Raw genomic sequence first — 115,343 nt, 5'->3', positions numbered from 1 at the left:
TTTTCAAAGAATTTGGCAATTGGACCATTTAATCCATCCTCTACAACTTTAACCCACGCTAAACCTTTAGCACCATAAATATTAACAAATTCAGTTAAAGCATCAATGTCTTTTCTCGTATATTTGTCAGAAGCACCTTTCGCAACGATTGCTTTGACTTGTCCATTGTTATTAACTGCATCTTTAAATACTTTAAAATCCATAACTTCGCCTAATTCTGAAACATTAATAAGTTCCATTTCAAAACGCGTATCTGGTTTATCTGAACCGTAACGTTCCATTGCTTCACTATAAGTCATTCTTGGGAATGGACGCGGAATTTCAACATCTTTCACATCTTTAACAACATTTTGTAACATTTCTTCGCCCATATCCATAACGTCTTCTTGGTCAACGAAGCTCATTTCAATATCCACTTGCGTAAACTCTGGTTGACGATCCGCACGTAAGTCTTCATCACGGAAACATTTTATGATTTGATAATATTTATCAAATCCACTAATCATTAATAATTGTTTGAATATCTGTGGAGATTGTGGCAATGCATAGAATTGACCCTCATGTACACGAGAAGGTACAAGGTAATCACGCGCGCCTTCTGGTGTGGATTTCGTTAAAACTGGTGTTTCTATGTCATAAAAACCTTCTTGATCCAAATATTGTCTAATAGAACGTGTCGTTTGATGTCTCATTTTAAAGGTTTGTGCTAATTCTTGTCTTCTTAAATCAAGGTATCTATATTTCAATCTAATATTTTCGTCAACGTTTTGATTTTCTTCGTTTAGAGCGAATGGTGGTGTTTCAGATTTATTGATTATTTCTATATTTGAAACTTGTACTTCAATTTGTCCAGTTTCAATTTTAGGATTAACTGTTTCAGGGTCACGCTTCTTAACTATTCCTTTAACTTCAACAATGTATTCAGATCTCACTGTTTCTGCAACTTTTAAAGCCTCTTCTGAAAATGCTGGATTGAATACAATTTGCACATAACCTTCACGGTCACGTAAGTCAACGAAGATGAGTCCACCTAAATCTCTACGGTTATGCACCCAGCCTTTTAATGTAACTTCTTGCTCTAAAAGTGATTCAGTCACTAAACCACAATATGTTGTACGCTTACTCATGTTATCTACTCCTTATTTTTTAAATAATCGACAATGCCATCTAATTGAATCATTTCAGTTTCACCTGATTGCATGTTTTTAATATTAATGTTTTTATTTTCTAGCTCTTGATCACCGACGACGACCGTATAATTCGCATTTAATCGATCCGCTTGTTTCATTTGTCCTTTTACTTTACGAGACATATAATCTTTATCCGCTTTAATGCCATTTTTACGTAAATCGTTCAATAGCTTAATTGCATAACGATCTGCCGCATCGCCCATCGTTACTACAAATAAATCAAATTCATTATCAATATCAAGTTCAATTTCTTCTTCATTCAATGCAAGTAATAGTCTTTCAATACTTAGTGCAAAGCCAATACCAGTTTGGTTTGGGCCATCTAATAATTCTAATAATCCATTGTAACGACCACCGCCACATAAAGTTGTAATTGCACCATCATAATTTGGGTTATCCATCATAAGTTCAAATGCAGTATGTGTATAATAATCTAGACCTCTCACCAAATTAGGATCAACAACATATGGTATACCTAAATCATCTAAATGTTGTTTCACTTCATCAAAATATGCTTTAGAAGCTTCATTTAAATAATCGGTAATCTGAGGTGCAGTTTTAATAGCTTCTTTATCTTTATCTACTTTACAATCCAAAATACGCATTGGGTTTGAGTGAAGTCTATTTTGACAATCACTACAAAAATCACCAATAACAGGTTCGAAGTGCTTCACAAGTGCATCATTATATTCTTTACGAGAATTCATATCCCCAATGCTATTAATGACAAGTTTTAAATGCTTCAAACCAAATGACTGATAAATATGCATTGCCATTGCTAATACTTCAGCATCAATCCCTGGATTTTCCGCACCGATGGCTTCTACACCAAATTGTGTAAATTGACGATAACGCCCTTTTTGTTTACGTTCATAACGAAACATAGGACCCGTATAATATAATTTGATAGGTTGATTCGGAAGGCCTTGCATTTTATTTTCTATATAAGAACGTACTACTGCAGCTGTACCTTCAGGACGCAATGTTATACTGCGGTCTCCCTTATCTTTGAATGTATACATTTCTTTTTGCACAACATCAGTTGAACCTCCGACACCGCGTGCAAATAATTCAGTGCTTTCAAATATTGGCGTACGAATTTCTTGATAGTTATATAATTTCATCAATTCATTTAATTTTGATTCGATATAACGCCATTTTTTTGTTTCCTCTGGTAATATATCTTGAGTCCCTCTAGGTATATTTATCATAGAACCTCTCCTTTTAAGCAATAAAAAAACCCTTGCATGACTAATAAGTCATACAAGGGACGATTTTCCGTGTTGCCACCCTAATTGGTTACAAATATATTATTCATAACCCACTTCATACGAATAACGTTCGTTACACGGCTTTATATGATAAAGCACCTCTTCTTGTGTTATATTTCTAAATTACTCTGCATAATTTTTCAGCCTAGAATTATGTCTCTTCACATTTTGATAAATGTTACCTATTTCGTTTAGAAACTTCAAGAATACTAACGGTTTTAATATAGAATTCATATTTAATAATAACGACTTTACAAATATTATGCAACCTTTTTATTCAGAGAAATAAGAACGTAATCCATCAACAACTGCTTCTTCAAGTATGTGGCGATGTAATTTATCCGTAATCATATCTTCATCTGTAGGATTGCTAATATAGCCTAATTCTAATAATACTGCTGGAACGTCTGTTTGTCTCAATACTTGGTAGTTTTCTTGTCTAGCGCCTTTACTCGTCAACAACGCTTTCTTCTGAAGTGTAGCACTGATTGTTTCTGCTAAAGCTTCTTGGTTGTCTTTGTACCAATAAACTGTACTACCATTAGCTTTAGTGGATTTGAGAGAGTCATTATGTATGCTAATATATGCATCACCTTTAATATTACGTTGCTCGAGACTTACATATTCATCCGCTTCACGTGTCATATTAACAACTGCACCTTCTTTTTCTAGAAGTGATTTAAGTTCTTTCGCAGTTTTTAAAGTGTATACCTTTTCCCTACTATGCTTTTTTGTATTACTTGAAGCACCTTGATCACTTCCGCCGTGACCAGGGTCAAGTACAATTGTTTTATCCTTTAAAGGCTTAGCGTTGGGGTTAGCATCCGCCTCTATATTTAAATTCGTATGCCAACCTGCAACCCAACCTTTTTCTTTGCCATTACTAGATTCAACTTGAATCCATTTACCTGTTTTGCTTATTTTGTGGAAGTTTTGTCCTTTGTAGATTGAATTAACTTCTGGATAAATTGAACTCGGTCCAGTTCTTAATTCCGTATCTTCTGTAACATAAATTGTACTACTATCTTCATCATTATGATTTAAGAAAGAAATGATCATAAAAACGAAAATGACAAATGCTACAACGACAACGAGTGTGGGGAAATTCCTAAGATTGTGTTTTTCTAACCAAGTATTGATCCTATTCATACGATTTTGCCATCCTGACTTTCATAAATAATAGTTACAGGCCCATCATTAGCGATATTAACTAACATATCTGTACCAAATTGACCTGTTAACACATTTAATCCATAAGAACGCAGTGCGCTATTAAATTGTTCATAAAACGCATTCGCTTGCTCTGGAGGCATAGAACGGGTGAACCCCGGTCTATTCCCTTTTCTCACATCTGCATACAAAGTGAACTGTGAAATTGACAAAATCTCACCTTCAACTTGTTGAATATTAAGATTTAATTTACCATCTTCATCTTCAAACAATCTCGCATTCACTATTTTTTAGCTAATGTTTCAATATCAGCTTCCGTAGTCTCACGTCCTATACCAACGAATAGACAATAGCCTTTATTAATTTTATTTTCAATATTCTCATTAGAAACTGAAGCTTCTTTAACTTTTTGAACCACAATTTTCATCTATGCTGCACCTCTAATTCCATACTCTTGTAACAGTATAAACATCGCCGAGTTGTTTGATTTTTTCTACAACTTGGTAAACTTCATTTACATTTTTTACCATAACGCTAATATTTATCACCGCATTTTTATCAATATCTGATCGGCCAGACACTTTAACCAAGTTACTCTGCGTTGAATTGACTGCTTGTAAAACTTCGTTTAAAAGTCCATTTCTATCATAAGCAGAAACTTCCAAATCTACTTGATAACGTTGCGTAGAGTCTTTAGAACGCACCCACTCAACATGTATAAGTCGTTCTTTTTCATTTTGAATGTTAGGGCAATCCGTTCTATGTACTTTGATACCATGACCTTTGGTGATATAACCTACAATATCATCACCAGGGATTGGATTACAACATTTTGACAGTTTAATCAATACATTTTCTATACCTTCTACATAAACCCCGCTATCTGTTGTAATATCATCCTTAATCGGAACGGATTTGGTGATTTCTTGAGCTTCATTTAAAGCTTTTTGTTTATCTTGAATACGTTGCTTTTCTGTTAATTTATTTACAATTTGTAATGCAGTCACACCACCAAAACCTACTGCTGCAAATAAATCTTCTTCATTTGCAAAATTATATTTTTCATTAACAATTTCAATATTTTCATCTGTTAAAACATCGTCTACTCTGAAACCATGATCTTTAATTTCAGCTTCTACCATGAATTTACCTTTTTCAATATTAGACGAACGATCTTGCTTTTTAAAGAAACTTCTTATTTTACTTTTAGCGCTAGAAGATTTTACTATTTTCAGCCAATCTCGACTCGGCCCATAAGAATGTTTACTTGTTCTTATCTCTACAATATCTCCTGTTTGGAGTACATAATCTATTGGTTCAATCTTACCGTTCACTTTAGCACCAATCATTTTATTCCCGACTTCACTGTGAATAGCATAAGCGAAGTCAATAGGAACACCACCATATGGTAATTCAATCACATCACTTTCTGGAGTAAATGCATAAACTTTATCACTTTGTAAGTCGAATTTTAAAGTTTCCATAAATTCTTCAGCATCTGATGTAGTGTTATCTGTTTCTGCTAACTCTTTGAGCCAATTCAATTTATTATTGAAATTTTTATTTTTTTCAGTTACTTTTTTACCTTCTTTATATGCCCAATGCGCTGCCACACCATGTTCAGCTATTTCATGCATCTCAAATGTACGTATTTGAATTTCTAGTGGATCGCCATTTGGACCTACCACTGTTGTATGTAAAGATTGGTACATATTTTGTTTTGGCATTGCGATATAATCTTTAAATCTACCAGGCATTGGTTTCCAAAGTGTATGTACTAAGCCTAATACAGCGTAACAATCATTAATAGAATTAACTATAACTCTTATGGCTAATAAATCAAATATCTGATCGAATTGTTTCTTTTGTTTAACCATTTTTCTATAGATACTATATATATGCTTTGGTCTACCATTAATATCCCCTTGGATATTCATACTAGCCATGTCTTCATCGATGCGATTAATAGCGTTCTGAATGTACTCTTCTCGTTCGCTACGTTTCTTTTTCATCAGATTGACTATTCTAAAATACTGTACGCTATCAATATATCTTAAAGATGTATCTTCTAGTTCCCACTTTATTGTATTGATACCAAGTCTATGTGCTAATGGCGCGTAGATTTCTAAAGTTTCCTTAGAAATTCTAATTTGCTTTTCTCTAGCCATTGCTTTTAATGTTCTCATATTATGTAAACGGTCTGCTAATTTCACTAAAATAACACGTACGTCTTTAGCAATAGCAATAAATAATTTTCTATGATTTTCTGCCTGTTGCTCTTCTTTTGAACGATATTTTACTTTTTTTAATTTTGTAACACCTTCTACGATGACAGCAATTTCTTCGTTAAACATGCCCTTAACATCATCAAATGTATACGGTGTATCTTCAATTACATCATGTAAAAATCCTGCAACTATCGTTGGCCCGTCTAAATGCATTTCAGTTAGAATAGCCGCAACTTGTATTGGATGCATGATATAAGGCAAACCATTTTTGCGAAATTGACCTTCATGTGCCTCATAAGCAATATGGTAACTTTTTAAAACATATTCATAGTCTTCTTTTGATAAATATGATTTGGCTTTGGATAATACTTCATCAGCACTATACGGATATTCATTGTTCACTTAAGACACCCCCACACTAAATATTAATTGTTATTAAATCACCAATTTAATATTTTATTCGCTTAACCTAGTTATTTTTAATTCCGATTATAACGTACTTTCTTTATTTTAGGTCAAATTTTGTATAATAGTTATATAATACTACATGTCATTAAATAAATAAACGAGTTCATTGGACCTATTAGAAAATGTTGTTAAATTTTACCTTTTATTATCCTTTGTTTCATAGCGGTACACACAGTTTACACAACAAAGCAAAACACATTAACCTAAAAAAAGAAAAGCCAAATGAAAGCTCATTTTTAAATGGTTTCATCTGACTTTTTATTTTTAGACACTACTCATCATATGAAATTAAACGCATAACATCATAATCTTGAATTTTCTCAATACCATTCAAATACTTAAGTTCAATAATAAACGCAATACCTACAACGATACCACCCAATTCTTCTACAAGCTTAATAGCCGCTTCGATTGTTCCACCTGTAGCTAATAAGTCATCTGTGATAAGCACGCGTTGACCTGGTTGAATTGCATCTTTGTGCATTGTTAATACGTTTGTGCCATATTCTAAATCATATTCGTAGCGAATCACTTCACGTGGAAGCTTGCCCTCTTTTCTTACAGGTGCAAAACCGATACCCATTGAATAAGCAACCGGACACCCAATAATAAAGCCACGAGCTTCCGGTCCAACAATCACATCGACATCTCTTTGTTTCGCATATTTTACAATTTGATCTGTAGCATAACCATAAGCCTCACCATTATCCATTATTGTTGTTATATCTTTAAAGTTCACTCCTGGTTTTGGCCAATCCTGTACTTCAGACACATATTGTTTTAAATCCATACAAACTTCCTCCTATTTATCTATCAGTTCTGATTTAATCCACTGTTTTAAGTTATTAAAATCTTCATAAAGTAACATTTTTTCAACTTGTATTCTTTCGAGTCGTCCTTGGTAAAACTTGCTCGATTCGATATCTCTTTTGTCAGAAATGTTATTCATTTTGATTATACCATTTTCATCTTTTATAAAGCCTAAATCTAGAAAAACTTTTAGTATAAATTTAAGCATATTGGGTTGAATGTTTAAATATTGGCATAGTTGCATGCCATCTTGTGCTAAATTCGTTTCTTTTTTCGTTGCCAATGCTTTAAAACATTGCTTAAATGTTTCCATTTTAGGCATGCCTTCAAAATAAACAGAGTGTTCATGATTTAAAACAAGGTAAATCTGCGAGACATCTACCATTTTTAATGTTGTTTTAATTTCTTCTATGGAAGAAGGCAAATCACGAAATACGTATTTATTATAGTTTGATTGAATTTCATCACCATAATAATAGTAATTACCAGCTAATTTGTCACTCTTTTTATTGATTAAATAAGCAACGTCTGTCGCGTCTTGGGCAAATTCATTAACTTTACTTTTACTACGGTAATCTAAAATCTGTAAATTGTTACTCGCTAAGTCTTGAATCATAAATTGAGGTGACTGGAATCCATTCCATTCATTAATTTGTAATGTGCCTATAACATTGATTGGCTGTTCTACACCCAACTCTTTAACAAGGTGTCCATTTTGCCAAAATATCGCTTGTAATTGACTTTCACCCATAACGAGTTTAAGATGTTTCTGTTCTTGACCAATACCTTTAGCTTGATGCACTAATACGTCTTCTAGTTCAAAACATGGACTTGTAAAATCTGTACCGAATGGACGTAACCTTTGTATGTCTTGAATATTTTTAATAGTAATATCAGACTCAGAAATTTTCACATCCACTTTCTTTCGAGGTTCTAAAGATGTTGTTTCAGCAAGTTGATTCATCCATTGATTAAGTCCTTGTCTTAATGATTCAATATTTTCAATTGGCATCGTCACACCTGCTGCCATATGATGGCCACCAAATTTACTAATTAAGTCTGCGTGCGCGGTTAGAATATCAAACATGGATACCTGTTCTATACTACGCGCTGATCCTTTTGCGTGATTTTGTGCTTCATCAATATTTAAAATTAACGTAGGTAAGCCATAGGTTTCAACAACCTTTGAAGCTACAATTCCTAATACCCCTTCATGCCAGTCTTGTTGAGCTAAAAGTAAGAATTTAGATCCATCTTGAACTTGTGTTTCAGCAACCTGTAATGCTTCATCGGTAATTTGTGCAACGATATCTTTACGTTCTTGATTAAAGAATTCTACCTGCTCTGCTAAAAACTCTGCTTCTTCATCTGTTTCAGTCATTAACAGTTCTGCAGCTAAGGCAGCGTCTTCTAATCTTCCAACCGCATTGAGTCGAGGTCCAATGATAAAACCAATTGTTTCTTCAGTAATCTCATCATTATAACCTGCTTGTTTGAGTATTGCTTTAATTGAAACTGGGCAATGTTCGTTAAGTACTTCTAGACCTTTTTGTACTAACGAACGGTTTTCATCAGTTAAAGATACTAAGTCAGCAATCGTCCCAATAGCCACTAAACCAAGAAAATATGCGGGTGGTTGTGCTAATAATGTTTGTGATAATTTATATGCTACCCCTGCACCACATAAATATTGAAACGGATATTCATATTCTGGATGCATTGGATGTACAATGGCAAAGGCATTAGGCATTGTTTTACCGATTTCATGATGATCTGTCACGATAACATCTACACCTAAGTCTTGAACCATTTGAATTTCATCATGTCCTTGAATACCGTTATCTACAGTTATAATTAAGGAAATACCTTCATCATAAGCATTCTTAAACGCCATTTCATTTGGACCATAGCCTTCTGAAAAACGATTAGGTATATACCATCCAACATGTGCACCTAATTCTTTTAAAGTATCGACAAGAATTGTAGTCGATGTAACACCATCAGCATCGTAATCGCCATAAACTAAAATCTTTTGATTTTCATCTATTGCTAAATTAATACGTTCAACTGCTTTAGACATATCACTCATTAACCATGGGTCATGTGCAATTTGTTTACCATTAAGTAAATCAGCAATTGGTGATTTATCAGTTAATCCTTTACTTTCTAAGATTTTCTTTACAATAGGAGTTAGTTTTAAATCTGACGAAACATCCTCTGTAATCTCAGTTTCGGGTGAATTAACGTCCCAAGCATACTTTGATTTAATCATACTATTCTCCCTCATTTCCACAAGCAATTATACAAAAGATAATCCAAAATAAAAAGTACTTACATTTAAGTATGTATAAGAATTCATACAATACTCCAAATATGAGCTATGCTTGATTCGATTCATCTAAACAATTCTACTTTCTTGGCCACTCAATAACTAAATCAAAAAATAAAAGGCTATAATCCACGATTAACATGAATTATAACCTTTATACTTTCAAATAAATAAAATAATTAAACTACAATTTTTTCATCATTTGATTTTTTCTCTTTATATACTACTAATTTATTATCTTCTGATTTGTTAAGTTGACGTTTTTTCATAATTCCCCATAGTGGTACTGCGATAAATACAGATGAAAATACACCTGTGATTAATCCTATTAATAATGCTAATGAGAAATTAAAAATACTTGGTGCACCAAAAATCAATAACGAGATAACAACTATAACTACAGTGAGCACTGTATTAATGGAGCGTGTCATCGTTTGACGAATTGATCTGTTCACAATATCATCAATTTGTGCTTTGTCCGTAATCACTTTCACTTTGTGTAAGTTTTCCCGGACCCTATCAAAGGTTACTATCGTATCATTAATAGAGTAACCTATAATCGTTAATACCGCAGCAATAAATGTAATGTCAACTTCAAGTCTAAACAAACTGAAGACTGCCACAATCATAAATGCGTCATGCAGTAAAGCAAGAATAGAAGACAATCCCATACGCCATTCGAATCTAAATGTAATATAGATAATGATACCTATCGCTGCATATATTAAGGCGAGCATTGCATTTTTAGCCAATTCTTGGCCTATAACAGGTGAAACTGTATTAACCGTTGGATCATGTCCAAAGCTACTATCTACAGTATCCTTAATTTTAGACACTTCATCTTTAGATAAAGCATTTTTAAATTGTACCGAAACATTTTTACCTTTTTCACCGATTGACACTTGATCTGGTTCAAAATGCTTATCTTCCAACACTTGAGTCACTTTGTCATCAGAAACTTTTTGATTTGATTCGAAGTCAACACGTGTACCACTTGTAAAATCAATACCAAGATTTAATCTGAAGATAAAGAGTACGATTGCACCGAGTATTAAAATCACAACACTCAGTGATAACAATGGCTTCGCTAATTTCATAAAATCAATACGCTCATATGGCGTTTTCAAATCATGTATTTCTTTACCTTGATTAATATCAAAGGCATCCTTTTTATTTACACCAAATAGCCAATTTGATTTTTTAAAGAAGTTAGAATGAACAAGTAATGACAATAACCATCTAGATAAAAATACTGCCGTTACAAATATCATTAAAATACCTAAGAGTAACATTGTTGCGAAACCTTTAACTGAACTTTCACCGAAGAAGAACAGTACTGCCGCTGCAATTACAGTAGTTAACTGCGCATCGACAATCGTTAAGAAGGAACTCTTATTGGCTTTTTTGTACGCTTGTTTAAGCGTCCGTCCTATTTTCAGCTCATCTTTTATCCGCTCATACATAATGATGTTAGCATCGACCGCCATACCTACACCGAGTACTAAAGCCGCTAAACCAGGCAACGTTAAGACCCCAGATATAAAGTTAAATGCTAATAACGTTAAATAAATATAAGTAGTTAACGCGATGACTGCTACTAAACCAGGCAAACGATAAAAGCCTAGCATAAACAGATAAATAACTGCTATACCTATAACTGCCGCTAATACTGTTTTATCTAATGCATCTTGTCCAAATTGTGCACCTACTGAATTTGAATATATTTCATTCAAATCTACTGGTAATGAGCCAGAATTTAGTAAGTCAGCAATTTGTTTTGCTTTTTGAACGCCTTTTTCGCCGTTAAATCCACCAGATATTTCTACACTGTCGGAATTGATAGGTTTATCAACTGAGGCAGCCGAAACATATTTGGGATCTTTTTTATTTTTTTCTTTTTGGTAAGTATCACCTTTTTCATGATCTAACCAAACGACCATCACGTTTTCATCTTTTTTAGAAATTTCTTCTGTTACTTTTTTAAATTTATCACTATCTTTTAATTTAAAAGTAACTGCAGGTTGATTTGTGTTTTGCTTGAATTCTTGTTTTGCAGAACCTTGTTGAATGTCTTTACCAGTTAACTTAACTTTGTCATCCGCATCTCTAATGGTTAAATTAGCTTGAGAAGATAATATTTCACGTGCTTGGGATTGGTTTTTAACCCCTGCAAGTTGCACACGAATTCTATTTTTATCTTCGACCTGGATTTTGGGTTCTGAAACTCCTAGTACGTTCACACGATTTTCAAGCGTTTTAGCCGTAGCTTTCACCGCTTTTTCGTCTATTTTATCACCTTTTTGCAAAGGATCCACTTGATATAAGACTTCAAAACCACCTTGTAAATCCAAACCAAGGTTGACGTCTTTAATTACATTCTTATACGTAAGTCCCATGCCTGCAAACAAAAGAACTACAAGTAATATAAATGCAACTATTCTACTACTTTTCTTCACTTGAACACCTCATTGTAAGCTTATTTTATAAGAATACTTGATTGACTCAATATAATGCAAGCTTAATAAAATCATATTATTCTTCTAAACAACCTTATATATCTTAACATATTACATCGTAGGTAAAAACTAACTCAATGGTTTTGCATATAACTTTTTCGGTGTAAGCGGTTTATTTCAAGAAGATGTTTCGTAAACTTTAACTATATAATATAAACAATCTTGGTACGTTCACCAATACCCTCATTAAAGTATAACACTATATACCCTATTTACGATTAAAGTAAAAGTGTCAATATTATATGTTAATAACTACTTAAATTTCGGTACAAAAAAAGAACTAATGCTTAACATCAGTTCTTTACTTACTTATGATGGGTCTACTTGCTTAATAGCTGGTTTTTCTAAAGTGATTTCAGTACCATTGCTATTTAAAGTTAATACTACTGTAGTTTCATCTACACTACGAACAGTACCTTTAATACCACCAATTGTAGTTACATGTTGTCCTGAACTTACTTGACTAATCATTTCACGATGCTCTTTAGCCTTTTTCTGTTGTGGTCTAATTAAGAAGAACCACATTAATACTAATAATAAAATTGGTAATATCAATGAAGTAAATTGCATGATTTTATTTCTCCCTTTTAAAAGTTTTTGGGGTTCTCTACATTAAGTCCATACTGCTCAAAAAATTCTTCTTTAAAATCAAGAAGACGATCTTCACGAATAGCTTGACGGATATTTTCCATTAATTTAAGCAGAAAATGTAAATTATGATAAGTAGTAAGACGGATACCAAAAGTTTCTTCTGCTTTGATTAAATGTCTTATGTAAGCTCTACTATAATTTTTACAAGCATAGCAGTCACAATTATCATCAATCGGACGTAAATCATCCGCATATTTGGCATTTTTAACAGTTAACCGGCCATGTGATGTCATACATGTACCATTACGTGCAATACGTGTTGGTAATACACAATCAAACATGTCCATTCCACGGATACTACACTCGATTAAAGCATCAGGTGAGCCAACGCCCATTAAGTAACGTGGTTTATCCTTAGGCATAAATTGTTCAGTGTGTTGCACCATATCGTACATTACCGGTTTGGGTTCTCCAACAGATAAGCCACCAATTGCGTATCCTGGAAAATCTAAAGCTACTAAATCTTCAGCACTTTGCTGACGCAAGTCTTTATATTCTCCACCTTGGATAATGCCAAATAAAGCTTGATCCTCGGGTCTCTTATGTGCTTCAAGGCATCTTTCAGCCCATCTTGTAGTTCTCTCAATAGAATCTTTCACATATTTGTATTCAGCTGGCATTGGTGGACATTCGTCAAAAGCCATCATAATATCCGAACCTAAATCATTTTGAATTTGCATTGATTTCTCAGGACTCAAGAATAATTTAGATCCATTGGTATGATGACGAAACTCTACGCCTTTTTCAGTAATATTTCTCAGGTTACTTAAACTAAATACTTGGAAACCACCAGAGTCAGTCAGTATAGGACCATTCCAGTTCATAAACTGATGTAAGCCCCCACTCTTTTTGATAATATCATTTCCTGGTTGTAACCACAAATGATATGTGTTTCCTAAAATGATTTTAGACTCCATTTGATGTAATTCTTCAGGACTCATTGTTTTAACTGTTGCTTTGGTACCTACAGGCATAAACATTGGTGTTTCAAATGAACCATGTGGTGTATGCACGATTCCTAATCTAGCTCCAGATTGCTTACAGGTTTTTATATGCTCATATGTAACGGCTGGCATAAAAAATCTCCTTTCATTCCCTAAATAATTAACATTGCATCTCCAAAACTAAAGAATCTATATTCAGCCTCTACAGCTTGTTGATATGCATTGATTATAAAATCTCTTGTACTAAACGCTGAAACTAGCATAACTAATGTCGATTTGGGTAAATGGAAGTTAGTAATCAAACCATCTATTGCTTTATACTCAAATCCAGGGAAGATAAATATATCTGTCCATCCGCTTTTAGCCACAAATTGATCATTAGATTGCATAATGGTTTCTAATGTTCGAGTTGACGTCGTACCAACCGAGATGATTCTTTTCCCATTGGCTTTCGTTTCATTTAATAATTTCGCTGTATCTTCATCCATTTGATAGTATTCACTATGCATTTCATGGTCATCAATATTATCAACGCTTACAGGCCTAAAGGTACCTAAACCAACATGCAAGGTTATAAAAGCAATATGAACACCTTTAGCTTTAATTTGGTTTAACAAATCATCTGTAAAATGTAATCCTGCTGTTGGTGCAGCTGCAGATCCAGTTGCTTTAGCATATACTGTTTGATAACGATCAGGATCGTCTAAACGTTCTTTAATATATGGTGGTAAAGGCATTTCTCCAAGTTCATCTAAACGCTCTTGCAAGATACCTTCATAATGTAATCGCATAATACGACCACCTTGGTCTAACTCTTCAATACATTCAGCAACAATTTTGCCCTCTCCAAACGACAGCTTGTTACCGATTCTAATTCTCTTGGCTGGCTTTAATAATACTTCCCAGTCATTTCCCTCTATTTGAGTAAGCATAAGCATTTCCACTTTTGCACCTGTGTCTTCTTTTAAACCAAATAATCGGGCCGGCATAACTCTTGTATCATTTAGTACAAGAGTGTCACCACTTTCTAAGTGATCAATTACATTTTTAAATTGTTTATGTTCAATATTACCTGATTTTCTGCCTAGAACAAGCAATCTACTCTCATCTCTATTTTTTAGAGGTGTTTGCGCAATTAACCTTTCAGGCAAATGGTAATCAAATGCTTCAATATCCAACTTATTCCCTCTTTTCATTCTTGCTAAAATGTTCAAATGCATAAGCAGTCGCTTTACGTCCTCTTGGTGTACGTTCAATAAATCCTTTTTGAATTAAAAATGGTTCATATACATCTTCAATTGTCACACGTTCTTCACCAATAGATACTGCAATTGTATCTAAGCCAACTGGTCCACCTTTATATTGGTTAATTATGCAATTCATCATCTTATGATCGATATAGTCTAAGCCTTCATCATCTACTTGGAGTAACTGTAAAGACTGCTTTGTAGTATCAATATGGATTAAATCATCTTCTTTAACTTGTTGAAAATCTCTCACACGTTTTAGAAGACGGTTGGCAACTCTCGGAGTCCCTCGGCTACGTTTAGCTAATTCTATTGCACTATCATCATCTATAGATGTACCGAGCACTTCAGTTGTTCGTAAAATAATTTCTTTCAATTCATGTTCTTTATAGTATTCTAATCTGAGGTGAACACCAAATCTATCACGTAATGGTGCAGTTAAACTCCCAGCTCTTGTTGTTGCTCCAATTAATGTGAAAGGAGGCAAATCTATACGAATACTTCTCGCTTCTTCACCTTTACCAATCACAATATCTAAAAAGAAGTCTTCCATTGCCGAATATAATACTTCTTCAACAACACTACTTAGTCTATGAATTTCATCTATAAATAAAACGTCACCCGGCTGCAAACCAGAAAGTATGGCTGCCAAATCACCTGGGCGCTCTACAGATGGCCCTGAAATTGTTCTAATATTAACTTCCATCTCATTTGCAATAATATTTGATAACGTTGTCTTACCTAAGCCAGGGGGGCCGAATAACAAGACATGATCTAACGGTTCTTGTCGAATTTTAGCCGCTTTAATAAACACTTCTAAATTCGATTTAATCGTAGATTGTCCTATATACTGACGCAACTTTGTCGGTCTCAAAGATAATTCAAATGACGATTCATCCTCATGTACAGACTGGTCCACCATTCTATCATCCATTGCCTAACCCCCTTTTCAAAAATATGAATTTTAGTTTTATGATATAAGTAATTGCAAACCTCTTTTGACAGCATCATCCACGGAATCAAACGAATCTTTATTCAATGCCTTCTCAACTTTACTCAGTTCGCGTTTAGAGTATCCTAATGCTTCAAGCGCAAGTAACGCTTCGTTGATAATTGGCGCAGCACTCGTACTATCCAAACCTAACTCTAAAGCTTGTTTACTATCCATATCGTTAATTTGTACTTTTCCTTTAAGATCTAATACAATTTGACGCGCTGTCTTTTTACCGATACCTGGAAACTTAGTCAAGTAAGCATCATTTTCATTTTCGATGGCGATTTTAACGTCATTAGGTGAACTACTTGCTAATATTGCTAATGCAGATTTTGGACCAATCCCCGTCACTTTTATTAAACTATGGAACATATCTTTTTCTTCCTGGTTGATAAATCCATACAGTAATTGTGCGTCTTCTCTTACAATAAGAGAAGTGTGCACAATTACTTCTTTATCCATATACTTTTGAAAACGATATGAGTTTGGTGTTTGTATTTCAAAACCAACTCCTGATGCTTCAACAACGACGTGGGTTGGATTCAACTCTGTTAATGTGCCTTTGATATATGCGTACATGTCTACACTTCCTTATATAGTCATACTAATTAATTCAACTTTAGAAACATGCTCAACTTTTTTTAGTGCTTCCATTACATCATCAATTTCTAAATTTGTCCCTTTAGCATCTAATGAAAGTGTAATTGTTGCTCTACCTTCCATTGGAATGCTTTGATGAATCGTCAGTACAGATAAGTTCAAATTAGATAATGTATTTAAGACGCCAGCTAACATACCTACGATATCATTGACGTACAATATCAATGTAAACTCGCGCGTCTCTTCCATTTTCTCATCTATGGGAAATATAGTATCACGATATTTATAAAATGCACTTCTAGATAAATCGAATTGTTTAACTGCTTCAAATATGGACAAGGAAGGATCATTTTTTAACAGGTCTTTGATTTTTAGAGTCTTCACTACAGATTCAGGCAGTACATCTTCTCTAATTAAGTAAAACTTTTTATAATCTTTTTTGTCCATCTCCAGCACTCCTATTCTACAAATTCAAATTCTCCGCCAAGTATTCTTACGATATCGCCATTTTCACAACCACGCGCTCTTAACGCTTCATCAATGCCCATAGAACGCATTTGACGTGCAAATCGGCGTACTGCAGGATCGCTATTGAAGTCAGTCATTTTAAACATTCTTTCAATTGCTTTACCGCTAACAACATATGCTGCATCATCGTCTCTAGTAATAGTGAAGTTATCTTGACTTGGTGTATGTTTATACAACACTCTATTAATGCCTAAATCTTCCTCTTCATCTTTACTGAAATCAATATCTTTTACTTCTTCCAATTTGTCCGCAATCGCATATAAAAGTTCATCTACATGGTCATGCATAAATGTAGAAAGTGGAATGATTTTTATACTGTCATCATTCAATTCTTCCTTAAATAATTTCAAATTATCTTCTGAATTAGGCATGTCCATCTTATTTGCAACCACAATTTGTGGTCTGTCTTCTAAACGATGTTCATACGCTTTAAGTTCGTCATTGATGATCTTGTAGTCTTCATAAGGATCACGTCCTTCTGAACCACTCATATCTATCATATGAACAATGACTTTAGTACGCTCAACATGTTTTAAAAATTGATGGCCTAAGCCCACACCGTCAGACGCACCTTCGATAAGTCCAGGTAAGTCTGCCATTACAAAACTGCGTTGATCCTTAGTAGAAACAACACCTAAGTTTGGTTTAATAGTTGTAAAATGGTATGCACCGATTTTAGGTTTTGCTTTAGAAACGATAGAAAGTAATGTGGATTTTCCGACACTTGGGAAACCAACTAGTCCTACATCTGCTAATAATTTCAGCTCTAATGTAACATCTATTTCTTCACCTGGTTCACCATTCTCACTGAAGTCTGGTGCTGGGTTTCTTGGAGATGCAAAACGAGAGTTACCTCGACCACCTCGACCACCTTTAGCTACAACAGCACGTTGACCATCTTCAACTAAATCCGCTAAAACTTCTTCAGTTTCAACGCTCTTAATGATAGTGCCCGGGGGTACTTTTAAAATTAAATTTTCTGCATTTCTACCATGCATATTACTACTTTGACCAGTATCGCCTCTTTTGGCTTTGAAATGTGTTTGGTATCTAAAGTCTAATAAAGTTCTTAAACCTTCATCAACTTCAAATATAATTGATGCACCGTCACCGCCATCACCACCAGCTGGACCACCGAATGGGACATATTTTTCTCTGCGGTAGGCTGTGATACCATTACCGCCATCACCTGCTTTAAGTGATATTTTAACTTGATCGACAAACATGATTTCACCTCTTTTTCTAAAATTGTTCTTAACATATCTTTTATATTATAACATTATCTTTATAACTAGAAAATAAAGACAAAAAATAAACACCAGAAGTTATAACTTCTGGTGTTAACGTTGACAAAATTACTCAGCTGCTGCGTATACAGAAACTTGTTTTTTGTCGCGACCTTTGCGTTCGAATTTAACAACGCCGTCGATTTTAGCGAATAATGTATCGTCGCCACCACGACCTACATTTTCACCAGGATAGATTTTTGTACCACGTTGACGGTATAAAATAGAACCACCTGAAACGTATTGACCATCAGCACGTTTAGCTCCTAAACGTTTTGATTCTGAGTCACGTCCGTTTTTTGTAGAACTTATTCCCTTTTTAGATGAGAAGAATTGTAAGTTTAACTTTAACATTAGGTTGCACCTCACTTATAATTTAGTCTGATATTTTCTTTATATTCTTCTTCAATTGTTTGTAATGATACTAACATAGCTTGAAGAATTAATTGCGCTTTTTCATTGCTAGTGTCTACACTTCTGATATGAAAGTGACCACCGTCATCATTATAATCGATATCTGGCTTTTCACTTGTTAATCCCATTATAGCATTAACACTACCGAATAGAACTGCAGATGCACCAGCACAAACGATATCATGTCCGTAATCACCATGGTCAGCATGGCCATCCATAATAACGTCAGTGACTTGACCGGCATCGTTCAATGTAATATCAACAGTAATCATAATTATGCGTTGATTTTGTCGATAGTTAATTTAGTATAAGGTTGACGATGACCTTTTTTACGTTTTGAGTCTTTACGACGTTTATACGTGAATACAGTGATTTTTTTACCACGACCGTGTTTTTGAACGGTAGCAGAAACTGAAGCACCTTCAACTGTTGGCGCACCAACTTTAACTGCGTCTCCACCTACAAATAATACTTTATCAAAAGTGAATGAATCTCCTTCATTAACTTCTAATTTTTCTACGAAGATTTCTTGACCTTCTTCGACTTTAACTTGTTTTCCACCTGTTTCAATAATAGCAAACATACTTTGCACCTCCTATAATATAAGTCACGCCAAATACAGGTGACATAGATGTACTTGAACCTGAATCCGAGCGGTTGTATGTAGCTAGTAAACTACTCAACTACTGCATTTTAGCATTAGCCATTCTTACTGTCAATCTTCATTTGTACATTTTCCAAAAATTTCGTAATAACCGGAAACATAATAATAAGCAAAATAAAATTGAGTATCAATGTAGGAACTAATCTAAAAATAATAAAATTAAAGAATTCAAATTGTATTAGTCCTAAAATTGCATAGATCATTGCAACATAAATTTCCAAAACTACTGTACTAACTAAGATAATGATAAAAAGCATCGTCTTATCTCTATAAAACGTTTTAAAGAAGTAATCCATAATGACAACGAGTAAAATATAACCAAATAGGTACAATCCATAAAAGCTGCCAAAATAAAGATCTGTAATTAACCCCAACACTACTGATAAAACCATTGCGACACCAAAGTTTCTATATACACAGACAATTAAAATATACATAAACGTTAAGTGTGGCACAAAGATAATATCCTTATCTCCTATTTGCATTGGTATAACAAGTCCAATCACCGTATCAATATAAAACAATACAATACCAATAAGGAAGTAGTATAATGCGCGCATTAATTATCCCCGCTTTCGTTATTTGGTATTGTTTCAGGATTTCTTTTAGCGACATATACGTGATTTAAATCAGATAAGTTGGCTGCTGTTTTCACTCTTACTTCTTTAGATAAACCATACTGATCGTTCTCAACTTTAGATACTTCACCTATGTATATACTGCTAGGAAGTTGATCAGCCAATCCACTTGTAACAACTTTATCGCCCTTTTTAACACTATCTTTGTTGCTAATATCTGCAATCACCAATTCATCATTTTTAGTATCATAATGATCTATTAAACCAAAAATATTTTTACCTTTATGTTGGATATTGACAGACAAGCGATTTGAACGTGTGTTTGTGGAAATTAAATCCACTTGTGATGAGAACTGGTTCACTTTTGAAATACGGCCAACTAAGCCTTCAGATGTCAACACAGCCATGTTTTTTTGGATACCATCTTTAGATCCTTGGTTAATAACTAAAGTGTTCATCCATTGGTCTGGATTCCTTGATAAGACAGTGCTAGAGATAGGTTCGAATTTAGATATATCTTCAATATCCAACTCTTTTTTGTACTTCTTATTCTCTGCTTTGAGCCTTTCATTTTCCACTTCTAATTGTTTAACCTTACTAGATTGCTCTTTAGAACTTTCTTTTGAAAAGAGTGTGCCTATAGAACCTGATACAAATTGTACTGGATAACTAACCACTCTTTGTCCAAAAGCAACAGAATCTCCAACATATTGTTCCACCGGTGATTGTGTTTGCGAACGTAAAGACACGCCAATTAAGGCTATAAACACTATGATTGCACATAAAATAACAATCAATTTGTTGTTTTTAAAAAACTTTGACAACCTTAACACCTCTATTAACCAACTATTTTATGTTCTCTTATCATTTTATATTACTAATAGCCCGAAATAAAGCACGAACCCTAATAATACTCAATAAAAGATCATTTTTATTTTAAATGAACATTTTTAAAAGTAACTTCAAATTTCCAAAATGTATTTAAGGTGCAATTTGAGTTATCTGATAACTATTATAACAATATCTATAACGAATAGTGTATTAAAAAGTATTAGTTTAGCAAAACATTTATATACAATTGTTCAACTATAATTACTACTTTGCAAAGCTTCTCATTTTGCATTTTATTTTCCTATACATTCTCCATAATTTTTGATTATACTGAAAATCAATGCCTCGCATTATTTTTAATGAAATAAACAATTGAAATAACTAAAAAAACGCCCCTACTCAATAGTAGAGACGCGACCAAATTTATATTACTTTTCTTTTTCTTCAGACTTATCTGTGTCAGCTGAATCTTTAGATTCTTTTTCATCTTCTTTGTATAATTTTTCTTCTTTACGCCAACGTGCAAATAAATTTTGTGCTTTTGCTTGCTCATCCGCTTTTTTCTCGCTAGACTTTTCACTCATATTTATACACCAACCTTTAACTATTTTACTTCTCTAGGCTAACGTATTTTAATAAAGAATTCAAACGCATTACTCGTAACTTGAAGGCGGTTGTAATTCAATGTGCTGTCCTAATTGATTTAAATCTTGTTGCATCTCTATCTCAGTTTTATAAACTCTGATTGAATCTGATCCAAACTTATAAATGATAAATTCGTCGCCACGTTGCCCTGCTAAATACTGATCATTATAACCCATTCTTCCAATCCCAGAAACTGACATAAATTCTTTTTTGTTGATCCAATTAAAAACGTTCTTAGTTTGGCTAAGTGGTACATTATTTAAAATATCATTTTCTTCAACCGAATATCTCTGTCCCCCTGTTAATTGTTCCTTAGGTTCAGAATTATTCATAGATGGCTCATTGTTGTGTATCGGATTCCATTCTTGATCCTTTAAAAAAGGGGCATATTTAAATGCAAAAAATACAATCATTATAATTGCAATAACAGCTATAATGTTTTTAATAATTCCGAATATAAATCGCATGAACCACCCTCCTATTTCGTCATATTATATTATAAAGTGCACCACGCTAAATATCATCAGTCTCTAGGTGTATTTAAAACATTACTATAGGCTGATGCATCTGATATATATTCATAGTACAATATCATTAAAGGGAGTGAATACACTATGAGTATATTGTTTATAATCCTACTTGCACTCTTAGTTATTTTATTATTTAGAGTAGGTTTATCAATCTTAAGATTTTTAATATATGTTGGAATTATTGTTTTATGTATATATCTAGGATATCAAGGTATCCTTTGGTTAATAGAAAATTTCAATAGCTATTTCAATTTTATAAATTAAAATTTTAGCGCTTAATGACCAAGGAGTCAATTAAGCGCATTTTTGTTTTTATCCTTAAAAAGGAACAACACTAACCTATCTCATTCTCAAGACCTCAGTACACTTAAATACTTCTAGCTTGTCAAACATTACTTCTCTATATGATTTGTTAATAGTTGATAAATATAGTAACAACCGCTGAGTATCAACGCCCATACAACCCCAACAATAATCGCACTTAACATATATATCCAAAATGAAGTTTCAGTAGCAGTGCATATGCTAAATAATATCGCAGCAACGACCACGCCAACCACTGATATCAATGTTGTGAAACCTACACGCTTTATTGTAATTTGCTGTTGTTGCTTTGTAAGTTGCATTAAATATACGATTGGTATTAATAACCCTATCAATAATATACTTCCCAATTGATGTTCCTCCCTTAATTAACACTTTAATTATACATTATCTTTTATACTTCAGAAAACACTTTCAACAAAATCTTATACATAACATAATCGCAAGTGCTCCCTTAAATGCAACACATATTACACTTTGTTCAGTAACATATCGTTTCTTCGTATCGATCAACATCATTGTTACGATTGCAAAGATTTACCAAGTTTCTGAGCTGTTAGATAAATATGAAGACTTTGCTATGGATATTTTGCTTATCACATGATTCTAGGGTTACAAATACGTCTTTAATATTCGATGATATGCAAAAGGTCGAACATTAGTTTATTATAAGGTCCGATCTTTTTATAAATATTATTTAATTTTCCTGTCTATTGTAGTTATATACTAATGATGCAATGCCTAACCCGATTAACATCAGTGTTTGGAAATATATCGTAATCCCTTCAGGTTGTATATTTAAATAAAAGAAAAATGAAGCAATGCAGCAACAAAATAAATAGATATAAAACCTTTTGACCATAATATGGAGTTATGCATAATCAAATACGCTCCTAATCCATCATTTCTAATTCTTGTTTTGTAATCGTCCATGTAAACCAATAGGTACATAAGAAATATTGTTCGAAATCTAGTAACGTTAGCACCTATAAACGTAACAATTATCAAATCATCTTTTAACTATAATATATGGATAAAAATGTATAATGCTACACAATTAAATCCAAACCATTGATTATGCTCATACTAACAAAATCAATTATAAATAATATATCATAACGAAAAGTGTACCAACGATCAGCCCACCAATCAACGATATTAATAACCATCGCTTATCATCTCTCAACTCTTTTGTACTTTTACTATCTCTTTTCACAAAAAGTCTGTCATCCATCCATTTTACTAAAGTAAATAAGCTTGCTATGCAAATTACGATTAAAATTGCTATCAAGTACTTCATGACTTCATCACCCTTTTTATGTGAATAATAACTACTATAAACGATTTAGCCGCTACTTATAAATGCTATTTAGCACCTTTAACTTCATATTTTCAAATCATATTAATAGTTATCCAGAAATAAAAGTTGATATTTTACATACAATTTGAAATATTTATGAGAAACGCTGAGACTTCTTCTCAAGCCAATATTAACGCTTCAGTTATAACATATTATGTCCTTGTAACAACAGGTTAAGTAGCATATGTTGCTCTGGCACTGTATTACGAGAAACTTCAGGATGCGCTGTGATATGTTTATCTTTTTTATTAATCAGATCAATCTTATCTCCTATTATTTTGCTGGCCACAGAAAAGTTAAATGGTACATTTTCAGATACAATCATATATTTTTGTCTAGTACTACCCTGTTTCAAAAACATATTAATATCATTACTTAAATCTTCTTTTCTTAATGTCTTTAAAAAATGCGCATCATTCAAATTGTATTCTTTTAAACTTATAATTGGGTCAACTGCTAAGCATTTATAATCTAATTTCGAACTGTAATACAATGCACCTGTTCCACCCTTTGAAGCCCCATACAATACTACATTCTCACTTTCAACATTTAATTCCCGCCTTACATTCTCAATAGCTTTTGATATATCCGCTTCGAAAGATTGATAGTTAACTGTATTAATATAGTGAGAACCGTGTGAGGCATTTAAATCCATGATTCTCATGACATAAACATTCTTAACTAAATGCCTCTCAATACCATCAAAAAATTTAGGAAACATTCTTTTAGGAATTAATGCACTATCGTAATCATTTGCGTTAGGCATACATGTAAAAAGAACAAGTAGTTTAGGTGTATCTTGCTGGTTGATTTTCCTACCTTCTGGGTTATCTATGGTATAGAATACGCCTTCTGATTCAATTAAATCTTTTCTCTCAAACAAGTCACTGACATGTGTCCTTTTATAAAACTTGGAAATCGTTTTTTGGTGAAAAAATAATATATAGTCTTGTTTCAATAATTCTAGATATTTTTCATAGACTACTGAGCTTGTCCTTGCTTTTTGAATATAGTTTTCATTATCACCTGTATCAATCAAAATTCTTTTTTGGTTTTCGAAATCTAGATTTTCATCCAATTGATAAATTTTATTTGGCACCATAATTTTCCCCACTGTTCCCTAATTATTTAAAAGGCTTCATTGTTTATCTCTTCCAAGGGATAAATAGAAAGACTTTCACACATATTATTAAATCAATATAGCCAATGAATAAGTAATTAAAATAAGTATTTTTTCTTATTGTGTATATTATAACGCTTTTAACATCGTTACAACTTTCAATGGTTGACCATATTCCTTATATATCACTTGTTCCTCACACTGCTTATATCCCATTGATTGATAAATATTAATATTTCTTGGTACATTTGTGCGTACCTTACACACTATATTAGTCATTCCATATTTTTTTGCATGTAGTTCCAATGATACTAATAACATTTTACTAATCCCTTCACCTTGTCTGTGAGGAATGACAGATAAGCGTGAAAAATGTATATTATTATCTATTTGCTTAAAACGAACCATTGCTACAGGCTCTTGTTTATCGTAAACAATGTGTGCTTTTTCCCCTTGTTTAAAAGCATTTAAAATCATTTCTTCCGATTCTTGAAGTGCACTCGAAGGTAATTCACTTGTTTTATACTCTGCAAAAGCACTTTTCATAATATGATTAATCAATGTTACATCCATGCTTGTGGCTACTTTAATTTCCATTTAACCCCTTCTAACAAATATTTTTTCTCACACTAATAGTATTTTCTAATGTTGCGCTTTATTTAATATAAAATATATCCTCATAGTTTGAATGATTATCTCTTGTAGACCTGTATTGAAAGTTTAACTTTTTTGCTAATTTAATGGAAGCTACATTGTTTTTATCCGTTCTTATGATAAATTTTGACTTATCATTTATATTTGATTTTAACCAGTTAATTACTTTATTCATAGCTTCATAAGCTAAGCCTTTCCCTGTATAACTAGGACGTATACGATAATAAATATTTAAAAATGTATCGTCAAAATATGCTTTCTTCATAGCGCCTCCACTACCCAAGACCTTTCCATTACATCTATCTATAAAAATAAAATACCCATAATGATTTTCATCCCAATATCTCATCCAATTCCGTATCATTTGATTTGTATCTTCAATTGTTAGATGTCTAGTTAGCGGTGTGAATTGCGTAGCGATTAGATCTGAATGTATATCAAAAAGTTCATCAGCATATTTTAAATCAGGTTTTACCATTATAAGTCGCTTAGTCATTAGCATCCAATCACTCCCATATTGATATTCTATACAGTGTAACCAAAAATCCATGTACTTGATAAGCTATTAAATATTGACAAAATGCGCATATTATAATTAAATATAGTTAACCGGTTAACAAAAAAGGAGCGTAAATAAATGAACAAGAAACGTGAAGTGATTAAATCATTGGAAACATTTATCATCGAAAAGGAAAATAATAATAAAAAAAGAATCTATAAAAAAAAGGAAGATGATATCGATTTATCGTTAACACAATATCACATTATTGAAATTATAGATAAAAAAGCAAATGTTAATAATAAAACATTATCTCAATTATTAAATATTTCAGCTCCTGCTATCTCAAAATCAATGCGAAAGCTACTCAAACAAGCATTAGTATACGAAATGCATACTAAAGAGAATAAAAAAGAAAAATTTTATAGGCTTACTGAAGCAGGAAAATCATTCTCAAAAGTACATGATGAATTACATGAACGTGCAACCAATAAATATAATCAAATTTTAAGTGATTTTAATGAAGCAGAATTGGAAGCTATCATTAAGTTTTTAAATAAAGTAACTGAAAGTTTAAAAGAGGATTAAAAGGAGTGACGTTATGCTTGGAACTTCAATTAAAACACGTTATTTATTATCATACTTGGGTTGCTTAGCATTTTTCGCCTCACTTACTCAAAATATTTATACACCCATGATTCCCGAGATTCAAAATACATTCGACGTGCCTTTAATTTGGGTTAATACAACCGTTGGAGGATTTATATTCATAGTTGCAGTGATGCAAATCATACTGGGTAAATATGTTGACTTTCAAGACCCCAAGCGACTTTTGGTCATTGGTATAGGCATTACCTTACTTACAAGCTTGATGTGTAGCATTACTCATAATTTTATTGTATTTGCGGTATTTCGTCTTATACAAGCAATTGGTTGTGGCATAATCCCTTTAGTTGCCATAACTTTATTGGCAAACATTTCCAGTGAACATAATCGCCCATCTGTTATGGCAAATTACCAAATCATTTTATCGTGTGCACCTGCAATTTCCCCAATATTAGGAGGCCTAATAGGGGGTTATTATCAATATAAAGGGATATTTGTACTATTGACATTAATTTCTATAATTTCATTCATAAGTTTAATATTCAGCAAATTTCCAACACATAAAAATAAAACTCAAGTAATTTATAAAATTAATTATTCAACATTATTTTCGTCGTCAATTTTTAATATTATGATAATTTCTGGCTTCTTAGTATTTTTCACTTATTTTTCAATACTTGTTTATATGCCTATTTTATTTACTATCATTTATAATCTTTCTACGACAGTCACTGGATTTTTATTTTTGCCATTAACTATAAGTATCATATTAGGAAGTATATTATACAAAAAATTGTCATTTTATTTATCTAATAGATTGATACATATATATACTCATATAACTTTGGTAGTTTTACTGCTGCTATTTGCCCTATTAAACACATATAACATCTATCTTGTTGCTATAATTTTATTTATGATTGGAATAATGATTGGTATTGAACCAGCATTAGTTTCAACGACATTAACTCAAACATTCCCTAGTGCTAAGGGAGGCGCGTTAGGTATATTTAATTTCATTAGATATATCGGAATGACTTTAGGGTCAATAACAATTGGTTTATTTAACATTCATACGACCTACTATTTTTTCATCGGTATTGCCTTAGCGTTCATTTTCCTACTTTTTATAACTGTGATTTATAAAAGGCACACCTTTTAGTTTCATCTAAGTCATTAAGCTATAAAATTCTATTCAATCACTTGAACTTATTACTTATTTAACAATTATAAAATCAAAGAAATCAACTATATAAATGAGTATCTAAGTGATTAAAGCCGCATTTTTAATTAAAGCACTGTTGGAATTTTACGGCAAAACGTCAAATCCAACATTGTTCTAATACCACTGTTAAAATTTGTAAAGACCTTTGTACGCCCTTATATACACGCTAATTTCACACCAACAATATATGACTCATAATAAAAAAACACTCTTTACAGGTGATTTTTTTATTATAAGTCATATATCTATATTATTTTCAAAAATCACTATACTTATATTCCACAGATTAATGTGTCAGCGAATTAATCCCTGTTTATAGGAACAAATTTACAAGATCCATATTCATTCCTAATCGATTACTCGTTAATTTCATTTTTCTATACTACACATTTCATAATTGTCTCGTACACTTCTATTTCAACACAAAGTGAATCGTCTTTTTGAATATTTACTTTAAATTATTATTTAGAAAATAGAGTTCCTTTACTTTTACTAAATCAACGTCATATGTTAAATCAACAAAATATTTAGTTTGCCAACATTGTGTATGATAAGCTGTTTTATTTAAATCGGTTTCCCATGAAGGATAAAGACGCATCGCCATTTTACCTTTTTTATCTTGTGAACTTACAATGCCGCGCGCTCTTAACACACTTTTCGGAAAAACAAATTGCCCCTTGTAATGACCATCACTGACATTAACTACTAACCTATCCTGAAATGATTGATAAGTAAACGGTTCATTCATGTTCGCATTATTTTTTCTCCAAATAGCTATAAAATACCCCTTCTTTTTAGGTGTCTTTTTTGCCAATCTACTTTTTACATTTGTATTTCCGTAGCATAAATTAATTGCATCATAATCCTTATTCCATAATTCCGCTTCAACATTTGTAATTTTCATGTTCTCCATGGAATCTGAAATCATCTCAAACATTTTCATTGATTGATATCCTTCAAACGCTTTAATATTAAATCCCCCTATCATCATTCTCTTTTTAGTTCCTATCATTATAACGAAAAGTATATACTCATGCTTTCACTTATTATGAAAGATGCCATATTCCTTTCGCTATTGTTATTAATGTATAAAACCACAAAAAAGCTATAGGTATATATTACTTACAGCTTACCCAATTATTTTGAGCATTTCTATTATCTTCATTGTTAAAGATTTAAATACTTATTCAGCTTTCAACTATCAGTCTTTCTTAACTTCTTCTACTGTTTCTTCTACTTCTTTACGAGACATCTTTTCGCGCCCATCTCTCATAGCTTTTAAAGATTTATGTGCAAGCGCTAAAGGCAAACGACAGAAAAGTATAATACTTCTCTTATTAATCGCCTTCATATATTCATCAGCTTTTGCCAAGTTTTGATCGGCATAATCAAATAAATCTGCGCGTGTCCAACCATCTGGTACGAAATTCACACCACGTTCTTCTAAATCTTCTTTCTCATTTCTTAAAATATTCACGGCCTGAAGCCCACGCCCATAACCAATGGCTAAATCTCGGTCAGTCTTGATGCCAGCACAAAACTCCCATAATTCTGAAAGCATTACTCCAACAAGTCCTGCAACGTAATATGTATAATCATCTAAATCTTCTCGAGTATGGACCTCCCAGTTTGCTTTTGCCCATTTCGCCATCCCAAATGCCATTTCGCTAGAAGCATCCGTAACAATTGGTAATGTACTACTTGGACATGCATCTAACCAATCGCCTAAACGCACGGTAACTTCAGGCATCATTTCTTTTATTGGTCCAAGAATTCGGAAGTATTCTGTTTCATCGAAAGGTTTCTTTAATAGATCGCTCACTTGCATTAAGATCGTATATTTCACATCATTTTCAACTTCTTCGTGATCTTCAATTTCATCTATTGCTCTCATTACTAAGTAACCACATACCACCGTATGTTTTAATTCTTTTTCTAAAAAAGTAATTGGAATATAAAATGTACGGCTTGTTTCTTTTAACACGCGCATTGCATCCTTTGGGAATTTCTTATCTGTCATTTTAATCTTTCCCTCCCTTTCTTAAAATACTATCACATTATTTAAAAATAAAACATTATTCCAAAGTACAAACATCTATAGTAGACAGAAATAAGTCATAAATGGCTTTATAGATACAGAAAAAACCACATACATTGCGTTAAAATGGTTGTGGTTGCTTAGGTGATAAAAGGTTTTAACCTCTATATTGTTTAATATTTTCCAAATTCAAGTCCTAAAAGAACATTTAATGCTCAATATCCAATGAACTTATTAAAACAGTGTTTATGCCTTTAATTAAACATAGATTTGGTTGCCAGTATAACTACTATAGTAAATAATCCCCAACCAAACAAAGCTTCAATTTTTTCTTTCTTAGTTGTTTTTGTAATTTCTACGCCTATTTTCATAACTATATTAAAGATAAAAGCCAACAGAAAGGCTTTCTTCAACATTCACCTCCATGTATATTCATTTTACATTTTATTTATTCTTATTTCAATTGCTGATAGGTGCATTGCCAACGCATACTGAGTTACTAAAACTGAACGCGTAGCAAGTTCTACTTTCTGTTAAATTACACTACCAGTGATTATCGTGAAAAAAGCAGCATAAATATTTATCTGCTGCTTCAAGAAATCTAATATTTAAATTTTTTACTACGTTTACCATAAATGAAATAATATAAAACAAATGTAAATATCATCAAAATGGCTAACGATTTATACATACCAGCATAACCTAAAAAAGGCGTTATCAAACCTAGCGTATATGGTCCAATACCATTTCCTAAATCCATAAAGATCATAAAAGTAGAGGTTGCTAATCCAATATTATGTGGTTTGGCATGACTGACTGCTATGGTTTGAGTAATTGAAGAAATATTACCAAATCCTAATCCAATACATAGTCCCGACACAAGTAGTAGCCAAGCATTATGACTGATTCCTAATAAGCCTAATCCAATTACAAATAATATAATTGCTGGATAAATAATAATATTAGCTCCGTAAGCATCTACAATCTTGCCAGTAAAGGGTCGTGAAATTAACACTGCAACAGTATAGATAATAAAAAAGTAACTCGCTGCTTTTACTAAATCAATCTCTATCGCATATAAATTTATATACGATACTATACCAGAAAATGATAAAGCACTTAAGAATATAATGAATGCAATGGGTAAAGCTTGTTTATCAAATAAATTATTGAATGAAAATTTCTTTTTATTATTAATTTCTTGGTTTTTTAAAAGTAATGAAATAACAAAACTAATAATACCTAATAAAAAGCTAATATAAAATATATTCATGAAGTTATCATTTCTCGTTAAAGATATACCTATAAATGGTCCTAAACCAGTAGCTAAGGCTGTACTCACTGCAAAATAACTGATTCCCTCACCTTTTCTATGATTGGGTATTACTGAAGCAACAATTGTGCCCACAATGGTTGTCGTAATACCAATAAATACACCATTCAATAAACGAACTATCATCAAGAAATATTGATCTAATTTTATAAAATATAACATTATCGATAAAATCAATAGTAATGTATTAAAGATCAATAGTTTCTTTGTTATTTTTAAAAATCCTATTGTCACCCTACCTAAAAGTGCACCAACTATAAATATCCCTGCTAATACCCCCATCGTTTTGCTAGAAGCATTATATTCATTTTGGGCGTAAGTGGTTATAGTAGAATTTAATAGAAATATACTAATATTAGTAGGAAGTTTATAACTGAATAAATTATAAAATCCTTTGTCCATATTTTATTTGTCATGTTACCTCCTTTCTAAATAGACATAATATAAAACAAAGCTGTTGTGACTTGTCTTATATCGGACTTTTCATAAGTCAAGACTATATCAATATTATGATAAACTGTTAAAAGTATATTGATCTCCATCATTTGGTATTAAAACTTGTTTTTCGATACCCATCTCTATTGTAAGTTCTTTTAGACTACGACGAGATAAGTTCCAATGATTTACTGCTTCCATATGAACAACAATGACTTTTGAATTTGGCGCTGCTTTTGCTACTTGATAAACATCATAACCGTTCATAATGAGAGAACTACCATAATAAAATTGATTGTCTCCACCGTTAACGATGATAATTTCTGGTTCAAAACGATGTATAGTTTCTTTAACTTTACTATACATAACTGTATCTCCAGCGATATACAGTTTCTGTTCACTTTCATGTTCAAAAATGACCCCACATACAGGACCCATGTCTTCTACAATTTCACCTCTTCCATGTTCTCCAGGCGTTTTAATTAATTTAATACCATTAAACGTTGTATGCTCAGTTAAAACGGCTACATCTTTAAAACCTACATTACGAACTTGATTCGCTTCATTTTCATTTTGTGTGAAAACTTTAATGTTTTTATTCAATACCTTTTGTGCTACTTCATCAAAATGATCAAGATGTAAATGTGTTAAAATAATTGCATCAATGTTATTTATGATTTTATCTAACGACATCGGTAAATCAACGATTGGATTACCTTGATCTATCCTAGGTGCGTTTGGAAATGCCCCAAAAGAACCCTTTTCTCCTAACATAGGATCAATTAAAAATCTCGTATTTGCGTACTCTATTATACTTGTTGCATTTCTGATATGATTTATCTTCATAAACGTTACCTCCGATTAAATTTATATATTTATTCTACGTGGAGGCCACTGCTGTTTAAATATAAAATTGAAAAACATTTTGATTAATTACTTGGAATTTGAAAGCGAGGAAGAATATTTGGATGAATTAGATAAAGCAATCATAAGTGAATTAAAAGTAAATAGTAAGATATCAATGAATGACCTTGGTAAGAAGATAAACTTAACTGGTCAAGCTACCAATAATAGAGTGAAAAAATTAGAACATGCTGGAATCATTACTGGCTATACCATTGATTTAAATCAAGAGGCATTGAACTGCAAAGTACATGTCTTTATTAATATATATACGCATAAAATTTCTCACCGCTCATACCTTGAGTTTGTAAACAAAGAAACTATTTTTATTTTAAATAATTACAAAGTAATCGGTGATGCTTGTTATTTATTAGAATGCATATTTCCAGACAATAATAGTTTAAATAAGTTTTTGGAACGCTTAAATAACCATGCAAATTACAACGTTTCCATGGTTATTTCATAAATTGATGTAAATAAATGCCGTGTTAGCTAGTTGCTAATACGGCATTTATTTTTGTAAAACATTTGTTGATTCATTACTATTTAATTTTCTTTTTGAAACTACGTACTACCTATTTTATGCTTGGAATTTCAAAAATATTTAAAAAGCCACTTTCCATATTGCATTTAAATACATTAACAAGTATAATTATTTTATTTATAAAGAACATTTCACATGACATTAGGCATTATCGATCGTTTTAATTATCGGAATATTCTTTAAATTTGTTAATATTTAATGGAGGGAAATATATGTATTTAGTAAAATATAAAAAATGTTATGAAAAAAATATAAATGACTATCAATTACAAGAGGACCAGTTATACTTTCCAAAGACACCTTCATATCATATTAATCAATCTTGCCAAGATGAAAATTGTCACTGTATTTTAGGCTTTGATACGCATGAACAACTTGTAACATTTTTTGTTTTAGATAGAAATAGTGACTACTTAGAACATTTTGCTAGCAATCCTCAAAACACTGTTTTTTTTAGATCCTTTTCTACTGATATACGTTACCTTAGAAAGGGCTACGCAAAATCTTGTATAAAATCATTAAATGACTATATCAAAAATAATTTCTCAGATATACATTATATTGCTTTAGTAGTTAACGAAACAAACGAAGTTTCCTATAATATTTATAAATGCTTGGGCTTTCATAAGACTGGTCAAACGATTACAACTTATGGCGTAAAACAATATTTAATGCAAAAAGAAATTCACTAATTTTGAGTCGCAAGTTTATATTGAAAACAAATCAACTCTGCGCATCATTTGTATCGTAGCGTTTAATCCTTTGTACAATGACAAATACTACGTTAACCCGTCTGCCTATCAAGCTACCCTACCATCATTTATAAGCAAACAGAAAAATAAGCGCGCTTAAAATTATTAAATGAATGATATAACTTAATATCTTCTCTTTCAAAGATAATACAGAACAAATGTACATACTTTGTGTTACTTCTTAATCTTATCAGTATAATACTAGGACTTACTTTATTTAATCGAAGTATCCTGCTTCTACCATGCTTAAATAGTCATGATCACCTATAATAAGATGATCTAACACATCTATACCGAGCATTTCACCACATGCTCTCAACCTTTCAGTTGTCTTGATATCTTCGCCTGATGGTGTCACATCGCCCGAAGGATGGTTGTGCAATAAAATAATAGCATTACTTGCATGCTTTACAGCTTCACTAAAAATTTCACGTGGGTGGACAATTGAGCTATTTAACGTGCCTTTAAATATTTCCTTCTGCTTAATAACAACATTTTTAGAATTTAAAAAAAGTACGACAAACTTTTCCTGTGTAAGATGTTCCATTTTACCCATCATAAATTCTGCTACATCTTGCGGACGCGTGATTTGTATTTTATCTCCTACGCTCCTTGAATGCATACGTTCACCAAGTTCAAAAGCTGCTTTTAAAATGAGTGCCTTGTATAATCCAACACCCTTAATTTTATTCAAATCATTAATCGATAACGATTTTAACTCCTTTAAACTATCAACTGTCTTTAAAAGTTCATTCGCAATATCTATACTTGAGCTGCCTTTTCTACCAGTATTTATCAATATAGCCAATAATTCAGCATGCGATAGCTGTGATGCGCCATGATTAAGTAAACGTTCTCTTGGTTTCTGATAATCAGCAAGGTCTTTTATCATCAAAATAATTTCACTCCTATATTAAGGATTCACTGAAAATAATCAAAAAATTAAAAGCAATAAATATAAAAGGGACAAGCGGTATTTTACGGTTAGCTTGATGAAACACCATCATACAAACAAAAGCAAATAACCCCGCTATAAGAAAAGTCACCAGTATCGTTAATACAAACATAGTATAAGGCAATAGATACGATAATATTGAAAATAGTAATATATCTCCATATCCTATGGCTTGATAAAAAATAAAATAAAATATGTGGAGTAATGTAGCTATATAGAGGCATGTATACAGATTTCCATGTGTGATAAATATGCCACAAAAAATGAAAATCATAATAACATGTACCGGTAAAGTCAAAGTTTGAATATCATAAATAGAAAAAATCAGAAGGAATAAATATATAAGTAAAAACGTAGCATCATTTACATATAAGGTCATATATGTAGGTATAAATGCGGGGAAAAGTGCCAATAACTCTCCAATAATATAAAAACAACTTAATTTATGGTTACAACATCGCGTTTTTCCTCTTTGCATCATGTAGCTTAAGATAGGTATCATATTTATAAATTTGAGTTGCTGCTGACAATAATCACAACGAGACCTTAATAATAAATAAGCTAACTTAAGTGATTGCATGTGACATAATTGATAAAGGTAACTAAACAATATTGGACAAAATAATAGTTGTAATATCAATATAGCGCCTCCTAATCAAATTATATCATGATCAATTTAATTACTTAATAAAATTCTCACTTAGCTTAGTTTGTCACACAAGATCTTCTATAAATTGATATATTGTTATAATAAATTGAATAATTCTCAATTCTGCACATTAATAAAAAAAATAAGCAAGTTACTGAGTATAATCTTTACGATGTTAAATGCAACATCCTATTAATGACTATAAACAGTAACTTACTCATATTTAATACTTTTATTTATATTTAAAATTTTATCTTGGCTTTAACTTCACTTATAAAATAAAGGCTTCCAGTAATGATAAGTCCTTTGCCTTCATAATTCTCAATGAATTTAACATAATCATCAACCAATACTTTATGGTCAAAACGTACTTCATCCAATATTTCTTCTTTTGTTAAAGCTTTATGAAAATCAAAATCAGTTATATAAAACGTTGACGCGATTGTTTTTAGTTGATCTGCCATTGTACTGACTGGTTTACCTTTAGTAGCAGCAAACAAAATATCTAATTGTTCTACATGATAATAACCTTTTAAAGTACTGATTAACGCTTCAACACTTTCATTGTTATGCGCGCCATCCACAATCATTAATGGCTGTTCTTTGACACGTTCAATTCTGCCAGTCCAACTTACAGATTCAATACCATCTATCATTTTATTAAAATCTAAATCCACAATACCAGACTCATTTAATTCAATAAGCGCTGTTATTGCTAAGGCAGCATTTTCTTTTTGATGTTCACCTAACATATTGAGCAATAGCGTTTCTAATTCGTAATCTTTATAGCGGTACGTAAATTCTTCCCCTTCAGAAACAATACTAATGTCTCTTTCTAGTTCGATACCTTCTGCATTTTGTTGTTCAACAAAACCACGAATAATTTTAAGTGCTTCTTCGTTTTTCACTGCATAAATTACAGGCGTATCAGGTTTGACGATTGCACCTTTATCTTTAGCAATATCAACATAACTGTCACCTAAAATTTCAGTGTGGTCTAAACCGATGCTTGTTAAAATAGACAATATTGGTTTGAACACATTTGTTGAATCGTTTCTTATACCTAATCCCGCTTCAACAACTACGAAATCTACAGGGTGAATCTCCCCAAAGTATAAAAACATCATTGTGGTTATAATTTCAAATTCTGTTGCTGTTCCAAGTTCTGTTTCTAATTCTAATGCTTCGCTCACTGGTTTTACCTTTTGAACTAATTCAACAATATCGTCATCACTAATTGGAACGCCATTTAAACTAATCCGTTCGTTAAAGGTTTCAATAAATGGTGAAGTAAAAGTTCCAACTTCATACCCATTATCAACTAAAGCTGATCTTAGATATGCAACAGTAGAGCCTTTCCCATTGGTTCCACCAACATGAATACCATTTATATTAAATTGAGGATTGTTCAGTTGTTCAAGCATCCATTCCATACGTTTCACGCCAGGTTTTATGCCAAATTTAGTTCTTTCGTGTATCCAATATAAGCTATCTAGGTAATTCATGTTTTAGGACTCCTATGCTTTTAATTGATTAATTCGTAATTGAACACCGTCATATTTTTCTTGGTAATTTTGTTTCTTCTCACGTTCTTCATTGATTACTTTTTCTGGTGCTTTACTTACGAAGTTTTCATTAGCTAATTTTTTATTTACTCGATCTAATTCTTTTTCCCATTTTGTAAGTTCATTTTCTAAACGTTCTATTTCTTTATCCATATCAATTAAGCCTTCTAATGGTAGCACCACTTCGCCTGCAGTAGTAATAGATGTTATGGCCTTTTCAGGAATTTCAATAGAAGTTTCAATCGTTAACTCACTTGGGTGACAAAATCTATCTATATAATTTGAATTGTTTTGCAGCGTCGCTTTAATATTTTCATCTTTTGCTTGAATAAAAATAGGAATAGCTTTAGAAAGTGGTGTATCAACTTCCAAACGAGACGTTCTTACAGATTTAATGATTTCAACAAGTTGTAACATTGTTTCTTTACTTTCATCAAAAGTAAGTGCATCGTCTACTGTTGGCCATGCTGCATTCACGATTGTTTCACCTTCGTGAGGTAAATTTTGCCAAATTTGTTCAGTCACGAATGGCATGAATGGGTGTAACATTCTCATCGTATTATCTAATACATACGTCAATACTGAACGCGTAACTTGTTTTTGCGCCTCATCTTCACCGTTCATAGGGATTTTACTCATTTCAATATACCAGTCACAGAAATCATCCCATATAAAGTTATAAAGCGCACGTCCTACTTCACCAAATTCGTATTTTTCACTTAAATCAGTCACATTAGCGATTGTCTCGTTTAAACGTGTAAGAATCCATTTATCAGCTAATGATAAATTACCAGATAAATCAACATCTTCCACTTTAAAGTCATCCCCGATATTCATAAGACTGAATCTCGCAGCATTCCAAATTTTATTGATGAAATTCCATACTGATTCAACTTTTTCTGTAGAATAACGTAAATCATGGCCAGGAGATGAGCCAGTTGCTAAGAAATATCTTAAGCTGTCTGCACCATACTCGTCAATAACATCCATCGGATCAACGCCGTTACCCAATGATTTACTCATTTTACGTCCATCATCGCCACGGACTAATCCATGTAATAATACATCATTAAATGGACGTTTTCCAGTAAATTCTAATCCTTGGAATATCATTCTAGCTACCCAGAAGAAAATAATATCATATCCAGTTACTAGTACATTCGTTGGGAAATAACGTTGGAAGTCTTCTTTATCTATATCTGGCCAACCTAATGTTGAAAATGGCCACAATGCACTCGAGAACCATGTATCTAACACGTCTTCATCTTGTGTCCAATTTTCACTATCTTCTGGTGCTGATTCACCAACGTAAATTTCTCCAGTTTCATTGTGGTACCAAGCTGGAATTTGATGCCCCCACCACAGTTGACGTGAGATAGTCCAATCTCTTATTTCTTCCATCCAACGATTAAATGTCTTTTCAAATCTTGAAGGAACAAAATCGATTCTATTATCCGTTTCTTGATTATTTAACGCTTGTTCAGCTAATGGTTTCATTTTAACAAACCATTGCGTTGACAGGTAAGGTTCTACCACTGCACCAGAGCGTTCAGAGTGACCAACTGAATGCTCATGCTCTTCTATCTTAATGACCAAACCTTCTGCTTCTAAATCTTTAACAAGCTGCTCGCGACAATCAAATCTATCCATGCCTTCGTATTTATCAGCCTTGTCATTCATTTTACCAGATTCATCCATCACAATAATACGTTCTAAATTATGACGATTACCGATTTCAAAATCATTCGGATCATGTGCAGGTGTCACTTTCATTGCGCCACTACCAAAATCAATATCTACATATTCATCAGCTAAAATAGGTAATTCTCTACCGACGATTGGTAAGATTACTTTTTTACCAATTAAATCTTTATAACGATCGTCATTTGGATTTACAACAATTGCTGTATCACCTAACATTGTTTCAGGGCGTGTCGTCGCAATCTCAATATATCCTTCACCATCTGCATAAGGATATTTAAAATGATAGAATTTACCTTGTACATCTTCATGAATAACTTCGATATCCGATAAAGCTGTTCTCGCTATAGGATCCCAGTTAATGATATATTCACCGCGATAGATTAAGTCTTTGTTATACATATCAACAAAGACTTTTTTAACTGCTTTGCTTAATCCATCATCTAATGTGAATCTCTCTCTACTATAGTCTAAACCTAGTCCTAATTTAGCCCATTGGTTTCTGATAAAATCAGCATATTCTTCTTTCCAATCCCACGCCTTTTCGAGGAATTTTTCTCTTCCTAAATCATGGCGTGATAAACCTTGTTCATTTAATTTAGCTTCAACTTTAGCTTGTGTAGCAATACCAGCGTGATCCATGCCTGGTAAATATAATGTATCGTATCCTTGCATGCGTTTCATTCTAGTAATTATATCTTGTAATGTTGTATCCCATGCATGGCCTAGATGTAATTTACCTGTTACATTGGGTGGCGGAATAACAATTGTGTATGTTTCTTTTGAATGATCTTCTGCTGCTTTAAAGTAACCGTTGTTTACCCATTGGTCATAACGTCCAGACTCAACTTCGCTCGGATTATATTTTGGTTTCATTTCCATTCGTTAAAATCCTCCTTAAAAAATAAAAATATCCGCCCTACATATATAGGACGGATATTCCGTGGTACCACCTAAATTCATGAAATTAGTTCGCTAACTTCATGCACTTTAAATTATGATTAACGCTCAAACACGCTTTAACCTAGTTGATATACAAGTAATTATTGTATCAGTTCAGCTAAAGTTCAATGTGGGCTACCTTCAATAAGTTAAACTGTACATTTTCAGCAATCATGTACTCTCTGTTAAATCTAACACTATTTACTCTTCCCAGTAGACAATATTTGTTTCCTTAATTATAGTATAATGGATGCGAAGATAAGTCAATGCAATGGAGGGAAAATTTATGAACGAATGTGCTTTTGGAACGAAAGATCCCACTTATTTACAGTATCATGATGAAGTATGGGGACAGCCTCTATATGACAGTCTTGAATTATTTAAATTGATGGCACTTGAATCACAACATGCTGGATTATCCTGGTTAATGATTCTCAAGAAAAAAGAATCTTACGAAGCAGCTTTTTATAATTTTGATCCTGCAAAAATTTCTGATATGACTTCGGAAGATATTGATGCATTAATGTCATTTCCCAATATAGTGCATAATCGAAAAAAACTAGAAGCTATTGTAGGACAAGCAAAAGGTTATTTTGAAATCGTAAAAGATTATGGCAGTTTTAGTGATTTTCTCTGGTCTTATGTAGATGGCAAGCCTGTAGATTTTCAATATACACATCCAAGTGATCGAATTACTGTAGATGCGCGTGCCACAGCATTATCAAAGAAACTAAAAAGTTATGGTTTTAAATTTTTAGGTCCAGTTACTGTATTCTCCTTTCTTGAAGCTGCTGGCCTTTATAATGCTCATTTGCAGTGTTGCCCCCAAAATCCAAATCATTTATAACCTTCAAATAAAAAGAAGTGACTCAAAGCCGCTTCTTTTTAGAACATAAACAAACCCTAAGTGATATTTCACCTAGGGTTTGTTTATATATTAATCTCTTTTATCAATTACTTTATTCAGCCTGACCTGATAAACGTCACTGATATTTAATTTACACATCTTATAATATTTTTCGCTTAATATTGGCAGTTATATATCCTGACTCCTGTGGGAACAGCATTAGCTATAGACTACAGGAAAACATGCATAAAAAAACTGTCGACAAAGTTAGAGCCTTTGTCGACAGTTTGAGGAAGTGACTCAAAATCATTTCCTTTTTAATGTTAAAATGATGGATACTATTCTTTTTATTTAGTTTCTGAATGCCACCATAGTGAATCTTTTGGATTTTCAACAGCAATTTCAAATTCTTTCTCGTTTGCTACTGTTGGATAAGACCCTTTTAACGATTGTTTTGAAGTATCTTTGAATAAAAATACAACTACAATTAGTCCTATAATACTAAACGCTAACAAGTAAAATGCTGGTGCTAAATTACTTCCTGTTTCATGTACGAGCCATGAAGCAACTAACGGTGTTGTACCACCAAAAATTGAAACTGCAATATTGAATGTCCATGAAAGTGTTCTATATCGAACATTTGTGAAGAATAATGTTGGTAATGTACCTGGCATTGTCCCTTCATAAACAGATAACACAATACCAATCATTAATAATCCTATAAATAGGAAAGCAAGACTACCCATATTTAAGAATTGGAAAGCAATCACAGAAAATACGATACCTAAAATTAATCCAATACTAATAATTTTTTTATTTCCTACTTTATCGCCTAAACGACCAAACATAATAGCAAAAGGTAACATAATAATTAATACAATTGCAGTGATTGGTGTGCTAATTGTATCTTTGATACCAATATTTTCGTCTAAGTATGAAGGCATATAGCCTAATAACATGTAGTTTGTGATGTTAAAGAATGCCACAAATACCACACATATTAAAATATCACGTTTGTTTTCTTTAATGATTTGTATGAATCCTGGTCCCTCTTCTTCTTCTTGAGCCAAGTCATTTTCAAAAATAGGAGATTCTTCTAAATGCGTTCTTAAGTATAATCCAAATAAGCCAATTGGAATACTAATGAAGAATGGTATTCTCCAACCCCAACTTTCCATACTACTGCTTGGAATTAACCAAAACATAATTGTAACAAGTACAGATGCGAAGATATAACCTGATAGTGTACCTAATTCAAGCCCACTACCTAATCTAATACGTTTGTTATCCGGTGAAGATTCTGCGATATAAACCATCGCTCCAGCATATTCTCCTCCAACTGAGAAGCCCTGTAATATACGAGCAATTAATAAAATAATTGGTGCCCAAATGCCAATTTGATCATATGTAGGTAAAATCCCTATTAAAAATGTAGAAAATGCCATTAACATGATTGTAGTTGTTAATACAATTTTTCTTCCATATTTGTCACCTATCTTACCAAAAACAATACCACCAACTGGTCTTAGTAAAAATGCAATCGCAAACGTTGCGAAAGTAAAAATCAGCTTCAATTCATCATTATCAACTTGACTAAAAAAGTTTTTACTAATGATTACTGCTAAGTATGAATATAAAGCAAAGTCAAACCACTCCATAGCATTGCCAATCCCAGTTGCAAAAACACTTTTTTTCGCTTGGTTTATGTCTACAGTGTTAATTTTCCGTTTGTTAAATTTCATGACATATACACTCCTTTTAATTACAAGAAGTCATTTTAGCACTAATCAAAAATACGTCAATAGCGAGAAATTTATTGGTCCAATTAAAGAAATCGCTTACTCACAGTGTAGTAAACGTAAGAAACGTTTTAAAATATTTTAACAGTCAGAAAATTCCGATTATTATATTGGTGTAAAAAATCATTTTTAAGTGTTATTTAACACTTGGATTCTCGGTGTAAATTAACTCAATTCTCAATTGTATTTGCCGCTTATTTTTCATCGAAATGCCCCTTTATTTTCAAATAATTCAAAAAAATATAATGTAGTATCGTGATTTCAATTCCTTAAAAAGTTATTTTTATAATGAATTTATTTTTGGAATTTACTAATCATCATACCAAAAAACCAACCAGATTATTATATCTGATTGGCAAATATGGATGCATAAATGACCTTATATATATTTTAACGTGAGCTTAATTTAACCGACTAATCATGCTATATATCATTTATTTTTAGCATGTGCTCTTTCTCTATATTTAAGAAAATAGTTTAGCATTGGCGCTATTAAAAATAGAATAAAGAAAATTCTAAAGATATGATAACTCGAAATCATAGCCACATCTGCCCCTGTTTCAATGGCAACTAATACAATCTGACTCATGCCACCTGGAGCTGCCCCTAAAAACAACTCATTAATAGAATGGTTTGAAAACATTGATATTAACCACACCATAACAAATGCTAATAAAATAAGAAAAATATTTTGAAATGCTATTGCAACAGCTATACGTCCTTTCATTTGATCTACTAAATTGGCAATCTGTATGCCAATTCTTATCATATAGATAACTTGAGCTGCAGCTATGATGTAATTATCTAATGTAAATGTTACACCCGTTATTAGATTCCAACATATAAGCACAACAATGGGTGCTAACAGTTGTCGGGTTGGAAAATTAATTTTTCCCATTAAGTAATAAACAATGGTAATAGCTAAGATTAAGCATACGATACTGGGCCACGTTAGTGCCTCTGTTAATTTTTCAGTTGCTGTTGTACCTATTGATGGCTGTCCACTAGCATCTTTGAAAAAATAGGAAATAAACGGAACAAGAATAACCACAAAGATAATTCTCGAGGTTTGCGTTAAACTTACGACCATGATATTAGCATTTTTATTCTCCTCTGCCATAATGAGCATTTGACTCAAGGCACCAGGTATTACACTAAGTATTGCAGTTTCAATATTAACTTTAGCAATCTTTTTAAAAAAATAAGCTATCAGTAAAGCAAGCATAATTAACATGACTGTAATCATGACAATGGTAAACCAATCATTTTTAATATCTTCGATAACCGTATCTGTGAATGTCGAACCGATTTGAACACCAAGTAAAATCAGTCCAATTTGACTTAACCAAAATGGCCAACGAATTTCTAAATGAAAAACCTTAATGCAAATCACACTTGCGATGATGGGTCCAAACATGAATGGTAATAAGACATGTAATGCATGAAGTAATAAACTTAATAGGATTGCTACTGTTAAAACAATTAAATTGTTTCTCAATTGCTTACTCATGTCCTCACAACTTTCATATATCATTTTCTTTAAACATGATTCCAAATAAAAAGCACCCGTTCAACGCAATCGTTGCTCGGGCGCAAATAAAACTTTATACAATTCTACTTAGCGCAGTATCAAATGCTTGTATCGTTGTTTTAATATCTTCTTCGGTGTGTGCGGTTGAAAGAAATGTACCTTCAAATTGTGAAGGTGGTAAAAAGACCCCTTCTTTCGCCATTTCTCTATACATTTGACTGAACATTTCTAAATCGCTATCATTCGCTTGTTCAAAATTTGTAACTGGCCCTGCATTTAAGAAATATCCTATCATAGAACCAGCGCGATTTACAGTAATTGGCACATTATGCTTATTGAATACCTCTTTCAAACCTTCTTCTAATAAGTCACCAAGTTGATTGAAATAATCGTAAGACTCAGGTGTTAATTGATTGAGCGTTTCATATCCACTCGTCATTGCTAAAGGATTTCCTGACAATGTACCAGCCTGATAAATATCACCAGTCGGTGCAATTTGGTCCATTATTTCTTTTTTACCACCAAATGCACCTACAGGTAATCCACCGCCGATCACTTTGCCTAGACAAGTTAAATCTGGCGTTACATTGAAGTACCCTTGAGCACAATGATAACCCACTCTAAATCCAGTCATAACTTCATCAAAAATTAATAATGAACCATACTCTGTTGTGATATCTCTTAAGCCTTGTAAAAAGCCTTCTACTGGTGGTACCACGCCCATATTTCCAGCTACCGGTTCAACAATCACACCTGCTATGTCATCACCAAATTCTTCAAAAGCAACTTTTATAGCTTCTAAATCGTTATATGGTACGGTAATTGTATTTTTAGCAATCCCCTCTGGAACTCCTGGTGAATCAGGCAAACCAAGCGTTGCAACTCCTGAACCAGCTTTGATTAATAATGAATCACTATGACCATGATAACAGCCAATAAATTTAACAATTTTATTACGACCAGTGTAGCCACGTGCTAAGCGAAGGGTATCAAGTGTTGCTTCAGTCCCAGATGACACCATTCTTATTTTTTCAATAGAAGGTACACGATCAATAACGAGTTTTGCTAATTTATTTTCTTGAACAGTTGAGGCACCAAAACTCGTCCCTTTATCCACAACTTCGTGAATCTTATCAATGACTTGTTTATTTTGGTGACCTAATATTAACGGACCCCAACTTAAAACATAATCAATATATTCGTTGCCATCTATATCATAGATTCTAGAACCTTTACCATGGTCCATAAATATTGCTGGCGTATCTACGGATTTAAAAGCTCTTACTGGACTATTGACACCACCTGGCATCAAATGCTCAGCTTCTTCCATTGCCTTTTCAGAATTCTTATATCTCATTATAAAATTACCTCCTTATTGTTCATCAATATATCGACAAATATCTTTTGAAAAATATGTGATGATTAAATCTGCGCCTGCACGTTTCATTGAAATCATTTGTTCCATCACTACTGCTTTTTCATCAATCCAACCATTTAACGCAGCAGCTTTAGTCATACTATATTCACCACTTACATTATATGCTACTACAGGTACCTGAGTTGTATTACGTACGTCTCTTATAATATCTAAGAAGCTCAACGCTGGTTTAACAATCATCATATCTGCACCTTCATTTAAATCGCTATCAAGCTCTCTAAGTGCTTCTCGTCTATTTGCTGGATCCATTTGATACGTTTTACGATCACCAAATTGTGGCGTTGATTCTGCTGCATCTCGAAATGGTCCAAAGAAACTTGAAGCATATTTGATACCATAACTCATAATAGGAATATTATAATACCCCGCTTCATCTAAACCAGCTCTTATTTCTGCAACAAAACCATCCATCATATTGCTTGGTGCAATGATATCTGCTCCAGCTTCTACTTGAGAAATTGCTGTCTTCACAAGTAATGGCAATGATTTATCATTATCAACATCTTTGGTATGTTCATTAATCACGCCACAGTGACCATGATCTGTATACTCACATAAACAAGTATCTGCAACAATCAGTAAATCACTGTACATCGCTTTAGCTTTTCTTGTAGCCTCTTGAACGATACCGTTATGGTCGTAAGCACCTGTACCTACTGCATCTTTCTCATTTGGAACACCGAAAAACATGATACCTCTAATGCCGAGGTCGTAAGCTTCTTTAATTTCTTCATCTAATAAGTTCAAACTCAGTTGATAAACACCTGGCATAGATTTTATTTCTTCTTTTACATTATCGCGTTCAACAACGAATATAGGATAAATTAAGTCTTCTTTACGGATTTGTGTTTCACTTACCATGTTTCTCAAAGTTTTACTACTACGTAATCTTCTGTGTCTATCAAATTGCATTATCTTTCCAACTTTCTAATGTTTTTTTTACTAAGGATTCTAGTGTTTGAATATCTGCGATTGTAGCGCATATATTGTATTGTTCCAACGTTTCTAATGTTTGTTGACCAATAACAAAATAATTGTCAAAAGGTGGCACATCGTTATTTTCGAAAAAATATCTTACTGCGGATGAGCTTGCAAAGGTTACTGCATCTATTTTTTTATCTCTCATCAATCTTTTAACTGCAATGATATTTTCAGTATGTGGAATCGGTTGGTATAAGTCAATTTTTCTAACTTTATAAGGTTGTTGTGCTAAGGTATTTTGCAATAATGTCCTTGCTGATGCGCTAGAAGGTATTAAAATATGACTGCTTTTTGCCGCTTTAAACATTTTTAGAAACCCTTCTTGCGAATAATCATCAGGGCAAAAATCCACCTTTAAACCCAAAGAATGACAGTATTCAGCCGTTTTTTCACCGATTACAGCAATATGAGATACCCTGACTTTAGATAAATAAGGATAAAAATATTTAACAGCATTTTTTGACGAAAAAATAAGCCAGTCATAGTTATTTTCTAATAAACTTAAGTCAAAAGGTAGTGGCTCTACATCTATAAAAGGCATATGTAGAATACACGTATCATTTTTTTTAAATTCACTAGTTTGTGTCATAACTATAACTGGTCTCATTATTTTCACCTCAAACGGTTATTCTGCTTCGTTCAGTGCTTTAATTACATCGTATGCGCCTTGTTCATTCAATACTGCTGTTACTTTTTCACCTAATTCTACCGGATGTTTACCACGTTCTGTATGTTCATAGCGTTCTTTACCATCAGGGGACATGATTAATCCAGTGAATTCGATAGTACCCTCATGGTCTTTAGTTGCATAACCACCTATTGGGACTTGACAGCTTCCATTCATACGTTCTAAGAATGTTCTCTCTGCTGTAACACAATCCGCCACATCACTATTATGTACTTTTTGAAGTAATTCTAACAATGCGTGATCGTCTGCACGACACTCAATACCCAATGCACCCTGGCCAATGGCTGGTATTAAAGTACCTTTATCTAAATAACTCGTCACTATGTCTTCTGACCAACCCATACGTTTAAGACCTGCCGCAGCAAGTATAATGGCATCATAATCTTCATTTTCCAACTTACTTAAACGTGTATCAATATTGCCACGTATCCATTTTATTTGTAAATTAGGGTACTTAGCAAGTATTTGAGCCCCACGTCTTAATGAACTTGTACCTACAATACTTTGATCTGGTAGTTCATCTAATGGTATATGATTTTTAGCGATGTATGCGTCGTATGGATTTTCACGATCTGGAATACATCCCAATGTCAGCCCCTCAGGAATGACACTAGGCACATCTTTTAATGAGTGAATCGCCATGTCTATATTATGATCAAACAACTCATTTTGAATCTCTTTTACAAATAGGCCTTTACCGCCAACTTTAGATAATTGCTTATCGACAATACGATCACCTTTGGTCACAATTTCTTTAATTTCAATTTCTAAATCCGGATCTATAGATTTTAATTTATCAATGAATTGTTGGCTTTGCGTTATGGCTAACTTGCTTCTACGCGAACCAACGACTAACTTACGCATCGTGTACATCCTCCTATAGATGATTAAGCAATTGACACTTAATCATTCCTAGCTATTATTCATATCTCCCAATTAATGTATTTCTGAAATATGAGAAGCAAAAAATAAATTTATCATACTTAAACCAAACAAAAAGATATTAAAATATATCAATTTATTTTTATTTATAGTACCTCTAACTCTCAAATATATATATACGCCATATAATATAGTAATAATTGTAGACATAATCACCTTAGAATCTATTAAGATATTGGCACCCAAAGTGTTAAATCCCCATTGCGCACCTAAGATGATACTTAAGATGATAAAAATAAAGCCTATTAGACTACTATAAAAGACAACTTGTTCAAGTGTGGCTACACTACCAATTCTAAAATATTTTTGCGTAAAACGTTTTTGCTTTAAATTTTTATACTGAATTAAGTATAAAACACAATTTACAAATGCAAAAGCAAATAAAGCATAACTTATAGTTGCTAAAGCAATATGAACAATCAACAATTCATTTATAATATTGATCTTGCTGCCTGAACTTTGATAATTCATAGGTTGAAATGTATTAACGGCAATTAATGAAAAACCGATTAAATTAAATAAAAAAATAGAAATATTAATTTGTTTAATCACACTTATCACAATTGAAATAGAAATAATCAACCACGCGAGAGCAAATAAGACATCAAAAATATTTCCTAATGGTACTTGCTGAGTTACATTAATATAAAAAGATAAAGAGATTGTTTGTAACATCCAAACAATCCCTAATGTAACAAAGCCAAATTTTCTAACTATATAATGCTTACTTACAAAGTCGAAAAAATAACAAGCAATACTAAATAAATAAATCAATAATATTAGTTCATTTAATCTTATGAACAGAATTTCTTGCATATCATCACCATTTGTATATGCTTATTCAAAACTTAGAATTTGACTACTGCTCACTTTATTCCTTGTCTTTTTAGGTTCATAAGCGTGTTCAGCCTCTATGTCAAAAATGTTTTGGAAAAGCTCTAATTTTTCGTTACTTTTCTTATCACTACTCAATTCTTTAGCTTGTTTGATAGGATCTTTTAACATTTGATTAATGATACTCTTGGTGTGTTTTGAAATGATTTTACGTTCTCTATCAGTCAAACCAGGCAATTTTCTATCTATGCTGTCCATTGTATCTGCTTGTATATTCATAGCTTTCTCTCTTAATGCTTGAATCACAGGCACGACACCCAACATATTCACCCATTCATTATGAGCTACAATTTCATTTGGAATCTTCTGCATGATTTCATTTGCTGCGTTTTGACGTTCTCTGAGATTAGCATCTACTAACCCCTTCAAATCATCTACATCATAATTAAAAACACTTTGTATTACATCTATATTAGGTTCTATATCTCTCGGAACCGCTATGTCAATTAATACTAGTGAATCATTTTTACGTTCAGAAGCGATCGTGCGCATCATCTCATTTGTCACTATATATTCTTCTGAGCTCGTAGAACTGATTACAATATCAACTTTAGCTAAAAGATTTGGTAATGAATCCATCGGTTCATAGTTCACTTGATGTTTTCTTGCTAAATTTTGAGCTTTACTTAACGTTCTATTTACAATAGTAATATCAGTGACACCTGAACCAATTAAATTTAAAAGTGATAGTTCACTCATATCCCCTGCACCAATGATTAAAGCTTGCTTATTATTAATTTTGCCAAATACTTTCTTACTTAGTTCAACAGCTGCATAAGATACACTCACCGCATTATCTGCAATATCAGTTTCATTATGTGCTTTTTTCGCAAAAGTAATTGCTTGTTTAAACAAGTGATTAAAAATAGTACCCGTTGTTTCTTCTTCTTGAGCAATAAAGAATGCATCTCTTATTTGTCCAAGAATTTGAGTTTCTCCAAGTACTATAGAGTCTAAACCTGAAGTGACATGCAATAAATGATTTACTGCTTCGTCCCCCACTTTTACTTCAGTCATAGACTTAATCTCTTCAACATCAAATCCAAAAGATCTCGCTAAAAATCTTTGTATATAATAGCGACCTGTGTGTATTTGATCAGCAACAGCATATACCTCTGTGCGATTACAAGTTGATAATATCACATTTTCTAAAATAGATTTTGTTTCATATAAATCAACATTGGCTGAACGTATGGCATCATCTTTAAAAGCAACTTTTTCTCTCAGTGCTACATCTGCTGTACGATGATTAATGCTAACCGCAATTAAATGCATTTATAACGCCCTCCATACATATTACAATAAGTAAATTATAACACAATTATGACATGATTTAAGTAAGTTGCCTAGTAAATTAGAAGAATTATAATTTACATTCAAATTGTTGTCATAAATTGTACTTATAATAAACAAATGACTTTCAGCATATGATTATTACTTTTGAGTGATTACAAATAAGCAGCAATCATATCCCATATTAATTGTTGTTTATTGTTTTTAACAGAAGAATAACTTACGATTTCATCTTCTGGTTCCATCTCTAATTTTTGTTGAATATTAGCTAGATGTTTTTGAACTTTACCTTTTGGTATTTTATCTTCTTTTGTAGCTACGACAAGTGTAGGTATTTCAAAATATTTAAGGTAATTGTACATTAATATGTCATCTTCTGATGGATTATGTCTTAAATCAACAAGCTGTATGACTAACTTCAACGATTCTCTACTAGAAATATATTTTTCTATCATTTTGCCGAATGCTTCACGCTGTTTTTTACTTACTTTCGCATAACCATAACCTGGCACATCAACAAATACAAGTTGATTATCAATATTATAAAAATTGAGCGTTTGTGTTTTTCCAGGCTGTTGTGATGTACGCGCCATATTTTTTCTACCTATCATGCTATTAATAAATGTCGATTTACCAACATTAGATCTACCACTTAATCCGACTTCACTTAAGCCAGTTTCAGGATATTGTTCTGGTTTCACTGCACTAATTAATAATTCTATTTCATTAGGATTCACTTTCATTATTATCGACCCTCTTTTCTTCTAAACTAACTGTTCCATTATATTACACAATTACATGTATGAATACGTATTTTTATTATATCCGTTGTTTCTATTATAAAATAAAAGCCCTAAGTTGCATATATACAACTCAGGGCTTTTCACACACTTAAATTAAGCAGAAGTTTGTTCCTTGTTCACAAGGTTTCCTTCTTTATCGTATAGTTCAGGTTCTTTTTCATCATTAATTGTTTCATCCGTTATGATGACTTTTACAACACCTTCAGATGAAGGAACATCGTACATAATATCAATTAATGCTTCTTCAATAATAGAACGTAAACCACGAGCACCTGTTTTACGTTCGATTGCTTTACTACTAATGGCTGCTAAAGCTTCATCAGTGAATATTAATTCCACATCATCAAGTTCTAGCATTTTAGTGTATTGCTTCACTAGTGCATTTTTAGGTTGCGTCAAGATATTATTAAGCGCGCTTACATCCAATGTTTCTAAGTTAGCAACAATCGGAACACGACCAATAAATTCAGGAATTAAACCATAAGATTGTAAATCTTCAGGTCTGATTTGTTCAAGTATTGCATCTTCATCATATTTAGAAGCTTCACTACTTGAGAAACCAATCACTTTTTCACCTAATCTACGTTTAATAACTTCATCAATTCCATCAAAAGCACCACCAAGTACAAACAATATGTTTGTTGTATCTATTTGAATTAACTCTTGGTTCGGATGCTTACGTCCACCTTGTGGCGGCACGCTAGCTGTCGTGCCTTCTAATATTTTTAGTAACGCTTGTTGTACGCCTTCACCAGATACGTCACGCGTAATAGATGTGTTTTCTGATTTTCTAGCTATTTTATCTATCTCATCGACATAAATGATACCTTTTTCTGCTTTATCAACATCGAAATCAGCTGCTTGGATTAAACGTAATAGTATGTTTTCTACATCATCACCGACATAACCAGCTTCTGTTAAACTTGTTGCATCTGCTATTGCAAATGGTACATCCAATGTTCTAGCTAAAGTTTGCGCTAAAAGCGTTTTACCGCTACCTGTAGGTCCAATTAAAGCGACATTACTCTTTTGTAATTCAATCTCATCTTCGTTTGGTCCTAATTGTTGGATTCGTTTGTAATGATTGTACACAGCCACTGCTAACGATTTCTTAGCTTTCTCTTGACCGATAACATAATCATTTAATCTATCCATAATTTCTTTAGGTGTTGGTAATTCTGTTAAACCTTCCGTTTCTGATTGAGCTAATTCTTCTTCTACAATCTCTGAACACAACTCAATACACTCATTACAGATATATACACCACTTCCTGCAACCAATTTTTTAACTTGATCTTGGTCTTTACCACAGAAAGAGCATTTTAAATTTTCTTCATCTTCATTGAACTTAAACATTCTATTTACACCCCTATTCCCTAAAGACTATACTAGATAGTATTTTAATATGCAACTTGTTGATTTCACAAGTTATTTGCACAAAATAGTGTAGCAGATACATTAATTGAATGCATCTGCTACTGGTTTACTATATTAAACGACTAACATATAATTCACAAAATATTTGCTCTCGTTATATTTAGTTACGCTTCTGAGTCATCTTTAGATGGTTCTACTAATTTCGCTTCTTTTACTAATAAGTCGATAACTTTTTGGATACGTACATCATTTTTGATGATATCTGTATTACCAAGTGTTTGTTTGATGTCTTCAGCAGACATGTTAAACTGTTCACTCATTTTTTCTAATTCAGCATCGATATCAGCATCTGTTACTTCAACAGCTTCAGCGTCAGCAATTGCAGTTAATGTTAAGTTTGTTTTAACACGTTCTTCTGCATCATCTTTCATTTGTTCTCTTAATTGAGACTCATCTTGTCCAGAAATTTGGAAGTAAGTTTCTAAGTTAAGACCTTGTTGTTGCATACGTTGTCCAAATTCTTGAACCATACGATCTAACTCAGTATTAATCATAGCTTCTGGAATTTCAATTGAAGCGTTGTTTGCAGCTTTATTAATTGCTTCTTCTTTTTGAGCGTTTTCAGCATCCGTTTCTTTTTGTTCAGCTAAACGTTTGCGTACATTTTCTTTGTATTCATCAACAGTGTTAGCTTCTGCATCTAACTCATTAGCAATTTCATCTGTTAATTCTGGAACATCTTTATATTTAATTTCATTAACTTTCGTTTTGAAAGTAGCTTCTTTGCCAGCTAATTCTTCAGCATGGTATTCTTCTGGGAAAGTAACAGTAACGTCTTTTTCTTCACCAGTTTTAACGCCTACTAATTGTTCTTCGAATCCTGGAATAAATGAACCTGAACCTATTTCAAGGTCGTAACCTTCAGCTTGTCCACCTTCGAATTGTTCTCCATCAACATAACCATCAAAGTCAATGTTTACTGTATCGCCATCTTCAACAGCACCATCTTCTCTAACTACCATTTCAGCTAAGTGGCCTAATTGGTGGTCAATTGATTCTTGAACTTCTTCTTCAGTTAATTCAACTTCTTGTTTTTCGATTTCTACACCTTTGTAATCACCTAATTCAACTTCTGGTTCAACTACTACAGTAGCTTCAAATGTCATCTCGCTACCTTTTTCGATTGAAGTTACGTTGATTTCCGGTTGATCAACTGGTTTAATTCCAGTTTCGTCAATAGCTTCACCATATGCTTCTGGTAATAAGATATCAACTGCATCTTGATATAATGCTTCTACACCAAAGCGTTGTTCAAATATTGGACGTGGTACTTTCCCTTTACGGAATCCAGGTACATTAATTTGTTTAACCACTTTTTTGAAAGCTTGATCAATTGCTTTGTCTACTTTTTCTGCTGGAACTGTAACGGATAAAACACCTTCGTTACCTTCCTTTTTTTCCCAAGTTGCTGTCATGTATAAAAACCTCCATGATTATCCTATTTTATTTTTTCAACTTCACTATTATAGCATACGTGATTGCTCTACACAAACAATGAAATTACAATCTATATAATATGACTTGTTGAAATTAATTTTAATTTTATAATACTACTATAATTAACTACCCAAATTACATAATGTTAATTATTCTGGTAAATCTATTGTTGCAATAAAACTGACGACACTATTAGTTGTGTCTAGATCTTCCAAGCCTAACATTGATTTAAAATAATTTATATAGGCATTCACCCACTCATCCACTGAAGCGATACTTTCAATATCTAATGGATAAAGTAATATAGCATGATTATTCATTACGTGGTGCGCTTCATCTATAATTTGCGCTGCGTCATCTTCAATCTGACGAACAACTGCTGGAAGCACTTTTGTCTTTAGTACCGTTTGTTCAAGTCCAGAAAGTTGGCTTGGTTGCACTTCCATAGTGTGACCGTACTTCTGAACACGAATGCTTTGATTGTATCCGGCGAAACGTAAATATTCAAGCATTATACAAATAACATTGGGTGCCAATGCCATTTCTTGTAATAAATTGACTATCGATCCGGTATAACGGTATTGATTATGATCAATTAAAGTGAGCATCGTATTGATTTGTTCACGCAGCGACAATGTTGCAAATCGTTGTAACATCTGTGCAGCGTGTTCATTATCTTTATCGATTTGACTTAAAGCATATTCTTTTATAGGAAACAATTCCATTCTCGTTTTATGCTCATTAACTTCATCCATAATTTGATCAATCACTTCAATCACTTCATAATACTGACCTAAACCATTTAAACTCTTAACATAATAAACCATCAAATCATCATATTTAGTGACACCTTGCTTTAATAAAATGATAGCCTCCTCGCGCAATTCAAGATAATGCTCCATTCGATAAAGCGTCGCACATTTTAACAATGACATTTGTTCATCTAGTTCAAATTGCTGTTCGAACACTTCAAAAAGTTCATAAGTTCGATCAAAATCATTTTGATTAAAGGACTGTTTAATTTCTCGTATTAATTTTTCTTTTGAACGCGGAAAAGGAATGATGTCAGACATTATTAAACACCCCTACTGTAATGCTTCTAATATTAAAGAACTCCATGTTTCAAATTCATCATAATTGTCTATCTTACTTTGGTCAACCCATTTAATCCTTAATGTATCTGTTTCTTTAGCTTCTACATCGATACTGCTCACCTTAATCTTGAACACTACACCTAAATGAACTTCTCCAACTTCATTTGTATCATCATTAATAAAACCTATGTAAGCTAAATTTTGAGATTTATGATCAGGCAAACCTACTTCTTCTTCTAGCTCTCTTTGCGCATTGATTCTAAGCACTTCGTTAATTGATTCAGCGCCTAGTACATCGTTCATATGACCGCCTACACCAATTGAAGATTGACCATGAAGACGTGACTCGCCGCCACCTGACAAACGCTCATAAACCAATATTTCATCATGTTCATTTTCTAAAATACAGTATGAAATCAACTGTTTATATGTTGGATCTTCTTCCATATCTCCACGTCGCTTAACTTCATATTTAGAAAGCGTATCAAAAACTTCTTGACCCTTAGCAGCGTTTTTATCAAGGAATCCATTAAATTGATTCTTTTCATTATTAAATAAAATTGTTCTTGGAACAACTGTAATCATTTCATCAAATTTAGACATCCGTTTCTCCTTCGTATATGACTTCTTTGTTATTTTATCAAATGATTGATAGATATCAAAACAAAAATAAAGAGATGTACACAGTTGTACATCTCTTTATTTTAGATAATTATTTTAAAGCTTCTTTAGCTTTAGCAACTAATTCACCGAAAGCTTTTTCATCTGAAATAGCAATTTCAGAAAGCATTTTACGGTTAACATCGATTTCAGCTTTTTTCAAACCGTTCATAAGTCTTGAATAGCTCATATCATGTTGACGTGCTGCCGCGTTGATACGTGTAATCCATAATTTACGGAAATCACGTTTTCTTTGACGACGGTCACGGAAAGCGTATTGTCCTGATTTCATTACTTGTTGTTTTGCTACTTTGTATAATGTGCGTTTTGCACCGAAGTAACCTTTAGCTAATTTAATCGTCTTTTTACGACGAGCTCTTGTTACTGTTCCACCTTTAACTCGTGGCATAATAAATTCCTCCTCAAAATATCTTCAATCTTTTATAAGTCAATGTGATAAATCAATATCGTCAATTATTTTTTATAAGCTAATAATTGTTTTACGCGTTTCATATCTGATTTACTTACTAATGAAGCTTTACGTAATTTACGTTTTTGTTTAGTACTTTTGTTTGCAAATAAGTGAGATGTGAAAGCTCTAGAACGTTTTAATTGACCTGAACCAGTTCTTTTAACACGTTTAGCTGCTCCACGGTGTGTTTTCATTTTAGGCATGATTCATTTCCTCCTGTAATATCTTTTTTATTTTTCATTTATCGGATTAAGCATGATAAACATTTGACGCCCATCCATTTTAGGTCTTTGCTCAACTGTCGCGATATCTTTACATTCTTCTGCAAATTTTTCTAAAACACGTTGACCAATTTCTTTATGCGTAATCGCACGACCTCTGAAACGAATAGAAACTTTACATTTATCGCCTTTAGATAAAAATTTACGTCCATTTTTCAATTTAGTTTGGAAATCATGTTCCTCAATTGTAGGACTTAAACGAATTTCTTTAAGGTTAATTGTTTTTTGTTTCTTCTTCATTTCTTTTTCTTTTTTCTGTTGCTCGAATTTATACTTTCCGTAATCCATAATTCTAGCAACAGGTGGTTTAGCATTCGGAGCCATTATGACTACATCTAAACCAACACGTTCAGCCATTTCTAAAGCTTCAGCCTTAGATTTTACGCCGACTTGTTCTCCATCTTGTCCGATTAAACGTAATTCTTTTGCGCGAATCTTTTCGTTAACTTGAGTCTGATCTTTTGCTATGGTTGACACCTCCAAGATTTTTACGAAATTATCCCAAGCAAAGAGAGCGAGTATACAATATACCCGCTCTCTTCTACACATGACATAATCATGTATATATAGACCTGCCAACTGCAATTAGCGTCGCTACAGGTGAGAAGCGGGAGCTTCTACTTGGTTCGTTTCGTATTCAACGTTACCTATATTAGCAACAATTTTGAGACAAGTCAATAGTTTTTGTAACATTTCATGTTTTATTTATTATCCATTTTAACATCTTGTCTTAAATTCACCTGTTCTAAAGGAACAATTTTTGTTTTATATCTCAGTTTATGATAAATGAAAAATGCTAAAAATACTGGTATCCCCATATACGTAATAACGAATCTATTAAGATCAAATGCGCCTGTTTTAATAAAGTCTACGTCTTGACCAATGATTACAACCACACATAAGAAACCTGCGAATATTGGACCAAATGGGAATAATTTCGCTTTATATTTCAATTTAGATTTATCATAATTTTGTTTATCAAATGCTTTTCTAAATCTATAATGACTAATCGCTATACCTACCCATGCAATAAAACCAGTCATTCCACTTGCTGCAACAATATACTCATAAGCATCACCACTCAAGTGTTGTAAAACAAAAATACCAATTACAATTACTGCAGTAACGAGTAATGACATATAAGGCACACCACTCTTATTTGTTTTACCAAATACAGGGAATGCAAGTTTATCTTTACTCATTGAATATAGCATACGCGTGGAAGCATACATTCCCGAATTACCTGCAGATAATACTGAAGTCAAGATTACCGCATTCATGAATGATGCAGCAAATGCTAAACCTGCATTTTGGAATACAAGTGTAAACGGTGATGTTGCCACATCATCTCCGCCGCCCATTAAAGCAGCACTATCGTATGGAATCAGCATTCCAATTACAAATATCGCAAGTATATAGAATAATAATATTCTCCAAAAGACTTGTTTAATTGCTTTTGGTACTGCTCGCTCTGGATTTTCAGATTCTCCAGCTGTAATACCAATTAATTCTGTGCCTTGGAATGAGAATCCTGCAACTAAGAACACACCTAAAATAGTTAACAAGCTACCTCCAAGGTTACCGCCTAACACAGGGCCGTCGCCTTTAGTGAATATGTCAAAGCCTACAAATTCTCCACCCATAATACCTAGTATCGTTAACAATCCGATAATAATAAAGATGATTACCGTTACTACTTTAATTAATGCAAACCAATACTCACTTTCACCATAAACCCTTACGGATAAAGCATTAAGTCCAAAAATTATAACTAAAAATAGACAGCTCCAACTCCATGCTGGTATGCCTGTCAGCGGCGTCCAATACTGTATAACTTGAGCAGCAATAGTAACATCTGCTGCCACTGTAATTACCCAGTTAAACCAATAATTCCATCCTAATGCAAATCCGAGGGACGGGTCCACAAAGCGTGTAGCATAAGTACTAAATGAACCTGATACAGGTAAATATGTTGCCATTTCTCCTAATGATGTCATAAGGAAGAAAACCATCGCACCAATAATTGCATAGGCTAATAAAGCACCTAAAGCACCCGCGTCATGTATTGCGCCTCCTGAAGTCATGAATAGCCCAGTACCAATACATCCTCCGATTGCAATCATGGAAATATGACGATCTTTTAGTCCCCTTTGAATTCCATCATTTTGAATTTCTTGTTTTGCCATAGAAGCTTCCTTTCTTTATAAACTTAGAGGTTAACTTTCTATATGCTTAAGATTGTGTCATTTATAGTATACAATCACTTTATTGTAATGAAGTCCATTCAATTACACGTTTAACTATAAACTTTTGCTCTATCCCGAAAACATATGCATTATAAATTTTTGCCCAAAATAAAATGGTTGCATACCTAATAGATATGCAACCATTTTAATAATAGCATTTATATAGGTAGCACATCACACATGTGACAGTCCAGTTTCTTTCGAAAACTGTCCCAACTCGCATTGTAAATGGTCAATACAAGTTTCGGCATTTCCACCTTTCATTATTTCAACATACGCCCCATTTGGCTTCTGAATAATTACTCTTTGAAGATGCAACCTCTAACTCAAATTTGATATGAATATTAATTTATTTCACTCATCAGTAATATACATGATTTTAACAAGACTTTCAAGACTATCTTTGTTTTTTCAATCTAATCTCATCTACTAAATCCCAAATGAAAGTATCTTTTTCAACAGTTTCTTGATCTTGTGAACCATATTTTCTTACATTAACTTCATTATTCTCTACCTCTTTGTCACCTACAACAATTTGGTATGGTATTTTTTGCATTTGTGCTTCTCTAATTTTGTAACCCATTTTTTCATTGCGGTCATCAATTTCAACTCTAACGCCTTGTGATTTAAGCTCATCTTGTAAAGCTCTTGCATAATCGTAATGAATATCTACATTAACAGGAATTATTTCTACTTGCTTAGGCGCTAACCATGTTGGGAAGGCACCTTTAGTCTCCTCAGTTAAGAATGCGACAAATCGTTCCATAGTAGATACTACGCCACGATGAATAACAACTGGTCTATGATGTTCACCATCATTACCAATGTAAGTTAAATCGAATTTTTTTGGCAATAAGAAGTCTAATTGTGCTGTAGACAACGTTTCTTCTTTACCCATAGCTGTTTGTACTTGAACATCTAATTTCGGACCATAGAATGCAGCCTCTCCCACCGCTTCTTCATAGTCTAAGCCAAGTTCATCAGATGCTTCTTTTAACATGCTTTCCGCTCTGTTCCACATCTCATCATCATCAAAGTATTTTTCTTTGTCTTCTGGGTCTCTGTAACTTAATCTGAATTTATAATTATCAAAACCAAAATCATTATAAACATCAATGATTAAGTTAACAACGCGCTTAAATTCTTCTTTGATTTGATCAGGTCTAACAAATATATGTGCATCATTAAGTGTCATGCCTCTCACACGTTGTAAACCTGATACAGCGCCACTTGCTTCGTAACGATGCATTGTACCTAACTCAGCAATTCTAATTGGTAACTCACGATATGAATGCGGTTTGTTTGCATAAATCATCATATGGTGAGGACAGTTCATTGGTCTTAAGACCATTTCTTCATTTTCATCTAATTTCATTGTAGGGAACATATCTTCTTGATAATGATCCCAGTGTCCAGACGTTTTATATAACTCCACGTTTGCCATAACTGGTGTGTACACATGATCATATCCCATGCTCACTTCTTTATCGACAATATAACGTTCGATTTCTCTACGTATTGTCGCACCATTTGGCAACCATAATGGTAATCCTGCGCCAACCAATTGATTATTAGCAAATAATTCTAATTCTTTACCAATTTTACGGTGGTCACGTTCTTTACGCTCTTCCAACATTTGAAGATGTGCTTTAAGCTCTTTTTTATCAAAAAAGGCTGTACCATAAATACGTTGTAACATTTTATTGTTACTGTCACCGCGCCAATATGCACCTGCTGTAGATAATAATTTAAATTCTTTTATCTTAGATGTTGATGGTACATGGACACCGCGACATAAGTCAGTAAATTCACCTTGTGAATATAAAGTTACAAGCTCATCTTCTGGAATCGCATCAATCAATTCTAATTTATATGGATCATTTGAGAAAAAGGCTTTAGCTTCATCTCGTGTTACAACTTTACGCTCAATTGGATAATTTTCATTAACAATTTGCTTCATTGTTTTTTCGATTTTTTCAAAGTCATCAGAAGAAATGCTTTCTTCCATATCAAAATCATAATAAAAACCACCCTCAATTACAGGGCCAACACCAAAATTTACATTTCCGTATAGACGTTTTAATGCTTGAGCCATAAGATGTGCTGTTGAATGGCGCAATACTTCTAGTGCTTCGTCAGTACCTGGTGTTACGATTTCAATTGCTCCATCTGCCTCAATAGGTCTAGTTAAATCAATTAGTTGACCATTAAATTTACCAGCAACTGCTTTTTTTCTTAGTCCAGGACTTATAGATTGTGCAATATCTTCTGTAGTTGTTCCCTTATCAAATATTTTTGAATTACCATCAGGAAACTTAATATTAATTTGATCCATGAAATACCCTCCAATTTATTCAAGCTCTTAAATCAAAACACAACTCCATTATCTTCAAAGTACACAAAAAGACCCCATCCCAGAAAGGGACGAGGTCTTCGTGGTACCACCCTAAATTAAAGAACCGTTCGCAATATGCAAACAAATCTTTACTCTACTTAAGATAACGGTCTTGAGCCGGATGTTTATTACAACATCATTTACAAAGTAGTAATCAATAAATATACTTGCCAAAATTTCATCAGACATTGGCTTTCTGTGAAGCAGTGATTTATTCATCGCGTCTTTGTATTATTTCGTTTCGATTTAGATTTAATTATATTATACAACATTTATACTAGATTTCAATCGTTGCGATAATTTTTTCCTTCTAAGTAGTATGGTGTAGATAATGTTTTTATTCTTTCCATGATTCTTGCAGCCTTAGTTTTTTCAGTCCCATCTCGTGTTACAGATAAGTGATATTCAAGTTCCTCAAAACTTAAATTAGAACTAAAGAACGTTGGCAATTCTTGGACCATTCGATAATGTAATAAAGGGCCAATTACTTCATCTCTTGCCCAAGGTGTAATTTCTTCTGCACCTATATCATCTAACATTAATACATTAGCTTCTCTTACACGTGCTAATTTTGTTTCAAAACTACCATCTTTAAAACCGCCTTTTAAAGAACGGATAAATTCAGGTAAATATACAATAGTAGATGGCACTTTCTCAGTTTTTAATTGGTTTGCCATGGCACCTAAAATAAATGATTTGCCTGTGCCAAATGGGCCATGTAGGTATAACCCCTTAACTTGTGGCTCATGATTTGTAATTTGATCACAGATTTTATTGGCCGCCATTGCAACTTCTAATCTATCTCTTCGATCCATATAAATATCTTTAAGCTTGGCATTTAATGTATCTCTTTGCATATGATGTGAAGTAATTAAATGCGCATTAAATTTATCCTCATCGTGTTTGATTTTACATGGGCAAGGTAAGTAACGAATTTTGATATGCTCATTTTCAATATATAATTCAGGCACATGCCCTTTCACAAAGTTAGGACAATCTGCATAGGCATGACCGTCATAATGTTTCAATTGATCTTTATATTCTTGCAAAATGTTTAAATCCTCGTCAATCATCGCATTTGTAACTTCTGCTTGATGCGATTCTAAAAATTGTTTCACATCTGTGTCACTAACGACATCTTTTTTTATTTTAGCTATACGTTTTGTTAAATCATTTGACTCACCCATGATATTATTAAAGGATTTCATTCAGTATCCTCCTTCCATCTTGTTTTTAATTGATTTAAAAATGCTTCCCTATCGCTTTTTAGTTTTTCATCATCTTCAGTTTGATTCATAGACATGTCATTTTGATTTGTATGATCTCGTTCTTCTAACCATTTAGGTGTCATTTCTCTTGAAGCTAATTGCTTTTGTTTATAATATGGTTTGCTTGGTTTATGTTCATCTTTAGGTTGACTCACTTTCAACGCATAGTTATATGCTTCTTCCGCTGTCTTTATTCCCTTTTTCTTCCAATTCGATGCAATTTCAAGTATATAGGTTTTCGGCAGTTTCATATCTTCTTTCAACATAACAAATTGTAATAAAATATTAATTACACCAAACGATAACTGTTCCCGTTCCACTAATTCTTCAATCATATACTTTTGTTGTGGTGTAGGTTCCGATTCTGACCAAGAAGCCAACATATCTATTGGACTTGTTTCTTCTAATTGTTCTAACCAGTGACTTGATTCGCTTTGTTTATCCTTAGTAAGACGCTCAGATGAATGAGACTGAACTGAGTCAGACTTAACTTGTAATTTAGGCAACTGTTGTTCATGTTCTATCAAATAAAATGTTCTTGCATGCTTTCTTAATTCTTCAAATGATAGCTCTTGAGCGCTCGTAATAGATTTCAATATAATACGTTTCATTGATTCAGCAGTTAAACCATATAATGTAGCAATTTGTATGATTAATGCTTTCGCTTCTTTATCGATGATTTTTGTACTCACAAAGTGTGATTGTAATAGATCATAGAGTGTTTCAAAATCAAACTTCACGCGTGATAAATTTAATCCTTCATATGTTGCCTCACTCTGAATGTCACTGGTATCATTGTGTAGTTCTTGATTAGGAATTTTAAAAACATCTGTAAATTGGCGTGTCACATCTTGAAATAACGTCATATCTAATTGATCTTTATCTTCAAAATGTTGTTTTAATTGTTGGTAACGTTGTTTGCTTACTTCGCTAAAAAGATACACGGATAACATTGGATCTGAGAAGAATTGCTTTGCGGAAGGCGGTTGTATCAGTTGATATACAAACGAAGAATGTTGTGCATCATGCTTTACGAATGATTTCACTAAACCGATACCTTCTAGTAAATCCATACTTTTTCTAAAATCTAAAAGATTTATTTTCAATTCACTCATGATAATGTAATGTGTGAGCACTGAATCTGTCTTAAATTCAACAAATTGATCTAAATAATGATATAAGCCAATCGCACTTGATCCTATCATCGGCGTATACAAACGATTTAAAATTTCTAAATGACTATGATTTATGTGAAAATGCCGTATAACTGTGAAATTGTCATGCGGTCGCAAACCATAATCATATGATTGTAAAGCCATTTATGAATCACTCCGTTTATTTTCGGCTAAGATACCTTGCATCGATTGTAGTAATTGATCAACATCTTTAAATTCTTTATACACAGACGCAAATCTTACATAGGATACTTGGTCTACATGCATGAGTAAGTTCATGACATGTTCTCCTATTTCTCTTGATGAAATTTCAGCGTGCCCATCGTCGCGCAACTTCCATTCAACATTATTCGTGATTTCTTCTAATTGTTCATATCGTACAGGTCTTTTTTCACATGAGCGTACTAAACCGTTTAATATTTTTTCACGTAAAAATTGTTCTCTTGTACCATCTTTTTTGACTACAATTAGCGGTCTTTTTTCTATATGTTCAAAAGTTGTGAATCTCGTCTCACACTTTTCACATTCTCTTCTACGTCGAATCGCATTAACTTCATCTGCATGTCTAGAGTCTACAACACGAGAATGAGTCGAATTACATTTCGGGCATTTCATCGAATTATCACCCTCTCAATTTGATTATATCCCATTATACTATAAATATGTACGTCACAAAAGAATGGCTATTACACATTTTACTTATACAACGAATACATAAAAGTAAAATTATTATACAAACACTAATATCTAGAATTTTACTTTTAATATGTGTGGCTTATCTACGAAGATACAAAAACTTCTCTTTCTTGTTATTATCACTATTGGTTATCTTTATTTCATAAAAAACACTCCTTTTAAAACGTCACGAAGTAACGTAACGCTTTAAAAGGAGTAACTATTTATATTATTTTACATATATTTTAGATATCACTAAAATCCTTATAATACCTTTTGACATTCAAACAAGTTAATTTACTACAGCTGCAATATCATTTTTTAATAATTGTCCAATATATGCGGCCACTTCTACTACCCTATTAGAGTAACCCCACTCATTATCGTACCAAGCGATAACCTTCACTTTGTTTGCCCCCATTACCATTGTACTTTGTGTATCAATGATAGCTGAATGAGGGTTGGTGTTATAATCCATCGATACAAGCGGTGCATCTTCTGTGGAAATAACTCCGTTTAAGTCGTGGTCTTTAAATGCTTGATTGACTTGATCCACTGTAACATTTGTATCTAAATCAACAACTAAATCAACTAACGACACATTTTTTGTTGGTACACGTAATGCCATACCATGCAATTTGCCTTCTAACTCTGGCAACACCTCTTTAAGCGCTTTCGCTGCACCAGTAGAAGTTGGTATAATACTTTCATTACAAGAACGCGCACGTCTCAAATCTTTATGTGGATTATCTATATTATTTTGATCATTTGTAATCGCATGTACTGTAGTCATCAAACCGTTTTGAATACCAAATTGATCATTTAATACTTTAGCAACTGGTCCTATACAATTGGTAGTACATGACGCATTACTAAAAATATCATACTTTTCAATATCTAAACGATCATCATTAACCCCTTTCACTATCATTTGTACATGCCCACCCTTAGATGGCCCAGTTAACAATACTTTTTTAGCACCTGCTGTAATGTGTGCTTCCGCTTTATCTCCATGATTAAATTTACCTGTCGCTTCAATTACTATATCTATCCCTAGTGATTGCCATGGTAAATGTTCTGGATTTCTGTCAGATACTAATTTTATTTCGTGTTGATTAACTTTGATACCATTTTCAGTGGGTTCTACTTTTAAATCGTATGCACCATGCGTAGTATCATAATTAATAAGGTGGGCAATGGTTTCAGGTGGGTAACTCGCATTAATCGCTACTACATTTAAATCTTCATTTTTCAGCGCGATTCTCAGTACCATTCTACCTATTCTTCCCATGCCATTAATTGCAATATTTGTCGTCATTTGAAAGCACCCCTTGTCTATGTGTTATACTTTATGGAAATAGTATAACATAAATTATAGATTAAGAAAGCGTTTTCTTTAACGTTATTCATTTTTCTTTTTCCATCACAAAAATCCTTAGTCATCGTGTATTTCTTATGTTGCTCCCCTCACCGATTTACAGAAGAACAACCACAAGCCCACTCCAATGCAGACGCAAATGGAATGGGCTTGTGTAATTAACTCAATGACTAGACTGTTTAATTATATATAGAACATACTCATCATGAAGTTGAGATTATCGTTATATTCAGCCTTACTGTACTTTCTCAGTATCAGTATCAATGTAACCTTCTTCAACGAGTAACCGTTCTAAATTTTGCTTTAGTTCTAATTTGGTATCACGATTATCTATCTCATGGTCAGCCATTCTGCGTTTTTTATCAATAGAGATTTGACTATATACACGTGCTTTAGCATCTTCCATAGATAAATCATTTCGTTCCATCAATCTTTCAATTTGAATACTTTCAGAAGTATAGACTAACCATACTTCATCGACCATATCTTGCAATTCATTTTCAAATAATAGTGGAATATCCATAATCACATTAAACCCCTGTTTGAGGTAATCTTCTTTTTCTTGTTGCATGATATCATGGACTATTGGATGTACGATTTCATTTAATTCTAATCTTTTTTCCGGATGGTTAAAAATAACGTCTCCTACATACGCACGATCCATATTTCCATCTTTATCAATCGCCGCTTCACCAAATACAGCTTTTACCTGTTCTAACCCTTTCGTACCTTTTGCTACCGCTTGTCGTGCTGCAACATCTGCGTCCACTACTTTGAAGCCATGTGCTGTTAACAATTCAGATACAGTTGATTTACCTGATGCGATACCACCAGTTAGTCCTATAACTTTTGGCATAATTTTCACTCATCCTTTATTTTTGACATGTAGTGCAGAAATGACTATTTCTTGTAGCAATCACTTGTGTTTCAATATCATTTCCACAAACTTTACACACCTTTTGTTTATATACATTCAAATGCAATTGCATAGATCCTTTACTACCATCTGCATGTAGATAATCAGATATGCTTGTACCACCGTATTTTATACCCGCTTCAAGTACTTCTCGAACATAATAAAATAACATTTCTCGCTCTTGATGATTCAAATCTTTGGATAGTCTAGCTGGATGAATACCTGCTCTAAATAAGGCTTCACATGCATATATATTCCCACAACCCGATATCACTCTATGATCTAAAATCATTTGTTTAATTGGTTTATTTTGATATAGCTTTTTGCCAAACCAAGATAAATAGTGAGGCATGGCTGATTCAGTAAACGGTTCTGGCGCAATTTCTAAAAATGAGGGATATGCCTCAAATGAAGGTACATTTCTTATTTCTCCAAATCTTCGTATATCAGAGTAAACAAGTAATTTCCCATTATTCAATTTAAAAATAACATGCCAGTGTTTACGGTAATTTGCCACACTAATATCCTCTACGCTGTCAACCACAAAGAAACCACCAGCCATTCCTAAATGACTGATTAAAATCCTTTCTTCGTCATCACGTTGTAGGTAGAAAACAATATACTTGCTTCTTCTTTCAATATCCTTTATCACAAAATCTTCTGTAAGATATTGAAATGTATCTAACGCTAAACCTTTAATAATCGTTTCTTTATTGGCTGCTTTTCCTTCTTTCACTTTATCGGAAAAGACTACTGATTCAATTGTTTGACCTTGAACAAACGGTTGAATGCCTCTTTTAACATGTTCTACTTCTGGTAATTCAGGCACACTTATACCTTCTTTCTATTTTGCATCATACCAAGTTTGACCATAACTGGACTCAACTTTCAATGGTACATCTAATTTTAGGGCATTGTCCATAATATCTTCTATGAACTCTCCAAACGCTTCTACTTCTTCTTTAGGTATTTCAAATATTAATTCATCATGTACTTGTAATAATAGCTTAGCATGGAATTCTGTATGCTTAACCTCGTTGGCAAAGTTAACCATTGCTAATTTAATAATATCTGCTGCACTACCTTGAATAGGTGTATTCATTGCTGTTCTTTCTGCAAAACCTCTTAAGTTAAAGTTTCTACTCGTAATATCAGGAATATATCTGCGACGATGTAATAGTGTTTCAACGTAACCTTGAGCTTTACAATCTTTTACAACGTCTTCCATATATTGTTTCACGCCTGGAAAACTATTCAAGTAATCGTCAATAAATTTTTTCGCTTGCTTACGTGTAATACCTAAGCTTTGGCTCAAGCCGTAATCACTAATACCATATACAATTCCAAAGTTAACAGCTTTTGCTTGTCTACGCATAATACTATCTACTTCATTAGCCGGAACTTCAAACACCTTCATTGCTGTAGCAGTATGGATGTCTTCATCGTTAATAAATGCTTGTTTCATACTTTCGTCCTGCGTAATATGTGCCAGTACTCTTAATTCAATTTGTGAATAGTCGGCTGAGAAAATAACGTTATTTTCATCCGTAGATTTAAAGGCTTTTCTAATTTTTCTACCTTCTTCTAAGCGAATAGGTATATTTTGCAAGTTTGGATCTATAGAAGATAGCCTACCTGTTTGCGCAAGCGTTTGATTAAAGCGAGTATGAATTCTATTATCTTTGCTTATAACCTTTTGCAAACCTTCTACATACGTCGATTGTAATTTGGCGAGTTGACGATATTCTAATATATATTCAATGATTGGATGTTCACCTTGTAACTGTTCTAAAACATCCACTGCTGTCGAATAACCTGTTTTCGTCTTTTTTATCACTGGTAACTCTAGCGTTTCAAATAAGACAACGCCTAGTTGTTTCGGAGAGTTAATATTAAATGATGCGCCAGCAGATTGATAGATATTTTCTATCAATACATCTAATTTACTTTGAATTTCTTTTTCCATTTCTTGAAGATCTTTTACATCTGTGTAAATACCAATTTCTTCCATTTGACTCAAAATACGTGCTAGTGGTAATTCTAAATCATACAATAAATCCGTTTGGTTGTATTCTTCTAAATAGGCTTTCATGATAGACTGTGACTCACTTATCGCTTCTATGATTGTCGCAATGTAATGATTAAGTATTTCATCTTCAGGCACTTGTCTCTTCTTGCCTTTACCGTACACAGCAACGCTTTGTTGAACAAAGTGTTGGCCAAAATGTGTCACCACCGAATGCACATCATCAATGTTTCGAGAAGGATCAATAATATAACTTGCTAGCATGATATCAAACTCAATATTTTTTATATTAATATCTAATCTATGTGCTACCACGTATGATTTCTTTGCATCGTAAACTATTTTTTCTGTTTGCTCATTTTCTAACCATGCAATCAGTTGTTCGTACTTATGAATGTCTTGAGCATCAATAACAATATGGTGGGTACCATCATACAAAGCGAATTTTAATATGTCATCTTTTAAATAATTAGAGCCATCTAATTCAAAATGCACAATTGCAGATTTCAAATCTGTAAAATCTATGTTTGTAAAATCAGTCGTTACATTTATCTCTTTTTCTTCGGTAGTAGTATTATCTCCATTAATATCAATTTGGTCTAACAATTGTTTGAACTCTAATTTTTTAAATAATTCTATTTTCTCACTAATATCTGGGTTTTCTGGGAGTTTAGTATCTTTTAAAGAAACTTCGATTGGGCTTTCGCAATTAATCGTTGCAAGTTTCTTACTCATTAACGCATCAGCTTTACTATTTTCAAGTTTTTCTTTTAATTTCTTACCAGACACTTCATCTAAATGTTCATAAACATTTTCTACAGTCGTAAATTGTTTCAATAATTTTATAGCTGTCTTTTCACCAACACCAGCTACACCTGGAATATTATCTGAAGTATCACCCATTAGCCCTTTCATATCAATAATTTGTTTAGGCACTAATCCATCATATTTTTCAGAAATAAATTGCGGTGTATAGTGATCGACATCTGTCACACCTTTTTTCGTATAATATATTGTCACATCTTCTGTAGCTAATTGTGTTAAATCACGATCACCAGTGACAATAATTGTTTGGAATTGTTCATTATTTGCTTCTTTACTTAAAGTACCAATAATATCATCAGCTTCATAATTATCTAATTCATAACGTTTGATTTGATAGGCATCTAATAACTGTCTGACATACGGGAATTGTTCGCTTAATTCTGGTGGCGTTGTTTGACGGCCACCTTTATATTCACCATAAGTGTCATGTCTAAATGTTGTTTTTCCTGCATCAAATGCAACTAAGAAATGTGTAGGTTGTTCTTCTTTTATAATTTTTTCAAGTAGCATAGCAAAACCATATACTGCATTCGTATGGATACCCGCTTTATTTTGTAATAATGGTAATGCATAAAAAGCTCTAAAACTTAAGCTGTTACCATCAATTAAGATTAATTTATTCAATAGTTTAACCTCCAACACATATTTATAATTCATTTTATCACAAATAATCATTCCATCTGTATCGATACGTCGTATATCATTATGTGAAAATACTTATTTATCAATGTTCATTCATATTTACGTTAGATGACATAGGAAAAGCCGATCTAATTACACAATTGTGAAATTAGATCGACTATCTGTTAACTTATTATACTACATTTTAGTTGTCTCATAAAATGTAACTCTAAACGTAGAACCTTCATTCGACTCGCTAAACACGTTTATCTTACCATGATGTGCTTCCATGATGTGTTTAGTAATAGATAAACCTAAACCAGTACCTCCAGAATCCCTGCTTCTGGCTTTATCTACCCTATAAAATCGTTCGAAAATATGTTTTTGATCCTCTTCGCTTATACCTATTCCAAAATCTTGTACTTCTAATATTCTCTTATTAGCTTCTTTATATACTCGAATAATGACTTTACTCGAAGGTTTTGAATAACTAATTGCATTAGAAAGTAAGTTTAGTGCCACTTGTGCAACTTTATCTTTATTAGCATCTATAACGATATTAGGATGAATTTCATCGACAATGGTTATGTCTTTACTATCAGCAATCGTTGATAAATTTTGTATCGTCGTTTCAGCTATTTCAGAAAGACTTACATACGCTGTTTCTATTTCGGTTTGTTGTTCTACATGAGATAAATCCAACAAATCGAATACTAATGTTTCAATTCGATCGGATTCCTTAGAAATAATATTTAAGAAATCATTTAATGTCTGTTCATCATTTTTCGCACCATCTAACAATGTTTCAGCAAACCCTTTAATTGATGTAATTGGTGTTTTTAATTCATGAGACACATTCGCCACAAATTCTCGACGTAAGTTTTCTAATTTCTTTAAATTAGTAATATCATGTAACACAATAACCATTCCGTATAAGTTTTTCTTTGTCTTAGACAGAATCGGTACACATGCAGTATCAAAATATTTTTGATGTACTTGATTTATCGTTATTTCAATTTGGTCATATATCGGTTTTTCCATTTTGAAAGATTCTGTAATTAACTTTTGAATCTTTTCATCAATGAAATCAACATAACTTTTGTGTTCAACAGCTTCATCAGGCGTAAAAACTTCATAATAGGCTTTATTGGCCACAACGATTTCACCATACTTATCTATCATTAAAATAGAACTCGGTATATTTTCAACTGTTGTTTTCAAGCGATTAGACTGTAATTTTTGTTTGTGGTTCAGTAACTGTAGTTTACGTGCAAGCTCATTGGTGGTTACAAACAGTTCTCTTGTTTCCTTGACGTTACTTTCAGGTACTCTCACATGGTAATATCCCTCAGCCAACAAATTCGTAGCATACGTTACTTCATTTATAGGTCTTATATATGTACGATTAATACTTCGAACTACACAGAAAATAATGATGAGCACAAATAAACCAATTAAAGCTGTATATTTCCATATCTGAACTTGTAAATTTAAGATATCATTATTAACACCACTTATGAAAACATGCGTGTCATCGATAGATGTTCGAAATGTAAATCGATGGTCATTTCCCTCTTTATCATAAATGAGATTAGAAGGATTAGCCGTATTTTTAATATTGTTATTGACTGGCACTCCCTTTTGAGTGGAAAATAAAACACCGTTATTTTCTTTAATCATTACACTTAATTTCTCATTTTTTGCGATATTTCTTATCTCAGATGTTTTATCGTGTTTATACAAACTAACAATATGCTCTGCTCGATGTTCTAAATCACCTTGCTGACTGATAGTTACTGTATTATAAATGACATGTGTAATAATGGTACCTAAAGCTAAAAAGCTAACAATAACAATCGTACATAATAGTAATAAGAGTCTCTGGTGAAACTTCAGCATTAAACTTTCGGTCTTTCCAATTTATAACCCAATCCACGTACTGTTTTAATGAGTTTAGGCTGCTTAGGGTTTTCTTCTAATTTATCTCTTAAATGACTAATATGTACGTCTACGATTCTCGAATCACCTGCAAATTCATAATTCCAAACTGAATTCAACATATGTTCTCGAGTAATAACTCTACCTTGCCTTTCAATAAGATATAATAACAATTCGAATTCTTTTGGTGTAAGTTCTAATAGCTCGTCCTCTTTATACACTTCAAAATACTCGGGTCTAATTCTAATTGATCCAATAATAATATCCGCATCATCATTCTCAATAGTAATAGCTTCATTAATCATTGCTGACCTTCTTAAAATAGCTTTCACTCGTGCCACGACTTCTCTTGGCGAAAATGGCTTAGTCATGTAGTCATCAGCGCCTAACTCAAGCCCAAGTACTCGATCAAATTCATCATCTTTAGCTGTCAACATGAGAATAGGCACAAGATTTTTATCTGAACGAATTGTCTTACATACTTCAATACCATCTTTTTTAGGGAGCATAACATCTAATACGACTAATTCTGGATTTGTAGTATTAACCTTATCCAATGCTTCTTCTCCATCATAAGCAACTTCTACTATGTATCCCGCTTGTTCTAAATTATATTTTAACAAGGTTACGATCGATTGTTCATCATCTACTACAAGTACTTTTTGTGACATAGTGTCCCTCCATATTTGTGTTTACAAATTAATTATAACTTAACTTTTAATAAAAATAACATAGTTTAAAATATTTTTACATAAACTTAACAATACGCAATGTAGATTAAATGATTGAGGTGCTATAAAGTCCATGTGATTTTGCTGTAAACAATCTATTGCGCTATTTTTAACTTTTATCAGCAAATTCTGAAAATTACAAGTTAATAGAATCTTAACATTTATTTCATATTATGAACAATTATCACTATGCTATGATTTGAAATAACTATGTACCAAGTTTACATGTTTCACAAAAAAAGCCTGATAATATTCATTGATGAATATTATCAGGCCATCTATTGTATAAATTAAATATTAATGCAATCGTTAAAATTAACTTAAATATTCTTAATTAATTCATCTGCAAACTCTGATGTCGAAACTTCTTTAGCACCGTCCATTAAACGTGCAAAGTCATAAGTTACAACTTTAGACGCAATTGTTTTCTCAATTGAATCTGTGATGCTATCTGCAGCTTCTTGCCAACCTAAATGTTCTAACATCAATACTGCACTTAAAATTTCTGAAGATGGATTCACTTTGTTTAAACCAGCATATTTCGGTGCAGTACCATGCGTTGCTTCAAAAATAGCATGTCCTGTTTCATAGTTGATGTTAGCGCCTGGAGCAATACCAATTCCTCCAACTTGTGCTGCTAATGCATCAGATACATAGTCACCATTTAAGTTCATTGTAGCAACTACATCATGATCCGCTGGGCGTGTTAAAATTTGTTGTAAGAAAATATCGGCAATTGAATCTTTAATGATAATTTTGCCATCATTTTCAGCTTGTGTTTGAACTTCATTAGCTTTTTCTTTACCTTCTTCTTCAACAATTTTATCATATTGTTGCCAAGTAAATACTTTATCACCAAATTCGTTGTGAGCTAAGTCATAACCCCATTGTTTAAATGCACCTTCAGTAAATTTCATGATATTACCTTTATGCACTAACGTTAACGATTTACGATTATTGTCGATGGCATATTGAATTGCAGCACGTACTAAACGTTCAGTACCTTCTTTAGATACTGGTTTAATACCAATACCAGAAGTTTCAGGGAATCTAATATTTTTAGCACCCATTTCGTCTTGTAAGAAATCAACTACTTTTTTAGCCTCTGGTGTACCTTCTTTAAATTCAATACCTGCATAGATATCTTCAGTATTTTCACGGAAAATAACCATATCAGTGTCTTCAGGACGTTTAACTGGTGATGGCACACCTTGGAACCAACGCACAGGACGTAAACATGTGAATAAATCTAACTCTTGTCTTAAAGCAACATTAAGTGAACGAATACCGCCACCGATTGGAGTTGTTAATGGACCTTTGATCGCAATTAAATACTCATCAATTGTATCTAATGTTTCTTGTGGTAACCATTCGCCAGTTTCATCAAATGCTTTTTGACCAGCTAATACTTCTTTCCATTCTATTTTCTTTTCGCCATGATATGCTTTTTCTACAGCTGCATCTATCACTCTACTAGCTGCTTTCCAAATATCAGGACCAATACCGTCACCGATAATAAATGGGATAATTGGATTATTTGGAACCGTTAAACCTTCATTTGTTTTTAGTACTTTTTCACCTGACATGTAAAAACCTCCGTGTTTTAATTTCTATTTATTTAATATTTTCAGAAAAATTTTGCTTGAACAAAAGACTGCTGAACAAAACAGCAGTTGTAATTAAATGTAACAATCAAATTATCTTTCTTCAACTGGTTCATATTTTCTATTTGTTTCACCAATATATTGCGCTCTTGGACGCATGATTCTGTTATCTCTATATTGCTCTAAGATATGTGCTATCCAGCCAGATGTTCTACTTACAGCGAATATCGGTGTAAACAAGTCATGATCGATGTTCATACTGTGATAAACTGTTGCACTAAAGAAATCAACATTGGCGATTAAGCCTTTTTCTTTTTTCATTTTATCTGCAATTTTAACCGAGATATCAAACAGTTGACTTTGCCCTGTTTCGGTTGTGATTTTACGACTCATTTCTTTTAAGTATTTTGCTCTAGGATCACCATCTTTATATACACGATGTCCAAAGCCCATAATTTTTTCTTTGTTTTCAATTTTATTGTCGATGTAAGCATCTACTTCATCGATTGATTTCACTTCTGATAGCATGCTCATTACACGTTCATTTGCGCCACCATGCAACGGTCCTTTTAAAGAACCCACAGCCGCTACAATACCAGAATACATATCAGATAAAGATGATACGGCACATCTAGCTGTAAATGTTGAGGCATTTAACTCATGGTCTGCATGTAGAACGAGTGCCTTATTAAAAGCTTCAATCTCTATATCAGTTGGTAACTCTCCTCTTAACATATATAAGAAGTTTCCAGCGTAATTTAAATCTTTATTAGGCTTCACAACTTCTTTGCCTGCTCTTACTCTTGCATATGCAGTCACAAGAGAGGCTATTTTCGCTTGTATACGTACTGCTCTTTCCATTGTTTGATCATCATTTTCATCTTCAGCATGAGGATCAAAGTGTGCAATATATGATACTGATGTTCTTAGTGCAGTCATAGGATGGACATTACTTGTCGCATATTCTTTAAAGTGATTATACACTCTTGGATTTAATGTCATATATTCGTATAGTTTATCTTTTAATGATTGTAATTCTTCCTCGTTTGGTAAACGATAGTACCATAACAAAAAGATAACTTCTTCAAATTCTGCATTCTGAGCCAAATCGTCGATATCATAACCCGCATAAGTCAATTGACTATCGATAATAGAACTTACTTTTGTCTCAGCTGCAATTACCCCTTCTAAACCTTTTTGTAACTCTGCCATATATAAATTCCCCTTTTCTATTTCATTATGAAATGGCTTTCAATAACCATTATATCCAATATTTACTATTTTGTGAATATTTTGAGGTTGATTGTCCTACCAAAAGAATAAGAAATAATAATTTGTTTATATGCCCTTATAAACGCCACAATCATATAGGTTGTCGTATCTTCATTTTAATATGGAATTCATCACACATCAATTTTTATAGCATTTTAATTGGTTATCAAGTTTAATAACAAATTATTAATGTATTTTTGTACTTATCATTATTTACTATGTTTAAAAAATAGTTGTGTTATTTTAAATCACATTGCATAATAATAATTAACTTAATAAAGGAGTTATTTTAATGGCTAAAAATCAGTTACAAAGAGAACTAAGTAATCGTCATATTCAGCTTATTGCTATTGGGGGAGCAATTGGTACTGGATTATTCTTAGGCGCAGGTCAAACAATAGCATTAACTGGCCCCTCTATTTTACTTACATATATAATAATTGGATTTATGCTATTTATGTTTATGCGAGGCTTGGGAGAATTGCTCGTTACAAATACTAATTTCAAATCATTTGCAGATGTAACGAATGCTTATATCGGATCGTTTGCAGGTTTTGTCACTGGATGGACTTATTGGTTATGTTGGATTATTACAGGTATGGCAGAAGTAACAGCCGTTGCAAAATATGTCAGTTTTTGGTTTCCACACATTCCTAATTGGTTAAGTGCACTATTTTGTGTTTTAGTATTAATGTCACTTAATTTATTAAGTGCTAAATTATTCGGGGAATTAGAATTTTGGTTTTCAATTATTAAAATTGTCACTATCATCGCCTTAATTGTAGTAGGCGCAGTTATGATTGCTATGGCTTATAAAACACAGTTTGGTCATGCATCATTGACTAACCTATATAGTAATGGAATTTTTCCAAAAGGTATCAGTGGCTTCGTTATGTCCTTCCAAATGGCACTCTTTTCATTCGTAGGTATCGAATTAATAGGTGTCACTGCAGGTGAAACGAAGAATCCATTAACTACAATTCCAAAAGCAGTAAACAGTGTTCCATTGAGAATATTAGTATTTTATGTCGGTGCTCTAGCAGTTATCATGTCTATTATCCCTTGGAATGATATTAACCCAGATGAAAGCCCGTTTGTCAGATTATTTGCACTGGTTGGTATACCTTTCGCAGCGGGTATTATTAACTTTGTAGTGTTAACAGCAGCGGCATCATCATGTAATAGTGGTATTTTTTCAAATAGTCGAATGTTATTTGGACTATCTAGTAAAGCACAGGCATCCCCGCTTTTTACTAAAACAAATAAAAACGGAGTACCGCACATCGCAATTTTATTCTCATGTGCATTGCTTATGATTGCTGCCCTTTTAAACTATATTGTACCTAACGCTTCACTTGTATTTACGTATATTACTACCGTTTCAACTGTACTATTTATCGTTGTTTGGGCATTAATTACCATTGCTTATATTAATTATCATCGACGTAATCCAGAATTACACAAAAACGCAACATTTAAGCTATTTGGTGGCAAGTATATGGGTTATATTATATTGATTTTCTTTATACTCGTATTTTGTTTATTGTTCGTTAACATAGATACAAGACGTGCAGTATTCTTAACGCCAATTTGGTTTGTTATTCTTACAATAATGTACTTACGCTTTAAAAAAGCCGCACGCAAACAACACAAACAATTTTAATTAATTGTATTTAAACATCTATATCCATTGTAATTTTTCAATGAATATAGATGTTTTTTATTTTGCTGTTTTAATTTATACTCATTCTATTTATGCGTTCCGCCTTTTATTACAAACAACTTACGAGTTTGGATGTGTACTCTTCTTTTTATTTATTTAAAGTCAACACAAATTTTGATTATAAAGCTGCTCGGTCAAATCATATGTTACTGTCTTAAAGCATATTGAAATACAAAAAGACCTATCAAATTTAATAATCTGATAGGTCTCTTCTGAACTTTGGATTTTGTTACCCAAATCCATTTCATATTATAGTATATTGAAATCTTTATTCTACAATTTCATAATACCCATATTTTTTATTAAAGTACGTTAGCATAGCCTTCGAAGATTTTACCTTGATTAGCATCAACTGTGATTAATATATCACTTTGAATTTCAGTTGTAGCATTCTCAACGCCAACTACTGTAGGGATACCTTTTTCTAAACCTATGATCGCACTTGGAGAAGTAATACCATTTTCTTCAGTGATTAAGCCGATTGATTTTTCAATATATGGTACAAGAGATTCATCAACAGAAGATGTAACAATGATTGAATCAGATAAATCTTTACCTTCTAATTCACTCGCGTCATTAACAACTAGAGTATGGCCAACTACTGAGTTTCTACCAATACCTTGACCTTTCGCTAGTTCATCTCCAACAAGGTGCAATTTCATCATGTTTGTAGTACCTTTTTCACCAGTTGGCACACCAGCAGTGATAATGATTAAATCACCATTTTGAACTTTTTCAGTTTCAACAGCAGTAGCTACAGCATTATTTAATAATGCATCTGTAGTTTTACGGCCTTCTTTAACCACTGGGTGAATGCCCCAAACTAATGCACATTGACGCGCTGTTTCTGAGCTTGGAGTTACGGCAATGATATCGGATTGTGGACGATATTTAGAAATCGTACGCGCAGTTGAACCACTTTCTGTAGCTGCAACAATAGCTTTAACTTTTAAGTTTAGTGCTGTATGTGCAACAGACACCCCAATAGCATTCACTAATGACGTTTCAACTAGTTTAGTACGGTCAGATAATAATTTTTTATAATCTTGCGCTGCTTCAGCAGAAATCGCGATATTACGCATTGTTTTAACTGCTTCTTCAGGGTATTGTCCAGCTGCTGTTTCACCTGAAAGCATAACTGCATCTGTACCATCATAAATTGCATTGGCAACATCACTTGCTTCTGCACGTGTAGGACGCGGGTTACGTTGCATAGAATCAAGCATTTGTGTAGCAGTAATAACTGGTTTACCTAATTTATTACATTGTCTAATTAAATCTTTTTGTACCATTGGTACTGATTCTGGTGGAATTTCAACACCCATGTCACCACGAGCTACCATTAATCCATCTGCAACTTCAAGAATTTCTTTGATATTATCAATACCTTCTTGGTTTTCAATTTTTGGAATAATGCTAATGTTTGTATTTTTTTGTGCTTCTAGTAATTTACGAATGTCTAATACATCACTAGGGCGACGTACGAAACTTGCAGCGATGAAGTCTACGCCTTCACTAATACCAAAATTGATGTCGTTTGCATCTTTTTCAGTAATACCTGGCAAGCTCACTTTAACACCTGGTAAGTTAACGCCTTTTTTATTTTTTAATTCTCCAGTGTTTAAAACATCGCAAAGTACTTCGCCATTTGCTTGATCGATTTTTTTAACTTGTAATTCAATGAGACCATCATCTAATAAAATATATGAACCTTCTTCAACATCGTTAATAAGATTATCATATGTTACTGAGAATTTTTCAGTTGTACCTTCTACTTCAGTCATGCTCACGATGACTTCTGAACCTTTTACAAGTTCAATTACACCGTCTTTCATATTATGTGTACGAATTTCAGGACCTTTAGTATCAAGTAAGATTGCTACTGTTTTACCTAATTTTTTTGAAACCTCACGAATCGTATCAATTCTCGCTTTATGCTCTGCATGGTCACCATGTGAAAAGTTTAAGCGTGCTACGTTCATTCCGGCTTTGATTAATTTTTCTAGCATTTCTTCTGATTCTGACGCTGGTCCTATAGTACAAACAATTTTAGTTTTTCTCATTATTAATGCCTCCCAGTATTTTATATAGATAATTCGTTCGTTAATGCATATGTTTTGAAATCAAACTCATGTTCATGCGAGTTAAAGATTTCATCAAATGGTGTATCAGTTAATTCATTATTACGAATACCTACACCGACTGCAGATTTTCCATTTAATAATAAATCGACTGCGTGGCCACCTAATCGTGAAGCAAGTACTCTATCTGCCCCACTTGGACTTCCACCACGTTGAATATGTCCAAGTACCGTCACACGTGCATCAACATTAATATATTTAGTCAATTCTGCGGCGCAAGCTTCTCCTGACATACAACCTTCAGCAACGATGACAATAGAGTGCTTTTTACCTCTTTTTATACCACTGTCGATTTTTTCAGCTACTTCTTTGATGTCTGTTTCTACTTCTGGAACGATGATTGTTTCTGCTCCTACTGACAGACCTGCCCATAATGCTAAATCTCCACAGTCACGTCCCATAACCTCAATAATGAATGTTCGGGCATGACTAGACGCTGTGTCGCGAATTTTATCGACACATTCAACAATTGTATTTAATGCTGTGTCAAAACCAATTGTAAAATCAGAACCATTGATATCATTATCAATTGTTCCTGGAATACCAATCGTTTGGATTTCTTCACATTCTTCACTTATACGTTGAGCACCTCTATAGCTACCATCTCCACCAATAACTACAAGACCTTCGATGCCTCTTTTACGTAAGTTTTCAATACCTTTTTTACGCACGTCTGGCTCTTTAAATTCAGGACATCTCGCTGAATATAAAAATGTACCGCCACGTTGGATAGTATCACCTACAGAACCAAGTTCAAGCTTCTCAATATCATCGTTTAATAAGCCTTGATAGCCTTGGTAAACACCATAAACTTCAATGTTATTGTAAATCGCTTTACGAACAACAGCTCTTACCGCTGCATTCATACCTGGTGAATCTCCACCACTTGTCAACACTGCAATTTTTTTCATGACGACATACCTTTCTAACTTGTATTTCTTACTCTAAAAATACCATAAAATCTAATGAGGTGCCATTAAAATTAGGCTTGCGAATGAATGTAAACGTTTTAAATATAAGCGTTCAAATAATATTCACATAGAAAGCGTTTGCTTAATTTTGACAGTATCTCTATTTAAAATGCTATTACTTATTTACCTTTATCTGTCATATCTTAAACAGATAGAACGATTTTAGGAATGATAGCAAAGGAAATCCTCCACATCGATAGACGTAGAGGAAACATGCTGATTATTCAGTATAAGCACCAATAGCTCTAAATTTATTATAGCGATCTTCAACGAGTTGCTGTTCGCTTAATTTATTTAATTCTGATAAATGACGTTCAAACGTTGCTTTTATACTTTGTGCTTGTATTGCAATATCATGATGTGCGCCACCTAATGGCTCTTTAATGACTTCATCTGCAATTTTTAATTCATGCAAATCTTCTGCAGTAATTTTCATTGTTTCGGCAGCAATTTTAGCTAAGTTACTATCTTTCCATAATAATGCTGATGCACCTTCAGGAGAAATAACTGAATATGTACTATTTTCTAACATAAGTATGCGATTTGTAATACCTAAACCTAATGCACCACCACTACCACCTTCACCAATGACAATCGAAATCACCGGCACTGTGAGTGAAGCCATTTCAACTAAATTTCTAGCAATTGATTCGCTTTGTCCACGTTCTTCAGCTGCTTTACCTGGATATGCACCTTTAGTATCAATAAAAGTAAAAATTGGACGATTGAATTTCTCAGCTTGCTTCATTAATCGAATTGCTTTTCTATAGCCTTCAGGATGAGCCATACCAAAGTTACGATAAATATTATCTTTCGTATCTTTACCACGTTGTTGTCCAACAACCGTTACAGCCTGCCCATTTAAATAACCAATACCGCCCACCATTGCTGGATCATCACGATAATTACGATCCCCATGTAGTTCAATAAATGAATCAAAAATGTGTGGAATATAATCTAATAACGTTGGTCTTTCTTGTAATCGAGCTAATTGCACACGATCCCACGGCTTAAGATTAGTATATATTTTTTCCGTTTCTCGAGATAATGAAGCTTCAAGCATATCAATTTCTTCTTGTAAATCAACATCATTTTTTTCCTGTGATTCTTTTAAAGATTCAATTTTGTTTTTTATTTCAAAAAGTGGCTTTTCAAAATCAAGCATTCGTTTTCACCTCTTGATGCATTTTAAGAAAATTAGATAATGTGGTCTTCATTTCTTTTCTATGCACTACTTTATCTAATTGTCCGTGCTCTAATAGGAATTCTGCAGTTTGGAAGTCTTCTGGTAATTTTTCATTGATTGTCTGTTCGATTACGCGTCTACCAGCAAAACCAATTAAAGCTTTCGGTTCGCTGATATTGATATCACCTACAGAGGCAAAACTTGCAGAAACACCACCTGTGGTAGGATTTGTTATGTATGAAATATACAATAACCCTGCGTCAGCATGTCGCTTCAATGACACACTTGTTTTACCCATTTGCATCAATGAAATGATACCTTCTTGCATTCTTGCGCCACCACTGGCAGAGAATAATATGAATGGTAAACGATTATCCGTACAATGCTCAATAATTCTACAAATTTTTTCTCCTACCACTGACCCCATACTACCCATTCTAAACCTTGCATCCATGACCGCAACACCATAAGGTACGCCATCTAATTCGGCTGTTCCAGTAACGACAGCTTCATTAAGTTTTGTTTTTTGTTGGTCTTTTTGAATTTTTTCTTCATAACTTGGAAAGTCCAATGGATTCGCAGAGGTCATTCCTTTATCAAATTCTTTAAATGTGCCTTCATCAGAAATAGCATTAATACGATTATATGCAGTTAACGCAATGTGATGATCACAATTAAAACAAACATTTAAATTTTCAGCCAATTCTTTGGTATACATGATTTTTTTACATTTTGGACATTTCGTCATGATGCCTGCTGGGACGTCACTTTGCTTTGAATCAGATACCGTAACGTACTTTTTCTTTTTACTACTTCTATTGAAAAAATCTTTAAACATTGGTAAACCTCCACATAACCATTACTATCTTTCCCTTTACTTAAACATTAAAGTGTATCGAGATTAGAAATTATGATTATTATTTATCTAAGTCTGTTAATTTCATAGTCTTATTATAAATCTCTTCCGGATCAACATCCATTCTTGCTACACCTGATTCCATTGCTGCTTTTGCGACTTCTCTTGCAACTGAAGGTGCTACACGTTTATCAAATGGGCCAGGAATACAATAATCTGGATTTAGTTCTTCTGGTTTTATCAAATCAGCGATAGCTTCTACTGCAGCTTGTTTCATTTCCTCATTAATATGAGTTGCTTCTACATCTAATGCGCCTCTAAATATGCCAGGGAATGCTAACACATTATTAATTTGATTTGGAAAATCAGAACGACCAGTACCTATAACTTTAGCTCCCGCTTCTTTCGCAACCTCTGGATTAATCTCTGGATTAGGATTTGCCATCGCAAAAATGATTGGATCATCTGCCATAGATTCAACCATTTCTTTTGATAATAAATCAGCTACAGAAACACCAATGAATACGTCTGCATCTTTGATAACATCTTGCAAGCTACCTTCTATTTTATCTCTATTTGTCCATCTTGCAACATATGCTTTAGTATCATTCATCCCAAATGAACGATCTTCATAAATCGCTCCCTTTGAATCACACATAATCATATCACGAACGCCATAAGAATAGAGCAATTTAACAATTGCCATACCAGCTGCACCTGCACCATTAAGTACTACCTTAATATCTGATAAGTCTTTGTCGACAATGCGAAGCGCATTAATCATACCTGCAACTGTTACGATTGCCGTACCATGTTGGTCATCATGAAAGACAGGTATTTTCGTTTCTTTTTTTAATCTTTCTTCAATTTCAAAACAGCGAGGAGCTGAAATATCTTCTAAATTAATCCCACCATAATTCGGCTCTAATAATTTCACGGTATTAATAATTTCTTCTGTATCAGTAGTATTTAAAGCAATAGGTACACCATCTATACCAGAAAAACTTTTGAATAACACAGCTTTCCCTTCCATTACCGGAATACTAGCTTCTGCACCAATATTGCCTAGGCCTAATACTGCAGTACCATCAGTAACAACAGCAACCGTATTCCCCTTCATAGTATATTCGAATACTTTTCTAGGGTCCTCATGTATTTCTTTACATGGTTCAGCTACACCTGGTGAATACGCCAAACTTAATTCTTCTTTATTGGTAACTTTCACCTTTGCAGCTACTTCTAATTTTCCTTGATTTTTTCTATGCATTTCTAGAGCTTCATCTCGTAAAGTCATGTAAATCTACCCCTTTACATTCAATTTAGTATAAATATCATTTCATATATATTTTTATTACACTCTAACGTAAATTACAAATGATATCGTTAACAAAAATAAAAATTACATCTGCACTGTTAATATTTGTAATAAAAACATATAGATTTATTTGTTATTAAATATGTCATAGTTTTAATTTCGTGAAAATTAAAACTGATGGCAAGCTTATGTATAACCATCAGTCAACTATATCATAGTTTATAATGCTGTTAAAGTTAAATAATTCTAATATCCCAAGGAGAAAACCTTTGTATGAATGCCCTAATTGATGCATTATTACGGGCCACATAGCCTATTGTTTTAAAGTTATTCTGATCTTCTTGAAAGTATTCTACTGGTATATAGTCATTATCTGTATTTTGAGTAATGTATTGTTCTAATTCAGGTTCGTCATTTAAATTTCTGATAACAATTTGTTTTGCATGATTAAAAATGTATGATTCATATGCTTCTATAGCTTCTATTTGATTGATGATGAGCTGTTTCTTATTATTTCGATTATCGAACTTACCTCTGACAATAAAAACGTCGTCTCCATTTAGTAATGGCTCATATTTTTTATATGCATCAGGGAAAACAACACCATCTAAATTATTTAATCCATCATTTAATGTTACAAATGCCATGTTTTGGCCATTTTTGGTGCGTATCTTTTTACTACTATCAATTTGAACTAATATGGGTTGATGATCTCGCGCATTGGTTAATTTATAAATACCAAGATATTGTTTTTGCTCAAATGTCTTTTCAACTGGGTGCGTAGATACATAAAAACCTAAATATTCTTTTTCATAATCACTTAATACTTTGTCCGGTAATTCATCTTTTTCTTCATATGTTGTTTTAGGCGTTAATACATCAAATATAAATCCGTCTTGCTCAACATTAGACACATCATCTAACACTTGGTCAATCGCCTGTAATAACGTAGCTCGATTTTTCCCAAATGTATCAAATGCACCTACAAGTATTAATGCTTCAAGTAGCTTTCTTGATTTTATTCTTTTCGGTATACGTCTGGCAAAATCAAAAAAGTCTTTGAAATACCCATTTTCTTTCCGCTCATCAACAATCAACTTAACACTCTGATAACCTACGCCTTTAATTGCACCTATCGATAAATAGATACCTTTTTTAGTAGCTTTGTAGAACCAATGGCTATAATTGATATGTGGAGAAAGAATATTTAAATGTTGATGTTTTGCTTCATCAATAATTTGTGATGTTTTTTTCTCACTACCAATTGTGTTACTCAGAATATTTGAATAAAAATAGTTGGGGTAATATACCTTCAAATAACTCATGATATATGCGATTTTAGAATAACTCACTGCATGCGCACGTGCAAAGCCATAATCTGCAAATTTTAATATTAAATCAAATATTTGTTTGCTCAAACTTTCGCTATAACCATTTTTCAATGCACCTTCAACGAAATGGTGTCGTTCACTTTCTAGCACAGCTCGATTTTTCTTACTCATTGCACGTCTTAAAATGTCCGCTTCACCATAATTAAAACCAGCAAACTTACTCGCAATTTGCATTATTTGTTCTTGATAAATAATAACTCCATATGTCTTTTGTAATATGGGTTGTAAATCTTCATGTAAATATTTAACTTTTGTAGGATCGTGTCTTCTAGAAATATAAGTTGGTATTTCTTCCATTGGACCAGGTCTATAAAGTGAAGTCACAGCTACGATATCTTCAAAATGTTCAGGTTGTAATTTTTGTAACACATTTCTAATACCATCTGATTCGAGTTGAAATATACCTGTGGTGTCGCCTCTGGATAATAGTTGAAACACTTTTTCATCATTAAACGGTATCTGTTCAATGTCTATGGTAACGTTCATATCACTATGAACTTGATTGACAATTTGATGTATAATCGATAAATTCCGCAGTCCTAAGAAGTCGATTTTTAACAGACCTACTCGCTCAGCTTCTGTCATAGTCCATTGCGTTAAAAGCCCTGTATCTCCTAAAGTAAGCGGTGCGTATTCATATAAAGGATGATCATTAATAATAATTCCAGCTGCATGCGTAGATGTATGGCGAGGTAATCCCTCTAACTTTTTACATATCTCAAACCATCGTTCATGCCTATGATTTCGATGTACAAATTGTTTAAAATCCTCCTGAGCATATGCTTCATCTAAAGTAATACCTAACTTGTGTGGAATCAATTTAGAAATTTCATTGAGCGTAATATCATCAAAGCCCATAATTCTACCCACATCTCTTGCTACAGCTCTTGCTAATAGATGACCAAACGTCACAATACCCGCTACATGATGGGAACCATATTTTTCTTGTACATATTGAATCACTTTGTCACGATGTGTGTCTTCAAAGTCAATATCTATATCCGGCATTGTGACACGTTCTGGATTTAAAAATCGTTCAAATAAAAGGTTATATTCTATTGGATCCATAGTAGTAATATTTAATAAGTAACTCACGAGAGAACCGGCAGAAGAACCACGGCCTGGCCCCACTAAGATATCATGTGTTTTAGCATAATGTATTAAATCACTTACTATTAAGAAATAATCTTCAAATCCCATATCAGTGATAATTTGATATTCATGTATTAGTCTACGCTTATATTGCGCTACTTTGTGTTCAGCTAAGTTTAATCGCTGTAAGTTACTTTCTAATAAACTCCACAAATAATCTTTAGATGGCTGATTGTCGGTCGTTTTGAATTTTGGCAGCAAAGATTGGTGGTAACGTATTTCAGCATTACAAAGCGTCGCAAGTTTGTTTGTATTATGCCATATATCTTTGCTTAGGCTGAGCTCACTTAAATCTTGTTGACCGTACAAATGTGCATCATAGTCTTGTTGTTCACTTACTAAATCTAATTTCGAATTGTCTTTAATTGCTGCTAATGCCGTTAACGTCTCAGCATCCTCTCGATTTAGATAGCATGTATGTTGTGCCCATACGATGGGTAAATCGTATGATACTTGACTCGTATGATTCACATATACATGTGCTTCCTCGTTAAACTCAGAAATAATAGATTGATGTGATTGATCTACATTTTTAAATATGACAACAAAATGTTGTGAATATTTTTTCAACCACTCAACAGGGGTTTCTGTTTTTTCTTTCATTTTGATAGCTGAAGATAACTTGAATAAATCTTTTAACCCTTGATTATTTTGAGCTAAGACAATTGTTTCAACCTCAGATAACCCATCTGTGACATAGATTGTCATACCAAAAATAGGATGCATATTTGCTGCTATACATGCGTCATAAAATTGTGGATAGCCATATAAAACGTTTGTATCTGTGATGGCTAAGGCTGTATAGCCCTCTTTTGCAGCTTTAGTCACCACATCTTTAATTCTTAAACTAGAATTTAATAGGTCATATGTTGTGTGAATATTTAAATGCGCAACCATCAACAAATACCTCCTTTGCTGTTACAATTTATTATTTAATGCTGCTGCTAAGTGATTAAATTGCTCCCAGTTTTCAACAGAAACACCTGATGCATTTGGATGTCCACCACCACCAAAATCACTTGCAATATCATTGATTACGATACCTTTCGAACGAATTCTACATCTAATTTCTGAACCTTCATCCACACCAAAGACCCATATTTTAAGACCTTGTATATCAGCAATTGCATTTACAAATAAAGAAGCTTCGTTAGCTGCTATATCAAATTTTTCAAGAACATCTTTTGTAATGATTACCTTACAGAAACCTTTATCATTTAAATCAAAATTTTGTAATACATAGCCTTGGAAAGGAAGTAACTTAGGATCTTTTTCTCCAAGTTTATTTAATTCTTCATTATGGTTAAATGGATATTTCAGTAGCTCGCTTGCTGCTTCTAATGTATGTGGTGTTGTATTGTTAAATAAGAATCGTCCTGTATCCCCAACAATGCCAAGATATAATAAACGAGCTACTGAAGCATCAATAATTGATAAATCATTAAAGTGATTGATGAAATCAAAAATAATCTCACTTGTAGAAGATGCTTCCGTATTAACAAAATTAATATCACCATATTGATCAACTGCAGGATGGTGATCAATTTTAATCAATGATTGTCCCTGGCTAAATCTTACATCACTGATTCTCGGGGAATTAGCGGTATCACAAACAATAACTAACGCATCATTGTACTGTGTATCTGTGACATCATCAAATGTACCGATGAAATCTAATGAAGGTTCCGCTTCGCCTACAGCATAAATATTTTTGTCTGGAAATTTCAATTGTAGATAGCGTTTTAATCCAAGTTGAGAACCGTAAGCATCAGGATCAGGTCTTACATGCCTATGTATAATAATTGTTTCTTTTTCATTTATTGCCGTCATAATTTGATTAAATTCTTTAGTCACTTTAGTCATATGCTTCTTCCTTTTCAAAAGTTATATTATTTTTTACTAGTCTATCATCTGACAAATAATCATCGCTTTCGCTACTTGTTGTCCGTTACTAGACATTGTTATTTCTAATTTCGCAAAATTTCTACCTACATCTAACATATCATAATGTACATCAATTTCAGACTCTATTTGTACTGTTTTAATATATATAATATTCAAACTTTCAATCATTACTTCAAGTTTTTTTAACTTTCTTATTTCGTATCGTACTGTTTCTTCTATAATTGCAACGAACACTGCCTTACTTAACGTTCCAAATTGATTGGTTAGGAGTGGTGTGATTTGTACTTGAATACCATCGTTTGCAATCGTGATGTGCTTTGCTATTTGACCATTAATTGTTTCTCCCACTTGTGGTTGACGACTTAAGAGTTGCATTGCTGTCAGGACGTCTTTACGTGTGATTACACCGACTAGTTTTTTACTTGGCGTAGTGACTGGCAAGAGCTCTATCCCTTCCCAAATCATCATATGAGAACAATTTGCTACAGTCGTTGATAATTGCACATTAATGGGTGCTTTGGTCATAAATTGTGCAATTGTATCTTTTTCATCCATTTTTATAATTTCTTTACTTGTGACAATACCTACTAGCTTCCATTGGGCATCAATAACAGGAAATCTTGAATGACCAGTTTCTCTTGCTTTTTTCTTGTAATCATTTAATGTCATATTATCAAATATAACTGTATGTTCATTTACCGATTTAACTATATCTTCAACAACTAATATTTCTTTTCGAATCATTTGATCATACATAGCTCTATTAATAATATTAGCTACCAAATATGTATCATAATTTGAAGATAATATTGGTAAATCATGCTCATCTGCATATTTTATAATTTCATTAGAAGTACTAAAACCACCAGTAATTAAAACAGCGCTACCTCGTTTTAAAGCAGCCAATTGAACATCTTTACGATTCCCTACTATTAGCAGGGTATGTGTACTCAAGTATTTGACTACATCTTCAATTTCCATCGCGCCGATTGCAAATTTTGTGAGGGTCTTAATTAATCCATTTCTTCCCCCTAGCACTTGACCATCAATAATCTTTACTACTTCACCGAAAGTTAATTGTTCAATTTGTTCTCTCGATTTCTTTTCAATACGAACAGTACCTACACGATCAATGGTTGCGACTAATCCTACTTGTCCAGCATCTTTAATAGCGCGATAAGCCGTTCCTTCAGATACGCCTAAATCTTTCGCTATCTTTCTAACAGAAATTTTTTGTCCGACTGCTAGAGATTCTATATATGATAAAATTTGCTCATGCTTCGTCATTTTAATAACCTCATTTATTTTGAACAGTTTCTCTGACATTATAACTTTTTATAACTAAAATTGCGATGCAACGACATAAATTATAGCGATTTTAAAAAATAAAAAGTTGAATCATACATACCAATGTTTCTAAATAATACTATATAAAAAATTTCGTATGCAAAATCTAATTTTTTATTGGATAAATAGGGATAGTTTGATTAGAATGAATTTAAGGAGGGATGAACAATGTTCAAAAATATTTTACTTGGTGTTGATACAACACTTAAAAATGAAAAAGCACTGGAACAAGTATCAAAATTAGCAGGTGAAGGTACGGTTGTCACTATACTAAATGCAATCAGTGAACAAGATGCGCAGACATCAATCAAATCAGGGGTACATTTAGATAAGTTGATTGAAAAACGTAGTGAAGGTCTTCAAAGTACCCGTGAAGCATTAGATGAATATGGTATCGAATACGATGAAATCATTGTACGCGGTAATGCTAAAGTAGAACTCGTTAAGCATGCAAATAGCGGTAAATATGAAATTGTCGTACTTAGTAACCGTAAAGCTGAAGACAAGAAAAAATTTGTCTTAGGTAGTGTCAGTCACAAGGTTGCTAAAAGAGCAAGCATCCCAGTACTCATAGTAAAATAAAAAACAAAGCCTGAAGCTCTATAAAGTGCTTCAGGCTTTATTTTGCTAATAAACAATTAAAATTTAACTTCCTCGCCAGGATTAAGGATTTGCACCTCTCCTACTGTTATAGCATTTTTAAATTGTTGAGGATCTTGTTCAATTAATTCAAATGTATTGTAATGTACAGGAACTGTGATTTGCGGTTTAATAAATTCATTAATCGCATAACTCGCATCATCAATCCCCATTGTAAAATTATCTCCAATTGGTAAGAAACACACATCAACCGGATGACGCTCTGCAATTAACTTCATATCGCTAAATAATCCTGTATCACCAGTATGATATATTGTTTTACCTTCAACTTCTAAAATAACTCCCATCGGCATACCTAGATAAATTGAAATACCATCCTCCTGAGTTAAACTAGAACTATGAAAGGCTTGAACAAATTTTACTGAACCAAACTCAAAATCTGCTTTACCACCAATATTCATTGGTCTTGCATTCTCTACACCTTTATTTACTGTTACGTAATTTGTTATTTCAACAGAGCTTACTACTGTGGCATTATTTTTATTTGCTAATTCTATAGTATCGCCAAAATGATCACCGTGACCATGTGTTAAAATGATATAATCAACTTCTAATTTGTTAACATCTAAATCAGATTGATCAATTCCAGTAATAAATGGATCTACGATTACTTTCTTTCCATTAGATTCAAAATAAATTGTTGATTGTCCATGAAATGATAATTTCATTTTGTTAATTCCTCCCATAATTCTATTTAATTTTAATATACCACGTTATTCTCTTTTTATAACACAGTAATAGCACATTCAAATTAATTCACCAGTATCATTTTGCAAATCTCATAACCAATTGTTATTTCACAATATTTAATTTTTGAATTCCACTATGAAGTAACATAAAATTAAAATGAACACAATTTTAGGAGGATGATGACGAATGAAGTCTAAACAGATTATAAATGAATTGAAAAAACAACAAGCCGATGCGGCATGGATTACAACACCTTTAAATATTTTTTACTTTACTGGTTATTTAAGTGATCCTCATGAACGCTTATTAGCGTTATTGATCAAAGAAAATGGCGAACAGGTTCTATTTTGTCCACAATTAGAAGTAGAAGAAGTCAAAACTTCTCCTTTTGAAGGTGAAATTATCGGTTATTTCGATACTGAAAACGCCCTAGACAAGTATCCTCAAACATTTGAAAAATTATTAATTGAAGCAGCTCATTTAACTGTTCAACGTCAACGCGAACTGATAGAGGCATTTCATGTTCAATCATTTGGAGACATAGATCAAACGATTAAAGATTTGCGAAATGTAAAAAGTGAAAGTGAAATCAATAAAATAAAAAAAGCTTGTGAGCTTGCTGATAAATGTATAGAAATCGGCGTAGATTTTCTACAAGAAGGCGTTACAGAACGTCAAGTTGTAAACCATATTGAAAATGCGATTAAAGACTATGGCGTCAATGAAATGAGTTTCGACACAATGGTTCTATTTGGAGACCATGCAGCTTCTCCACATGGTACGCCGGGTGATCGCAAACTACAAAAAGATGAATATGTCTTGTTTGATTTAGGTGTCATTTATGATAACTATTGCAGTGATATGACTAGAACTGTACAATTTGGTACACCTAGTGAAGCAGCACAGACGATTTATAATATTGTTTTAAAAGCTGAACAAGAAGCAATTGCTGCAATTAAACCAGGTGTTACGATAAAAGAGGTAGATGATATCGCTCGTAATATTATCATTGATGCAGGTTATGGTGAATACTTCCCGCATCGTTTAGGTCACGGATTAGGACTAGAAGAACATGAATATCAAGATATTTCAAGTTCTAATACCAATAAATTTGTTCCTGGGATGGTTGTTACAGTTGAACCAGGTATCTATGTCCCTGGTATCGCCGGTGTGCGCATCGAAGATGATATTCTAGTAACTGAAGATGGGAATGTAAGCTTAACAGGATATGAAAAATGATTAAAGAAGCGGTTGTAGAAACAATTCAACAAGTAGAATATGCTATTGCGCATGGTGCTGATCGTATTGAACTATGTGATAACTTGTCCGTTGGAGGTACTACACCTAGTCTTGGGATGATTGAAATTGCAACATCTTTATGTAGATTAAATCACGTTGCAATTGCAGTTATGATTCGTCCACGTGGTGGAGATTTTGTATATAATTTATATGACTTTGAAATCATGCAACGAGATATAAAAGCAATCAAACAACTTGATGTCGATTACTTTGTATTCGGCTGCTTGACAGAGGATCATGTATTAAATGAATGGCAAATGAACACACTAAAACAATTAGCCGATCCTACACCAGTAGTATGTCACATGGCTTTCGATGAAATTCATCAACGCGGACAAATCAAAGCATTACACCAACTCATCGATATGGGGTTTTCTAGACTCTTAACACACGGAGGGCCTTCTAACACCAGTCTCTTTGATAATTTAAATCAACTAGGTAAACTTGTAGTTAATTCAGGTGGTAATATTGAAATTATGCCCGGTGGTGGATTAAATAAGGATAACGTAGAAGCGTTAATTGCTGCATTTCCTTTTCAAGAAGTTCATGGTACTAAAATCGTCTGAAGTCATTCGCTTTATTCATTAAAACAAAAAATGGCAAACCTAAAGTAGATTTACCATTACAGACTGTCGACAAAAGCTCAGACTTTGTCGACAGTTTTTTATATTCAAAGTTTCTATGGGCATCTGCTCATCCTGTATGCGTAACATCATACTTTGCACAGGCAGTCATGCGAAAGCCACTTTATTATTTTATTACAGAATCAATATCTTTATATGGCAATTGTAGTGCTTCAGCAACGCCTTTATTAGTCAATTGCCCGTCGATGGTATTTAATCCTAATAATAACGCTGGGTTATCTTGTAAAGCCTTTAAATAACCTTTTCCAGCCAGTTGTTGTGCATAAGGCAATGCGGCATTATTTAATGCTATCGTTGATGTACGTGGCACTGCGCCTGGCATATTCGCTACTGCATAATGAACGACACCATGTTTTTTATATATTGGATCATCATGTGTAGAAATACGGTCTGTTGTTTCAAAAATGCCACCTTGATCTATTGCGATATCAACTATTACTGCACCGTCTCTCATTTTTTTAACCATGTCCTCAGTAACAAGATTTGGTGCCTTAGCTCCTGGTATTAAAACTGCACCGATAACTAAATCACTATCTTTCACACATTGTTCAATGTTTAATGGATTAGACATAATCGTGTGTACTCTGCCATCAAATAAATCTTCTAATTCTTGTAATCGTTTTGGATTAACATCCAAAATAGTAACATCTGCACCAAGGCCCAATGCAATCTTAGCTGCATTTGTTCCAGCTTGACCTCCACCGATAATGGATACACGCCCTTTAGAAACACCAGGAACGCCACCAAGCAAGATGCCCATGCCACCTTTATATTTTTGTAAAAACTCAGCACCTATTTGAGCGGACATACGACCCGCAACTTCACTCATTGGTGTCAACAATGGTAAAGAACGATCTGGTAATTGCACTGTTTCATATGCTATGCCTACCACTTTATTGTCCAATAGTGCTTGCGTTAATTTATCTTCATTAGCGAGATGTAAATAAGTAAAAAGAATTAGCCCTTCTTTAAAAAATTGAAATTCTTCTTCTAACGGCTCTTTAACTTTCATAACCATATCTACATTCCATACATCAGCTGGTTCATTTACTATTTTTGCCCCTGCATCTATATAATCGATGTCCTCAAAATACGAACCTAATCCTGCTGATTTTTCTACAATTACTGTGTGGCCTTGCTCTACTAATGCATGTACGCCACTTGGTGATAAACTCACCCTATTTTCGTTGTTTTTTATTTCTTTAGGAATACCAATAATCATTCCATCCACCTCCAAATTTATAGTAACGCGGATTTTATGAAAGCGCAATCAAAGTTATGGGTATTTTTACAACATATAAATTGTGTTAATATTCTGTTAATAGTGATATAATGTAAGTAAGAAAAATAAGGAGGTTATTGTGATGCTAACTTATAAAAATATTTTAATAGCAGTAGATGGATCACATGAAGCGGAATGGGCATTTAACAAAGCAGTAGATGTAGCAAAACGTAACGAAGCAAAACTAACAGTTGTCAACGTAATTGATTCCAGAACTTATTCTTCATACGAGGTTTACGATGCACAATTCACTGAGAAATCTAAAAATTTCTCTGAAGATTTGTTGAAAGGCTACAAAGAAGTTGCAACAAATTCTGGTGTTAAAAATGTTGAAACACGCTTAGAATTTGGTTCACCAAAAGCAATTATTCCAAAAAAACTAGCAACAGATGTTGGCGCAGATTTAATTATGTGTGGTACTTCTGGTTTGAATGCAGTAGAAAGATTCATTGTTGGCTCAGTTTCAGAAGCTATTGTACGTCATTCTCCTTGTGATGTATTAGTCGTACGTACTGAGGAAATCCCAGAAGATTTCGAACCACAAGTAGCGACAGATAAATTAAGATCACAATATCAAGCACATTAAGTTTAGCTCTGTAAGAAAGTCTCACCTTCTTACAAAACTATTCTTAGAATATAAACAAACCAAAAGCTATATCATAGCCTTTGGTTTGTTTTTTTATGTGTTAAATTCAAACTTCAAATAATGACAGTGTATTAACAACTCATTTAATAGCTACGACATACACACTTACTGCCTCTATTTAATATATTTAACAGAGCCGTAATGAAAAGTTTATATGCACTTCATATGCAACGTTTATGATTAAATTCACCCCTATTAAAGAGAGGAGCACAAAACATTCATGAATTTATATAATAAATCATTGATCATTGGATTAATAGCGTTTTCAGTCTCACCTTTCACTTTACATGCCGATAATGCTTTAGCACAAAACCAATCTATATCGCATAATGTAGATCGTATGAAACTCATAGATACTAAAACGATACCCTACAATCAAACATATAAAGAAACTACAATTGGCGGACTATCAGGTATTACATATAATCCACAAAATAATAAGTGGTTAGTAATTAGCGATGATCGATCAGAACAAAATCCCGCTCGATTTTATGAAGCGAAAATGAATTATAATAATGACACATTTAAAAATGTCAAATTCACTAAAGTTCATACACTCAAACAGTACCTACCCAAATAAAGCACAATATAAAGAGAAACAAACAGGTCATGTTGTTGACGCTGAATCGATACGTATTGATCCACTTCACAATCAAATTATGTATACAAGCGAAGGAGATCGTTCTCTTGCTTTAAATCCATTTATTAGACTAGCGACAACCAATGGTAACTACTTATCCGACATTCCAATTAATAATACAATTAAAATGGACCACCACGCAAAGAAAGGCTTTCGCAATAACCTCGCACTAGAGGGCAGTACATTTTCGAATAATGGACAAACCCTGTGGACTTCAATGGAGGGGCCACTCATACAAGATGGCGCACCATCAACACCTGAATCTGGAGCATTATCTAGAATCACCCAATACGATCGCAAAGGCAATATTTTATCTGAATTTGCTTACCCTCTTGACGCTGTACCAGAGAAGCCTGGCAAAGGCAAACCTGCAGATAATGGTATTTCAGAAATGTTAGCAATTAACGATCATGAATTTTTAACTTTGGAACGCGCAAGTGTTCAATCCGACGATGGTTCCTACAAAAATTTTGTACGTATTTATAAAATAAACACTAATAAAGGTACAGATATAAAAAATCAAATATCCCTCAAACACGCTAATGTAAAACCGCTAAAAAAAGAATTAATTGCTAATTTAAATCATCATGACATTAAAAAAGTAGATAATATTGAAGGTATGACATTTGGTAAAAAACTTCCAAACGGAAATGATAGTTTAGTGTTAATAGTTGATAATAATTTTAATAAAACACAAAAAACAGAGCTATTAGCTTTCGAAGTGATGACAGAAAAAAATTAACTAGACTCTATAATATAAAAAGACTTACACATCGTAAAAATGTGTAAGTCTTTTTTAATTCATGAATGAATTATTTTACGTTTCCAAAATTTACAACATCGCGTGCTATCATCACTTCTTCATTCGTAGGTATGACAATAACTTTGACTGGTGAATGAGGATAGTTAATAAAGCCTTCCTCGCCATGGATTGCTTCATTTTTCTTAGCATCCCAATAAACACCCATAAATTCTAAACCTTCAAGTACTTTTGCTCTTACCGGATCAGAGTTTTCTCCAACACCAGCAGTGAAGACAATAACATCCACACCATGCATACGCGTCGCATAAGAACCAATATATTTATGAATACGAGAGGCAAAGACATCGACTGCTAATTGTGCTCTTTCTTTACCTTCTTTAGCTTCTTCAATAATATCTCTTAAATCACTTGAAGTACCTGAAATACCTAATAAACCAGACTCTTTATTTAAGGTATTGAGTACTTCTTCAGCATTTTTACCTGTTTTTTCCATAATAAATGGAATTAATGCAGGGTCAATATTACCTGAACGTGTGCCCATTGTTACACCTGCCAATGGTGTGAATCCCATAGAAGTATCTACAGATTCCCCACCATCAATAGCTGCTATAGATGCACCATTACCAATATGACAAGAAATAATACGTAATTCTTCTACTGGTTTACCTAAGATTTCAGCCGCACGTTGTGACACATACTTATGACTTGTACCATGGAAACCATATTTACGAATGCCATACTCTTCATAATATTGGTAAGGTAAACTATATAAGAAAGATTTCTCTGGCATCGTTTGATGGAAAGAAGTATCAAAGACAGCCACATGTGGAATATCTGGTAATAGTTTACGGAATGCACGAATACCCATTAAGTTTGCAGGGTTGTGTAATGGCGCTAACTCGCTTAATGATTCAATTTGTTTTTCAACTTCATCAGTAACAAAAGCAGAGTTAGGGAATAATTCTCCACCATGAACGACACGATGACCCGTACCATCAATGTCATAAATACTTTCAATAATCCCATGATTTTTAAAGCTTTCAAGCATAATATTTACAGCATCTTCATGATTTGCAATATCATTTATTTCAGTGTTTTTCTCTCCATTTACGTCAATAGTAAAAATAGAATCCTTCAATCCAATTCTTTCAATTAGTCCTTTAGTAACAATTTTCTCTTCCGGCATTTCAATAAGTTGAAATTTCAAAGATGAACTACCAGCGTTAATGGCCAAAATTAATTTTGACATAAGCCTAATGCCTCCATTTTTAATTAAGTTTTAATATCCATATCTATTTAATCATTAATACAGTATGAATTCAAGAATATTACAGTTTAATTTTGTGGATGATTTTGATCCATCCATGTATTTAAATCTTGTAAAAAACCTTGGAATTGTTGCGGACTTTTGAAATCTGGAATATTTGCCAACAATACTTCAACTGGCTTAGTTACATTAGTTTCTTTTTTCTGTAATACTAGTATTGATTTGCGCGCTTTTTCATTTTTGAAAAGTGTAGAAGGTAAATTTAAAAATGCCTGCATTTCTGTTTCTGTAGCAATGAAATTTTGTAACTGTTTCACATTTGAACCTTCAAATATGTTACTAGGTACCACTAAGAATGCATAACCAGATTTTTTCAATGCTGTAACAGCTTGTTCAATCAATAAGAAGTGTGAAAAACTATGCCCCTCTTCAAAACCTAATGCCATTTGTTGACTTCTTTCATCAACTGGATAATAACCAATTGGCAAGTCTCCAACTACTACCTCTGCATCTTCAAAAGGTAATGGCATAATTGCATCTTGAGGATAAACATCAAAAGGTATTTCTAAAAAGTTGGCTAAATGAACACTTACTCTTGAAAGTACCGGATCTACCTCTACGAGATGGTGCATAATCTTTTGTTCTGATAATACTTCGTGTACTGAGGCACTAAGATGTCCTGCACCACTAGCCATGTCAGCGATATGCAATTCTTCTTTATCTTTTAAGAAACGTTTCACAAGAAATCCTAAAATTAAACCGATTGAATCTGGTGTAATTTGATGGTTGGCTTGAATTTCTTCTTGTTGTAGTAAACTTAAGTAGGAAAATTGAAATGCTTTTCTTCTATCTTGTAGTGTAGCTTGTTCTAGCAAATCTCTTTCACTTGTATAAACATGCTCCATTGCTAAACCTAAGTTTTCAATAAAACTTTGTCCATTATCTTCATTTAAAGCTTTTGCTTTTTCATCGAGTGTTTTAAATAACTTCTCCATTACTGTTTCTTCTTGTGTCATCTAATAGTCCTTTCTAAAAAAACTGTCCATAATCCGTTTGAAATTAAGTTAGCTCTCTCTAACTTACATTACCAAATAATTATGGACAGTATACTTTATAATGTCAATGATACTGTTTGATTGTTTCACTATAATTCATCGAAGTGACAAGTTAATCAATCGAACATATATTTAAATTAAATATTGCGATAAGCTTCTAAAGCAGCTTCAAAATCTGGGAAATCAGTTCCTTCTGAAACAATTTCAGTATAAACTACTTTATTATTTTTATCTAAAACAAACACTGAACGTGCTAATAAACGTAATTCTTCCATAACCACACCGTAATTGCCTCCAAATGAAAGGTCTTTGTGGTCACTTAAAGTGATTACGTTGTCTAAACCATTTGATGCACACCATCTTTTTTGTGCAAATGGTAAGTCAGCAGAAACGGTTAATACAACACCTTCTTCTTGTGCTGCTTCTTCGTTAAATTTACGTGTTTGTTGATCACACACACCTGTATCTATAGATGGCACAACACTAATCAATTTCTTTTGACCATCATAAGTTGATAAATTAACTTGATTTAAATCATTGTCTAACACTGTAAAATCCGGAGCTGTTTCTCCCTCTTTTACTTGCGATCCTAATAATGTAACTGGTTCTTGTTTAAATGTAATTTGCGCCATGTGAACGCCTCCTATATTAAGTGCTTACATCGTTCATTATAACTGGTTAAGCTCATTTTTTAAAACTTTCTTACTTGAAAATGTGTTGAATTACTTTAAATAGAACAAATCTTCTAATTTATTTTTAATTACGACAGTGCCAGCGAAATAATCATGAATTCCTCTGTGTTTATTCGTAAATATGGTGACTAGGTATGGTAAATTACCAAAGACACCACTAATAATACGCCCTATCCATTCTCTAAACAATACATCGCCCCATGTTAATGACTGTCTATCTATACGTTCCACTCTAATATTACATATCATTTTTCCAATCGTTTGTTTGAAATATTTAGTTAATAATATAAAATACAGGTAAAAGACAATCGCGTCTAACAGATGACCAATACTAAAATAATCAATCCATAACTTAACCGTATCTATATGTGTCAAAGTATAGATTGGCTTTAATATTATGCTATGAATACCAAAGACAATCAGTAAATCTATAATAAAACTACAGAATCTTATACCAAAGCCTGCATAAAGCGCTTTTACCAATTGATTATGATACATGGACTCAGTCTCTGAACGCTCAGTAACAATATCTTTCTCTGAATGTTGTAATGGCTCATTTTTTAAATTCTCCATAATTCCACCTAACCTTCATAAAGATACATTGGTCGTGCTTTTGTATCATTATTTATTACTGATTTTAAACTTTTGAATTCATTCGTAAAATGAGTTAAATTTGTTTTCGTTTTAAATATAGAAGAGAATAAACCGCCTTCTTCACTATATTCAAAGACTTCCGCATTTTTTGAATGAATGTCATTTTTCAATGCTTTTAGCGTCTTATCTTCATAACCAATTTCGTCAATCAGACCATTTTTTTCAGCTTGTTGTGCACTGTAAATACGTCCATCAGCCAATTTTCTAACTTTACTTTCTGGCATGTCTCTACCATCTTTCACTATTGTAACAAAGCGATCGAAACTATCATTTAATGCAGATTGTAAAATATCTCTTTCATCATCTGTCATCGCTCTAGAACTACTTAAAATATCTTTATGTTCTCCTGATTTAATCACATTTTCTTTAATGCCTAATTTCTTTTGCAAGCCAGAATAATCTACATTTGACATAATAACACCAATAGAACCCGTTAGAGACTGAGGGCCGGCGTAAATTTTATCGGCAGGTGCAGAAATATAATATCCACCTGAGGCAGCCATGCTTCCCATATGTACATAAACTTCTTTACCATGTTGCTTGATTTCTTTGATTTTTTTATAAATTTCGTCGCTTGGGTATGACCCTCCGCCAGGTGTATTTACCGATAACAACATGCCTTTGACCGTGTCATCTTTTTTCACATTTTCTAATTGCTTTAAAAATGCGTCATGGTTATACCCACTGCTTTCAAACATACCGCCACCTGAACCCTCAGTAATTTCTCCATTTAACGTTAAATGCGCTATACGTTTATTAGAATCACCTTCTTGTTCAATCGTTTCAGTAAATGGATCTATTGTTGAGGAGGATGTATCACTAAATAGTGAGGACACCACGGATGAGATAGAACTCATCACAATTCCACCTAATACAATTACCACTGCTATGATAATCGCAACTATTCTTTTCTTTGACATTTTTAAACACTCCTAAGATTTAAATTTAAATGTATAGTCATATTAATTTAAACATAATTATTTATGTTGTGTATATATTTACAGAGATTTAATATAAAATAAGCACAAATCTATATCACACTATTAAATACGACTTATTTATTAACAAATTAAAAAGCCAATTAGATTTTAAAATTCTAATTGGCTTCTCTTTAAAATGTATGGCATGATATCCTAGTTTTTAAATTAATTGCATGACATAGTCATATGTATTTTTTAATATCAATATTGCTGTAACAACTATAAATAATGTTTTTACATAACCCACGCCTTTTTTAATTGCAAACATAGCACCTACGTATGAGCCACAAATCATACTTGCCGCCATTATTAAACCATAAAAATAGTCCACTTGATGTAAAAAGATAAATAATATTAACGCGCCTAAATTAGATGCAAAATTCAACACCTTTGCATTACCTGCCGCACCAAGAAAATCAAAACCAAACATGAGTAATACAAAAAGCATGAATGAACCCGTGCCTCCACCAAGGAAACCGTCATAAAATCCAATTAAGCACATTAAAGCAATAAATAATATTGCTTTTCCAATTGATAATTTAGAAAATGTACGCACACTGCCCCAGTCTTTTTTCATTAATGTATAAATCATGACTAATGTTAATACTATGATAACTACCGGTTTTAATAATTCTGATGGCAAAAATGTTGCAATACTCGCACCACCTATTGCCATTAAAAAGATAAATGGAAATAATTTACCGACAAGTTTTAAATCGACATTACCAGACCTCAGAAAACGAAATGCGCTGGTCATAGAACCAAACGCACTCGCTAATTTATTAGTTCCTAATGCCATTGATGGCGACATACCTACTGCTAATAGTGCTGGAATAGATATCAATCCACCTCCACCGACGACTGCATCAATAAATGCAGCCAGAAAGCCAAGTAATATGACAATAATTACTATTGAAGTATCCCACTCTAACATCACGTCACCCTTTTCTATTTCAACCATGTCATTTATTAATATGATTTCAAATTAATAAATGTCTATAGATTCACAAGTTCAATCAAATACATGATTTTAATTTATAGTTCTTTTAAAATAAATCATCTGCTAAAGCTTGCGTGGCTGTATCTTTTTCACTCTGATAATCTTTTGAAATCGTTAACGTTTCTATGCCCTCTACCGCTTCTTGGATTAATTCATCAAAGTCATAGACATTTTCATATTTTTCAACTTTTTCAAAATTAGGTTCAGTGACTGGATTTTTGGGTGTAAAGATTGTACAACAATCTTCGTATGGTTGAATAGATACATCAAATGTACCTATAGCTTTTGCTTTTTTAACGATTTCTTCTTTATCAAAGGTTAATAAAGGACGTAATACTGGCGTAGAAGTAACGTGATTAATCGCATACATACTTTTCAGCGTTTGACTCGCTACTTGTCCTAGATTCTCACCATTTACAATAGCATGTGCGTCAATTTGATGAACAAATTGATCAGCTACGCGCATCATCATACGTCGTGTAGAAGTCATTGTATAACGTTCATGAACAACTTTATTGATTTGCTTTTGTAAATTCGTAAACGGCACGATATGCAATTTAATCGGCCCTACATGAGATGATAAAATACGTGTTAATTCAATCACTTTTTCTTTGGCTTTTTCACTTGTAAATGGAGGACTATGGAAATGAATAGCTTCAATTGTAACACCTCTACGCATCACTTCCATACCCGCTACTGGTGAGTCAATGCCACCCGATAACATAAGTAACGTTTTACCGCCTGTACCAACTGGTAAGCCGCCAGCGCCATGAATCACTTTATCGTAAACATAAATCGCATCTAAACGAACTTCCACTTTGATATTATGATGAGGGTGATGTACGTCTACAGAAAGATGTTCCACTTCACTTAAGACAGCTCCCCCAATTTCTCTTTGTAATTGATAAGTATCATAAGGGAAATTTTTATCGGAGCGCTTAACATCAATTTTAAACGTGTCGCCTTCTGCATAATCTTTTGCAAATTCGACTGCTTGAGCTTTAGCTGCCTCTATTGTCTTTTCTATTTTTAATACAGGACTAATAGAATAAATACCAAAAACCTGTTTCAGTCTATGACACATTTCGTCTATGTCTGCCCCTTCATCTAACTCAATGTACATTCTATCTCTATTTGCCTTTACTTTATAACCTTGTAGTGGCATTAATGAACGTTTAACATTTGATCGTAATTGATTCACAAACATTTTACGATTTGCACCTTTTAACGTTAATTCGCCGTACCTTACTAATAGGTGATCATAAATCATCTTAACAACTCCCTTACTTCTTCATATACTTTATCAAACTTATCTTTAAATATTTCAATATGTTCATGAGTAGTATGACCACCCATGGATATGCGGATACTGCCTTCGATTTGTTTCACTGGTATACCCATTGCTAGTAACACTTCATTTAAGCTTGCTTTTTTAGAGGAACATGCGCTTGTCGTCGATAACATAATATCATGTTTTGAAAATGCATTAACCAACACTTCACCTTTAACACCTGGCAAACCAACATTAAGTATATGTGGCGCTGAACCTTGTGGTGAATGTATTTGAACACCTTGAAAACGCGATAAATAATCACATATATCTTTATTGAATTGATGTAAAGTTCTATTTAGCTCTGACGTTTGTTGTACAGAGGTCTTCATTGCTTTTACGATAGCGATATCCATAGGCAAATTAACCGTTCCGCTTCTCACACCAAATTCTTGACCTCCACCATGAATCGTAGGTTGTATTTGATGGATGTTACGAACAAATAATACACCTTGTCCTTTTAGACCATGGAATTTATGTCCACTTAAGCTCATGGAATCAACACCTTCAAATATCAATGGTATTTTACCAATAGCTTGCACTGCATCAACATGTAAATGTGCTTTAGGGAATTGATGTACAATTTCAGCCACTTCGCTAATAGGTTGTATTTGTCCCATGACGTTGTTCACATGCATACATGTCACTAGCCCTACACTATCTGTCATTAAATTAGCTAAATGGTTTAAATCAACTTTCCCTTCCTTTGTCACATCAACGTATTTCACTTTAAAACCTTCTAATTCCAATGAACGAACAACTTCTAATACAGAAGGGTGTTCAAGTACAGAAGTAATAATTTCATCAGCAAATGCTTTTTTCTTATAAGCAATACCTTTTAAAGCAATATTATTAGATTCTGTAGCCCCACTTGTAAAGACGATATCAAAAGCTTGGTTTAAGTTTAAGATATCATTTATTTGTGATTTAGTTTGTTGTAATAATTGGTCTGCTTGCAAACCAGCCTGATGCGGACTATTTGGATTGAAATATAATGATTGATTTACTTTGAGATACGTATCTAACACGTCTTGGTTAGGCTTTGTAGTTGCAGCATTATCAAGATATATCACGTTTTCCACTCCTTTTTATATTAACATATAGAATCAATGAGATACTATGATCGATTTATATTTAATAGCACAGTTTTTTAATACTTACCTTTAAGCATTATACTCGCTTTTATAGAAAAGAAAAGACACGAAATAATAATATCATTTCGTGTCTTATATTTACTATTTTGAACCCCAATACTTGGTTAGGCTGTAACTTGAGATTCGATTTGTTTTGTAATTCCAGGTTCTACACTTTCCAAAGCTTGTTCAGAAATTTCAATTGAACGTTTATATCTATTATTTTTAAATAATCGTTCTGCTTCATTAAGACTTTTATCTATATTTGAACTTTCTTTACGATAGCGATTTCCGTATTCAATAAGTTTCTCAGCATAAACTGCATTGACAAGTACATCAGTCGCTTCGTCTTCAAATTTATTCATTTGTAACACAACTTTTGATACTTTGTCTTTTAACTGTTTGACGTGAATTGGGCGTACGCTAAACTTCTTATTCACTTCACGTACTTCATAGTCGATTTCATTTTTCATAATAATAAATCGTTCTGGGACACTAGGTAAATTAGAAGCCAATAATTTTCTATATACTTCTTCTTTCTTACTTTGGATTCTTAAAATATTTTCTTCAGCTTCAGCTTCGTCTTCTCGAAGTTGAATTAAATGATTTTGTAATTTTTCTTGCTTATCATTAATGACTGCCACATGTTCTTCAATGTATTTGAGATTATCTTGAACTTCACTATATCGAACTGCAGTTTTAGCCATCTCTTTTAAAATGTCATCATAAACAGTAATTAAATTCTGAATTTCATTTTCAAACTGTCTTACATTTTGCACGTCGCTTTCATTAATATAATAATTTTCACGTACATATTCAATTTCAGTTTGTAATGTATAATTCATTTCTTTTGCTCTAAATAAATTGTCTGTAATCACTTCTTTAGTTTCTTCTACGTCGTTTTTCGCTTTAACCTCATGCTCGATGAGTTCATACATTTCATCAAGGCGATCGTTAATACTATTTAATTTATCATTAGCTTCATCTAGTTCTAATCTACTTATCATAGGTTCTACAAAGCTAAGTTCAGTCTTTAATGTTTGCAAAGTGCTATCTATTTTAACATGATCTAAATCGTAGCCTTCGACTTTCAAATCTCTACAACCATATTTCAAGTCTTGGAATTGACCTGGCAACTCTTTTTGTGCTTCTTTAATTAAATCAGGAATTTCTGACATATCTTTTTTCAAGAAGTTCATATCTTCATGTAAAACTTTGATATGTTCATGTGCTTGGTTAAAGTTACCCTCTTCTTTATATGCTTCATAATTTTCCATTTCTGGAACAAATGATTCGATTTCTTGCTCAAGTGGTTCAGCAGCTTCACCAAATTGATGTCTGTTTGCTAGGACATCACGTTTCATTTCACGATAATTATTTTTACATTCATTGTATAATTTATCGTTTTCATTATGTAGGCCTTTAATCTTTTCTACATCAGTAGTCAAAGTTTTATAATTCTCTTCATATTTATCCATCAGTTCGTGTGCTTCATCAACTTCAGTTTCAGCTTGCGAAAATTTGAATTTGTATAGTAGACCTTCTGCATTATGAATCTTTTCTTCAACAGGTGCTAAATATTGTTTTTTACTATCTAATGACGATTGTTTAAGTCTATCGTATGTTGATTTAGTTTCGCCTGTTAAAGTAAAATCAGATAATTGAGATAAACTCTCGTCATACGGTAATTTTTCAACTTCTGATTTTCGTTCTTCAGCCTTTTCTATCATTTGGCTTTTATTTGAACGCATATAGAATAATACACCGACTATAATCAGTATAATGACAATAATCGCTAAAATGATATACAATGCCATAAGTTTTCTCCTCCTATTTTATCACTATTCATTATAACGTAATTCACCTATTCATTAAAATAGAAAATGAACGAATTGATAAGAATATTTTTATTCTCGTAACAAATCTATCTATATATATTATATGTATAGCATCATTACTTTAAAAAGCCCTTACAAATCATTTGATTGATTACTATTAAAACAGTCTTTATACTAAATGAAAAGTAAAAAGTGAGGTTTTATGAATGTCAGAGCTAAAAGAAACAAATTATAATTTATTACAAAAGCAAGTTGCTAGTTTAATTGAAGACGAATCAAATCTGATTGCCATTCTTAGCAACGTCTCCGCATTATTAAATGATTCGTTAGATCAAATTAACTGGGTAGGCTTTTATTTAAAGGAAAATGATGAATTGATACTTGGACCTTTCCAAGGACATCCCGCATGTGTTCATATCGCTATAGGTAAAGGTGTCTGTGGTACTGCTGTTGCAGAAAATAAAACACAACTTGTGGAAGATGTGCACGCATTCCCCGGGCATATCGCATGTGATGCCAATAGTAAATCAGAAATTGTAGTCCCTCTTCATAAAAACGACGATATTATTGGTGTGCTCGATATCGATGCACCTATCACTGGTCGCTTTTCAGACAACGATCAACGTGCCTTAGAAGACATCGTTAAAATTATCGAACAGCAAATAAAATAACAGAGCCACAAAGGTACTTTTACAACAATTATGATATATACTGTTGACACTTTGCAATATCATGTTACAATGGTCTTTGTATGAATAAACGAAATTAGCAGTTGTATATTAATTGGCTCTATGTTGTTCCCAACGCGGACGTGCCGTGTAACCGTTGCTAAAAGGCGAGGACACATAAAACAATATATCCAAATAAGCATACAACACTCTTTTTTGTTTTTTCATAACAACAAAAGAGAAAAAGGAGGAGTCTTATTATGGCTCGATTCAGAGGTTCGAACTGGAAAAAATCACGTCGTTTAGGTATCTCATTAAGTGGTACTGGTAAAGAATTAGAGAAGCGTCCTTACGCTCCAGGCCAACACGGTCCTAACCAACGTAAAAAATTATCAGAATATGCATTACAATTACGTGAGAAACAAAAATTACGTTATTTATACGGAATGACTGAAAGACAATTCCGTAACACATTTGAAATTGCTGGTAACCAACATGGTGTACATGGTGAAAGCTTCATGCAATTATTAGCTGCTCGTTTAGATGCAGTTGTATATTCATTAGGTTTAGCTCGTACTCGTCGCCAAGCGCGTCAATTAGTTAACCATGGTCACGTTGAAGTTGATGGTAAACGTGTAGACATTCCATCATATACTTTAAAACCTGGTCAAGAAATTACAGTTCGCGAGAAATCTTTAAAATTAGATATCATTGCTGAATCTGTTGAAATCAATAACTTTGTACCTGAGTACTTAGAATTTGATGCTGACAACTTAAAAGGTAAATATATCCGCGTTCCAGAACGTAGTGAATTACCTGCTGAAATTAATGAACAACTTATCGTTGAGTACTATTCAAGATAAGCATTATGTCTTCAAAACAAGCATACCTTTCACAAGGTATGCTTGTTTTTTTGTATTCTCCCTCTTCTATTACAAATCAGTTATTCATAAAATTCGAGTACTCACACTCATTTTATGAATATTTTACTTTTATAATATAATTGCGTATCCTAAATATAAAGGTAAAGGAGTGTTAACTTTGATTATTAGAGCTTTAGAAGAAACAGATTTAGATTTTGTACATCACTTAAACAACGAATATTCTATAATGTCATACTGGTTTGAAGAACCTTATCAGTCACTTAGCGAACTTCAATCTCTTTACAAAAAACATCTGCACGATGAATCTGAACGCCGTTTCATAATAGAGACTGAACAAACACGCATTGGTGTTGTAGAATTAGTGGAGATTAACTTTATACATAGTAATTGCGAAATACAAATCATTATAGATTCACAATTTGGTGGCAAAGGTTATGCTAAAAGTGCATTTAAAATGGCCATTGATTATGCTTTTCTTGTACTTAATCTCAACAAAATATATTTATTTGTAGACGTAAACAATGAAAAAGCCGTACATATTTATAAGGACCAGAATTTTATTATTGAAGGTACTTTGCAGGAACATTTTTATGCATGGGGTGAATTTAACGACTGCTATGTTATGGGTTTACTCAAAAAGCATTGGGTTAACCAACATGATAATGATTTGTCTCAACTTGAACCTTAGTCGCATACGCTAAATAATAATTGAATATAACATTTAAAAGCTTAGAAACACCTAACAAGGCGTTCTAAGCTTTTATTGAGTGCTTAAATTTTTATTTAAAATCGTATGAGGATTATCTGAAATAATACCATCTACACCTAATTTAATCAGTGCCATGGCTTCAGAATAATTGTTTACTGTATAAGGCATAACACTTAATTGATAATTATGTGCTGTAGTAATAAATTTTTGATTAACTAAAGAAAAATGTGGATTTACATAATTTGCATATGTAGCAATTTGCTTAAAATCAGGTAATTTATACCAATATTTCTTTTTACTTATTAATACACCTAGCTGATACCCAACGTTCATATCATAAATTTTCCTAATACTTTTTTGATCAAAAGATTGTAAAATCACCTTATCTTTTGGTATTTTCCAAGCTATTAATTTATTTATAATATCATGTTCTATTCCAGGATATTGTTGTGGTTTTTTTATTTCAATTAATAATTTTTGTGGCTGCCCTTTTATTAACGCAAGTACTTCATCCAATGTCATTAGCGTTTGTCCGGAAAATACATCGCCTTTCCATGAACCATAGTCATATGTTTGCAAAGCAGCCAATGTTGAAGCTTTTATTTTCCCCTTTCCATTAGAAGTACGATCAATTGTATCATCATGTATAATCACAAGATAATCATCCGAAGTTCTGTGAATATCTATTTCCAATATATCAACGTTACTTGAAAGCGCAGCTACAAAAGCAACTAATGTATTTTCTGGATAATTTGTAGCCATACCACGATGTGCTATAAGTGTAATATTGCTATTAACATGATTCATTGCCATGACGTAATACGCCTCTCTTTCTTTATTTCTTACGTTCGTCTAAACTTAAGTTATCACAAATAAATTGGAGGTCAATTGTTATGGTTCAACATGAATTTAAAGTCAATACACATTGGACAGAGGGACGTGAATCGGTAGGAAATCTTAAAGGCGATGTATTAAATGAGCAGATTTCTATTCCTGCTGGTTTAGGTGGTAATGGGACAGGAACAAATCCTGACGAATTACTCGTTTCAGCTGCATCATCTTGTTATATAATTTCACTAGCTGCTGTATTAGAACGCGCTGGATTTACAGATATTGAAATACAACAATCTTCTATTGGTACAGCCATATTTGAACAGACAAAATTCCGAATGGATAGCATCACTCACTATCCTGAAATATATGTTTCAAAAGATCAAAGAGATATGCTATCCAAAAAAATAGAAAAATTATTAAAAGTTGCAGATAACAATTGTATGATTTCAAATTCAATTAAAGGTAACGTTTCTGTAAAAATCGAACCAATTTTAAAATAATTTTAAAAATTTTTTATGTTTATTAAAAAGTGGACACTATAACGATGTATGCCCTTACATTCTTGGATTTATAGTGTTCATTTTCAATAAGTTGTAACTTTTGCACTTTTATATTGTCTGAAAATTTGCTAAACTTATACAATCTTACTCAATGGGGGAATTACAAAATGAAATATTATCATCCTTTGTTATTAACACCAGGACCTACACCAGTACCAGAACAAATTTTACACGCTACACAAGAACCAATGGTCGGCCATCGATCAAGTGATTTTGAAACAATTGCTGAAGAAGCGTTTCGTGCACTTAAACCAATATTCGGCGCACAAAATGATGTAATGATATTAACATCAAGTGGTACAAGCTCTTTAGAAGCTAGCATGTTAAATATAGCTAACCCTGAAGATGATATTGTTATCATCGTATCAGGTGCTTTTGGTAATCGTTTTAAACAAATAGCAGAAACATATTATGATAATGTACATATTTTTGAAGTTGAATGGGGAGAAGCTGTAAATGTCCCTGATTTCATCGATTTCTTAAAATCTCTAAATACAACTGTTACAGCTGTTTATAGTCAATATTGTGAAACATCAACAGCTGTTGTTCATCCAATTAATGAATTAGGTCACGCACTTAAAACATATGACGAATCCATTTATTTTGTTGTTGATGGCGTGAGTTGTATCGGTGCGGTTGACGTTGACTTACAACGCGATCAAATAGACGTCCTTATTTCTGGTAGTCAAAAAGCAATCATGTTACCCCCAGGCTTAGCATTCGTAGCATATAATGATCGTGCTAAAGAACGCTTTAGTCAAGTGACTACACCACGATTCTATTTAGACTTAAACAAATATTTAAAATCATTAGCCGATCATTCAACACCTTTTACCCCAAATGTTTCATTATTTAGAGGTGTCAATGCTTATGCTAAGTTAGTTGAAGAAGAAGGCTTTGAACAAGTCATTGCACGCCACTATGCAATACGTGATGGTTTAAGACAAGCTCTTAAGGCTTTAGACTTAGACTTACTTGTTAAAGATGAGTTTGCCTCACCTACTGTTACAGCTTTAATTCCTAAATCTAAAGATGAATTAAACTTCATCAAGAAAGAACTTAAAGATCGTTTCTCTATCACAATTGCTGGCGGTCAAGGTCACCTTAAAGGAGAAATATTACGTATTGGTCATATGGGACAAATTTCACCATTTGATATTTTACAAGTAGTTTCTGCTTTAGAAATTTTATTATCAGAATTTAGAAATGAATCTTATATTGGTAAAGCAATTACACAATACATGGAGGTCGTAAAAGCATATGTATAAAATTTTAGTCTCTGATCCAATTTCACCTGAAGGTTTAAAAAGTTTGTTTGACCATAAGGACTTCGAAATTGAAACAAATACAGAATTAAATGAGCGTGAATTAATTGAAAAAATTGTGGATTTCGAAGGTTTAATCGTTAGAAGTCAAACACAAGTTACTGCTGATATTATCGCAGCTGCACCTAACTTAAAAGTTATCGCTAGAGCCGGCGTAGGTGTCGATAATATTGATGTAGATGCTGCTACAAAACATGGTGTCATCGTTATTAATGCGCCAGATGGAAATACTATTTCTGCGACTGAACATTCTATGGCAATGATTTTATCAATGGCACGTAACATTCCTCAAGCTCACCTATCATTAAAAGATGGTAGATGGGATCGTAAAACATTTAGAGGGACTGAACTTTATAATAAAACGCTTGGCGTTATCGGTGCAGGTAGAATTGGTTTAGGCGTTGCGAAACGTGCACAAAGTTTCGGTATGCATATTTTAGCTTTTGACCCTTATTTATCTGAAGATAAAGCAAAAGAATTAAACGTAACGCGTGCAACAGTAGAAGAAATTGCTGAACAAGCTGACTTTGTAACTGTTCATACCCCACTAACACCTAAAACAAAAGGCATTGTTGGAGAAGCATTTTTCGAAAAAGCTAAGCCTACATTACAAATTATTAACGTAGCACGTGGCGGTATTATTGATGAAGAAGCATTACTAAAAGCATTAGACAATAATCAAATTCAAACAGCTGCTATTGATGTGTTTGAAACAGAACCAGCAACTGAATCACCACTTGTTAAACATGACAAAGTGATTGTTACCCCACACTTGGGTGCTTCTACAGTCGAAGCACAAGAAAAAGTAGCAGTTTCTGTCGCTAATGAAATTATTGATATATTCGAAAATGGTAATGTCTTAAACGCAATTAATGCTCCGAAAATGACTTATAGCGAAATTAACGATGAGTTAAAACCATATATCGAATTAACAAAATTAACAGGTGAAGTTGGTATTCAATTACTTGAAAAAGCACCACGTGAACTTCAAATTAAATATGAAGGTGATATTGCACTTGATGACACAAGTTTATTAACTAGAACACTCGTTTCTGGTGTGTTACGCCAAGATCTTGGTGAACGTGTAAACCTTATCAATGCATTAGTCCTTCTTAATGAACAAGGTGTTTCTTATAACATTGAAAAGAATACAAAACACCGCGGCTTTAGTAACTATATTGAGTTAACTTTAATCAATAAAGATACTAAGATTACTATCGGTGCCACTGTACTTAATGGCTATGGTCCAAGAATTGTACGTATCAATGACTATCCTGTAGACTTTAAACCTGAACAATATCAACTTGTTGTTAACCATACAGACAAACCAGGCATTGTTGGACATACAGGACAAATCTTAGGCGAATATAATATTAATATCGCTTCTATGCATTTAGGACGTACAAATCAAGGTGGTAATGCTCTAATGGTACTATCTATTGACCACCCTGTTAATGAAGATGTAATTAAAAGCTTATACAGCATCGAAGGTTTCAATTTAGTTCGAAATGTAGAATTAGATATAGTAAATGAACCAAGCTACAATATTTAATAACACAATTGCACCCAAAGAACCTGCTATTTTATATATACAGCGTAAAAAAGCTGGAAGATTTTCTTAATTGAAAACCTTCCAGCTTTTTATATTTAATACCACCCTGTTAAATGCATATAAAAACACATGCAAGCCGTCTACTAAGTAAACGTCCTACATGCGTATGAATGCTTTATAAAAGAATTGTTCTTATCTCGCCGACGTGATCTACGATGTATTCCGCGCCATAACTTTCTAATTCTTCACGTGCATCGGTTCCTTTCAATCCTGTTAATGGCCCAATAAACGTTGCTCCAATTTTTTTAGCACTTAATAAATCTGCTAATGAATCGCCTACAACAAAAACATCATTTTTTTCCACACGATTTTCTTGATTGGTTGCATACTTTTCATAATTTTCCAGATTATTACCTTCTAAAGTAGCTAAATAACTAAAAGGATTCGGTTTCCCTAATGGTTTTAAGTTTGGATAACGATCTTCAGCAATAAGTACTTCGCTTGCAGTAACAATATGTTGGTCATCAAAAAGGTCTTTAATACCGATTGTATCAAATGGTACTAAGGTTTCAGTTCTTGGTCTACCAGTTGCAATGGCAATATGATAACCAGCCGCCTTTAAGTCTTCTAGTAATTGTTTAATTTCTTCTACGGGTCTTAAAACTACTTCTTCATATATGTAACCTTTTTTAAATTCAGAACGGTTTGGTTTATCCTCTACTTTATTAAATAGTTTATAACCAAGATACCATTCTTGATAAATTTCTTGAGCAAATGTCCAAAAAGAACTCTTTAACTCAAAGATTGCTGTTTGATCTGTATTTAGGCTTTCACCTGCAAATTCTACTAATGTTTGGTAGATGTTATCCTTGCCTGAACTTACGCCATCCAAAAATGATAGCGGTGCAGAAAAATTAAGTTCTACATCTGTTACATTTTCACCAACAAATTGTAATGTCTCTTGGTTAAAGTTCTCAGATTGTAATACTTTTACTAATTTATCTTTCGGTAATGCTTTGCATAGTTCTATAAAATGAATAGCGAGAACTACAAATAGCATATCCCAATTTGAATTTAAACCAAGTGATTTTAACTTAGTTAGTATTTCATCATGATAAAATACAATATCTCTTATTTCAGTTATTTGTTGGTCACTTAAACCATCAAATTGTATGGAAGCATCTAATCCGATGTACGATTTACTCATTAATATTTCATAAACAGTTAATGCAGAAACATCGAAACACCTTTCTTCACTTAAAAATACACCATCTACATCAAATAATACCGACTTCATCCTACCTACTCTCCTTTAATCAGAAAATTCTGATACTAGTATATCGTACTATTTACATGTGAAAAGCGCAAATGTATTTTATTCTTTTTTCAAAATAATATAAATAATAACTATACATAAAACAATTAAAAATATGCCTTTCAACAATTGCACGCTTATCCGTGCTTTTCTCGAAAGACATATCTTATGCTAATCATTCAATTTGCTTGTAATGCGCTTTTTATTTCACAGATTCCATTTGATTCTCTATTTCATCTGCTACTTGTTGTACTTGCGTACCAATGATAACTTGAGTATTATGCTTACCGCTGTGCGTCACCCCTACAGCTCCAGCACTTTTTATCTTAGTTTCATCCACAATACTGTTATCGTGTAACTCCATACGTAAACGTGTCGCACAATTTGTAAGCGACATAATATTATCTTTACCGCCCAATCCCTCTAAAATTTGGGTAGCTGATTTTGAATATTTATTTGTAGTTTGTGTTAATCCATCTTCTGAACTAGCTGTTTCTCCTGTAGAAGCTTCTTCTGAAGTCGGATCTGGTAATAAATTATCGCCACGTCCTGGTGTATTTAATTTTAGAAACTTAATTGCCATTCTAAATACTACATAATAAATTACAAAGAATACAAGCCCTTGTACTAACAGCATATATGGATAGTTGGCAACTGGGTTAATCAGTGAAAGTACAAAGTCAATGAGCCCTGCACTAAAGGCAAACCCTGCTGTCCAGTGGAATAATGCTGCGATAAATAATGATAACCCTGTTAAAAATGCATGTATGACGAAAAGTATAGGTGCAACAAACATGAATGCAAATTCAATTGGCTCAGTTACACCAACGAAAAAGGCTGAGATTGCACCTGCTAACATTAAGCCGTATACGCGTTTTTTCTGTTTTGTTTCAGCAGTATGATACATTGCTAAAGCTGCGGCAGGCACACCAAACATCATTACTGGGAAAAAGCCAGCCATATAACGGCCTGTTTCACCTTTGACTGCACCATCACCTGTTTGGAATTTAGCAATATCATTAATACCTGCTAAATCAAACCAAAATACTGCATTTAAAGCGTGATGTAATCCTGTTGGTATTAATAATCTATTAAAGAAACCATATAGAAAAGCACCAAACGGTCCTAAGTCTATAATCCATGTACCAAACGTTACAATGGCTGCATAGATAAGCGGCCACACAAATAGCATAATCACAGCTAGAATAATACTAAAGAACGCCGTTAATATTGGTACTAAACGTTTACCACTAAAAAATGATAATGCTGCTGGTAACTCTGTTTGACTAAACTTGTTATAAGTATAAGCAGCAATTAAACCTACAAATAATCCTATTAACACATTAGAATTATTCATTTGTTCGAAAGCAGCATCAACATGTGACTGCTTTACACCTAATAGTGGTGCTAATTTCTCTGGACTTAACACGACTGTCGTTAAAAAGAAACCTACTGTTGCAGCTAATGCAACTGCTCCGTCATTTTTCTTGGCCATTCCAAGTGCAACCCCAATTGCAAATAAAATACCCAATTGATCAAGTATTGTTGTCCCTGCTGTCGTGAAGAAAGTAGCGACTGTCGGTAAAATACCAATCGCCGTTAAAGCATTCCCTATTCCAGCAATAATAGCAGCTGCTGGTAGTACTGCAACAGGTAGCATGAGTGACCTACCTAACCTTTGCAAGAAACTAAACATATTCATTCCCCATTTCCTAGCTCGTATTCACACAAACAAACACCACATGCACAAGTTGTCCACGTGGTGTTTGT

The 115,343-nt window shown here is 33.1% G+C and carries 105 protein-coding genes, 1 pseudogene, 1 riboswitch and 3 other annotated features (1 of these 110 only partly in view); of the genes and pseudogenes, 19 read left to right on the top strand and 87 right to left on the bottom strand.

Annotation, left to right across the window (positions count from 1 at the left end):
* The 22 genes and pseudogenes from aspS to QMO72_RS06330 all read right to left on the bottom strand — a co-directional run.
* On the bottom strand, window positions 1-1,127 hold the 5' portion of the coding sequence (aspS, locus tag QMO72_RS06435) for an aspartate--tRNA ligase (protein WP_103267625.1). 640 nt of this gene lie to the left of the window's left edge; the window shows 1,127 of its 1,767 coding nt (coding positions 1-1,127); its start codon is at window positions 1,125-1,127; the stop codon falls past the left edge of the window.
* A 5-nt stretch (window positions 1,128-1,132) separates the two neighbouring features.
* Window positions 1,133-2,401 carry a histidine--tRNA ligase gene (gene hisS, locus QMO72_RS06430; protein WP_103267624.1) on the bottom strand — a complete coding sequence of 423 codons (1,269 nt, stop codon included), beginning with the start codon at window positions 2,399-2,401 and terminating at the stop codon, window positions 1,133-1,135.
* Window positions 2,402-2,734: 333 nt separating this feature from the next.
* Window positions 2,735-3,610, bottom strand: coding sequence for an N-acetylmuramoyl-L-alanine amidase family protein (locus QMO72_RS06425; protein ID WP_103267623.1), 876 nt, complete (start codon window positions 3,608-3,610; stop codon window positions 2,735-2,737).
* Window positions 3,607-4,058: pseudogene (gene dtd / locus QMO72_RS06420) on the bottom strand (D-aminoacyl-tRNA deacylase). Before dtd ends, QMO72_RS06425 begins: the two are co-directional and overlap by 4 nt.
* Before the next feature lie 13 nt (window positions 4,059-4,071).
* Complete coding sequence (locus QMO72_RS06415) at window positions 4,072-6,261, bottom strand: RelA/SpoT family protein (RefSeq protein WP_103267622.1); 2,190 nt, start codon at window positions 6,259-6,261, stop codon at window positions 4,072-4,074.
* 337 nt (window positions 6,262-6,598) lie between these two features.
* Window positions 6,599-7,117 carry an adenine phosphoribosyltransferase gene (locus QMO72_RS06410; protein WP_103267621.1) on the bottom strand — a complete coding sequence of 173 codons (519 nt, stop codon included), beginning with the start codon at window positions 7,115-7,117 and terminating at the stop codon, window positions 6,599-6,601.
* A 12-nt stretch (window positions 7,118-7,129) separates the two neighbouring features.
* Window positions 7,130-9,409, bottom strand: a complete 2,280-nt coding sequence (gene recJ, locus QMO72_RS06405) for a single-stranded-DNA-specific exonuclease RecJ (RefSeq protein WP_103267620.1) — start codon at window positions 9,407-9,409, stop codon at window positions 7,130-7,132.
* 236 nt (window positions 9,410-9,645) lie between these two features.
* The gene (secDF, locus tag QMO72_RS06400) at window positions 9,646-11,922 is read right to left on the bottom strand and encodes a protein translocase subunit SecDF (RefSeq protein WP_103267619.1); all 2,277 of its coding nucleotides are present in this window, start codon (window positions 11,920-11,922) and stop codon (window positions 9,646-9,648) included.
* Between the two features lie 369 nt (window positions 11,923-12,291).
* Entirely contained in the window at window positions 12,292-12,552 is a 261-nt protein-coding gene (yajC, locus tag QMO72_RS06395) for a preprotein translocase subunit YajC (protein WP_046836628.1), read from the bottom strand.
* Window positions 12,553-12,569: 17 nt separating this feature from the next.
* Window positions 12,570-13,709, bottom strand: coding sequence for a tRNA guanosine(34) transglycosylase Tgt (gene tgt, locus QMO72_RS06390; RefSeq protein ID WP_046836629.1), 1,140 nt, complete (start codon window positions 13,707-13,709; stop codon window positions 12,570-12,572).
* Between the two features lie 20 nt (window positions 13,710-13,729).
* Entirely contained in the window at window positions 13,730-14,755 is a 1,026-nt protein-coding gene (gene queA, locus QMO72_RS06385; protein ID WP_069823888.1) for a tRNA preQ1(34) S-adenosylmethionine ribosyltransferase-isomerase QueA, read from the bottom strand.
* A gap of 1 nt (window position 14,756) precedes the next feature.
* Window positions 14,757-15,758, bottom strand: coding sequence for a Holliday junction branch migration DNA helicase RuvB (gene ruvB / locus QMO72_RS06380; RefSeq protein ID WP_046836631.1), 1,002 nt, complete (start codon window positions 15,756-15,758; stop codon window positions 14,757-14,759).
* A gap of 36 nt (window positions 15,759-15,794) precedes the next feature.
* On the bottom strand, window positions 15,795-16,397 hold the full coding sequence (gene ruvA, locus QMO72_RS06375; protein ID WP_103267618.1) for a Holliday junction branch migration protein RuvA: 603 nt from the start codon (window positions 16,395-16,397) through the stop codon (window positions 15,795-15,797).
* Between the two features lie 12 nt (window positions 16,398-16,409).
* Entirely contained in the window at window positions 16,410-16,865 is a 456-nt protein-coding gene (locus QMO72_RS06370) for an ACT domain-containing protein (RefSeq protein WP_046836633.1), read from the bottom strand.
* Window positions 16,866-16,876: 11 nt separating this feature from the next.
* Complete coding sequence (gene obgE, locus QMO72_RS06365; RefSeq protein ID WP_046836634.1) at window positions 16,877-18,172, bottom strand: GTPase ObgE; 1,296 nt, start codon at window positions 18,170-18,172, stop codon at window positions 16,877-16,879.
* Window positions 18,173-18,301: 129 nt separating this feature from the next.
* Window positions 18,302-18,586 (bottom strand): 50S ribosomal protein L27, encoded by a 285-nt coding sequence (gene rpmA, locus QMO72_RS06360; RefSeq protein WP_046836635.1) that lies wholly within the window; start codon window positions 18,584-18,586, stop codon window positions 18,302-18,304.
* An 11-nt stretch (window positions 18,587-18,597) separates the two neighbouring features.
* On the bottom strand, window positions 18,598-18,918 hold the full coding sequence (locus QMO72_RS06355; RefSeq protein ID WP_046836636.1) for a ribosomal-processing cysteine protease Prp: 321 nt from the start codon (window positions 18,916-18,918) through the stop codon (window positions 18,598-18,600).
* A 2-nt stretch (window positions 18,919-18,920) separates the two neighbouring features.
* Window positions 18,921-19,229 carry a 50S ribosomal protein L21 gene (rplU, locus tag QMO72_RS06350; RefSeq protein WP_046836637.1) on the bottom strand — a complete coding sequence of 103 codons (309 nt, stop codon included), beginning with the start codon at window positions 19,227-19,229 and terminating at the stop codon, window positions 18,921-18,923.
* 12 nt (window positions 19,230-19,241) lie between these two features.
* Window positions 19,242-19,315: a sequence feature (ribosomal protein L21 leader region), on the bottom strand.
* A gap of 30 nt (window positions 19,316-19,345) precedes the next feature.
* Window positions 19,346-19,870 carry a rod shape-determining protein MreD gene (gene mreD / locus QMO72_RS06345; protein WP_103267617.1) on the bottom strand — a complete coding sequence of 175 codons (525 nt, stop codon included), beginning with the start codon at window positions 19,868-19,870 and terminating at the stop codon, window positions 19,346-19,348.
* Window positions 19,870-20,712, bottom strand: a complete 843-nt coding sequence (gene mreC, locus QMO72_RS06340) for a rod shape-determining protein MreC (RefSeq protein WP_069823885.1) — start codon at window positions 20,710-20,712, stop codon at window positions 19,870-19,872. Before mreC ends, mreD begins: the two co-directional genes overlap by 1 nt.
* 435 nt (window positions 20,713-21,147) lie before the next feature.
* Window positions 21,148-21,303 carry a hypothetical protein gene (locus tag QMO72_RS06335; protein WP_101117425.1) on the bottom strand — a complete coding sequence of 52 codons (156 nt, stop codon included), beginning with the start codon at window positions 21,301-21,303 and terminating at the stop codon, window positions 21,148-21,150.
* Between the two features lie 69 nt (window positions 21,304-21,372).
* The gene (locus QMO72_RS06330; protein WP_103267616.1) at window positions 21,373-21,831 is read right to left on the bottom strand and encodes a DUF4930 family protein; all 459 of its coding nucleotides are present in this window, start codon (window positions 21,829-21,831) and stop codon (window positions 21,373-21,375) included.
* A 147-nt stretch (window positions 21,832-21,978) separates the two neighbouring features.
* Here QMO72_RS06330 and QMO72_RS06325 point away from each other — a divergent pair, with 147 nt between their 5' ends.
* Window positions 21,979-22,158, top strand: coding sequence for a hypothetical protein (locus tag QMO72_RS06325; protein WP_103267615.1), 180 nt, complete (start codon window positions 21,979-21,981; stop codon window positions 22,156-22,158).
* 128 nt (window positions 22,159-22,286) lie between these two features.
* Here QMO72_RS06325 and QMO72_RS06320 read toward each other — a convergent pair whose 3' ends face one another.
* From QMO72_RS06320 to QMO72_RS06300, 5 genes are all read right to left on the bottom strand, one after another.
* On the bottom strand, window positions 22,287-22,568 hold the full coding sequence (locus QMO72_RS06320; protein ID WP_103267614.1) for a hypothetical protein: 282 nt from the start codon (window positions 22,566-22,568) through the stop codon (window positions 22,287-22,289).
* Window positions 22,569-23,317: 749 nt separating this feature from the next.
* Entirely contained in the window at window positions 23,318-23,518 is a 201-nt protein-coding gene (locus QMO72_RS06315) for a hypothetical protein (protein WP_103267613.1), read from the bottom strand.
* Window positions 23,519-23,720: 202 nt separating this feature from the next.
* Window positions 23,721-24,680 carry an accessory Sec system protein Asp2 gene (locus tag QMO72_RS06310; RefSeq protein WP_103267612.1) on the bottom strand — a complete coding sequence of 320 codons (960 nt, stop codon included), beginning with the start codon at window positions 24,678-24,680 and terminating at the stop codon, window positions 23,721-23,723.
* Window positions 24,681-24,827: 147 nt separating this feature from the next.
* Complete coding sequence (locus QMO72_RS06305; protein WP_103267611.1) at window positions 24,828-25,295, bottom strand: GNAT family N-acetyltransferase; 468 nt, start codon at window positions 25,293-25,295, stop codon at window positions 24,828-24,830.
* A gap of 58 nt (window positions 25,296-25,353) precedes the next feature.
* The gene (locus QMO72_RS06300) at window positions 25,354-25,848 is read right to left on the bottom strand and encodes a GNAT family N-acetyltransferase (protein WP_158264630.1); all 495 of its coding nucleotides are present in this window, start codon (window positions 25,846-25,848) and stop codon (window positions 25,354-25,356) included.
* 141 nt (window positions 25,849-25,989) lie between these two features.
* Between QMO72_RS06300 and QMO72_RS06295 the strand changes: the two genes are divergently transcribed.
* Together QMO72_RS06295 and QMO72_RS06290 are read left to right on the top strand one after the other, a co-directional pair.
* Complete coding sequence (locus QMO72_RS06295) at window positions 25,990-26,439, top strand: MarR family winged helix-turn-helix transcriptional regulator (RefSeq protein WP_103267609.1); 450 nt, start codon at window positions 25,990-25,992, stop codon at window positions 26,437-26,439.
* Window positions 26,440-26,452: 13 nt separating this feature from the next.
* The gene (locus tag QMO72_RS06290; RefSeq protein ID WP_103267608.1) at window positions 26,453-27,619 is read left to right on the top strand and encodes an MFS transporter; all 1,167 of its coding nucleotides are present in this window, start codon (window positions 26,453-26,455) and stop codon (window positions 27,617-27,619) included.
* Between the two features lie 511 nt (window positions 27,620-28,130).
* Here QMO72_RS06290 and QMO72_RS06285 read toward each other — a convergent pair.
* From QMO72_RS06285 to QMO72_RS06265, 5 genes are all read right to left on the bottom strand, one after another.
* Window positions 28,131-28,673, bottom strand: coding sequence for a MepB family protein (locus QMO72_RS06285; RefSeq protein ID WP_286093258.1), 543 nt, complete (start codon window positions 28,671-28,673; stop codon window positions 28,131-28,133).
* A gap of 210 nt (window positions 28,674-28,883) precedes the next feature.
* Entirely contained in the window at window positions 28,884-29,702 is an 819-nt protein-coding gene (locus QMO72_RS06280) for a squalene/phytoene synthase family protein (protein ID WP_073504257.1), read from the bottom strand.
* Window positions 29,703-29,974: 272 nt separating this feature from the next.
* Window positions 29,975-30,133: a hypothetical protein gene (locus QMO72_RS06275; RefSeq protein WP_158264619.1), complete on the bottom strand. Its 159-nt coding sequence runs from the start codon at window positions 30,131-30,133 to the stop codon at window positions 29,975-29,977.
* 188 nt (window positions 30,134-30,321) lie between these two features.
* Window positions 30,322-31,455 carry an MFS transporter gene (locus QMO72_RS06270; protein WP_103267607.1) on the bottom strand — a complete coding sequence of 378 codons (1,134 nt, stop codon included), beginning with the start codon at window positions 31,453-31,455 and terminating at the stop codon, window positions 30,322-30,324.
* Window positions 31,456-31,560: 105 nt separating this feature from the next.
* Window positions 31,561-32,334: an MBL fold metallo-hydrolase gene (locus QMO72_RS06265; RefSeq protein WP_103267606.1), complete on the bottom strand. Its 774-nt coding sequence runs from the start codon at window positions 32,332-32,334 to the stop codon at window positions 31,561-31,563.
* A gap of 118 nt (window positions 32,335-32,452) precedes the next feature.
* On the opposite strand from QMO72_RS06265, the gene QMO72_RS06260 reads away from it, so the two are divergent.
* Window positions 32,453-32,857 (top strand): Lrp/AsnC family transcriptional regulator, encoded by a 405-nt coding sequence (locus QMO72_RS06260; RefSeq protein ID WP_103267628.1) that lies wholly within the window; start codon window positions 32,453-32,455, stop codon window positions 32,855-32,857.
* A 290-nt stretch (window positions 32,858-33,147) separates the two neighbouring features.
* Window positions 33,148-33,627 carry a GNAT family N-acetyltransferase gene (locus tag QMO72_RS06255; RefSeq protein WP_103267605.1) on the top strand — a complete coding sequence of 160 codons (480 nt, stop codon included), beginning with the start codon at window positions 33,148-33,150 and terminating at the stop codon, window positions 33,625-33,627.
* A gap of 277 nt (window positions 33,628-33,904) precedes the next feature.
* Here QMO72_RS06255 and radC read toward each other — a convergent pair whose 3' ends face one another.
* The 4 genes from radC to QMO72_RS06235 form a co-directional block, all read right to left on the bottom strand.
* On the bottom strand, window positions 33,905-34,582 hold the full coding sequence (gene radC / locus QMO72_RS06250; RefSeq protein WP_103267604.1) for a RadC family protein: 678 nt from the start codon (window positions 34,580-34,582) through the stop codon (window positions 33,905-33,907).
* Window positions 34,583-34,595: 13 nt separating this feature from the next.
* Window positions 34,596-35,252 carry a prepilin peptidase gene (locus tag QMO72_RS06245; protein WP_286093268.1) on the bottom strand — a complete coding sequence of 219 codons (657 nt, stop codon included), beginning with the start codon at window positions 35,250-35,252 and terminating at the stop codon, window positions 34,596-34,598.
* A gap of 281 nt (window positions 35,253-35,533) precedes the next feature.
* Complete coding sequence (locus QMO72_RS06240; RefSeq protein WP_103267602.1) at window positions 35,534-36,796, bottom strand: bifunctional folylpolyglutamate synthase/dihydrofolate synthase; 1,263 nt, start codon at window positions 36,794-36,796, stop codon at window positions 35,534-35,536.
* Between the two features lie 12 nt (window positions 36,797-36,808).
* Entirely contained in the window at window positions 36,809-39,439 is a 2,631-nt protein-coding gene (locus QMO72_RS06235; RefSeq protein WP_103267601.1) for a valine--tRNA ligase, read from the bottom strand.
* 43 nt (window positions 39,440-39,482) lie between these two features.
* Window positions 39,483-39,726: a binding site (T-box leader), on the bottom strand.
* Window positions 39,727-39,785: 59 nt separating this feature from the next.
* Here QMO72_RS06235 and QMO72_RS06230 point away from each other — a divergent pair.
* The gene (locus tag QMO72_RS06230) at window positions 39,786-40,346 is read left to right on the top strand and encodes a DNA-3-methyladenine glycosylase I (RefSeq protein WP_103267600.1); all 561 of its coding nucleotides are present in this window, start codon (window positions 39,786-39,788) and stop codon (window positions 40,344-40,346) included.
* A gap of 347 nt (window positions 40,347-40,693) precedes the next feature.
* Here QMO72_RS06230 and QMO72_RS06225 read toward each other — a convergent pair whose 3' ends face one another.
* From QMO72_RS06225 to QMO72_RS06085, 29 genes are all read right to left on the bottom strand, one after another.
* Window positions 40,694-42,088 (bottom strand): MFS transporter, encoded by a 1,395-nt coding sequence (locus QMO72_RS06225; protein WP_069823870.1) that lies wholly within the window; start codon window positions 42,086-42,088, stop codon window positions 40,694-40,696.
* A 487-nt stretch (window positions 42,089-42,575) separates the two neighbouring features.
* The gene (locus tag QMO72_RS06220; RefSeq protein WP_103267627.1) at window positions 42,576-43,655 is read right to left on the bottom strand and encodes an AbrB family transcriptional regulator; all 1,080 of its coding nucleotides are present in this window, start codon (window positions 43,653-43,655) and stop codon (window positions 42,576-42,578) included.
* A 94-nt stretch (window positions 43,656-43,749) separates the two neighbouring features.
* Window positions 43,750-45,033: a glutamate-1-semialdehyde 2,1-aminomutase gene (hemL, locus tag QMO72_RS06215; protein ID WP_069823869.1), complete on the bottom strand. Its 1,284-nt coding sequence runs from the start codon at window positions 45,031-45,033 to the stop codon at window positions 43,750-43,752.
* 15 nt (window positions 45,034-45,048) lie between these two features.
* The gene (hemB, locus tag QMO72_RS06210; RefSeq protein ID WP_069823868.1) at window positions 45,049-46,026 is read right to left on the bottom strand and encodes a porphobilinogen synthase; all 978 of its coding nucleotides are present in this window, start codon (window positions 46,024-46,026) and stop codon (window positions 45,049-45,051) included.
* A complete protein-coding gene (locus QMO72_RS06205; RefSeq protein ID WP_103267599.1) occupies window positions 46,016-46,702 on the bottom strand; it encodes a uroporphyrinogen-III synthase in 687 nt (228 codons plus the stop codon). Before QMO72_RS06205 ends, hemB begins: the two co-directional genes overlap by 11 nt.
* Before the next feature lie 18 nt (window positions 46,703-46,720).
* Window positions 46,721-47,647, bottom strand: coding sequence for a hydroxymethylbilane synthase (gene hemC / locus QMO72_RS06200; RefSeq protein ID WP_103267598.1), 927 nt, complete (start codon window positions 47,645-47,647; stop codon window positions 46,721-46,723).
* Between the two features lie 72 nt (window positions 47,648-47,719).
* Window positions 47,720-48,541: a cytochrome c biogenesis protein CcsA gene (ccsA, locus tag QMO72_RS06195; RefSeq protein WP_046836661.1), complete on the bottom strand. Its 822-nt coding sequence runs from the start codon at window positions 48,539-48,541 to the stop codon at window positions 47,720-47,722.
* A gap of 21 nt (window positions 48,542-48,562) precedes the next feature.
* Window positions 48,563-49,894 (bottom strand): glutamyl-tRNA reductase, encoded by a 1,332-nt coding sequence (gene hemA, locus QMO72_RS06190; RefSeq protein WP_103267597.1) that lies wholly within the window; start codon window positions 49,892-49,894, stop codon window positions 48,563-48,565.
* A gap of 173 nt (window positions 49,895-50,067) precedes the next feature.
* Complete coding sequence (yihA, locus tag QMO72_RS06185) at window positions 50,068-50,655, bottom strand: ribosome biogenesis GTP-binding protein YihA/YsxC (protein WP_046836663.1); 588 nt, start codon at window positions 50,653-50,655, stop codon at window positions 50,068-50,070.
* A 153-nt stretch (window positions 50,656-50,808) separates the two neighbouring features.
* Entirely contained in the window at window positions 50,809-52,071 is a 1,263-nt protein-coding gene (gene clpX, locus QMO72_RS06180) for an ATP-dependent Clp protease ATP-binding subunit ClpX (protein WP_046836664.1), read from the bottom strand.
* Window positions 52,072-52,256: 185 nt separating this feature from the next.
* Window positions 52,257-53,567, bottom strand: a complete 1,311-nt coding sequence (gene tig, locus QMO72_RS06175; protein WP_069823863.1) for a trigger factor — start codon at window positions 53,565-53,567, stop codon at window positions 52,257-52,259.
* Window positions 53,568-53,738: 171 nt separating this feature from the next.
* Entirely contained in the window at window positions 53,739-54,662 is a 924-nt protein-coding gene (locus QMO72_RS06170; protein ID WP_103267596.1) for a hypothetical protein, read from the bottom strand.
* 12 nt (window positions 54,663-54,674) lie between these two features.
* Complete coding sequence (locus QMO72_RS06165; RefSeq protein ID WP_103267595.1) at window positions 54,675-55,286, bottom strand: NUDIX domain-containing protein; 612 nt, start codon at window positions 55,284-55,286, stop codon at window positions 54,675-54,677.
* Between the two features lie 109 nt (window positions 55,287-55,395).
* A complete protein-coding gene (gene rplT / locus QMO72_RS06160) occupies window positions 55,396-55,752 on the bottom strand; it encodes a 50S ribosomal protein L20 (protein WP_069823860.1) in 357 nt (118 codons plus the stop codon).
* 65 nt (window positions 55,753-55,817) lie between these two features.
* A complete protein-coding gene (rpmI, locus tag QMO72_RS06155; RefSeq protein ID WP_103267594.1) occupies window positions 55,818-56,018 on the bottom strand; it encodes a 50S ribosomal protein L35 in 201 nt (66 codons plus the stop codon).
* Window positions 56,019-56,045: 27 nt separating this feature from the next.
* Complete coding sequence (gene infC / locus QMO72_RS06150) at window positions 56,046-56,573, bottom strand: translation initiation factor IF-3 (RefSeq protein ID WP_046836832.1); 528 nt, start codon at window positions 56,571-56,573, stop codon at window positions 56,046-56,048.
* Between the two features lie 23 nt (window positions 56,574-56,596).
* Window positions 56,597-56,725 (bottom strand) — a sequence feature (ribosomal protein L20 leader region).
* A gap of 72 nt (window positions 56,726-56,797) precedes the next feature.
* Window positions 56,798-58,282: an amino acid permease gene (locus QMO72_RS06145; protein ID WP_103267593.1), complete on the bottom strand. Its 1,485-nt coding sequence runs from the start codon at window positions 58,280-58,282 to the stop codon at window positions 56,798-56,800.
* A 219-nt stretch (window positions 58,283-58,501) separates the two neighbouring features.
* Window positions 58,502-58,674, bottom strand: a riboswitch (Lysine riboswitch).
* A gap of 65 nt (window positions 58,675-58,739) precedes the next feature.
* Window positions 58,740-60,677, bottom strand: a complete 1,938-nt coding sequence (gene thrS / locus QMO72_RS06140; protein WP_103267592.1) for a threonine--tRNA ligase — start codon at window positions 60,675-60,677, stop codon at window positions 58,740-58,742.
* A 344-nt stretch (window positions 60,678-61,021) separates the two neighbouring features.
* On the bottom strand, window positions 61,022-61,945 hold the full coding sequence (gene dnaI, locus QMO72_RS06135) for a primosomal protein DnaI (protein WP_103267591.1): 924 nt from the start codon (window positions 61,943-61,945) through the stop codon (window positions 61,022-61,024).
* Window positions 61,942-63,324, bottom strand: a complete 1,383-nt coding sequence (gene dnaB, locus QMO72_RS06130) for a replicative helicase loading/DNA remodeling protein DnaB (RefSeq protein WP_103267590.1) — start codon at window positions 63,322-63,324, stop codon at window positions 61,942-61,944. The genes dnaI and dnaB overlap by 4 nt, the downstream gene beginning before the upstream one ends.
* Window positions 63,325-63,795 carry a transcriptional regulator NrdR gene (gene nrdR, locus QMO72_RS06125; RefSeq protein ID WP_046836674.1) on the bottom strand — a complete coding sequence of 157 codons (471 nt, stop codon included), beginning with the start codon at window positions 63,793-63,795 and terminating at the stop codon, window positions 63,325-63,327.
* A gap of 352 nt (window positions 63,796-64,147) precedes the next feature.
* The gene (gap, locus tag QMO72_RS06120; RefSeq protein ID WP_103267589.1) at window positions 64,148-65,173 is read right to left on the bottom strand and encodes a type I glyceraldehyde-3-phosphate dehydrogenase; all 1,026 of its coding nucleotides are present in this window, start codon (window positions 65,171-65,173) and stop codon (window positions 64,148-64,150) included.
* Between the two features lie 295 nt (window positions 65,174-65,468).
* Window positions 65,469-66,089 carry a dephospho-CoA kinase gene (coaE, locus tag QMO72_RS06115; protein WP_103267588.1) on the bottom strand — a complete coding sequence of 207 codons (621 nt, stop codon included), beginning with the start codon at window positions 66,087-66,089 and terminating at the stop codon, window positions 65,469-65,471.
* A 16-nt stretch (window positions 66,090-66,105) separates the two neighbouring features.
* Window positions 66,106-66,978 carry a bifunctional DNA-formamidopyrimidine glycosylase/DNA-(apurinic or apyrimidinic site) lyase gene (gene mutM / locus QMO72_RS06110; protein ID WP_103267587.1) on the bottom strand — a complete coding sequence of 291 codons (873 nt, stop codon included), beginning with the start codon at window positions 66,976-66,978 and terminating at the stop codon, window positions 66,106-66,108.
* A gap of 15 nt (window positions 66,979-66,993) precedes the next feature.
* A complete protein-coding gene (gene polA, locus QMO72_RS06105; RefSeq protein ID WP_103267586.1) occupies window positions 66,994-69,624 on the bottom strand; it encodes a DNA polymerase I in 2,631 nt (876 codons plus the stop codon).
* Window positions 69,625-69,819: 195 nt separating this feature from the next.
* Window positions 69,820-71,520, bottom strand: a complete 1,701-nt coding sequence (gene pnpS / locus QMO72_RS06100) for a two-component system histidine kinase PnpS (RefSeq protein ID WP_103267585.1) — start codon at window positions 71,518-71,520, stop codon at window positions 69,820-69,822.
* A complete protein-coding gene (locus tag QMO72_RS06095) occupies window positions 71,520-72,230 on the bottom strand; it encodes a response regulator transcription factor (RefSeq protein ID WP_046836680.1) in 711 nt (236 codons plus the stop codon). Before QMO72_RS06095 ends, pnpS begins: the two co-directional genes overlap by 1 nt.
* Window positions 72,231-72,610: 380 nt before the next feature.
* A complete protein-coding gene (icd, locus tag QMO72_RS06090) occupies window positions 72,611-73,876 on the bottom strand; it encodes an NADP-dependent isocitrate dehydrogenase (protein WP_069823850.1) in 1,266 nt (421 codons plus the stop codon).
* A 111-nt stretch (window positions 73,877-73,987) separates the two neighbouring features.
* Entirely contained in the window at window positions 73,988-75,106 is a 1,119-nt protein-coding gene (locus tag QMO72_RS06085; RefSeq protein WP_073504235.1) for a citrate synthase, read from the bottom strand.
* A gap of 352 nt (window positions 75,107-75,458) precedes the next feature.
* Here QMO72_RS06085 and QMO72_RS06080 point away from each other — a divergent pair, with 352 nt between their 5' ends.
* Entirely contained in the window at window positions 75,459-76,829 is a 1,371-nt protein-coding gene (locus tag QMO72_RS06080) for an amino acid permease (protein WP_103267584.1), read from the top strand.
* 362 nt (window positions 76,830-77,191) lie between these two features.
* Here QMO72_RS06080 and pyk read toward each other — a convergent pair whose 3' ends face one another.
* The 8 genes from pyk to QMO72_RS06040 form a co-directional block, all read right to left on the bottom strand.
* The gene (gene pyk / locus QMO72_RS06075) at window positions 77,192-78,952 is read right to left on the bottom strand and encodes a pyruvate kinase (RefSeq protein WP_069823847.1); all 1,761 of its coding nucleotides are present in this window, start codon (window positions 78,950-78,952) and stop codon (window positions 77,192-77,194) included.
* A gap of 20 nt (window positions 78,953-78,972) precedes the next feature.
* A complete protein-coding gene (pfkA, locus tag QMO72_RS06070; protein WP_069823846.1) occupies window positions 78,973-79,941 on the bottom strand; it encodes a 6-phosphofructokinase in 969 nt (322 codons plus the stop codon).
* 280 nt (window positions 79,942-80,221) lie between these two features.
* On the bottom strand, window positions 80,222-81,166 hold the full coding sequence (locus tag QMO72_RS06065; RefSeq protein ID WP_069823845.1) for an acetyl-CoA carboxylase carboxyltransferase subunit alpha: 945 nt from the start codon (window positions 81,164-81,166) through the stop codon (window positions 80,222-80,224).
* The gene (gene accD / locus QMO72_RS06060; protein ID WP_046836687.1) at window positions 81,159-82,025 is read right to left on the bottom strand and encodes an acetyl-CoA carboxylase, carboxyltransferase subunit beta; all 867 of its coding nucleotides are present in this window, start codon (window positions 82,023-82,025) and stop codon (window positions 81,159-81,161) included. The genes QMO72_RS06065 and accD overlap by 8 nt, the downstream gene beginning before the upstream one ends.
* A 79-nt stretch (window positions 82,026-82,104) precedes the next feature.
* Entirely contained in the window at window positions 82,105-83,337 is a 1,233-nt protein-coding gene (gene ystJ / locus QMO72_RS06055) for an NADP-dependent malic enzyme (protein ID WP_103267583.1), read from the bottom strand.
* A 257-nt stretch (window positions 83,338-83,594) separates the two neighbouring features.
* Complete coding sequence (locus QMO72_RS06050; protein WP_103267582.1) at window positions 83,595-86,798, bottom strand: DNA polymerase III subunit alpha; 3,204 nt, start codon at window positions 86,796-86,798, stop codon at window positions 83,595-83,597.
* A gap of 21 nt (window positions 86,799-86,819) precedes the next feature.
* Window positions 86,820-87,755, bottom strand: coding sequence for a DHH family phosphoesterase (locus QMO72_RS06045; RefSeq protein ID WP_103267626.1), 936 nt, complete (start codon window positions 87,753-87,755; stop codon window positions 86,820-86,822).
* Between the two features lie 45 nt (window positions 87,756-87,800).
* Complete coding sequence (locus QMO72_RS06040) at window positions 87,801-89,093, bottom strand: DRTGG domain-containing protein (RefSeq protein ID WP_103267581.1); 1,293 nt, start codon at window positions 89,091-89,093, stop codon at window positions 87,801-87,803.
* Window positions 89,094-89,321: 228 nt separating this feature from the next.
* On the opposite strand from QMO72_RS06040, the gene QMO72_RS06035 reads away from it, so the two are divergent.
* On the top strand, window positions 89,322-89,735 hold the full coding sequence (locus QMO72_RS06035; protein ID WP_069823840.1) for a universal stress protein: 414 nt from the start codon (window positions 89,322-89,324) through the stop codon (window positions 89,733-89,735).
* Between the two features lie 56 nt (window positions 89,736-89,791).
* Here the strand turns inward: QMO72_RS06035 and QMO72_RS06030 are convergent, their stop codons facing one another.
* Window positions 89,792-90,481: a metal-dependent hydrolase gene (locus tag QMO72_RS06030; protein ID WP_103267580.1), complete on the bottom strand. Its 690-nt coding sequence runs from the start codon at window positions 90,479-90,481 to the stop codon at window positions 89,792-89,794.
* 208 nt (window positions 90,482-90,689) lie between these two features.
* Here QMO72_RS06030 and QMO72_RS06025 point away from each other — a divergent pair, with 208 nt between their 5' ends.
* Both QMO72_RS06025 and QMO72_RS06020 read left to right on the top strand, forming a co-directional pair.
* On the top strand, window positions 90,690-91,742 hold the full coding sequence (locus tag QMO72_RS06025) for a M24 family metallopeptidase (protein WP_103267579.1): 1,053 nt from the start codon (window positions 90,690-90,692) through the stop codon (window positions 91,740-91,742).
* Window positions 91,739-92,368 (top strand): copper homeostasis protein CutC, encoded by a 630-nt coding sequence (locus QMO72_RS06020; RefSeq protein ID WP_103267578.1) that lies wholly within the window; start codon window positions 91,739-91,741, stop codon window positions 92,366-92,368. The genes QMO72_RS06025 and QMO72_RS06020 overlap by 4 nt, the downstream gene beginning before the upstream one ends.
* A 184-nt stretch (window positions 92,369-92,552) precedes the next feature.
* On the opposite strand, the gene ald is transcribed toward QMO72_RS06020, so the two are convergent.
* Entirely contained in the window at window positions 92,553-93,668 is a 1,116-nt protein-coding gene (gene ald / locus QMO72_RS06015; protein WP_103267577.1) for an alanine dehydrogenase, read from the bottom strand.
* Window positions 93,669-93,810: 142 nt separating this feature from the next.
* On the opposite strand from ald, the gene QMO72_RS06010 reads away from it, so the two are divergent.
* From QMO72_RS06010 to QMO72_RS06000, 3 genes are all read left to right on the top strand, one after another.
* Window positions 93,811-94,314 carry a universal stress protein gene (locus QMO72_RS06010; RefSeq protein WP_069823835.1) on the top strand — a complete coding sequence of 168 codons (504 nt, stop codon included), beginning with the start codon at window positions 93,811-93,813 and terminating at the stop codon, window positions 94,312-94,314.
* Between the two features lie 280 nt (window positions 94,315-94,594).
* The gene (locus QMO72_RS06005; protein ID WP_286093257.1) at window positions 94,595-94,954 is read left to right on the top strand and encodes an esterase-like activity of phytase family protein; all 360 of its coding nucleotides are present in this window, start codon (window positions 94,595-94,597) and stop codon (window positions 94,952-94,954) included.
* Window positions 94,905-95,756, top strand: coding sequence for an esterase-like activity of phytase family protein (locus QMO72_RS06000; protein WP_286093256.1), 852 nt, complete (start codon window positions 94,905-94,907; stop codon window positions 95,754-95,756). The genes QMO72_RS06005 and QMO72_RS06000 overlap by 50 nt, the downstream gene beginning before the upstream one ends.
* A 70-nt stretch (window positions 95,757-95,826) precedes the next feature.
* Here QMO72_RS06000 and QMO72_RS05995 read toward each other — a convergent pair whose 3' ends face one another.
* The 9 genes from QMO72_RS05995 to ezrA all read right to left on the bottom strand — a co-directional run bounded on the left by QMO72_RS05995 (window position 95,827) and on the right by ezrA (window position 105,705).
* Entirely contained in the window at window positions 95,827-97,026 is a 1,200-nt protein-coding gene (locus tag QMO72_RS05995) for an acetate kinase (RefSeq protein ID WP_103267987.1), read from the bottom strand.
* A gap of 86 nt (window positions 97,027-97,112) precedes the next feature.
* Window positions 97,113-98,060 (bottom strand): class I SAM-dependent methyltransferase, encoded by a 948-nt coding sequence (locus tag QMO72_RS05990; RefSeq protein ID WP_046836700.1) that lies wholly within the window; start codon window positions 98,058-98,060, stop codon window positions 97,113-97,115.
* A gap of 176 nt (window positions 98,061-98,236) precedes the next feature.
* Window positions 98,237-98,731 (bottom strand): thiol peroxidase, encoded by a 495-nt coding sequence (gene tpx / locus QMO72_RS05985; RefSeq protein ID WP_046836701.1) that lies wholly within the window; start codon window positions 98,729-98,731, stop codon window positions 98,237-98,239.
* Window positions 98,732-98,821: 90 nt separating this feature from the next.
* Window positions 98,822-99,364 carry an RDD family protein gene (locus QMO72_RS05980; RefSeq protein WP_103267988.1) on the bottom strand — a complete coding sequence of 181 codons (543 nt, stop codon included), beginning with the start codon at window positions 99,362-99,364 and terminating at the stop codon, window positions 98,822-98,824.
* An 8-nt stretch (window positions 99,365-99,372) separates the two neighbouring features.
* On the bottom strand, window positions 99,373-100,365 hold the full coding sequence (gene sppA / locus QMO72_RS05975; protein WP_103267989.1) for a signal peptide peptidase SppA: 993 nt from the start codon (window positions 100,363-100,365) through the stop codon (window positions 99,373-99,375).
* Between the two features lie 220 nt (window positions 100,366-100,585).
* The gene (locus tag QMO72_RS05970) at window positions 100,586-101,359 is read right to left on the bottom strand and encodes a sulfite exporter TauE/SafE family protein (protein WP_103267990.1); all 774 of its coding nucleotides are present in this window, start codon (window positions 101,357-101,359) and stop codon (window positions 100,586-100,588) included.
* Window positions 101,360-101,471: 112 nt separating this feature from the next.
* Entirely contained in the window at window positions 101,472-102,695 is a 1,224-nt protein-coding gene (thiI, locus tag QMO72_RS05965; protein ID WP_103267991.1) for a tRNA uracil 4-sulfurtransferase ThiI, read from the bottom strand.
* A complete protein-coding gene (locus tag QMO72_RS05960; protein ID WP_103267992.1) occupies window positions 102,692-103,828 on the bottom strand; it encodes a cysteine desulfurase family protein in 1,137 nt (378 codons plus the stop codon). Before QMO72_RS05960 ends, thiI begins: the two co-directional genes overlap by 4 nt.
* Before the next feature lie 185 nt (window positions 103,829-104,013).
* Window positions 104,014-105,705 (bottom strand): septation ring formation regulator EzrA, encoded by a 1,692-nt coding sequence (gene ezrA / locus QMO72_RS05955; RefSeq protein WP_103267993.1) that lies wholly within the window; start codon window positions 105,703-105,705, stop codon window positions 104,014-104,016.
* Between the two features lie 227 nt (window positions 105,706-105,932).
* Here ezrA and QMO72_RS05950 point away from each other — a divergent pair, with 227 nt between their 5' ends.
* The 3 genes from QMO72_RS05950 (at window position 105,933) to QMO72_RS05940 (ending at window position 107,966) form a co-directional block, all read left to right on the top strand.
* Complete coding sequence (locus QMO72_RS05950) at window positions 105,933-106,397, top strand: GAF domain-containing protein (protein ID WP_069823826.1); 465 nt, start codon at window positions 105,933-105,935, stop codon at window positions 106,395-106,397.
* 257 nt (window positions 106,398-106,654) lie between these two features.
* Window positions 106,655-107,257 (top strand): 30S ribosomal protein S4, encoded by a 603-nt coding sequence (gene rpsD / locus QMO72_RS05945; protein WP_046836709.1) that lies wholly within the window; start codon window positions 106,655-106,657, stop codon window positions 107,255-107,257.
* 178 nt (window positions 107,258-107,435) lie between these two features.
* Window positions 107,436-107,966: a GNAT family N-acetyltransferase gene (locus tag QMO72_RS05940; protein ID WP_103267714.1), complete on the top strand. Its 531-nt coding sequence runs from the start codon at window positions 107,436-107,438 to the stop codon at window positions 107,964-107,966.
* A gap of 72 nt (window positions 107,967-108,038) precedes the next feature.
* Here the strand turns inward: QMO72_RS05940 and QMO72_RS05935 are convergent, their stop codons facing one another.
* Window positions 108,039-108,800, bottom strand: coding sequence for a glycerophosphodiester phosphodiesterase (locus tag QMO72_RS05935; RefSeq protein ID WP_103267713.1), 762 nt, complete (start codon window positions 108,798-108,800; stop codon window positions 108,039-108,041).
* Between the two features lie 80 nt (window positions 108,801-108,880).
* Here QMO72_RS05935 and QMO72_RS05930 point away from each other — a divergent pair, with 80 nt between their 5' ends.
* The 3 genes from QMO72_RS05930 (at window position 108,881) to serA (ending at window position 112,258) form a co-directional block, all read left to right on the top strand.
* Window positions 108,881-109,321, top strand: a complete 441-nt coding sequence (locus tag QMO72_RS05930) for an SACOL1771 family peroxiredoxin (RefSeq protein ID WP_103267712.1) — start codon at window positions 108,881-108,883, stop codon at window positions 109,319-109,321.
* Window positions 109,322-109,488: 167 nt separating this feature from the next.
* Window positions 109,489-110,649: a pyridoxal-phosphate-dependent aminotransferase family protein gene (locus QMO72_RS05925; protein WP_073504212.1), complete on the top strand. Its 1,161-nt coding sequence runs from the start codon at window positions 109,489-109,491 to the stop codon at window positions 110,647-110,649.
* On the top strand, window positions 110,642-112,258 hold the full coding sequence (serA, locus tag QMO72_RS05920) for a phosphoglycerate dehydrogenase (RefSeq protein ID WP_069823821.1): 1,617 nt from the start codon (window positions 110,642-110,644) through the stop codon (window positions 112,256-112,258). The genes QMO72_RS05925 and serA overlap by 8 nt, the downstream gene beginning before the upstream one ends.
* A gap of 175 nt (window positions 112,259-112,433) precedes the next feature.
* Here serA and QMO72_RS05915 read toward each other — a convergent pair whose 3' ends face one another.
* Window positions 112,434-113,555: an HAD family hydrolase gene (locus QMO72_RS05915; protein WP_103267711.1), complete on the bottom strand. Its 1,122-nt coding sequence runs from the start codon at window positions 113,553-113,555 to the stop codon at window positions 112,434-112,436.
* Between the two features lie 220 nt (window positions 113,556-113,775).
* Window positions 113,776-115,269 carry an N-acetylglucosamine-specific PTS transporter subunit IIBC gene (gene nagE / locus QMO72_RS05910; protein ID WP_103267710.1) on the bottom strand — a complete coding sequence of 498 codons (1,494 nt, stop codon included), beginning with the start codon at window positions 115,267-115,269 and terminating at the stop codon, window positions 113,776-113,778.
* Window positions 115,270-115,343: the final 74 nt, after the last annotated feature.

The sequence above is a fragment of the Staphylococcus casei genome, from assembly GCF_030294405.1.
GTDB lineage: Bacteria > Bacillota > Bacilli > Staphylococcales > Staphylococcaceae > Staphylococcus > Staphylococcus succinus.
The sequence above is the reverse complement of the archived record's forward strand: the minus strand, read 5'-3'. Positions and strand labels throughout refer to the sequence as shown.

What these genes read in the sequence shown, in the direction of transcription:
- hisS (WP_103267624.1), bottom strand. Translation starts at nt 2,401, where the DNA reads ATGATAAATATACCTAGAGGGACTCAAGATATATTACCAGAGGAAACA.
- QMO72_RS06425 (WP_103267623.1), bottom strand. Translation starts at nt 3,610, where the DNA reads ATGAATAGGATCAATACTTGGTTAGAAAAACACAATCTTAGGAATTTC.
- QMO72_RS06410 (WP_103267621.1), bottom strand. Translation starts at nt 7,117, where the DNA reads ATGGATTTAAAACAATATGTGTCTGAAGTACAGGATTGGCCAAAACCA.
- recJ (WP_103267620.1), bottom strand. Translation starts at nt 9,409, where the DNA reads ATGATTAAATCAAAGTATGCTTGGGACGTTAATTCACCCGAAACTGAG.
- yajC (WP_046836628.1), bottom strand. Translation starts at nt 12,552, where the DNA reads ATGCAATTTACTTCATTGATATTACCAATTTTATTATTAGTATTAATG.
- tgt (WP_046836629.1), bottom strand. Translation starts at nt 13,709, where the DNA reads ATGCCAGCCGTTACATATGAGCATATAAAAACCTGTAAGCAATCTGGA.
- ruvB (WP_046836631.1), bottom strand. Translation starts at nt 15,758, where the DNA reads ATGGATGATAGAATGGTGGACCAGTCTGTACATGAGGATGAATCGTCA.
- ruvA (WP_103267618.1), bottom strand. Translation starts at nt 16,397, where the DNA reads ATGTACGCATATATCAAAGGCACATTAACAGAGTTGAATCCAACCCAC.
- QMO72_RS06370 (WP_046836633.1), bottom strand. Translation starts at nt 16,865, where the DNA reads ATGGACAAAAAAGATTATAAAAAGTTTTACTTAATTAGAGAAGATGTA.
- obgE (WP_046836634.1), bottom strand. Translation starts at nt 18,172, where the DNA reads ATGTTTGTCGATCAAGTTAAAATATCACTTAAAGCAGGTGATGGCGGT.
- rpmA (WP_046836635.1), bottom strand. Translation starts at nt 18,586, where the DNA reads ATGTTAAAGTTAAACTTACAATTCTTCTCATCTAAAAAGGGAATAAGT.
- QMO72_RS06355 (WP_046836636.1), bottom strand. Translation starts at nt 18,918, where the DNA reads ATGATTACTGTTGATATTACATTGAACGATGCCGGTCAAGTCACTGAC.
- rplU (WP_046836637.1), bottom strand. Translation starts at nt 19,229, where the DNA reads ATGTTTGCTATTATTGAAACAGGTGGAAAACAAGTTAAAGTCGAAGAA.
- mreD (WP_103267617.1), bottom strand. Translation starts at nt 19,870, where the DNA reads ATGCGCGCATTATACTACTTCCTTATTGGTATTGTATTGTTTTATATT.
- QMO72_RS06335 (WP_101117425.1), bottom strand. Translation starts at nt 21,303, where the DNA reads ATGAGTGAAAAGTCTAGCGAGAAAAAAGCGGATGAGCAAGCAAAAGCA.
- QMO72_RS06330 (WP_103267616.1), bottom strand. Translation starts at nt 21,831, where the DNA reads ATGCGATTTATATTCGGAATTATTAAAAACATTATAGCTGTTATTGCA.
- QMO72_RS06325 (WP_103267615.1), top strand. Translation starts at nt 21,979, where the DNA reads ATGAGTATATTGTTTATAATCCTACTTGCACTCTTAGTTATTTTATTA.
- QMO72_RS06315 (WP_103267613.1), bottom strand. Translation starts at nt 23,518, where the DNA reads ATGAAGTACTTGATAGCAATTTTAATCGTAATTTGCATAGCAAGCTTA.
- QMO72_RS06310 (WP_103267612.1), bottom strand. Translation starts at nt 24,680, where the DNA reads ATGGTGCCAAATAAAATTTATCAATTGGATGAAAATCTAGATTTCGAA.
- QMO72_RS06305 (WP_103267611.1), bottom strand. Translation starts at nt 25,295, where the DNA reads ATGGAAATTAAAGTAGCCACAAGCATGGATGTAACATTGATTAATCAT.
- QMO72_RS06300 (WP_158264630.1), bottom strand. Translation starts at nt 25,848, where the DNA reads ATGACTAAGCGACTTATAATGGTAAAACCTGATTTAAAATATGCTGAT.
- QMO72_RS06295 (WP_103267609.1), top strand. Translation starts at nt 25,990, where the DNA reads ATGAACAAGAAACGTGAAGTGATTAAATCATTGGAAACATTTATCATC.
- QMO72_RS06290 (WP_103267608.1), top strand. Translation starts at nt 26,453, where the DNA reads ATGCTTGGAACTTCAATTAAAACACGTTATTTATTATCATACTTGGGT.
- QMO72_RS06285 (WP_286093258.1), bottom strand. Translation starts at nt 28,673, where the DNA reads ATGATGATAGGGGGATTTAATATTAAAGCGTTTGAAGGATATCAATCA.
- QMO72_RS06280 (WP_073504257.1), bottom strand. Translation starts at nt 29,702, where the DNA reads ATGACAGATAAGAAATTCCCAAAGGATGCAATGCGCGTGTTAAAAGAA.
- QMO72_RS06270 (WP_103267607.1), bottom strand. Translation starts at nt 31,455, where the DNA reads ATGGACAAAGGATTTTATAATTTATTCAGTTATAAACTTCCTACTAAT.
- QMO72_RS06265 (WP_103267606.1), bottom strand. Translation starts at nt 32,334, where the DNA reads ATGAAGATAAATCATATCAGAAATGCAACAAGTATAATAGAGTACGCA.
- QMO72_RS06255 (WP_103267605.1), top strand. Translation starts at nt 33,148, where the DNA reads ATGTATTTAGTAAAATATAAAAAATGTTATGAAAAAAATATAAATGAC.
- QMO72_RS06240 (WP_103267602.1), bottom strand. Translation starts at nt 36,796, where the DNA reads ATGAATTACCTAGATAGCTTATATTGGATACACGAAAGAACTAAATTT.
- QMO72_RS06235 (WP_103267601.1), bottom strand. Translation starts at nt 39,439, where the DNA reads ATGGAAATGAAACCAAAATATAATCCGAGCGAAGTTGAGTCTGGACGT.
- QMO72_RS06230 (WP_103267600.1), top strand. Translation starts at nt 39,786, where the DNA reads ATGAACGAATGTGCTTTTGGAACGAAAGATCCCACTTATTTACAGTAT.
- QMO72_RS06225 (WP_069823870.1), bottom strand. Translation starts at nt 42,088, where the DNA reads ATGAAATTTAACAAACGGAAAATTAACACTGTAGACATAAACCAAGCG.
- QMO72_RS06220 (WP_103267627.1), bottom strand. Translation starts at nt 43,655, where the DNA reads ATGAGTAAGCAATTGAGAAACAATTTAATTGTTTTAACAGTAGCAATC.
- hemL (WP_069823869.1), bottom strand. Translation starts at nt 45,033, where the DNA reads ATGAGATATAAGAATTCTGAAAAGGCAATGGAAGAAGCTGAGCATTTG.
- hemB (WP_069823868.1), bottom strand. Translation starts at nt 46,026, where the DNA reads ATGCAATTTGATAGACACAGAAGATTACGTAGTAGTAAAACTTTGAGA.
- QMO72_RS06205 (WP_103267599.1), bottom strand. Translation starts at nt 46,702, where the DNA reads ATGAGACCAGTTATAGTTATGACACAAACTAGTGAATTTAAAAAAAAT.
- hemC (WP_103267598.1), bottom strand. Translation starts at nt 47,647, where the DNA reads ATGCGTAAGTTAGTCGTTGGTTCGCGTAGAAGCAAGTTAGCCATAACG.
- ccsA (WP_046836661.1), bottom strand. Translation starts at nt 48,541, where the DNA reads ATGCAAGAAATTCTGTTCATAAGATTAAATGAACTAATATTATTGATT.
- hemA (WP_103267597.1), bottom strand. Translation starts at nt 49,894, where the DNA reads ATGCATTTAATTGCGGTTAGCATTAATCATCGTACAGCAGATGTAGCA.
- yihA (WP_046836663.1), bottom strand. Translation starts at nt 50,655, where the DNA reads ATGAAAGTGAATCCTAATGAAATAGAATTATTAATTAGTGCAGTGAAA.
- clpX (WP_046836664.1), bottom strand. Translation starts at nt 52,071, where the DNA reads ATGTTTAAGTTCAATGAAGATGAAGAAAATTTAAAATGCTCTTTCTGT.
- tig (WP_069823863.1), bottom strand. Translation starts at nt 53,567, where the DNA reads ATGACAGCAACTTGGGAAAAAAAGGAAGGTAACGAAGGTGTTTTATCC.
- QMO72_RS06170 (WP_103267596.1), bottom strand. Translation starts at nt 54,662, where the DNA reads ATGTCTGACATCATTCCTTTTCCGCGTTCAAAAGAAAAATTAATACGA.
- QMO72_RS06165 (WP_103267595.1), bottom strand. Translation starts at nt 55,286, where the DNA reads ATGTCTAAATTTGATGAAATGATTACAGTTGTTCCAAGAACAATTTTA.
- rplT (WP_069823860.1), bottom strand. Translation starts at nt 55,752, where the DNA reads ATGCCACGAGTTAAAGGTGGAACAGTAACAAGAGCTCGTCGTAAAAAG.
- rpmI (WP_103267594.1), bottom strand. Translation starts at nt 56,018, where the DNA reads ATGCCTAAAATGAAAACACACCGTGGAGCAGCTAAACGTGTTAAAAGA.
- QMO72_RS06145 (WP_103267593.1), bottom strand. Translation starts at nt 58,282, where the DNA reads ATGGCAAAACAAGAAATTCAAAATGATGGAATTCAAAGGGGACTAAAA.
- thrS (WP_103267592.1), bottom strand. Translation starts at nt 60,677, where the DNA reads ATGGATCAAATTAATATTAAGTTTCCTGATGGTAATTCAAAAATATTT.
- dnaI (WP_103267591.1), bottom strand. Translation starts at nt 61,945, where the DNA reads ATGAAATCCTTTAATAATATCATGGGTGAGTCAAATGATTTAACAAAA.
- dnaB (WP_103267590.1), bottom strand. Translation starts at nt 63,324, where the DNA reads ATGGCTTTACAATCATATGATTATGGTTTGCGACCGCATGACAATTTC.
- nrdR (WP_046836674.1), bottom strand. Translation starts at nt 63,795, where the DNA reads ATGAAATGCCCGAAATGTAATTCGACTCATTCTCGTGTTGTAGACTCT.
- gap (WP_103267589.1), bottom strand. Translation starts at nt 65,173, where the DNA reads ATGACGACAAATATTGCAATTAATGGCATGGGAAGAATAGGTAGAATG.
- coaE (WP_103267588.1), bottom strand. Translation starts at nt 66,089, where the DNA reads ATGCCAAAAGTTATAGGACTAACTGGTGGTATCGCATCAGGTAAATCA.
- pnpS (WP_103267585.1), bottom strand. Translation starts at nt 71,520, where the DNA reads ATGCTGAAGTTTCACCAGAGACTCTTATTACTATTATGTACGATTGTT.
- QMO72_RS06095 (WP_046836680.1), bottom strand. Translation starts at nt 72,230, where the DNA reads ATGTCACAAAAAGTACTTGTAGTAGATGATGAACAATCGATCGTAACC.
- icd (WP_069823850.1), bottom strand. Translation starts at nt 73,876, where the DNA reads ATGTCAGGTGAAAAAGTACTAAAAACAAATGAAGGTTTAACGGTTCCA.
- QMO72_RS06085 (WP_073504235.1), bottom strand. Translation starts at nt 75,106, where the DNA reads ATGGCAGAGTTACAAAAAGGTTTAGAAGGGGTAATTGCAGCTGAGACA.
- QMO72_RS06080 (WP_103267584.1), top strand. Translation starts at nt 75,459, where the DNA reads ATGGCTAAAAATCAGTTACAAAGAGAACTAAGTAATCGTCATATTCAG.
- pyk (WP_069823847.1), bottom strand. Translation starts at nt 78,952, where the DNA reads ATGAGAAAAACTAAAATTGTTTGTACTATAGGACCAGCGTCAGAATCA.
- pfkA (WP_069823846.1), bottom strand. Translation starts at nt 79,941, where the DNA reads ATGAAAAAAATTGCAGTGTTGACAAGTGGTGGAGATTCACCAGGTATG.
- QMO72_RS06065 (WP_069823845.1), bottom strand. Translation starts at nt 81,166, where the DNA reads ATGCTTGATTTTGAAAAGCCACTTTTTGAAATAAAAAACAAAATTGAA.
- accD (WP_046836687.1), bottom strand. Translation starts at nt 82,025, where the DNA reads ATGTTTAAAGATTTTTTCAATAGAAGTAGTAAAAAGAAAAAGTACGTT.
- ystJ (WP_103267583.1), bottom strand. Translation starts at nt 83,337, where the DNA reads ATGACTTTACGAGATGAAGCTCTAGAAATGCATAGAAAAAATCAAGGA.
- QMO72_RS06050 (WP_103267582.1), bottom strand. Translation starts at nt 86,798, where the DNA reads ATGGTTGCGCATTTAAATATTCACACAACATATGACCTATTAAATTCT.
- QMO72_RS06040 (WP_103267581.1), bottom strand. Translation starts at nt 89,093, where the DNA reads ATGACGAAGCATGAGCAAATTTTATCATATATAGAATCTCTAGCAGTC.
- QMO72_RS06035 (WP_069823840.1), top strand. Translation starts at nt 89,322, where the DNA reads ATGTTCAAAAATATTTTACTTGGTGTTGATACAACACTTAAAAATGAA.
- QMO72_RS06030 (WP_103267580.1), bottom strand. Translation starts at nt 90,481, where the DNA reads ATGAAATTATCATTTCATGGACAATCAACAATTTATTTTGAATCTAAT.
- QMO72_RS06025 (WP_103267579.1), top strand. Translation starts at nt 90,690, where the DNA reads ATGAAGTCTAAACAGATTATAAATGAATTGAAAAAACAACAAGCCGAT.
- QMO72_RS06020 (WP_103267578.1), top strand. Translation starts at nt 91,739, where the DNA reads ATGATTAAAGAAGCGGTTGTAGAAACAATTCAACAAGTAGAATATGCT.
- ald (WP_103267577.1), bottom strand. Translation starts at nt 93,668, where the DNA reads ATGATTATTGGTATTCCTAAAGAAATAAAAAACAACGAAAATAGGGTG.
- QMO72_RS06010 (WP_069823835.1), top strand. Translation starts at nt 93,811, where the DNA reads ATGCTAACTTATAAAAATATTTTAATAGCAGTAGATGGATCACATGAA.
- QMO72_RS06005 (WP_286093257.1), top strand. Translation starts at nt 94,595, where the DNA reads ATGAATTTATATAATAAATCATTGATCATTGGATTAATAGCGTTTTCA.
- QMO72_RS06000 (WP_286093256.1), top strand. Translation starts at nt 94,905, where the DNA reads ATGTCAAATTCACTAAAGTTCATACACTCAAACAGTACCTACCCAAAT.
- QMO72_RS05995 (WP_103267987.1), bottom strand. Translation starts at nt 97,026, where the DNA reads ATGTCAAAATTAATTTTGGCCATTAACGCTGGTAGTTCATCTTTGAAA.
- QMO72_RS05990 (WP_046836700.1), bottom strand. Translation starts at nt 98,060, where the DNA reads ATGACACAAGAAGAAACAGTAATGGAGAAGTTATTTAAAACACTCGAT.
- tpx (WP_046836701.1), bottom strand. Translation starts at nt 98,731, where the DNA reads ATGGCGCAAATTACATTTAAACAAGAACCAGTTACATTATTAGGATCG.
- QMO72_RS05980 (WP_103267988.1), bottom strand. Translation starts at nt 99,364, where the DNA reads ATGGAGAATTTAAAAAATGAGCCATTACAACATTCAGAGAAAGATATT.
- sppA (WP_103267989.1), bottom strand. Translation starts at nt 100,365, where the DNA reads ATGTCAAAGAAAAGAATAGTTGCGATTATCATAGCAGTGGTAATTGTA.
- QMO72_RS05970 (WP_103267990.1), bottom strand. Translation starts at nt 101,359, where the DNA reads ATGTTAGAGTGGGATACTTCAATAGTAATTATTGTCATATTACTTGGC.
- thiI (WP_103267991.1), bottom strand. Translation starts at nt 102,695, where the DNA reads ATGATTTATGATCACCTATTAGTAAGGTACGGCGAATTAACGTTAAAA.
- ezrA (WP_103267993.1), bottom strand. Translation starts at nt 105,705, where the DNA reads ATGGCATTGTATATCATTTTAGCGATTATTGTCATTATACTGATTATA.
- QMO72_RS05950 (WP_069823826.1), top strand. Translation starts at nt 105,933, where the DNA reads ATGTCAGAGCTAAAAGAAACAAATTATAATTTATTACAAAAGCAAGTT.
- rpsD (WP_046836709.1), top strand. Translation starts at nt 106,655, where the DNA reads ATGGCTCGATTCAGAGGTTCGAACTGGAAAAAATCACGTCGTTTAGGT.
- QMO72_RS05935 (WP_103267713.1), bottom strand. Translation starts at nt 108,800, where the DNA reads ATGGCAATGAATCATGTTAATAGCAATATTACACTTATAGCACATCGT.
- QMO72_RS05930 (WP_103267712.1), top strand. Translation starts at nt 108,881, where the DNA reads ATGGTTCAACATGAATTTAAAGTCAATACACATTGGACAGAGGGACGT.
- QMO72_RS05925 (WP_073504212.1), top strand. Translation starts at nt 109,489, where the DNA reads ATGAAATATTATCATCCTTTGTTATTAACACCAGGACCTACACCAGTA.
- serA (WP_069823821.1), top strand. Translation starts at nt 110,642, where the DNA reads ATGTATAAAATTTTAGTCTCTGATCCAATTTCACCTGAAGGTTTAAAA.
- QMO72_RS05915 (WP_103267711.1), bottom strand. Translation starts at nt 113,555, where the DNA reads ATGAAGTCGGTATTATTTGATGTAGATGGTGTATTTTTAAGTGAAGAA.
- nagE (WP_103267710.1), bottom strand. Translation starts at nt 115,269, where the DNA reads ATGTTTAGTTTCTTGCAAAGGTTAGGTAGGTCACTCATGCTACCTGTT.